We start from the raw sequence: 102,897 nt of genomic DNA on the forward strand, positions 1-102,897 counted from the left end.
GCGATCGTCGGCAGCGTCAGATGTGTATACGAGACAGCCCCTCGGCATCGCTTTCCGACCCGGTTTCTGCGTGGGGTTTCTCGTTCTCGGGGCGGATAAAGCCTCGTTCGATCCGTAACGCACCGTCGTGATTGAGGATCACGAAAGCGCCGCCGCGCGCAACGTCCTCGGCATCATAAGCGGTTCGCATTGCTTCGAGCCGCTCGATTTCGGTCTCCAATTCGCTGAACCGCGCATCCACGTCGTCAGGCAGTTCCTCGGCCGTCTGATGCTGCTCGGTCAGCCGGTCGAACTCCGCGTGAGCCGCCGCAAGGCTCGCCTCATCCTCCGACGATAGCACCACGGCATGCGGGTAGACCCGCCGCATGCCGTGGGCATGCGGGAAGTCGAGATGGGCTTCCGTCCACCGCCATCCCTCGGCCGCCCGCAAGGCATCCGCCTCGCGGCCGAGCCTTGCCGTCACCAGGAGATCGAGGAGCGAGACGTCTTCCAGATAGCCGCCGCGATCCTCGGTGAAGAGGTCGCGCAGCACCGTGCCGCCCGCTTCCGTATAGGCCTCAAGACCCACAAAACGCGCGCGGCGATCGGTTGCCGCGACATGGGTTTCGGTGAGCAGACGGCGGATGGTGCTGGCATCCGGGTCGAAGGGCAGGCGCTCATAGACGGCTTCCTGCCGGGCATGATCGTCGACGATGGCAAACGCCATCAGTTGCTCAAGGGTCAAATCGCCGTCGCGATAGAGCTGCACCAATTTGGGCGAAACCGCACCCAGCCGCAGGCGTTGCCGCACCACATGCGCCGTGACGCCGAAGCGGGCCGCGATCTCCTCCGCACCGAAGCCGCGCTCGTCCGCGAGCTTCCTGAAGGCCTCGAACTGGTCGGCGGGATGCATGTTTTCCCGGGTGACGTTCTCGTCCAGGCTGATTTCGTGGGGATCGTTCGCGGTATCGACGACGCACCGGATCGGCTCGGTCTTCTTGATCTCCTTGCGCTGCATCCGCAGAAGTTGGGCCAGCCGCCTGCCCTCGCCGATGGTCACGCAGAAGAACCCCGTCGCCGCCCCTTCGCCATCGACCTCCGGCTCGACGACCAGATTCTGCAGGATGCCTTTGACCGCGATGCTCGCCGCCAAGGCCTCGATCGCCGCCTCGCTGTGCGGCGTCTTGCGGGCATTCTTCGGCGACTTCTTGAGCTTGCCGAGCGGAATGCAAACCTCCGTTCCATCAGGTATTCCAATTGACTTAGCCGACATGATCGATCTCCTTTTGGCTTCATGGGTGCAGGGCGCACTCCGCGCCTGCGCCCCTGCCCGTCGGCGAGGCCGGGGGTAGCAAGTGCCAGGGCGACCCGAGTGGAGGGGGTTCACCCGCCCGATAAGGGCCGCTTCGCGGGAAGCGGGTCTGCACAAGCGGGTGCCATATCCTCGAAAGCCGGCAAGGTGAGAGAAGCGCGGAAGACCGGGGAGACCGCTCGGGTCGGCGCCGGCGTCAGCCGGCGCTTCACCCTGGTGCGCGCGAGGGGCGGAGCCCATGAGATCTCAACCGTGAGAACAGCGATCAGCTCTAGAGAGAAGAAGCACAAGGCAAGAGTGAGAAAATCAGGAAGGCAGCCGCCGACAGGGCAGTGATAGCGACGCGGGCATGCAATGCCCGCGGGCACCGAGGCGACTGCGGTCGCGAGACCGGTTAACAAGGCCCCCGAACGCGGGACAGCGATAGCGACGCCGGCATGCAATGACGGCGGGGCACGCGGGCGAGTGCCTCCGGCGAGCGACACATTATATATAGCGATATATTTCGCGCGTGACCTATGCTTGCGCGAGGGATCGAAGCCGGATGGCGTGCGCCGTTGTGGCGTGAAGAAGAAGGGAGTGTTCGAAAGAATGGAGCCTACTGGTTGGGCTCTTACTTACCCGGCTTACCGGTGTCGGAAACGACTGAGACCTCGAAAGAGGAACGGGACCAGAGCATGCCGGGAAACGTCTCGAAATCGGGCGCCGCAGCCCGGTGGAGAGCACAGAGTAAGGTGTGCATGGTGAAAGCTGTATTGCCTGAATCCCAGTTTCCAGTCGCCAAAGGGCTGGCAGTAGCGAACGCGGCTGACACGCTACGCCACGCGGGGCAGATCGTACCGGCCAGTGCGAACTGCCACCAGTCCGCGTGGGACGACCACCATCCGTGGATCAAGGAGATGAATGGGACACCTAAACACACCGCAACTCCCCGCACACGTAACTACGGGATCGCCTGCAACAGGTTCTTTCGAGAACCTTTCTGGCGACGGAGCCGTCATAGTACCCAAATGCCCGGCGTAATGGCCGGGACAGCCGCCGTGAGGCAGACGATCATGCGTATAAGGCCGGGCGACCGGACCGAAAGCGCCTCCGATCGGGGGAAGGACGATGCCGCCAATAACGGCATGTGCAGTATGCGAAGAGAAGATTCTTCGACGGAGAGGTTCTGCTGATGCAGGCCGTTACCATCCAGAGAAGAATTGAATCACTGCCGACTTTGTCGCGGTCAGGTAAGCGCGTAAATGGCCTTCACCGCTTGATGAGATGCCCGCATCTCTTCGAGTGGGCCTACGAAAAGGTCTCCCGCAACAAGGGAGCCCTGACGCCCGGTGTAGATGGCAAGACCTTCGACGGCATGTCGCTGGAGAAGCTCGCCGACATCGCCAGGCGCGTGGCAGATGGCAGTTATCGCTTCCGGCCGGTCCGGCGGGTTTATATCCCGAAGGACAACGGCAAGACACGACCGCTGGGTATCCCCACGGTGGAAGACCGGCTCGTTCAGGAGGCGGTCAGGATTCTGCTCGAAGCGATCTATGAACCTGTGTTCCTCAATGAATCACATGGGTTCCGCCCGGGGCGATCCTGTCATACCGCGCTCAAGCTCATCAAGAGGAGTTGGACGGGCTGCAAGTGGCTGGTCGAAGTGGATGTGCGTGGGTTCTTCGACAACATCGACCATGACATCCTGCTTGGGCTTCTAAGGAAGCGGATCGATGACAATAAGTTCATCGGTCTGATCGAAGGAATGCTCAAAGCAGGTTACATGGAAGATTGGGTCTACGGACGCACTTACAGTGGCACGCCACAGGGCGGCGTTGTCTCGCCCTTGCTCGCCAACATCTATCTGCACGAGCTGGACCAGCACATGCAGAGGATGAAGGCGGACTTCGACAAAGGCCGTGAGCGACGCCCATTCCCGCGCTATACGGCGTTGGAACGGCGCGTTCTCAGTCTTCGCCGGAAAATTGAACGGCTCCGCGCCGAAGGCGCGGATCGGGCCGAGATCGACGCTGCTTTCGCGGAGATCAAGGCCATTAATAAGGAGAGACGGAAAGTGCCTTCCGTCGATCCGATGGACCCCAACTTCAAAAGGCTCCGCTACTGCCGCTACGCCGACGACTTCCTCATCGGCGTGATCGGGAGCAAGCGGGAAGCGTGTGAGATCATGGCCTGCGTCGAACGATTCCTGACGGAGACCTTGAAGCTCGCCGTGTCGCCCGAGAAAAGTGGGGTTTACGCCGCTTCAAAGGGAGTGACCTTCCTTAGCTACCGCATCTCGACATACACCTCCTACGGGGCAGGACGAAAATCCGGCCGCAAGGGACCGGCTGGACGGACATGGCGCGTGATGCGTCGGCCGACCACCGGCAATGTCAGCCTGCGTGTGCCGCGCAAGGAAGTCACGAAGTTCTGCAAGCAACACGGCTATGGCGATCTCGCCAAGAAGACCGGCAGTCCACGCGAGCAGTTCCTGGTCACCAGCGACGTTGCAACCGTCCTCGCCTATAACTCAGAGTTCCGTGGGTTTGCGAACTACCATTCGTTTGCCGACGACATCAAGAGCGCCTTGGGATTGCTGGAGCTTGTCGTGTTCCGCAGTCTTGTGAAGACGCTGGCGATGCGACATCGGACGACGAGAGCAAAAACCATGGCGCGTCTGTGGAAAGGCACGGACTACGAGGTTAGCTCCGTGGTCCGTGGTAAGCTTCGCAGCATCAAGCTGTGGAGACTGAAGCATCTCACCCGAGCCTACTGGACAAGTCCGACTATCGACAACGTCACGGCAGGTGCGTGGTGGGTCAAAAGCCCAAATGATCTGATCGATCGACTTAACGCTCGCAAGTGCGAAGCGTGCAGCGATACGATGGGACCATTCGAGATGCATCATCTCCGCCGCCTAGGTGACCTGCGAAGCGGATCGCTGACGGTCTGGAAACGGTCCGGTTGGCGGCGCAAGACCATTGTCCTGTGCCCGTCTTGCCGTGCAGCCGTCTCCGGTCGAGAGCATGCGCGTACGGAAAGCCGTGTGCATTGAAAAGTGCCCGCACGGTTTGGGGGGAGGCGTAGGGATATCCTCTTCGGAGGTGTCCCGCGCCTACCCTACCGAGACGTCACACGGCTTGGTTCACAAGGGCCCGGTGCGGCCATCGCCGCACGCGCCTGGACAAAGACACGCTGACCAAATTTGACGAATCCGGATTTTGTTGCGAGCCATTTTCGTCGCGCAACTGATCTGCGCTTTGGAAAGCCTTTCTTCAGTTCTCCCCCCCGCCTGACCTGATGTCTTCCCGAGGTCGCAACTCAGTCATCAGTCGTTGTTCCCCGCGAGCGCGCAAGGCTGGAGCGAGCGGTTTCGCCGGCTCGTCGGACTCCAATCATCGAGCTCGCATCGTCGCGAACCACAAGCCACGTGATAGGAGGGGAACGATTGGCGGACACAGCGATTCGTCTGTCAGGAGCAATTTCAATGCTGATGACGAGGGTCCGAAGGCCGGCGATACGGACGTTGCGCGGATGGGCGATCCACGTGCTCCAGGAAGCGGGCGCCATCCGCGAGTGCGAGGAGCACGGTTGGATGCAGGATCGCGCCGATCCGCATGCGCGGGAGCGGGCCTCCGATATCGCCCGTAAAGATCCGCCGGCAGGCATCTCCACGGATGAAGCGGTGGCCGAAGTCCGCGACGTCCTGGACTCGATCGGCGATACCTGCCCGGAATGCCCCTGATCGAGGAAACGACGGGCTATTTGAGGGCACGAGACATCTGTCTCATGGCCCCGTTCTCGAGATACACGAAACCATCCTTTGCCGTGCTGCTGGCGAATTCAGCGACGAAGGCCCGCCCGATATCGTCTTGCTCGATCGCGCCAAACCGTCCCGGAATCAGGCGGCCTAGCCAGGCAACATAGCTCGGCGTGTGCACGTTTCCGGAAATGATTCCCGGACGAAAAATCGCGAGGCGTTGGAAGCAGACCGCTTGAACCGTCTCTTCCTTGAGCCCCATGATCCGGACATAGCGGATCCTGCTTTTCGAGGTGCTTCCGACAGCCGACAGCAGAGCAAACCGTGTGATACCTGCGGCGCGGCAACCGCGGGCAAAGCCGCCGACCAGGCCTATCTCAAGCGCCTTCAGCTCCTCCTCGCTCCATTTCAGGCTACCTTGTCCGACGCCGACACAGCATGCCCCAAAGACGGGATCGCCTTGCGCAATCATGCTTTGGGCAAGCTTGGTCACATCCGACGGAAGATTAGCAGCTGCCGTATCCAAAACCACCTGCCGCACTCGGTGATCAGCGGGCAGAGAGATCGCCCTGCGATTGACCATCACGACTTCGGCGCAGGACGGCTCCGCCGCCAGGGCGCGCACCACCGCAGCCCCCACCTGCCCCGTGCCGCCGATGATCAAGACACGAAATGCCATGCCGTATCTATATCAGCAAAATTCGGCAAGACGAGCTAAGCTAAGCCGACTTCCGCTGCGGTTTCGCGGCCGGCTTCTTTGCTGCAACCTCCTTCGCCGGTTTCTTGCCGGCGATCGGCATCAGCATCTCCTTCTGACCGCTCGCGGCCTTGCGTGGCTTCCTGGCCGGCTTGGAGCCCCCCGCCCCCTTCTCGCTGCCAATGCTCTTGCGCAGCGCGTCCATCAGATCGACGACGTTCTCGCCACGCGGCCGCGCTTTCGCGGCAATCGGCTTGCCGGTGCGCTTCTTGTTGATGAGGTCGATCAGGGCGGTTTCATACTGGTCTTCGAACTTTTCAGGCTCGAAGCGACCCGACTTTTGATTGACGATATGCCTGGCGAGATCGAGCATGTCCTTGGTGACTTTGACATCCTGGATCTCGTCGAAATACTCGGCCGCCGAACGCACCTCGTAAGGATAGCGCAGCAGCGTGCCGATCAGGCCCTTGTCCATGGCCTCGAGCGCGATGATGTGCTCACGGTTGGTCAGCACCACACGTCCGATAGCGACCTTGTTCATCTCGCGGATGGTTTCGCGGATGACGGCGAATGCATCGTGCCCAACCTTGCCGTCAGGACACAGGTAGTAGGGCCGGATCAGATATCGCGGATCGATCTCGCTGCGGTCGACGAACTCGTCGATCTCGATGGTTCGCGTTGATTCCAGCGCGACGTTCTCAAGCTCCTCCCGGGTCACCTCGATGAAGGTGTCGTCGTCGACCTTGTAGCCCTTGACGATGTCCTCATTGGCGATCTCCTCGCCAGTGTCGGCGTCGACCTTGGCGTATTTGATCCGGTGGCCTGTTTTCCGGTTGAGCTGGTTGAACGAAACCTTCTCGGATTCGGACGTGGCCGGATACAGCGCGATCGGGCAGGTAACGAGCGAAAGCCGCAGGAAGCCTTTCCAGTTAGCGCGGGGGGCCATGGGAACTCCGATACTGATGCCGGATTCAAGACGATCCGCAGGCCTTGGTTCCGACATCACGACCTCCCCATCAGGACGATTTTTTCTCCGGGACCATCCGAGCGGACTCGACATTTGTTCTTGTTATGTTCTAATTTGACATGACCGACCGACCCGCGAGCTGGCGCATGCCGACCCCGAAACAGATGGAGAAGCTGGCCGCCGAGGCCGCCCGCAGGCGGCATTCTCCCGCTACCGCTCAGGAGGCAACGCTCCCGGCCGAATACTGGGAATCGGCCCTCCAGGATCCTCGCGCCGACGCGAACGATACGAGGATGCGGCAACGGCGCCTTTCGGATATTGGGCGCCATGTCCTCCGCGTCTCCTGCCGCCGCTGCGAGCGCATCGTCGAGATTCAGACTGCCGATGCAGTCCGATTGTATGGCCGCAACGCGATCTGGAAGGATGTCGCGCAGCGGCTGCTCGACAACACCTGCCAGCAACGAACTGGCAGGCACGAGGAAGACGGGTGCTGGCCGGCATTCGAAACGCCGTAGCCCGCTCCAGGTCGCCGACCCTCTCTTCGCGCCGGGATGTCGGATGGCCCCGAAGTATCACCCTACGCCGCTGTCAGGCGGCGACCGCAGGGCTCTGAGCAAGGAGCTTGGCAAGGCGCGAGCAATGGCCAATATCCTGGCCACCCGATCGGCAGAAATGCGGGCAAAGGGGGAAGCACTCATCCATCAGGCGGACAAGCTGCTGTGCGAGAGCTGGAACGAACGCATGTGGTCCGACGGAGAGCCGATCGATCCGTCCCCGACAATCGACCAGGCCGTGAATGGAGGCTTCGCTTGGCTCGAAATCAGGTGCGAAGGTTGCAAGACACCAAGTGACGTTGACCTCGCGGCGATGAAGCATCCGCCGACGACGTTTGTGCACGATCTCGCCAGCCGGCTGCGCTGCCGAAAATGCACCACGGCAGGCCGGCGTCCCTCTGCGACTCTGTTACAACTGGCGGGGCAGCCGCGCCACCCTCGGACCAAAGCCTGACCGATGTGCAATCTCTACTCGATCACGACCAATCAAGCCGCCATCGCCGCGCTGTTCCGCGTCGTGAACCGGTACGTTGGCAATCTGGCGCCGATGCCTGGGGTTTTTCCCGATTACAAGGCGCCGATCGTGCGCAATGGGGCCGAGGGCCGCGAACTCGCGACGGCACGGTGGGGAATGCCGTCTTCGCAGCACGCCATGATGGAAGCAACCAGGAAACGCGCGGCGAAGCTCGAGGCGAAAGGTAACCCCGTCGATTTCAAGGAACTGCTGCGGATGGAGCCGGACGGCGGCACGACCAATATCCGCAACGTGAAGAGCAAGCACTGGACAAGATGGCTCGGCCCCGAAAACCGCTGCGTGGTGCCGTTCAACTCCTTCAGCGAGTTCAACAAGGCCGACGGTGGTGATATCTGGTTCGCGCTCGACGAGACCCGTCCCCTCGCCTGCTTCGCCGGCATCTGGACCAGCTGGACGTCCGTCCGGAAGGTCAAGGAAGGCGAGACGACCAACGACCTCTACGCGTTCCTGACGACCGAGCCGAACGCCGAGGTCGGCGCCATCCACCCGAAGGCAATGCCGGTGATCCTCACATCGCCGGACGAGGTAGAGGCCTGGATGACGGCACCTCCGGACGAGGCATTGAAGTTGCAGCGGCCGCTTGCCGACGGCACCCTCCAAATCGTCGCCCGCGGCGTCAAGGAAGATACGGCTGGGCTCGGGACGTGACCATCGAGATCGATGACGACCAGGCAATTGCGCCGGTCCGGCAGCGCAAGATCATCCACATCGACATGGACGCCTTCTATGCGTCCGTCGAGCAGCGGGACAATCCAGACCTCCGCGGCAAGCCGGTCGCCGTCGGAGGATCCCGTAAACGCGGCGTCGTAGCGGCGGCCAGCTATGAAGCCAGAAAGTTCGGAGTTCGTTCGGCCATGCCGTCCGTCACGGCAAAACGACAATGCCCCGATCTGATCTTCGTCAAGCCGCGCTTTGAGGTCTACAAGACCATCTCGCAGCACATCCGTGAAATCTTCGCGGAACACACGCCGATCATCGAGCCCCTGTCACTCGACGAGGCGTATCTCGACGTGACCGACAATTTGCAACGCATTCCGTGGGCGCGCGATCTCGCGCTCGCTATCCGGGCCAAGATCAAGGCCGAGACAGGTCTCAATGCTTCGGCCGGCATCTCATACAACAAGTTTCTGGCAAAGCTCGCCTCGGATCACCGCAGGCCGAATGGCCAGTACGTCATCACGCCTGAGATGGGCCCGGCATTTGTGGAAACCCTGCCCGTCGGCAAATTCCATGCCATTGGTCCTGCGACCGGTGCCAGGATGAATGCCCTGGGCCTCTACACGGGGCTCGATATGCGCAATCAGTCGCTCGAATTCATGCAGGCCAATTTCGGCAAGGCCGGTGCGTACTACTATTGGATCTCAAGGGGCGTCGACAACCGTGAGCTCCGCGCGGATCGAATTCGGAAGTCGGTCGGCGCAGAGACTACTTTCTCAAGCGATTTGACCGAATTCCAAACATTGGCCGCCGAACTGCAGCCACTTATCGACAAGGTCTGGCGGCACTGCGAAGACAAGGCAGCGCGTGGCCGAACGGTGACCCTCAAGGTAAAGTTCAACGACTTCGAAATCATTACGCGCAGCAGGTCGGTACCTGCCGCGGTTTCGAGCCGCGCGGAACTCGAACGACTGTCGATGGCGCTGCTTAAGAACGAGATACCCTTTTCCAGGTCAGTCCGGCTGCTGGGGGTTTCGCTTTCGTCCTTACAAGGCGACGATGCGGCGCCGCAACTTGACCTGCCGATCTGAAGGTCGCGGCTGACACGTCGGACGTCGTCAATTCCGGACGATACGTCCTTATCTCCACGCTGTGGAAACCCAGATTGCCGACGCGGTTCTATTGCATGGCCGCAACAAGGTCTGCAAGGACGCCGCGCATCGGCCGGTCGACAATACCTACCACCGGCGCACCGGCAGGCATGAAGAAGACGGTGCCGGCCAACATTTGATTCGCTGCAGTGCGTGTCTCGATCAGACGTCATTTGTCCGTATCGACGGCCCAGTCACGGATTGCATCTTCCGCGCCGAGCCGACGAGATGAGCGCGACAAGCTCTCATCTCGCCGGCTGCGCGTCATTTCACGGGTGCATCATACGCTCGATACCGGCGCAGCCTTCATCGCAGGCTCCGATTCCGCGTCGGCCTTGAAGCCCTTCGCGGACAGATCGCGACCGAGCGTTTCGGGAAGCAGAAGAGAAGCCAGAATGAAAGTAGCTGCGGCAGGAAGGGCTACGGCGACCATGCCGTTCAGCAGGCTTCCGCCGAAATGAGCAGCCGCAAGGGGTACGATCACTGGCGCGATGCTGCCAAGGCCGCGGCCGCCCATATAGAATGTGGACACCGCCGTTGCGCGCAGGTTGACCGGATAGAGCTCCGAGATCCAGACGCCCGTCACGCCGAGCGCAACGTTGCCAATACCGAAACCGATATAGAGCCAGAACATCGGCCACTCGGTCTTCGAGCCGGCGTAGAGCTGACTTCCCCACACCGCCATGCCAACCAGGGATCCGACCCAAAATAATGCCGGCACGAGAGCGCCGAACCGGCGGCCAGCCCTGTCGTTGAAAAAGCCGTTGGCGAGGTAGCAGATGCCGCTGACCACGGAAAGAAGAACGGCCGTGGTGCGAACGACGTCGCCCGGTGTGTGCATGTCCCGGAGCAACAGCGTCGGAATGAACGAGACTACGCTGTAGTAGCAAAGCATGTAGCTCATCAGCCACACGAAAGCAGTGACGGTCTGCCGCGCCAGACCATTGCGGAACAAGTCTGCAAGGGGAAGAGTGCGGGCCGCGGCCACAACCGGACCGACCTTGCGTTGCGCCTCGTACTCCAGCCAGATCTTCGACTCAGGCATGAAGAAGCGAATGAAGATGATCAGCAGGATCGGCACTCCGCCGCTCAGCAGGCCGATGCGCCAGCTCCACTCGTCGCTGAACGTCGCGATAAGCCAGATTCCGACGATCGAAGCCGTGGACGATGCGATCACGGCGCAGCCCTGAAGCGCAGCTGCACCCAAGCCTCGGCTGCCTTTTTTCCAGGCCTCGTTGAAAAGCACCATGCCAACGCCATACTCGCCGCCAAGACCGATGCCGGTGATGAACCGCAGCACTGCGAGCGACCAGTAATTCCATGCGAACGCGGAAATGATCGCCGCGACCGAGAACAGCGCGATGGTAAGCTGAAGCGAGGTCTTCCGGCCAAGGCGATCACCGATGACGCCGAACAGGGCCCCACCGATCGCCGATCCGAATAGTGTCAGGGCCTGCAGAGAGCCGATCTCTGTCAACGATAGCGACATCGACCGCTGGATCGCGGGCAGGAGAAACGGAAAGATCAGGACATCATAGAAGTCGAGAATGTATCCCAGCATCGCCGAGATCATGATCGAATACCGTTGCCTGGCCGTGTAATCTTCGGCGCCTGAGAGGGTTTTGGACATGCAATGCGTTTCCCGTTGAAAGAGCTGGACAGTGGATGGTCGTTGCCGAAACGCTTTCCGCGTTATTGGGAACCGCGGATGCGGCTCCAGGTCTTGATCAGGAGGGCGAGGCCTAGCGGCCCGGTGCCCTCAACTCGGAATAGGCAAACTCACCCTTGTCGAGGATATGGACATCGTCGAGCCAGAGGCTGCAGCCACGAAGCGGGATGTCGAGATGACACGGCGTGTCGTTCGTGCCGCCAAGCTCGGTATTCGGCCCCGTCGAGAACAGAACGTTTCCATAAAAGGAAAGGGCGTTCATGATATGCTCCGACGCGAGCTGCTGAGATGCAGCTATGTGGTGCCAGTCGGCGCGCTCATTTGATCCCCACCCGATGTGCGAGATTGCCCATCCGCGCCGATCGCCGAAACTGTCGATATAGTTCTTGATGAGCGTCGCGTCGGTCCCCTCGCCCTTGAGGTCGACAATGTAGCCGTCCTTGATGGTCAGCGTGACCGGAGACTGAATATAGCGCTTGAATGCGCAGAGAATGTCGCCTGGCATCAGAACGACAGTTCCGTTGACGTCACCATCCGTGGCTTGGGTGAAAGCGAAGCCTGACGGGAAATGATCCCAGCGGCCCGGTTCATCGGTGTATCCGTACTCGGAAATGACCGGATACTGCTTTAATCCGTAGGTCACATCTGTTCCGCCCGGCGACGTGATGCGCATGGTTCTGGCTGACTGCAGGAGCGTTCGCGAGAGTTCCGTTCGCCGGCGGAGATCCTCGGTCGGAAACATCTTTTTGAGAATGTGGAACGGCTCCATTACACGCAGAATGCGCGTGCCCGCTTCCTGAATTTCGAGTTGCTCGCGCGAGAACAGCAGACCCAGAAGATCAATCACCATATCCACGCGCTTGAGCGTGTCGATCGCCGGCTGGTTGCCTGTCAGCGCGTGTCTACCCTGCAGGCCCGCAACCTTGCTCTGGCCGTATTTGGGAACATTGAGGTGGAAGGTTGTCGCACCGAGACCCTGGGCCGCCAACATGAATGTCTGGGCATATTCCGACTGATCCTCGCCGCCGCTCAGGACAGCTACGACCTCGCCTTCCCTCACTTTGCAAAGTGCAAGCTCGGCCTTGAAGAGTTCGAGCATTTCAACATCGATGCGTTGCCGGGTCATCTAGTCATCTCCTCCTTGCCAAGCATGTATCCGCAACCCTCCGACCGGCCTTGGGCGGTCAGCCGAGAACGTCATTGACGATCGAAAGGAAGCCTTCCGTGTCGTCGATGTGCATTTGGTGACCTGCGCTCTCCAGTCGCTTGATCACGATGGACGGCAGCAGTCTTTGAATCTCTCTTTCATCTTCGGGACGTATGACATCGCCCTTCCCGGCAACGAGCAGCGAAGTGCGGACGCTGAGGTTGGCGAGGTCATTGTGAATGTCATCGTGATGAAAGCCCTTGTGGCTTTCGACCAGGGCGCGCTCGTCGCAGGTGTGCATCCACTCGGCCCTGGCGCGAATGTGCCTTTCGGGCCAGCGCGGCGCGGACGGACTTCGCAGCGCCGCCTCCGCCTCCCCAAGGCTTGCGCTGTGAAGCAGCTTGAGAAGAGGTCCGATCGGACTTGGGTAGGCGCGACGTCCGGGACCGGAGACCGGTGGATCGACCAGGATCAACTGTCTTATGGGCGATGGCCGCCAGCGTGCGGCACGAATGCCGATGCGGGCTCCCATGGAGTGGCCGAGCAAGGTATATGCGCCTATTTCCAGCGCCTCGGCGAACGAAACCAAATCGGAGGCGCAGGCATCCAGCGAATAATTGAGATGCGGTCCGCTTTCGGAAAGGCCGCGCCCCCGGACATCGAGCACATATACGTCGTATCCGACGCACAAGCGTTCCGCGATGAACGCCCATTGTGCCGCAGTCGTCGAGATGCCCGGGACGATGACGATGGCGGGCCCGGCTCCGCCGAACCGCAGGTAATGTTGGCGGATGCCATTCGCACGCACATGAGCGCCGTAAAGCAGACCGGATACCGGGGCGACACTCATGTCGGCCGATCCTTGGTACGATCATCCGCCAGCGCGCGAAGCCGCTCGATGGCTTCCGAGGTCGGCATCACATCTGCGTACTTGCTGGCTATATCGAACAGGTTGACCGCGTGCGAAGTCGGCGAACGATCGTAGACGGCGTCGCTCGGCACGATCGATTTGAAATTCAGCGCGCACGCATCGACTACCGACGCCCGGACGCAGCCGCTGGTCGTGCAACCGGTCACCACCAGCGAATCGATCCCGGCCCCGACGAGATACGTCGTCAGCGGGGTGCCGAAGAATGCGCTTGCCTGCGTCTTTGGCAGCAGCAGTTCCCCCGGCTCGGGAGCCACCTCACGAACAAAGTCGTAGCCCTCAGGCGGAATTTGCATGATGCCCGGAATTTTTGCCGCGAATGCCCCCTGGTCATGGCTGACCTTGCAGGCGACATGCGGAAATATCACCGGCCATCGTCTCCCGCGAAACAACCGCATCAGTTCGGAAATCTGCGTTATCGCCTGCCAACCAGCCTCGCCGCAGCTGGTTGGATATTGCTTGATCGCTTCGCGGATCGGCATCGGGTGGTCACCGACCGAGCGGTACTGCACGTCAATTACCAGGAGTGCGGGCCGCTTGCCGAATCCAGCCGCGCCACCCAACCCTGCAATGGCATAGGTCTCGCGCTCTTCGAGCGGTATCACCCTGTCCCAGGGCTGCTCTTTGCCGATCATCATTGTGCACCGGTGCTCGTGGAGGAGAGATGTCAATGAAGAGGAACGGCGGTCGCGTCATACTGGTAGATCCAGTCGTAACGAGCGGCCGTGGCTTCCGGCGCCCACTGGGTCCTGATGTAGTCTCCCGCCGTTTCGGCCTTGCACAGCGCCGAGTTATGGAAGATCGGCAGCATCCCGGCAGCGGACTTCACGACCCTGGTTGTGCGATCAAGTCGCAGGCTCTGGTATGTCTGGAAAGCTTTCGCGAGATCGTCGGGCTGCTGCTCGAAGCAGCGGGCGAGAACGGACGCGTCCTCCAACGCCATGTTCACTCCCTGACCGAGATACGGCAGCATCGAATGGCAGGCATCTCCAAGAAGCGTGACCCGTCCTTGCGACCAACCAGCCAGCGTAGGCCGCACGAACAGGCCCCATTTGTGAAGGCTATCGACGTTGCTGACGAGCGCGATGATGTCGGGATGCCAGCCTAGGAAGTCCTTCAGGCACTCCTCGACAGAGCCCTTCTCCGACCACGATTCCAGGAGCCAGTCGTTGCGATCGACCTGACCCGAGAACGTCATCAATTCCGTGTTCTGCCAACGGACCGGATATGCCGTGACATGCGCGGTCGGCCCGATCCAGGTAGACACCACGGGCTCGCGCTGATGCGGCTCGAGGCGGTCGACCGGCACAAGACCACGCCAGGCGATTGCATTGGTGTACTGGCTCTCGATCTGGCCGATCAGACCGGTACGAACCTTCGAATGGGAGCCGTCGGCGCCGATCAGGGCGCGACCTTCGATCTCACGGCCATCTGCGAACTGCGCCCGAACTCCCTCGTCGCTCTGGCTGAACCCGACAACATGGGCGTTCAGATGGATGGCGTCCGCCTTCAATCGCCGCACACCGTCGACAAGGATCTTCAGCAGATGCGCGCGCAGCAGAAGATAGGGTTGGTTCCGGGCCGCGTCGGAGTTCCGATTATAGAGGGACCACGTTTCACCCGTGTTCCAGAGCCGGATAGAACGTCGCTCTGCCGCGATGCAGTTCTGTTCGACTTCCTCGGTGAGGCCGAGGTCGCGAAGAACACGCACACCGTTCATGGAGACCCAAAGGCCGGCGCCTACCTCGCGCAACTCGGACGCCTGCTCGAAAACGTCGCAATCGATGCCGCGTCGAAGCAGCGATAGCGCCATCGCCAGACCGCCGATGCCCGCGCCTGCGATAAGGACACTCGTTCTTTTGACCCGATCAATACTCATGATATCTCCAGAAGGTAGCTGCGCTGTCTCGCGCGGACTCAAACGGCATCCTGCGAGACCTGCTGGACGGCAAGGCTCTTCACGGCTTCGAAAATCTTGGTGTAACCGGTGCAGCGGCAAAGATTGCCGTGCAGGTAGTGCCGGATTTCCGCGTCTGTCGGGTGTGGCGTGGTCTTCAAGAGCGCCGTGACCGCCATGATGAACCCGGGCGTGCAGAAGCCGCACTGCAGACCGCCATGAAGCACGAACGCCTCCTGGATCCGGGATAGTCCGTCTGGCGGCGTCACACCCTCGATTGTGGTGACCTCACGCCGATCCACATCGACGGCGAGCGTTGTGCAGCTCGAGACCGGCTCACCGTCGAGAAGGACCGTGCAAGCGCCGCATACTTCCATGTCGCAGGAACGTTTCGTTCCCTTCAGGCCCAAACGATCTCGGATAAGATCGATCAAGAGCACATGGGCCGGGATGTCGACGGCGATCGTCTTGCCGTTCAACGAGAACGAGATGGCCAATACCTGTGTCATTTCAGCCAGCTCCCGCCGGCGATGATCGCCTCATCGGCGTTACGCAGAAGAAGCACGCCTGCAAGGTGACGCTTGTAATCGGCCCCGCCATGCCGATCCGCGTTGACTTCAAGCTGATCCAGCGCCGCGGGAAGAGCTGTCTCAATCGCCCGACGGGCCTCTGCTACCGCTACGTTTCGGAGGGCATCTTCGACGGCCGTCAGAGGCTGTGGCCGCGAACCAAGCGCGCCGACCCGTACACGGGCGCTCCTGATCGTGCTCCCGCCGGCGTTCAGTGACCAGGCCATCGCGACGTTCACTGAGGGCCTCTCACCATGCTTGAACCGGCGATAGGTTACCGGTCCCGCGGGCCGCGGGAACACGATGACCGTCAGCAACTCGTCAGGCTCGCGCACAGTTTCCATTTCGCTTCGAATGAAATCATCAGCGTGAATTTCACGCGCGCCCTTGGATCCCTCGAGCACCAGTCGTGCGTTCAGGGCCGCGAGCATCGTCGGCGGATCGGCGTGAGGCTCTCCGAAGCACAGGTTGCCGCCGATTGTCCCGACGTTGCGGACCCTGATGTTCGCCACCTCGGCGCAGAGCGACGACAGGGCCGGCACGTGCTCGCGGATGACGGAATCGCCGGCGATCTTCTTGTGCGTGCAGCGCGCGCCGATCTCGATCTCGTTCATGTCGTTGACGGCGATGCAATCGAGCCCAGGGATGCCCTTGATGTCGATGAGGCGGTCCGCACGGATGACGCGCATTTTCATCGCGAGCAGCAACTCGGTCCCGCCGGCGTAGAACATGCCGTCGCCAGAATCTCCGACGGCACGCACGGCGTCGGCGATCGTCGAAGGCCGCTCGAATTGGAAGGGTGACGGCAGCATGATCAGGCCGCGCCCAGCATTTCTTTGAGCCGCTTCTCGAACTCTTCGAAGTTCTGATCGACCCGGCGTTTGATGATGCCCAACCCCATGGTTGCAAGCCGGCCCTGCACGTCGACTTTCGCGTCCACGGCAAATGTGGAACCAGACCCTTCCTGCGTGACGGTCACGTCGAGGACAACCGCCAGCCGCGTTCCTGTGATCTTGTCGCGGCCTGTAGCGCGGGTGCGCACGTGAGACGGCTCGGTGATCGATTCAACGATGATGTCAGCCGGCACTTCGAGCTTGAATGGACCGATCTTCTGCTTGACGGTCGCCTTGTAGGTTGCAAGCCGCTGGATTTCCTCGACGCTTTCGCACCCGGGGATGCAACTTGATATGCGCGGAACGTCGAGCAGCGTGCTCCAAAGCTGCGCCGGCGTCGCTGGCACCGCCATCGACATGTTGAATTCCATGAATTCAGCTCCTCTTCTGTAGCGCGCGCCACACTTTTTCGGGTGTCATTGGCAGATCGGTGATTCGGATGCCGTAGGCGGAGAACAGCGCGTTTGCGATCGCCGGTGCGACTGGCAGGATCGCTCCCTCGCCCATTCCTTTGGCGCCGCCAGGCCCCGGCCCGTCGCCGTTTTCGACAAGTATCGTGTCGAACGAGGGCGGTACGTCGGAGATCCGCGGGATCGAATAATCGATCGGCGTCGCGTTGACGGGTTGCCCGTCCTCGAACTCGAGCGCCTCGTAGAGCGCGTGACCGAGCCCCATGACAGCGGCGCCCTCATCCTGACCTTCCGCAGCGACGCGATTGATCACACGACCGACGTCCGCGGCGCTGGCGTACCGAGGCACACGGATCTCGCCGGTTTCCTCATCGACCACGATCTCTGCGAGACCCGCGGATGTCTCCCAGAACAGAGGTGACTCCGCCAGGGAGCCTTTCTTCGAACGCGGCGTGATGGCGCCGCGGCCGACGACTTCTCCCGAATCGACACCCAAGCTGCGGTGAAATATCTGATGGAAAGTGAGAACTTCCGAACCAGTCGAGACGCCTCCTTCGACGAGTGACAGGCCGTCGCGGGGAAGCTCCCAGACCTCGGCAACCATGTCGAGAATCTGATCGGCTGCGTCGAGAGCGGCGCTCTCGACAGAGAGGCCGACGACGACGGTCGAGCGGCTCGCGCCGGTACCCCAGTCGTAAGGGGCGACCGCCGTATCGGAGCGCAGGACGGTGACCGCAGACACCTTCTGCTTCAATGTCTGCGCCGCGATTTGGGCCATCGTCGCGTGCGCACCCTGACCAACCTCGATGCTCGAGACTGAAACGAGAATCGACCCATCGATCTTGAGACGTATGATCGCGTTGCTGATCGGCGTGTTTGCCGGATCGGTTGCGGCGACGGCCAATCCGTGCGCCTGACGGTTGGACGCCTTCGTCTCGGATGCGAACGATTGCGCTACCCGGCCAATCAGCTCGCTCATGTCCATGTCGAGCGCGCGTAGATCGGGACGGATGCGCTCGCCACGCGGGACCAAGTTGAGCAAGCGGAACTCTGTCGGATCCATTCCGATTGCCGCAGCCACGTTATCCATATGCGATTCCTTGGCCCATACGGCTTGCGGGCCACCGATCGAGCGGAATGCCGCGCCCGGGACGGTGTTCGTGTAGACCGCACATGCCTCGAGGCGCAGATTCGGCACCACATACGGCCCCATGATGCGATTTGCCGATTTCGTGGCGACCGCCGAGCCCGTATCTGAATACGCGCCGCCGTCGAGCAGAAGCCGGGCGCTCTTCGCGAGGATCCGTCCGTTGGCGTCGACCGCGGTTTGAATCGTGATGTCTGCGCCGAGCCTTCGACAGGTCAGCATCGATTCGGCCATGGATTGAGCGACACGAACCGGGCGCCGCACCTTCCAGGAGGCGGCAGCGACCAACGGCTCGATCTTGACGGAGGCCTTACCGCCGAATCCCCCGCCAACAAACGGAACGATTACGCGGACCTTGGCTAATGCCAGCCCAAAGAGTCTGGACAGGACCTTCTGAACCGCGGTCGGCGTCTGCGCACCGGCCCAGACCGTCAGGGAGTCTCCTTGGAAGTCGGCGATGACCGCATGCGGCTCCATCGCGAAGTGCGAGATCGCCGGAAAAGTGAAGTGGTCCTCGTGGATGTACGCCGCAACCGCCTCCGCAGCGTCGACATCTCCGACGTTGTTCCTGTATGTGTGGAATATGTTGCTGTTCGGGGTCGGCCTGGCGCCGCCCTTGAAGTAGAAGTCTTCGAGATTTTCGTGGCGCTCATGGATGAGCGGCGCATCCGCCACCAAGGCTTCCCGGATCGTCGTTGCATGCGGAAGCTCGTCGTATTCGACGTCGACGAGTTCCGCGGCGGCTTCGGCGATCTCGATGCTCTCAGCGATCACCACGGCGACCGGCTCGCCCACATACCGGACCCGGTCGATCGCTATGATGGGCCGGTCTCTGAGCACGACTCCCCAGCAACCGAACGAGGCGACGTCCTCGCCGACAAGTACGTCAACGACGCCGTCCACTGACCGAGCGGCGCGCGTATCGATCGAGGCGATGCGTGCGTGACTCGCGGGCGAGCGAACCACAAAGCCGTGCAGCACTCCCGGGATCATGAGGTCGGTAACGTATTCTGCCCGCCCCGTAACCTTTTCAATGAGGTCGGGTCGTACGGCACTCATACTGTCAGTCACCGACATGCTCGGATCCGGGGTGCGAGGTCGCCGCCGATGGTCAAGAAGCCTGCGCGGCTCCTCTCAGGGGGCAATCCTCAACCCTTATCCTATTTATCGCTCGTATGCAAGCGCTGCACTCGTATACAAGTGACAAGCCTTCGATGCCTACGGCGCACCGGTCGGATCGGGCTCCCAGTCAGGCGGCATGGATTCTTGGGGTCAACGAATGTAGACAAATGATCAACTCGGGACTTCCGAGGCCGAGCCATCCAGCTTTGTTCAAGCCGAGCCACGGCCAAGTGCCGCAAGAGGACGAAAATCGTGCAACCGAAAACCAGGACGGCTCCGACCGAGAAGCCGAAAGAGGCCGCACAGTCTTACAGGTTGGACGATGCGCCAGGATTTTTGTTGCGCGTCGCGCTCCGTACCCACACATCGATCTTTGTCGCGAAAATGATCGAAGAACTGACCCCACCCCAATTCTCGACGCTGGCAAAACTGAGGGAAGTCGGATCATGTTCTCAAAATCACCTGGGACGACTGATCCACTATGATTCAGCGACGATCACGGGCGTCATCAATCGCCTCAAATCGCGCGGGCTGATCAAGAGCTCCAAGGATCCTTTGGATCCACGACGACGGCAGATCGAATTAACCGACAAGGGGAGGCGGACGGCGGACGCTGCGATCGAGACCATTGGTGAGATTTCCGGCGAGACATTCGCCCCCTTGACGAGGGAAGAATTTCGGACTCTGACCGAGATCCTCAAGAAAATCATACGCCGCTGAGCCCCACAGCGCTGAGCCGGCCGACAAGCTGATCCCGCAAACGCTTCAGCCGCCGCCGAGCAAAAAAATGGCCCGGCACGAGCCGGGCCAAGTCCAGGGAGGAAGCGAAGGATGTGGATCCTTCGCAAACGCCGAACGCGGATCTCGATCGAAGACAGCGCAACGAACGATCTCAGCGATAGAACTATCCGGTATGCCGCCCGGCATTTTGTGCTGAAGAAGACGGAATTGCACTAGTTTCCGGCATTTTCGCGTGACAAGGCCGGGATAAGCCACATCGGCGGGCGCCATGCTGCATGAACCGGAGGCCAGTTGGTCCATAGCCGATGCGACAGGATCACAACAATTGATGGAGCCCATCACTGGCCATCTACCGAATGCCGGCTTTCGTCGCGCGATCGATCGACACCGTTCCCTAAGCGGCTATCCCGCGCGTCTGCGCAGGGCCCGGACAATTTTTGTCCTGAAGCGCGCGAGATCAAACAGCAATCTGGGTGCTCTCCTGATCGCAATCGCTTTACCCACGATCGCGAGCCGCAGAACGCGGACCAATCTGCCAGGCCCAATTCCATGAATGCCTGCCGGACATGTGGCTGGTCGGCGATCGAAAGCATATTGTTCGCTACAACGATGGACGATCTGAGCTCGGGCTTCTTCTGCAGAACAAAGTCTCGGCATGCTGCCGCGAACTCCTGCTCCTGACCGCTCAAGGATATGCTGAAGACTGTTCGACTATGCTCCGCCACTTCAATTGCCCCCGAACGTTCGCCCGGCGCGCCCCTCCATCTTTCGACCTCACAGCCTGCGCGCCCTGGCTTTCGCCTTCCAATCGGCAACACGTCGGTGCCGGCTTTCCGCGAAATTGTTCCTTGGTAGCATCGGGGGTCGCGGCATTTTCTGGCGAAAACTCTTGCGGAGAACCGTGAAAGCGCGATCGGTGGAGCCGGTTGACGCGGCAACGCGGCATTTTCTACCATCGGGGCGGTACCCGGTCTGGCGCCCTGAGACGCGTCTTGTCGCAGCAGCTTCCTGCGTTGAGCCTTCCGGCTGCATTCACCGTCGCGGAGCCTGGCAATGCGCAGCCGTGACCGTCACCAAAATCCTCCGGGGAAGGACGAGGCTAACCCGCAGGATCGGATTCTTGCATCCTCGTGCTACTTTTCGGTGACGAGCATGTCCCGGAGCGCTATCGTCACCCGGACTCCAGGCGCGCCCCTTATCTCCGCCCCCTGAATTGCGGGAGCCGTAGCCAATAACGAGCGAATTCGATGAGCATATTATCCACGTCCGAAATGGATCCTGGTTTTGCCAGAATGAATTTGCCCGAGCTTCGGATCAACTACGATCCGATTGATCCGGATCAGTTCGATCGGCCGATCACCTCATTCTGCATCGAAACCGGTGAAGACAATGACGAGCTTCCGCTCCATTCACATAAGAAAGGGCAACTCGTTGTCGCTTCACATGGATCGGTGATGTGTCGTGCCCCCGGCGGACTATGGATCGTTCCGCCGCAGGGTGCCGTGTGGATACCGGCCGGCGTCATGCACAGCAATTGCGTCTCGGACAATGGTAAGGTCTACGTCGTCTTCATCGATCCGCAGGCGAGTACGCTTCCGAGCACGTGCTGCACATTCACGATATCATCGCTCGTCCGTGAACTTATACATCGGCTCTCCGTCTTTCCTCCCCTGTATCCGGTCGAGGGGCCGACCAGCCGGCTCGGACGCGTGCTGCTCGACGAATTGGTGCAGATGTCCACTGAACAGATGTACTTGCCCATCTCCACCGACAGCCGACTTCAGCATCTCGCGGCATCGCTGCTCAACGACCCCGGCGATCGCAGCACGATCGACGAACTAGCGACCAGATATGCGATGAGTGTCCGGACTTTCGCTCGCCTGGTGCTGAAAGAAACCGGGATGACGTTCGGACGCTGGCGACAGCGCCTTCACATCCTGGTCGCGCTGCAGAGGCTGTCTGCGGGATCTTCCGTTCAGGCCGTCTCGCTCGATCTGGGCTATGAAACCCCCAGCGCCTTCATAACCATGTTCAAGAAGGCAATGGGCAAGAGCCCCCGCCGCTTCCTTGCCGAGCGATCCAGCTTCGTAGGCCGTGAGCCCTTGGCTTGAAGACCTTCGCGCGGGGGACGCTGGCCCCAGCACCGCCCGCTGGGGCCGCAGCTCACGGCTTCTCCTACCGCGAATTGAATGGGACCAGAGGGTATTGGAGCGCAGCTTCGGCGACCGACTGCGGCGCCACCACGCGAGGCTTCCCGTTCTGCCCTTGGAGGATGGTCACGTCACTGCCCGTATTCTGGCCATTGGCGTCGAACTTGATCTTGCCGCTGGACATCAGGATAGGCGTCATGTCCGTTCCTTTAAGCGCGGCGTGGATCGCAGCGGACTCGGAAGAACCGGCGCGGCTTACGGCGTCCGCAACAATCTGAACAGCTTCGAAGGCACACCCCGAATTCCCGTCGACCCAGTCATTTGGATAATCGGATGCAAATCTCTTCAAGATCGCCTCGGCATCGGGCGCCTTCGGATTATACCACAAGGTGGAGAGTATCGCGCCGTCGCCGTACTTGCCCAACGCGTCATAGTACGCCTTGTCCTGCGCGCCATTCGAGTTGGGTGAGAAGATCATTTTGGGATTCCACCCCTGCTTGGTGCATTCCCGAATGATCATGATGGCGTCGTTGACACGCGTCACGGAGACCAACGCGTCCGCGCCTGACGCTTTGGCTTTTGCAACCTCGACCGAAAGATCCTTGGCTCTTTCATCATATGGAATATACTCGGCAATCCTGAGGGGCACTTCGACCTCCTTCCAGGCCTGATCGATGCTCGCCGCGGTCGACTGTCCCATCGTATTGTTGAGGTGCATGACGGCGGCGCTTGTTGGAGCGTCCTTGATCGAGGACAGGAGTGACTTCAGCTCCATGAGGGACTTCCTGACGATTGTCAGGGACGTCGGGTAATACCTGAACACCTCGGTGAATCCCTGAGAGGTCACCTGGGTCGCGCTCGCGATGTGAACGACCATAGGCACTTTTGCGGCCTCTGCGGCCTGAAGCGCGGAGATGGTTGCTCCGGAATCCCACGCGCCGATAAGTACCGTGCACCCCTGTCTGATCAGGTTCTCGGCGGCAATCCGTCCGTTTTCCGGCCGACTTTGCGTGTCCGCATGGATGACTTGCAGCTCTATACCGAACTTCTCCTTTGCGAACTTCGCACCGACATCGATGCCGCGTACGCAAGCCTGCCCCGGAAACGCCAGGACGCCACTGCTCGGATTGATTGCGCCGACACGCACCTTGGCCGGGGTGGCCGCTCTTGACTGCCACGATGCGAACCCGACTGCGGCGCCAATTCCGCTACCGATCAAGGACCGGCGGCTCAAACCGCTTTCGCTGTGCTTTCTCATTTCATTCCCCTTTGGTTGGCTGCAAGAATATCGATGCGGTCTGATAGCGCTCACTGAACGGTGAGGTGCTATCGCGCCAGGGACGTGCACTCGCGCTCGGCGCTTCACGAGATGCGCCGCCCGCGTGATTTGACTCAGGGTTTGATTTCCGCCTTGACGAGGTTGTCTTCGCTCTCGTCGTAGAGCGTATCGATCAATGGCCGATACCTCTCCATGATCTGCTTCCGACGCTTCTTCCGAGTCGGCGTCATCATGCCGTTCTCGGGAGAGAGCTCTTCCGGCAATATCCGGAACGCCTTGATCTGCTCGGCCCTGGCGAGCCGACCATTCGCCTTGCCGATCTCTGCTTCGATCATCCGCACCACGGTTTCGGAGTTCGCCAGTTCCGAGTACCGGTCGATCCGAAGACCGTGCGATCTGGCCCAATCCAACGTCGCGGTCGCGTTCACCTCGATCAGCGCGGTGAGGTACTTCTTTCCTTCTCCAAGTACAGCCGCCTCAGAGATAAACGGGCTGCGCCTGAGCTCGTTTTCGATCTGCGTCGGGCTGATGGACTTTCCGTTGGAAGTGTTGATGATCTCCTTTTTTCGATCGACCAGCCTGAAAAGGCCTGCCGAATCGACGTCCACGATGTCTCCGGTGTAGAGCCAGCCACCGCGCAGAGCGGATTTGGTCTCTTCCGGCTTATTCCAGTAACCGACAAAGAGTCCGGGTCCCCTGACAATCATTTCCCCGTCTTCGAGAACAGCGGTCTCCCAAGACGGATCCCGCAAAGGTACCCCCACGGTGCCGGCTTCCGGCCATTCCGCCATCTGCACCAGATTGGCGCCGACCAGCTCTGTCTGTCCGTAACATTCCTTCAGCTGCAATCCCCATAGCTGCCACAGCGACATGAGCTCGGGAGGCATCGCCGCAGACGAGGTGTATGTAACCGTGAGCTCCTCGAACCCGACCTCACAAAGCAGCGGACGGAAAACCTGTTGCTGACACACGGCAAAGAGGCCGGAAATGAACGTGTCTGGCACGCCTCCGGCCTGACGATCATCGAGGGCCTTGCGGGCGATGGTCATCGCGAGCTGATAGTCCTGCTTCTGCTTCTCGGACCCGGAGTGAACCTTGCTGAGGATCTGGGTGGCATAACGCTGGAAGAACCGCGGCGGCGCCATGAAGTAGGTCGGCTTCACTTCCTTGACGGTTTGAGCGAACTCTGCGCTGTTCTCGCCGAAATACGGCACCAGGCGGATGAGCAGAGGCAGTGTCGTTGCCTGTGCGCGTGCCACCGTGTGTGACATCGGCAGGTGCACGACGACACGGTGGACATCGGAGCGCAACTTCGACGTGAACAGGGTTACGCTGTGCGCACCGGCGAGCAGCGACAGATGGGTCAGCATCGCTCCCTTCGGAAATCCCGTCGTGCCGGACGTGTATCCGATGCTGGTCAGATCGCTCGCCTTTGCTTTTGCGACCTGCTCTCGCAGAAAGATGTCGGCGTCGACCGATGTTTCCCTCCAGAAGTCATGAAGAGAGACGACATTCGCCGGCCCGCCTGCCTTCTTCCACGCGGGATCGAGCACGATGATTCTTTTCAGCTGGTCAGCACGGCCCGATGCAAGGACGGTACCGAGCTGAAGTTCACTCCCGACGAACATGAACGACGTTCCGGAGTCGCCGAGATAATAGCCGACCTCCTCCGCCGATGAGGTGAAGTAGACCCCGACCATGATGCCGCCGGCACAAATGATCGCCATGTCCGCAAGAAGCCATTCCTGGGACACATCCCCCATGATCGCCGCGCGATCGCCGCGTTCGAATCCAGCCTTTTGCAGAGTGGCCGCCAACTTGGCCACCAGGTCCGAATACTGCTTCCAGGTCGTGGCGATCCACTCACCGCGACGTTTTTGCTTGAACGCGATCTCGTCAGAAAGCTCCACCCTCCGCTGGCTCAGGAGCTGCGGAATGGTCACGTCGGCGAGTTGGGCGCCTGACGCAAAACCCTCGGCGCTCACCTCAACGCTCCGCGAAGCGCTTGCGCTTTTCAGCGAAGGCGGCCACCGCATCGCGCCGGTCGGGCGCGGCAAAGGTGATCGTCTCGAGGGCGGTCGAGGTGTCCAGGAGCAGATGCGCGTACTGCTTGATGATCTTGTTCACGCAATACTTGGTCCAGATGATCGATTCTCTTGGGCCGCTCGCGAGCATCTCTGCGTACTCGATTGCAACATCCTTGACGTCCCTGTTCGTAATCACCTCGTTGATCATGCCGATGGACGCGGCCTTTTCCGCGGAGATGAAGTCACCGGTCATCAGGTAGTGCTTCGCACGGACGGGCCCGATCAACAGTGGCCACATCACCGCGCCGCCGTCGCCCGCGACCACACCTGCAGTAACATGCGTGTCGGCAAACCTCGCGGCCGGACTCGCGAATATGACATCGCAGAACAAGGCGAGGGTTGCCCCGAGACCGACCGCGACGCCGTTGACCGCAGCGATGATGGGCGCCTCGACTTCCAGCATGTTCCGGATCAGATGGCGTCCGCCCCGGGTCGGCGACGGGATCGGACTTTTGTCGAGCGTTTTCTGATCGCCGCCCGAACAGAACCCCCGTCCCGCCCCCGTCAGAACGATCGCGCGCACTGCCTTGTCCTCGTCCAGCTCGACGAAGACCCCCTCGAGCTCGCTGTGCATATCCCAATTGATGGCATTGAGGATCTCCGGCCGGTTCATCGTGACGATGGCGACACCGCTCGGCCGCTTCTCGACGATCAGATATTTGTAGTTCTGCTTCGACATGGCTATCTTCCGTTGGTTCCGGTTGGCTTACTTTTGTGGTCGCATGGCGCGGATCTGTCCGAGAATGTCTTCCGTCGGCCGGACGACATTGTTTCTGTCGTTGAAGTGGGGGATCACATAGCGGCCACACATGTCGATCGCTTCCATGATTTTCTCGTGATTGACGGAGTCGAGATGGAGAAGCACCTCGTCGACGCCCATCGCCTGGAACTTCTCGATCTGACGAATGACGGTGTCCGGGCTTCCGCAGACCGTTGTCGCGGAGTGGTTGAGCAAGTAGTCCCAGTCCTTTCCCGCGCGCTCCATGGCTGGCACGCTCTCGCTCATATACGCATAGTCGTCGGCGAGCTTCGCGAGACGGGGATAGGCGTCCGTTGAAATCCTCGCATAGTGCATGAGGGGCTCGGCGTAATCGTCCTTCGCTTTCTGATCGGTTGGCCCGATGCCGAAGAAAAGCGGGATGCCGATGCGTGGCCGATCGAGCGGGCCTTGCTCGTCACGCTTCCAGCCGCGACGGTAAGTGTTTAGAAGCTTTTCCTGGACCTCCCATCCCTGGTAGATGCAGTTGCTCATGACGGCGAGGCCTTCGGATCCGGCCCAGCTGTGGCTGCGCTCGCTGGTCGCAGCGATGCCGATGACCGGATGCGGCTTCTGCATCGGCTTGGGCACCAGCATCCGCGGCGGGATCTGATAGTACTTGCCCTCGAAGGTGAAGATATCTTCGCGCATCGATTTCTTCAGGAGCCCGATACCTTCCTCCATCTGAGCGAGAGTTTCGCTCGGATCAACGTTGAAGGCGCGCATGGCGATGGTCGTGTTGGCCCGGCCGGCGTAGAATTCCATGCGGCCATGCGACAGGATGTCGGTTACTGCCAATCGCTCCGCCGATCGCAAGGCATGATTGATCTTCTGGGGCATCAGCGTCACCGCTGACCTCAGCTTCACGCGCGAAGTAACGGCTGCAAGGTACCCGTAGACGACCTCCGGCGCGGAGCTCGAGATGCCGCCGAGTGCAACGTGTTGCTCGGAAAGCGCGACGCAGTCGAATCCGACCTTTTCCGCCAGACGCACCTCGTCCACGAGTTCATGGAGTCGGCGGGCATAGCTCTGCCCGACCTGGGTTTCTTGCTCCGACCAAAACCCGAACGTAAGTGCCATCTTCTGGATCCTCATGGAGTGTCAAGATGGCGAAGCATTTCATGGGCGCGGCAACATTTTTGTTCGAATGCGCCCCGCAGTTACATGACTTTCCAAATTTTGTGCTGTGAGCAGTCGACGCCTGCGTTTTTCGCGGCTAATGCCGCGCAACGTGGCGCGACAATCATTCTCGGCGTTCATCCGCGGAGGAGCATGAGAGATTCAGACAGCGTTGCTTTGGCTTCCAAACGAGACAGCCAGAAGATCTGCTATCGCCGCGAGACATCGCTCGCCGATCCGGGCCGTCGAGCCAAACGGGTCGCCGATGATGCCGTTGGCGGTGACGGACTTGATCCCGTTTCTCCACATTGCCTGAAGCTGCTCCTCGGATAGCGCACCGAGATGCCCGACCTCGAACCGATCGAGCCGAACGCTATCGGGGCGGAGCAACATCATGAGCGACGTCTCCGCGATATCGGCATGTCCTCCAACCGCATTCGGGTCACCACCCGCCTGCTCGACCGCGCTTCGCCATCTCTCGATCCAGGCGACTGCATCGCAGTACGCGTCGATCTCGACGTCTACCGGAACGGCGCTCCTCAGCCGGGGAAGCATGTCCCGGAGCGCGGGAAAATTCCCGATGTGGCCCGAGAACAGCAGAATGCGCCTGAAGCCGTGCCTCGCAAGACTTGTGCAATAATCCAGGCAGATCGATTCGAACGTCTCCGGACGAATGGATATCGTCCCCGGGAAGACGAGATGATGGGCTGAACAGCCGACCTTGATGGTGGGCGCGATCAGGGTGCGTCCTAGACACCGCGCCAGCCTTGCGGCGATGGCGTCTGCATGATCCGCATCCATGCAGAGCGGAAGGTGCGGTCCATGTTGCTCCACAGCTCCGCAGGGTATCAGGACGGTGGATGCCCCCGCAGCAAGGGCGGCCGATACCTGTTCGAAGCTCATCAGTTCAAGGCGGAGCTCGTCAGGCAATGCCGGTGCGGTCATTCACGCTTTCCTTGGCTGTTTCGACAGGAAGCGCGAACGCGCCTGTGCCGAACTATCGTCTACCAGATAGGCCGCGAGATCCTCGATCGTCACCGCCTCGAGCGCAGCATCGTCCATTTGGCCCGTCAGGTTCAGCGAATGCTTGATCGCCGCAAACAGCTTGCGCTCCTTTCCACGAAGATACCTGCATACCTCTCGGGCCCTCACCATCACTTCCGCGGTGCTTGCGATCTCGTTGATCGCCCCAATTTGGAGCGCCCTTTGAGCGTCGGTCAAGTCGCCCCAGTAGAGCAGTGCCTGCGCCTCACGAAGCCCAAGCTTCTGAACTGCCTTCCGGATTCCCTTGGCTGCAGGCAAGAGGCCGTGGTTGATCTCCGGAAATCCGATCTTGCATTCACGGTTCGCCACGACGTAGTCGGCGTGAAGAAGGAACTCCAAAGCCCCGCCGACGGCGTATCCACGCGCGGCACACACGAAGGGCGCTGGGTATCTCTCCATCTCGCAAAGAAGCGCGTGGAAGCTCCTCATCCGAGGCCGGGATATTTCGATGCCGGCGACCTCCTTTATGTCTCCGCCCGCGCTGAAGAAGCGCTCGCCCTGGCCGGTCAGGACAATGCCCGGCGGCGACATCTCGCGAGACAATGCGCGAAACGTGTCCAGCAGCCGGCCAACAAGGGCGTTATTCAATGCGTTCGCCGGCGGCCTGTTCATGGTCATGGTGACCACATCGCCGTCGCGTTCGATTAGAAGGGCGTCATCGGCTTCCATGGAAATAGCCTAAGCGAGGCCTTGTGGAATTGATTGCGGTACACCCTTTCCCCGCCGACGCTGCTCGGCACACATGGTCGTGCCGGGGCTATTTCGCGGCATCTTCTGCTGCGATCGCTCGACCGCCCTTTCGGACGGGCGCGATCCGCCATTCAGGACCGTTACAATCCAAGATAAGCGCGCTGAATCTCGGAATTGTTCAGCAACTCGTCGCTGGATCCGTGGAGCACGATTGAGCCGTTCTCCAGAACATAACCGCGATTGGCCAACGCAAGCGATTTCGCCACATTCTGCTCTACCAGCAGTACCGTGGCTCCCTGCTCGTGCAGGGACTTCACCACACGAAACATGACGTCCGTCAGGGCGGGCGACAACCCGATGGAAGGCTCGTCAAACATGACGACCTCGGGATTTGACATGATTGCACGGCCGATAGCCAGCATCTGCTGCTCGCCGCCCGACAGCGTACCGGCCAACTGCCCCCGGCGCTCCCGAAGCTTCTCAAACAACTGATAAACGAAGTCGAGCGTTTCGGACTGCCGGGCCTTCGCGCGCTTCAGCGCCCCTCCGAGGAGCAGGTTTTCTTCCACAGAAAGACTTCCGAAGATCTGCCGACCTTCCGCGACCTGGGCAATGCCGCGCTCGCAGATCTCCCATGGCGGCATCCCGGTGATATCAACACCGTTCATTCTGATGACACCGCTCGACGACCGAACGATGCCCGAGATTGATCTGATGAGTGAGGTCTTCCCTGCGCCGTTCGCGCCAACGACGCAGATCAATTCGCCTTTGTGGATCTGCAGGGAGACGCCGTTCAAAGCGCAGGATCCATCGTACGCGACGCAAAGTCCATCGATCGTCAAAAGCGCACCACTAAGCATGGAAGCCTGCCCCCAAATAGCTCTCGAGGACTTTCGGATCTGCAACCACCTCTTCGGGAGGTCCCTCTGCGATCTTGGCGCCGTGATGCAGCACCACCACACGCGAGGCCACTTCCATCACGATGCGCATGACGTGCTCGACAAGGAGGATCGTCAATCCACCTTCGGCAAGCTTCTGCAGTACGCCTACAATACCCGCAGCTTCAGTCGGTCGCAGACCCGCCATAACCTCGTCCAGCAACAGCAATTTTGGCCTGGTCGATAACGCCTTGGCCGTCTCCAGCATTTTCCGGTCCGGTAGCGTCAATTGATCCGTCCTCGCGTGGGCCTTGGCGGCCAGACCAACGCTTTCAAGACACTCGTACGCCTTCGATCTGGCCTCGCTTACGTTTCTGGTCCAGCTGAAGGCTCCGATCATGGCATTCTCAAGCACCGACATCTCACGCATCGGCCGCACGATCTGAAATGTTCGCGCGATACCCATCCTGCAAACAGTCTCGGGTGGCGAATTGTCGATCTGGCGGCCTTCGAACAGCACCCGGCCGCTGGTCGGCTTCAGGGCACCAGCGACCAGGTTGAAGCATGTCGTCTTTCCCGCTCCATTCGGTCCAATCAGCGCTGTGATCCGCCCCGCTCGAAGTGAGAAGCTTACATTCTTCACCGCGACCAAGCCTCCGAACGATCGGGACAGGTTCTCGACCTCAAGCAGGGTTGTCATTCTTCGACCTTTCGGGACTGCCACAGCCATGCCGTGGGTGGCGCCTGGATAGCTTTGCAAAGGCGCACAATCGCCGGCCAGATGCCGTCTGGCAGGAACCAGACGACCGAGATCAGGACAACACCGTAGGTAATATTGTTCAGTCCCGGGATCCGAAGACTGTCGCCGAGCGCGCTCATCAAGTGATTGAGCGGAATCGCGGCGAGCGACCCGACCAGCGGACCGAACGTAGTCCCCAGCCCCCCGACCACGGGCCCTATCAGGACGTCTACCGATAGCCCCATCCCCATGATCGAGTCCGGGAATATCGACCCTTGCACGAGCGCCAGAACTCCACCGCCCGCGGCGGCCGTTGCAGCCGATATCGAGATCACGAGAATCTTGTGCTGGAAGGTCCGGACGCCGAGCGCGCGTGCGGCCGATTCGTCGTCGCGCATCGCCCGCCATACGTATCCGAGGTAGGATCGTGAAATAAGTTCGGTTCCGATTATTCCCAACGCCGCCAGTGCAAGCGCGACGAAGTAGTAGAAGCGGGCATCGCCGCGAAGCATGGAGATCTCAATCCCGCCTGTTGGCGCAGGAAAGAACAATCCCTGCATTGCGCCCACGAATTCCCAGCCACTGAACATGATCCTGGCGAACTCGGCGGCGGCAATCGTAAGCAGCGCGAAATAGATACCGCGAACCTCGAACCGGAAGCTCAACCATGCGATCGACCCGCCAACGGATCCGGCGAGGATCATTCCGGTCAAGAGCCCGACCCATGGCGAAATGCCGTACTTTACGTAGAGGACGCCGACGGAATAGGCTCCCAGCCCGACAAAAAGGGCGTGACCAATCGATAGCTGCCCGCCGATCCCAAGCATCAAGTTCCAGGACTGTCCGAGGAAGGTGAACAACAATACGATCGTCATCAGCGAGATGATGTACGGGTTTGCCAGCATCCCGACTAATCCCAGGACAGCGAAGACCGTTATTCCGGCAAGCCACCGTGTCCTTTCCAGCCCACGATCAAATTTCTTTTGCACCAAAAAACCCCCTCGGACGGAAAACCAGGATGATGATCAGGAGCGCGTAAGGAAGCGCCGTCTTCATCGAAGGCGTGAACATCAACGCCGCGATTGCCTCGGCGACGCCGATCACCAGACCTCCGAGGAGTGCTCCGCCAAAGCTGCCGAGCCCGCCCACGATGACCGTCACGAATGCAAGGAGAGTGAAATCGACGGCGAGATATGGTTGAGCGTCGAACAGGGGAGAAATCAGGGCGCCGGCGACCCCTGCGCAAGCTGCGCCGATGCCAAAGGTAACCGCATAGACTCGTGGAATGTTCAGTCCAACGATGAGACCGCCCAAACGATTGTCCGCCGCCGCCCGCAGCGAGCGGCCGAACGGGGAGAACTTCAGATACGCTCCAAGCAGAGCTATAAGCAGCCCGGCGGTCGCTGCCGCCTGCACTCTCGCCAGGTCGAGCGTCACAAGGCCGAGAGATACGGTCTGAAACGACAGCTGCGAGGCAGTTGGACGCGGATCCGGCCCGAACGCGACCAACAGGGTTCCGCTAAAGAGCAACGACAGGCCGATGAAAACAATGAATTGATAGTGATGCGGCCGGTTCACGAACCGCTTTACGATCAGCGTTTCCAAAAGATATCCGAAGACGAACATCACGACCGCAGCGATTGCTGCCGCCGCGATGATTGGGACGTTCCACAGACGAACCGTCCAGTAGCCGATGTAGACACCGAACACGACCATCTCGCCGTGCGCAAAATTTACGACGCGCATGACGCCAAATATGATGGTCAGGCCCAACGCGACGAGGCCGTAAACGAGACCGAGCAGAATGCCGCTCGCAAGAACATTGAGCCAGAGCGAGAGCATCAGCAAGCACTGACTGGCGCGAGCGAATGCCGCGTATTGGACACTGCAATGCGCGGGGAAGCCGCTACCCGCAGCTGGCCGCGCTCGGCCGGGATCGAGACCATTCCGGCGTTTAACTCCCACCTGATCCGGTCACCGACCATGGTCCCCCGCATTGATATTTCTCCCGCATTTGTGACAGATATCTTCTTGGCTGCCGGACGCTATGAGCCGTTGCTTCGCATTCTCGGTCGGCGTCCGGGCGCTATTCTCACTGAGTCCGACACTCATTCGGCAGCCCATGCGCTGGACCTTCTAACGCTTCGGTACGGTGAATTCGCCGTTTACGTAGACAAGCGGCTCGCGATCGAGGTTGGTTGTTTGGGCAACAACCTCGCCGACGAAGATCGTATGGCTGCCGGCATCGTACGAACCGGACACGCGACAGTCGAAGCTGCAAATTGCCTCGATGAGGCTGGGCGCACCTGTCGTGAGTTGACGCCACAAACCGTCAGCAAAGCGTATGTCGCCCTTGCTTCCGTCCTGCCCGGCAAACTTTTTTGCCAGCTCAGCGTGATCCGCCGTGAGAATGTTCCAGCAGAATGATCCGCTCTGCTTGATTGTGTCGTGGCCGCCGGCGGACTTGTTGACGCAAACGAGCACGCTCGATGGTTCGGTTGACAATGAGCACCCGGCCGTCAACGTCAAACCGTGCCTGCCCGGTCGCACGCCCGTCGTCACGATAGATACCGCACCGGGCACGTTGCGCATTGCGCTCCGGAATTCCGCGCTGCTGAACACCGGGGATGGTTGGTTTGGCATCGGTGACACTCGGAAGTTCATGGTGATAGGTTCCCGCAAATACTCAGACCGAATGTCCGGAGCCGGCTAGCCGCCCTGCTTGTTCGACGCCTGAAAGAGCTGGATCGTGTTGTTTTGCGGATCCTTCAAGCAAGCCACACGGCCATGCGTCCCCATGTCCCGCACTTCGCCGAAAACCTCGGCTCCCAGGGTGCGAGCCCGATCGAGCGCCAGCTCCAGATCATCCACTTCAAACACGACGACCGCGTTCCGAGCGCTTTCGGAGGCCGACTCTCCCGGGCCCGCGATGCAGAAGGCGGCCTTCTCTCCGGCGAATTGAACCCATTTGGCGCCGTCGGCGAAGCGGATCGTCAGTCCAAGCCCTTCATAGAAGCCGGCTAACGCTTCAGGTTCCTGGGCGGTAAGATAGATGTGCTTGAGCTTCATCCTTTGCTTTCAATTCCGAGCCCACTTTCAATCCATGACCTGCGGCCACGCTTGTCTGATGATACTTGCGCCGCCCGGTCGGCATTAATGTTCGAAGTTTTCACCGCGCGCATCGCCAATCAGCATATTGTGCTGCAGGCCATCGGGGTCGGGTATTTAGTTTCCAGCGCATGCGACGACGAGAGACGATTCATGGCGTCATTCGAAACCTTGCGGCTTTTTCGGCAGAGCGTTCGGGCGCGCATCATCGCTTGCGCCGGTTGCGATTTGCCTGGCGCTGATCCGTTGATCATCCACGTGAACCCGCTGCCACTGAGCGCTTGCGCAGCTCGCGAGCTATCCGATGACCGAATTTTCCGCTATTGGACCCTGCCGGCGCATTCGCGCGTCTGCGAACAAGCTCGATTCTTGGGCCGTCGCATGTCGCATGAACAAGGCTTTCAGGATGCTCGCGTCATCGTGTCGTGGAACGACGCTTCGCGTTGATGTGGCGCCGACTGAAAGCCAGATGCGGGCGCAAATCGACCTTGATCGCCCGCAGCCCGTTGCACATGAGGCGGTCGCCCTTTTCCCGCCTTGGGTTAACCGACATATCCTTACGGTAGAATGCGAAGATCGCGATCCCTGATTGTCACGCGAACTCCAGGATCAGCGCGTCGACCGCAAGCGTAGCGCCCGCGGCGGCGTGGATCTTCTTGACCGTGCCGTCACGCTCGGCGCGCAGCACGTTCTGCATCTTCATGGCTTCGACCACCGCCAGGGTCTCGCCGGCCTTGACCTCCTGCCCCTCGGTCACCGCGATCGACACCACGAGACCGGGCATCGGGCACAGCAACTTCTTGCCGGTGTCGGCGGCCGAGACCACCGGCATCAGCCGCGCCGAGGTCGCCTCGGTCTCGGTGAAGACATAGACCGGGACCTCAAAACCCTGATGCGCGAGGCGGAAGCCGTTGTTGATCGCCCGCACCTGCACGGCGACAAAATTGCCGTCGACGGTGCCCTGCCAGACCGGCTCGCCCGGCACCCAGCCCGACACCAGATTGTGCGGATTGCCGGGCAGCCCGTCAGCGCCGACGAAGCGCACCGCGATGGCATCACCCTCGCGCGCGACGTCGAGCGCGATCTCGGCGCGATCGAGCCACACCGCGCGGCGGCGCTCGCGCAGCACCACGCGGCCGCCCATCTGGCCGGAGATCTGCCGCTTGCGCTCGCCCAGCACGTGATCGATGGCGGCGCCGACCGCGGCCAGCCGCCGCGCGATCTCGCCCTCGGGCGCGCGCGCCGAAAACCCCTTGGGGAATTCCTCAGCGATGAAGCCGGTCGAGAGCCGGCCCTCGCGCCAGCGCGGATGGTTCATCAACGCCGACAGGAACGGAATGTTGTGCCGGATGCCGTCGACATAGAACGCGTCGAGCGCGGTCGCCTGCGCCTCGATCGCCGCGGCACGCGACGGGGCGTGGGTGACGAGCTTGGCGATCATCGGATCGTAGTGGATCGAGATCTCGCCGCCTTCCTGCACGCCGGTGTCGTTGCGGATCGTGATGCCGTCATGGCTGGCTTCGGCCGGCGGACGGTATTTCACCAGGCGCCCGATCGACGGCAGGAAGTTGCGGAACGGATCCTCGGCATAGACGCGGGATTCCACCGCCCAGCCGGTCAGCGTCACGTCCTTCTGCGCGATCGCGAGCTTCTCGCCGGCGGCGACGCGGATCATCTGCTCGACGAGGTCGATGCCGGTGATCAATTCGGTGACGGGATGCTCGACCTGCAGGCGGGTGTTCATCTCCAGGAAGTAGAAGCTCTTGTCCTGGCCGGCGACGAATTCCACGGTGCCGGCCGAATCGTAGTTCACGGCCTTGGCCAGCGCGACGGCCTGCTCGCCCATCTTGCGGCGGGTGGTCTCATCGAGCAGCGGCGACGGCGCCTCCTCGATGACCTTCTGGTTGCGGCGCTGGATCGAGCACTCGCGCTCGCCGAGATAGATCACATTGCCATGCTTGTCGCCGAGCACCTGGATCTCGATGTGCCGGGGATCGACGATGAATTTCTCGATGAAGACGCGGTCGTCGCCGAACGACGATTTCGCCTCGGCCTTGGCGAGGTTGAAGCCTTCGGCGACCTCCGCCTTCGAATGCGCGATGCGCATGCCCTTGCCGCCGCCGCCGGCGGAGGCCTTGATCATCACGGGGTAGCCGATCTCGTCGGCGATCTGGACGGCGTGCTTGTCGTCCTCGATGACGCCGAGATGACCCGGCACGGTCGAGACCTTGGCCTTCGCAGCGGCCTTCTTGGATTCGATCTTGTCGCCCATCGCGGCGATGGCGCCGGGGTTCGGACCGATGAAGACGATGCCGGCGGCTTCCAGCGCGCGCGGAAACGCCTCGCGCTCGGACAGGAAGCCGTAGCCGGGATGCACCGCCTGCGCGCCGGTCTTGCGGCAGGCCTCGACGATCTTGTCGATCAGAAGATAGCTCTCGGCTGCGGCGGGCGGGCCGATCAACACGGCCTCATCGGCCATCTCGACATGCAGCGCATCGCGGTCGGCCTCGGAATAGACGGCGACCGTCTCAATCCCCATACGGCGCGCAGTCTTGATGACCCGGCAGGCGATCTCGCCGCGGTTGGCGATCAGAATTCGTTTGAACATGCTTTGATCACAACGGCAGATTGTCGTGCTTCTTCACGGGGATCTCGACCTTCTTGTCCTTCAGCATCGCCAGCGCCCGCGCGATCCGCCGCCTTGTCGAATGCGGCATGATGACGTCGTCGATATAGCCGCGTTCGGCGGCGATGAAGGGGGACAGGAAGCGGTCTTCGTATTCCTTGGTGCGGGCGGCGATCTTGTCGGGGTCGCCGATGTCAGCGCGGAAGATGATCTCGACCGCGCCCTTGGCGCCCATCACGGCGATCTGCGCGGTCGGCCAGGCGTAGTTCATGTCGGCGCCGATTTCCTTTGACGCCATGACGTCGAAGGCACCGCCATAGGCCTTGCGGGTGATGATGGTGACGAGCGGCACCGTGCACTGCGAGTATGCGAACAGCAGCTTGGCGCCGTGCTTGATCAGGCCGCCATATTCTTGGCTCGTACCCGGCAGGAAGCCCGGCACGTCGACGAAGGTGACGATCGGGATGTTGAAGGCATCGCAGAACCGGACGAAGCGCGCGGCCTTGCGTGAGGCGTCGCTGTCGAGCACGCCCGCCAGCACCATCGGCTGGTTGGCGACGAAGCCGACGGTGCGGCCGGCGATGCGGCCGAAGCCGGTGACGATGTTCCTGGCGAAGGTCTCCGAGATCTCGAAGAAGTCGCCCTCGTCGACGACCTTCAGGATCAATTCCTTCATGTCGTAGGGCTTGTTCGGATTGTCGGGGATCAGCGTGTCCAAGGACATATCGACCCGCCCGATGTCGTCGAAGCTCGGCCATTCCGGCACGCCGTCGGTGTTGTTCGAGGGAAGGAAGTCGATCAGGCGGCGCATCTGGAGCAGCGCGTCGACGTCGTTCTCGAACGCGCCGTCGGCGATCGAGGAGCGCGTGGCGTGCACCGAGGCGCCGCCGAGCTCCTCGGCGGTCACCACCTCGTTGGTGACGGTCTTCACCACGTCGGGGCCGGTGACGAACATGTAGCTGGTGTTCTTGACCATGAAGATGAAATCGGTCATCGCGGGCGAATAGACATCGCCGCCGGCACAGGGGCCCATGATGACGGAGATCTGCGGGATCACGCCCGAAGCCTGCACGTTGCGGCGGAACACGTAGGAATAGCCCGCGAGCGCCGCGACGCCCTCCTGAATGCGCGCGCCGCCGGCGTCATAGAGGCCGATGATCGGCGCCCTCGCCTTCATCGCCATGTCCTGAAGTTTCGTGATCTTCAGCGCGTGGGTTTCAGAGAGTGAGCCGCCGAACACCGTAAAGTCCTTGGCAAAGACAAACGTCTTGCGGCCGTTGACCGTACCCCAGCCCGTGACGACGCCGTCGCCGGGGATCCTGGTCTTCTCCATGCCGAACTCGATCGAGCGGTGCTCAACGAACATGTCGAATTCCTCGAACGAGCCCTTGTCCAGCAGGAGCTCGATCCGCTCGCGGGCGGTCAGCTTGCCGCGGGCGTGCTGCGCCTCGATGCGCTTTTCGCCGCCGCCCCGTCTTGCGCCGGCGCGACGTTCTTCAAGAGCTTCAATTGTGGAGATCACACAACACCCCTAGTGGATCCGCGAGCAGGTCTCACCCCGCCATACACAAGCGATCCGAGACCTGAGAAGGCTTGAAGACGCACATTTGTACGTGTTACAGACTTGCAAATAGTAAATTGCGAAGTTGCAAATGGCAGGAAAGCTTTATATCGGTCGGAGGTTCCGCGAGGTAAGGGAGAGCAAAATGCTCACCCAGGCGGCGTTCGCGGAGCGGCTGGGTATCTCGCTCAGTTACCTGAACCAGATCGAGAACAATCAGCGGCCGGTCTCCGCCTCCGTACTGGTGCTGCTCGCCGAAAAGTTTCAGGTCGACCTGAGCTCTTTGTCGCTTAACGACAGTGACAAGATCATTTCGATGCTGGCCGAGTCGTTGGCTGATCCGATCTTCGCTTCCTACACGCCCAGCATACAAGAGTTGAAACTGGTGGTTCAGAACGCCCCCGGTTTTGCTCAAGCGCTCCTGAACGCGCATCAGGCATATCGGCGCAACAGCGAGCAGCTCGCCAGCCTGGATGGCCAGATCGCCAACCTGGCGGGAGAACCGACGGCTTACGAGGAAGTTCGCGATTTCTTTCACCTAGTCGACAACTACGTCCATGAGTTGGATACAGCGGCCGAGACTCTTGCTGACCGGCTGAATATTCCCGACAGCAACGCGACAACGGCGTTGATCAGCTACCTGGGATCGAAACATGGCGTGCAAATTCGCCAGAGCGGTCCGAACGAGACTTCATTGCGACAATTCGATCGCGCATCGCGTACGCTGTTTCTGAGCCAATATCTGCCGACACCAACCCGGACCTTCCAGATTGCCCTGCAAATCGCGGCTCTTGAAGAAGAAGAACGGATTGGTCAGATTGCAGATAAAGCGACATTTCGATCAGTCGATGCACGAAACGTGTGCGCGGCCGGATTGCGAAACTATTTTGCAGGCGCTCTCGTTCTACCGTACCAACGATTCCTGAAATCCGCTCAAGAGCTGCGGCACGATCTCGAATTGCTCGCGACCAGGTTCGACGCAAGCCTGGAGCAGGTTGCTCATCGCCTGTCTACGCTTCAACGGCAAGGCTCGAAGGGTGTACCCGTGTTCTTCGCCCGATTGGACCGCGCCGGAAACATCACCAAACGCCACAGCGCGGCAAAACTGCAATTTGCGCGCTACGGAGCCGCCTGCCCGCTCTGGAATGCGCACCAGGCGTTCGAGGCCCCAAGCCAAATCATTCGGCAACTCGCCGAGACACCGGACGGCATCCGATTTCTTTGCATCGCAACCGAACTTTCGAAAGGCCGGGGCGGCTTCGGCTCTCCTCGTCCACGCTACGCCATCGCGCTGGGATGCGAAGTCTCCTATGCAAAAGATTTCGTATATGCAGACGGGCTCGACCTCACAAGCAAAGGCACTTACGATCCGATCGGAATTTCTTGTCGAATCTGCGAGCGGACCAACTGTTCTCAACGGGCGATCCCGCCGCTCAAGAGCAGATTGAGAATAGACCGCGATCGCAGGGACATACTGCCCTACCAATTACCCGGCTAGGCCCGTCGACGACAAAGCCGGGCCCCCGATTGCGGGCTGGGCAGGACACAGGTTCAGTTCCCGCGACCAAATCAGTGCACAGATTGCAATCGCGTTGCTCATCACGACGGCAGCAGGCGCCGGCGCGCAAGCCACATGTTCGGGCAGCAAGATCAGATTGACCGTTTTTCGATACAAGTCGTCATTTTATCGAAATTCTACACGTCAGGGCGAGGGATAGCATTTGTTTCATCGAGATGTCACCACGCGGAATAACGCGAGGGGCCGGGCCTCGATGGGACGACGAATGCTTGCCCATGGGAGAACGAAATGACGACGACGGCTTTGGACAGGATCGACATAAAGATCTTGAATGAACTGCAGCAGAACGCAAGTTTGACCAACGTTGAACTCGCTTCCCGTGTCAATCTCTCACCGTCTCCGTGTCTCGCTCGAGTTCGAACGCTCGAAAAACTCGGGGTCATTGACCGGCGAATTGCGGTGCTGGATCCCGCAGTTCTCGGCATCGGCGTTACGGCATTCATACAAGTAAAGCTTGAAAGGCAGGCCCAGCCATCACTCGAGAGCTTTACGCGTTCAATCGATCGCCTTGGCGAGGTGATGGAATGCTACCTGATGACCGGGGACAACGATTATCTTCTCCGCGTTATGGTGTCTGATATCGAAGCTCTTGAGGATCTCATCGTAAACAAGCTCTCGCGCTTAACCGGCGTTTCGAGCATTCGCTCAAACCTGGCGTTGAAGCGGATTTCCCACAAGACGGTGCTCCCTATCGACACGAACCGACCAGTTCAGGTCAAATCGTGCAGCTCATCTTCCAGGCGCCTCGACAGGCCCGCCAAACAGCAATACGAGGCCTCGCCCCAGGCGCGGATCGATGGCGGCATGAATCTGGAGACTTCGCGGATTTTGCGGGGTGACGGGAAGTACCCCTCAAGCCTCCCCTAGACAAGGGCGCAGAGAACAGTCTCGAGCTTGCGCTCGTTGTTCGTGCTTTGCTCCAATGCACGAAGATCGAGTACCATTCCGTGTTCGACCGTGCGGGCGCGGAACGCGACGGTCAAAAGCTGGCCGCCTGGAGAAAGGCTCCCGCGCGAAGCGCGAGAGCCCATTATCCTGGCCTAGTCTCCCGGATTCCAGATCAGGAAGAAGCCGTTGTCGTCGCCCAGGCCGGCGGCTCGGCCAAGGTTGGCGTAGAGCTTGCGAGACCCAAGTTCGGGTGCCGCAAGTGACAGGCTGACGTAGTCCTTGCCGCTGCTTTCGCCGCGCCGGATCCAGCCGGCTCCGATCTCGACGCCCTGGGCGAGGATGCGGAAATCCGGCTGAGACTCAGCCGACTTGCCGCTGTTGGGAACGATGTCGATGTGGGCACGGATCGACAAGGTCTTGAGCTCGCCCCTGAAGCCACCGTTCTCGTTGCGGGTGACGAATCCGATTGCAGTCATGGTCAGTCTCCTTCATTGCCGCGGGGCCGATCCCCTGCGATGGCGAGACCGTCATGGGAAGCGAGACGCCATTTGAACCCGCCGGGGCGAAGCGCAGCGGCGCACCCGAGAGAGCGACTTTTTTGCAACGAAGCGACCGCGAGGAGCCGGCTTGCCGGCGGGGAAAAAAGAAGCTGGGGAGGGTTTCAGATGGCGAAGCGCTTCCCATAGGTCGTCACGTCCACAAGCAGGGAAATCGTCCAATGAGGAGCCACAGGGCCGACATCCGCAATCGGAGACATCGAACCGAGCGTCTCAGCCGGCGCGTCAGGCCAATGCACTACCTGTCAAATCTACCAGTATCGATTGGACACCCAGCCCGGTAGAATCGCGCGAGGCATATCAAGCAACCGACGAATGTCATCGAGCGGTGAGACTATCGGTATTAGCCAGCGGATCAGAGAGGGAGCCGATCGCCTCACTTAAGCGAGCCGACTTCGCTCGCGTGAATAAGGAGCAGGCATCAGCCAGTCAGAGCAGTGTTGGCCCCAAGAGCGGATGGAGCATATCGCGAAAGTGATCGATATCCGCATCTAGGACGATGTTGGCGCGCCTGCCCCATTTATTCTTCGCAACCGCCCTAGCCTGCCCAAACCGCCGTTTATCGCAATTGAGCTGCCGTCCTCGAGTTGATTGTATGTGCCGATGGGCACCGATGACCTCGAGAGGTCTAGTTCGCGTGGAAGAACGCCTCCTGGCCGTCGGGCTGAGCGGCGCGGTACTCCTGATCATTGCGGGCGAGCACCAGCGGGTCCGATCCTCGTCCGACAATTCAAGGCTAGCACACGCTTCAACGAACCAGAAAAGGAGCAATGGCGTTCGCGTCAAATTCGATCACCGTTAGCGCTTCGCAGGATGCGATCTCGCTAACATGGTCGAGTTCTCAAAATGCCGGGAGAACATTGGCCCGCACGATCCTCTCCGGCTTTCTGTGGCAGCGACCGTGGCGTTCCCGGATGGTTCGATGACCGCTTCCGGGCTACGCCGAGAGAACGCTCGCGGGCGGCTCGTCATCGAGCGCATCGCGGGCAAGGACTACACGACACTTTTTCATATTGAGCGAATGAGGGAATTATGCCGCGTCGAAGCAAGGGGGCCAGGCTCCAGCTCAAAGCCGCCCGACGAGACAAGGCCGGCCGGATCACCCACAGGGCCACGTGGATCATCCGAGACAATGGCCGGGATATCGGCACAGGTCGCGCTTCAGATGAAATTGCGGCCGCCGAGCAAGCGCTGAAGGATTACATTGCCTCAAAATACACCCCCAAGCGCAAAGCCCAGGATATTGAATCGATCCCGATCGGCGATGTGCTCTCGATCTACCTCGATGCCGAGCTCGCCAAGCTCCGCGACCGATTCAAGATCGCTGAAGACCAGGAAGAGACAGTTCCTGGCATTCGCAAGTTCAAGAAGCGCATCGGACGGCTGAACGATTGGTGGGGGGCCAAAATGCTGGCCGACGTCGACGGCGAGCAGTGCCGTCAATTCGCAAGGGAGCGCGGCAACAAGGGAGGTGCGAGGCGGGATCTTGAAGACCTGCGCGCCGCCATCAACCATCACTCTGCGGAGGGTTACCATCGGGGAATCGTCAAGATCACACTGCCGGCAAAGGGCGAGCCTCGCGACAAGTGGCTCACGAGATCCGACGCCGCGAAGCTGATCTGGACCTGCTGGCGGTACCGCGAGATGCAGACAATGGCGCGGGGCCCCCTGAGAGGCCAGAGAGTCGCGACAGGAAAACGGCCCTTACGGCACCTGGCGCGATTCATTTTGATCGGCGTTTATAGCGGCTCCCGCGCCGGCGCGATTGCAGCGGCTTCACCCATTACGGCGGTCGGCCGCGCGTTCGTCGATTTGGAGCGCGGCATTTATTACCGTCGCCGCCAGGGTGACGCAAAGACCAACAAGCGGCAACCGCCAGTGCCGATCCCGCCTCGCCTGCTTGCCCATCTCAGGCGGTGGCATCAGATCGACCATCACGCAAAGCACTTCGTGGAATTCAACGGAAGACCCGTTATCTCAGTAAAGACAGCTTTCAAGACCGCCGTCCGACTGGCCGGCCTCGGCGCGGGCATTTCGCCTCACACACTCCGGCATACGGCAGCGACCTGGCTCATGCAGCGTGGCGCCGATCCGTGGCAAGCGGCGGGCTATCTGGGCATGTCGCTTGATGTTCTGCTCAATACCTACGGCCATCATCACCCCGATTATCTCGCAGACGCCGTCGAGAAGATCGCCAAACGAGAGAGGAAGGTCGAAGCAAGCCGCGGCGGTCTAATGGGTTCCGTGCTGCCACTGCGCGGATAGAGATGTGATTTCACGTGACTTGGATCGGTAGGGCGGGCGGGACGAGGACTATCAAGTTCGTCTGACGTCCCTGAAGCTTTTCTTCGCGGCGGAGCGAGTGTCAGTCAATCCCAATTGATGCACAAGCACTTCTGACTTACTTAGGTCGAAACCTACCGTTTGAACTACGATCGCAGAGACGATTATCTCTTCAGGTCTGCAATGCCATTGATGGTCGCGCCGCACACACTGCGTGCTAAGCCTTTATTCCAACGGCAGCGCCCGCTGACCAACGCGGCAGGGTCGCCGCTCACGGACAGCCACGTTTGTGTATTATGACCGGTCTCGCCATCGATCAGTACGCCGGCGCCGCCCCTCCCTGCCCAGCCGGTGTCGGCCGCGTTGCTCCGGGCACGCGACCAATTTGGCGCACAAATTGCGCAAACGGCGGAGAGAGTGTCAGTCGATCCCCCTTTATCTATAAGCTATTTTTCGCTCAGGTGGAAACCTACTACCCTTGCTACTAGCAATATGCTCCAAATCCGGCCCGATATCGGCTACTCCGTGAGCGATCCCCCCGACTTGCCTCGAACAAGACGTCTGGCTTGTCGGCGAAACGTGTCCGAACGCGAAAGGCGACCCTTCCGGGTACGAAAGCCTGTAGACCATCAATGGCAAGATCGCCTGACCGCGTTCGCGAGCGATACGCGTCGGCATCCTGTGGCGAAATCCGGCCGATCGACTGGCAAGTGCGATCAAGATCGGCATAGGTGACGAGGAAGTCGCCGTCGTCGAACACCGTCGAAACAATTGCCTCCGGATAGATATACTTCAGGCCAAATTTGGAGATCAGCCCGAGCTCATCATTACGGATCAGTGGGTTTGCCTGGATCAGCACATGAACAGTGGAATGCCAGTCGTGGCGGAATCCGCCAGCTGCAATCTCGCTCGTCACAGCTCCACCTCCAAGATGTGGGTTGCGCTCGAGAACCAGAACTTTGCGCCCTGTCTTGGCCAGGAAAGCCGCCGCGATCAAGCCGTTATGCCCCGACCCCACAACCACTACGTCATATCTATTTGTCATCACGGTCTCCTTGTGCTGCTCCGCTAGCGCCCTGCGTCTTCGCGGAATATCGCTTCTTCATCGTCACGGACGCGGGTAGCCATGGCTTGGGTGGCCGAAATGCCCCCGATCACAAAATCGACCATCTGCGCCGGACTGGGCCTCGGCTTGTTTGCGCACTGGGCGATAAATTGGGGATCGAAGAAGCGCACCATTGCCGAAACCACGCAGAGCGCCGTCATCATCGGGTCTGCCGCCTTGAACTCGCCGCGGTCCATGCCATCGACGAGCACCTTACCGACGGTCACGCCGATGAACTTGAGGTGAGTTTCACAAGCTTTCCAGTCCTCCTGCATGGCGATGGCGACCAACTGATGAAGCTTAGAGTCGTCGAAATGACGACGCTTGTTGAGGTGGTGAATCGCCATGAGCAGCTCGCGCAGCCGCTGGGTAGCAGACAGCGGCTTTTCGGCAATTGCGGTGGCTGCTCGCTCGATCTCGCGCATCATCCGGCACGCCACCGCCTCGTGTATGGCCCGCTTCGATTCGAAGAAGCGATAGACGTTGGCGGGACTCATCTTGAGCGACCTGGCAATGTCGGCCACGGTAATTTTCTGATAGCCGATCTCGCGGAACAGTTGTTCGGCAGCCATGAGGATCCGCACGCGGGTCTCATCCCCAGTGCGGTCGCGAACCATTGTCATGGCGTTGCCTTCGCCGAATTCGCTCTGCTGTTTCGCAGCAATCGGCAACATACCTGCGAGGAATTAGACAGACGCTGCGCGCGAGTCCCTCTGGACGGCCGGTCAATGGAAGACCGAACCACCATCGACGGCAATGACCTGCCCCGTGACGAAGCCCGCGTCCGGGCTTGCAAGGAAATAGATCACGTTGGCGAGGTCGATCGGGTAGGCGTTGCGCTTGATCAGCCGAGTCGCTATCGCCGCCTCTGAATAGGGACGCAACTCAGGCTTCGCCGCAGCGTTCTCGGAGAGCGTGAACCCGGGCGCGACGGCGTTGACCAGGATGTTGTCCGGGGCGAATTCAGTCGCCAGCGCGCGGGTCATCGAGATGACGGCTCCCTTGCTTGCGACATACTGCATGAGCCCGGAAGTGCCCTTGAAGGCAGTTCCCGAGCTGAGATTTATGATCCGCCCCGAACCTGCGGCGCGCATGTGCGGCGAGACTGCACGGCACATGCGAAAGATGCCGACGACGTTCACATCGTAGACGCGAAGCCAGTCTTCGGCGGTCTTCTCCTCAAACGGCCCGGGCTTGAGCCCGGACGCGATCGCGGCGTTGTTCACTACGATGTCGATACGGCCGCATCGCTCCATTGCGGCTGTCACTAGCGCAGCTACGCTGTCGTCCCGCGAAACATCGGCCGTCACGGCGACAACGTCGAGGCCCCTGGCGGTCAAATCGGTCGCTGCTGCCTCGTGCCCCTTGATATCGGCGATAATGACGGTTGCCCCCTCCTCAGCCAACCGCTTGGCAGCCGCGAATCCGATACCGGTAGCCGCCCCGGTTACGATGGCGCATTGCCCCCTCAACTTCATCTGCCTCTCCTTGCGAATCCTCGTTGGTATTATATCGGGGGACCGCGTTGCGACGTCGCAAGTATCGCGATCCTCGGTGAGTGAGCTCGGCAACCCTTCTTGTTTTCGAGGCATGCAGACAGCTGAGTGCCCCCACACTCTCTCATGCATCGCGCGTGTGTCGAGCCGCGTTTTCGTTCTCAGGCGCGACCGCCATATGGAAGGTCGCTTCGCCTGAGCGTCAGGAGCAGTCCCATCGAGACGACGAGTACGGCGATCGACGTTCCAAAAATGGCGGCGGCGGAAACGTCTGTGACCAGCGACACGCCTATGACCGCCGGCCCTGTGGAGAGACCGATGCCCGTCGCCAGCGTGATCAGACCGTAGATCGCGCCGTAGGCGCGGAAACCGAACGCGCGTGAAGTCAAGTATGCTGCAACTGCGTATTCTGTGCCGATTCCAAAACCAAGAAAGGCCGCTGACACGCTCAACGCAATCGGCCCGGTGCTCGTCAGGAGCAGGATGAATGACAGCGTCGATACGGCCGCGATTCCGATCGTGATGTGCGGTGCGAACCACCGATCGAGCACGAAGCCAAGCAGTAGCCGGCCGACGAACATGGAAATGCCGATCACCGACATGATCGCTGCCGCCGTCTGCGGGGCGGCTCCCTCCCGGCGAAGAACGACCGGAAACTCGACAGCCATGCCGCCAAGAACCGCCGACATCAGCAGGAAGATCGCAGCTATCTTCCAGAAGCGAACCGTGCGAAGCGCCTCTCTGACGAGAAGTCCTGGCGCCTGAACCTGATGGTCCTGACTGGCGGCGGTCGATGCAAGCGGGGGATTCTTGAGCAGCAGAAGCGCGGCAAGGAAAATGACGCTGCCCGCTGTAGCGCCCATCGTCATATAGGCATGACGCCAGCCAAGGTATGCGATCAGCTTGGCTGCATAGAGGGGCCAGACCGCGATGCCAATGGCTCCGCAGCAGAACATGATGCCCAAGGCGAGACCCCTGCGCTTGTCGAACCAGCCGGTCAGCGCCTGCGCATACGAAATCGGCGAGCCTGCGAAGGCGAGGACAAACATCACCACGGTGAGGACAGCGAAACTATTGGGGCTATTCGACGCCCAGCCCAATAACGCGATGCCGAAGCCAAACGCGGGGCCGCCGACCAAGGCCAGGGGGCGCACGCCGAACCTGTCGCTCAACCGCCCGACCAGCGGCGCGGTGCAAGCTGCAATCAGCGCGGCTGGTCCGATCGCGGCGGCCACCGCCGGCGCCGACCAGTGCGTATCGGCAATGATCTCGGGAACGAATACGCCCATCGTATAATAGATCACGGACGGTATGCCGCAAAACATGCACAGACTTGCCCCGATCAGCACGCCCCAGGCGCGATCGTAGGGAATAGCGCCCACCTTTTCGGCCAGCGATGGACGTGACGCCGCGTCGAATCCCAATGCGGCAGGCCCCGCGCCTGCCAGGATATGCTTCGATCTAGTCATGGTTTCCCCCTCTGCGCGGCCTGTGCCGCTGTTTTAAGCAAGCGTTAACGTGCGGAACCCACGTCGCGCCGCGTGGTCCCGCCGGGTCAGTGCGATCGTGTTGTCACTTGCAATAGCGCGGAGGCATTTCCGCCAGTGATCTTTTGACGATCCTCCATCGACAAGCCCTTAACCTGATCGAGCAGATGGAACGCGGTGGGATCACCAAAAGGAAAATCCGAGCCAAGCAGCAGGCGATCGGCGCCGACATGCTCGATCAACCGCGACAGTGCGGCGGGGTCGTAGACGCAGATGTCGTAGGACATCCGCCTGATGTAGTCGCTAGGAAATCCCCGGATATTGACCGTGCTGTCCGGCATGTTGGTGACGTTGCGGTCAAGGCGTCCCATGAACAGCGGCGCATAGCCGCCTCCATGGGAGATGACGATTGCAACGTCGGGATGACGCTCGAGCACGCCCTCATAGATCAGCGAGGCGATGACCTTCGTCTCCTCAATCGGCTGTCCGACCGAATTCCACAGGCTGTACCGTTGGAACCATGGATCGCGTACGCCGTCGGGATGGATGAAGGTGACGAGATCAGCCTCGGAAGCAATGCGCCAGTAGTCGTTGAACGACGGATCGCCGAGATAGCAACCATTAACGTTGGCCGGCGCATTGACCACACGGAACCCAAAGCGCGTGCGGCAGCGCTCAATTTCCGAAAGCGTTGCTTCCAGGTTCTGGAATGGCAAGACAATCGAGCCGATGAACCGATCGGGATAGGACGAGACCCAATCGTTCATGGCGTCGTTCATCATCGCACAGAGACGAGGCTCCTCATCCGGCCTTGCCCAGAAGGTGCCTTGCACCACAGTGCTCGATGACAGCACATGCACGTCGATCTTGCGCCGGTCCATCTCGGCCACGTGAAGATCGGGCCGCAGCATGAGCTGGAAGAACGCATCGGCGCGCGAACCCGGCGGTCGGGGACGCGGTGACGTCGCTCCAAAGCCGGTCAAGACGACCTTATCCTGCGAAATCGACGCGAGCTCCGGATGCAGGATGTGGGCGTGAAAATCAATCGTACGGCTGTTCGACATGCTGCTCTCCCGTCGGCTACTTATTGAATGCATTGCGGACGGCGGCCGAGCGCGAGCGCTTGATGACCTGCAGAGCACACCAATCGCGTGGCCCTTTCGGACCGATTGCGGAACGCCGACACATTTGTCTCGCGCCCATTTTTCCTCCTCTTGCGGCAAGTCGACTTGCCTTATTGAGCCGATCGATATCAGCCCGCTTCGAGCGATGACCAACCGGCTATCGGACATAATTCCCTTATTAGGGAATTATGTCCGATGTCCACATTCGTTGTCAAGAAGTGGCTGAGGGCGATGCGCGCACGAGATCGCGGACGTCGTACACCACGACATCCGTCGTGACAGTCTTGTTTACGATCGCGGTCATAAGTGACTGGTCGCGCGTCGCGGCAATCGTCACAAACAAACGTGAATCGTCAGCCACGCAACAGGCGATCGGAAAGCCCGTCCCGGTGTCGACGCTTGTCAGAATCTTCCCATCGCGCACCAATCCAACCGAATGTCCCGCGAGCGTGGCCACCCAGATGCCTTCTTCGCTCGCCCAAATGCCGTCGGGCCGGGCATTGGGCCCAAGAAGCGCTGCGATATCGGCGACAGGTCGACGTTCGTGCAGGTCGCCTTGCGCATCCACGCGGAACGATGTCAACCGCTGCGCCGATGTCTCGGCGACCACCAGCCTGCGCTCGCCGTCCGTGAAAGCGAGTCCGTTTGGAAAGTGAAGGTCTTCGGCGACGACGCGGCTCGTCCGATCGGAGCCAACGAACAAGAGGCGGCCGGGTCGGGGCTGCTCGCAGTTTGCCGCAGAGAACGCAACATCGTCGACGTACAAATTTCCATTTTGGTCACCGACGAGGTCGCCCAACGGACCGGGCGACAATGAACTAAGATCCGCGTATGTGTCCCATTGCGCCCCCGTCCAGACTCCGATCCGCTTCTCGTGCATCATGGCAGCGACGAGCCTGCCGTCAGGGAGAAACCAAAGGCCGTTCGATACGGACGGCGTTTCAAACGCCCTCCACTTCCCGCCAGCGCCTGTCCATAGTCGGGCCCCTTGAGTATCCGACACCCACAACGCGCCATTTTGCCAGCGCGGCCCTTCCCCCCATTTCAATCCCGAGGCGTACAACGTCATGCCATGGCCTCCGCGCGAAACAACCGCTCCGAAAGCTTTCTTGTGGCAGCGACCAATTCCTCTGGACCCCTGCAAAACGCATAAGAGTATCTATCGGGACGAACGATTGCCGCGTCGGCACCGTTGGCAGCAAGCCATTGATTGACGCGGTCGCCAGTGCCGGGCGATACGACAGCGCCCAGGCGGGACCAAAGCGAACGCGTGGCATTGTCGACCGCTCCGATGCTGTCCTTCGCCCCCAGGATGACGAAATTGTATCCTGTGACGTCGTCAAGGCGGGCACCATCGCTCGATCGCGGTTGCGGCGCCAGTTGACCGATCGAGCTTGTCGGCTCCTCGACAAGTCCTGGACCAAGAGGTGGACGCATTCGGGGGATGACCTGAGGCTCCGCAAGCGTGGGAATCCCGTCGCCGCTGCCAAATCCCTCGATAAGATTGGATTGCCTGGCAGACTCGACGATGTAGGGACGGACGTGGGCCGCCCTCTCCGTCTCATACGTATCGAGAAGGCTGGGACAGCCTCCCTTCACGACGGATGCCAATTTCCAGGCGAGGTTCAGAGCGTCCCTGAGCCCGGAGCACATGCCCTGGCCCAGCATCGGCGGCATCTCATGCGCTGCGTCGCCCGCAAGGAGCACCCGTCCATTACGCCAGCCCTTCACAAGTCGGGCATGCCATTCGTAGGTATCGGTACGCATGATGCGATAGCCACCGGGAGCGATCCATGGACTGAGGAGTTTGTAGATCGATGAGGGGCGCTCCAGTTCGTGGGCGGAGTCTCCGCTGCTCAGCATGAACTCGAACCGCAGCATCGGAGGAAAGATCGGCACATAGGTGAGCGGCATTTCTTGCTTGCAAACGATGAATCCGCTGGTGCGAGGCAGCCCGTCCGGATGCTCGAACGGATAGATGTCGATTATCAGCGAGCGCTGAGTCCCTTTGAGATCCTCGACCTCTGCCCCCATGGACCGGCGCACGAACGAACCGGCGCCGTCACAACCAGCCGCGTACGCCGCACGCATGACCCTGGTGTCGCCGCACTTGCGATCCCTCAAGCTGAGCACGACCCCTTCATCCGTCTGGCGGAGATCTGTGACCTCCCAGCCAAATAGAAGATCGACGTTTGGATCGCTGGCCAAGTCACCGCGCAGTTGTGACTCGAAATCGGGCTGATGAAACTGGTAGTCGCCCTGCCAGCCCTGATCCGACTCTTCCTCGGAATGGGCGAACGTGAGAAACGGCGTGCCATCTCGTTTACGCAACGTCCATCCCGACATTCTCAGGAAGCGTCGTTCCATTGCGGTAGCGCCAACAGTCTGCAACGTCCGCATCGTTTCGTCGTCGAGGTGGGTCGCCCTCGGATGCTGGCAAACCAGCCTGTTTGGATCGATTGCCGCAACACGAATACCCTTGTTACCAAGCAGACGGGCGAGGACCAGGCCTACCGGCCCACACCCCACAACAGCTACGTCGTACAGTTCGCCTTTGTGCGCATCCACCTCGGTGTCTCCCTAGAATGCTTCAATCAACGCTGAAGTCGAACTCGAAACGCGTGCCCCAGGTGTTGAACGTGCCCGGCTGCCAGACTTTCGGCTTTTGCGGCAAATCTTCGTGCCATGGTCGCGGCTCAAAGATTCCGATATCCGGCAGCAGAACGTCCATGTCCGTATAGAGCTCGACGATCGTTCGATCCGGATCGTGATGATAGGCTGCAAAATTGTGACCCGCCGTATGCCTTGCCGGACCCCACAAGGTCGAAATGCCGGCCTTGGCGAGAAGGTCAGCCGCCTGACAATGATGGCTACGGTCCTGGACCTGAAATGCGATATGATGAACCCTGCTTCTGTCGGCTTGAATGACGTTCACGACGTGATGATCGGGATTGCACGTCAGGAAGGTCGCGACATCCACAAACCAGTCCGTGGTATGAAAGCCGAGCGACTCGGTAAAGAACTGCACGACCTTGCCTGCGTCCGGCGCCATGATCGCCACGTGGCCGAGACGGACCGGCCTGATGCCCTTTTCGGAGAACCCTGGCGCCGACATCGTCATAGCGCTGAAGAGTTGCAGCGGAATCGATCCCGACGGCGTCACCTCGATCAGCTCCGAAACGCCCGGACGAGCGTCCTTCTTCCAAAGAACCCTGTGGCCCGCGCCTTCGAGGTCCTTGGCCAAGTCTTTCAACGCCACGTCCTGATTGACCTGCAACCCGATGCACGACAGCGCCGACGCACTGGCTGGTCGCAGTGCGACGTTATGGTGGTCGAGTCCGATGCTCAGATAGGCTGCGTCTGCGCTCTCCTCAACCTGGCGCAGACCGATCACGTTCTCATAGTATTCCGCCTGACGTCTCACATCCGGCGTAGCGAGCTCGATGTAGCCAATTCGAAACACTTTGGGCATCACACCTCTCCATATCTGCAGAACTCAGCAGGCGCGGTCAGTTCGCGGTTTCGCCGTCGACCCGTTCTGGCACCACAACGTTTTCGATGAAGCCGATGCCTTCAATTTCCACGCGCGTGCGGTCTCCGGCCTTGAGGAATATGGGCGGTTTCATCGCCGCTCCGACGCCGCCAGGCGTCCCGGTGAAGATGAGATCTCCAGGCTCCAGCGTCATGGCCCGACTGAGGTATTCGACCTGCTCGAATACGTTGAATACGAGATGACGAGTATTCGAATGCTGTCGGATCTCGTCATTGACGAGACACTTCACATCCAGTCGATGCGGGTCTCCGATCTCGTCGGAGGTAACGATCCATGGCCCGAACGGCGCGTGCGTGTCGAACGATTTGCCGACGCACCATTGCGAACTATGCTGTTGCCAGTCACGGACAGAGACGTCATTTCCAGCGCAGAACCCGAATATATAATCGCGAACGCGCGCAGCACCGACGTGCCTGGCGCGGCGACCGATCACAGCGACGAGTTCGGCCTCATAGTCGAGCAACGACGAGACAATCGGCAAATCGATAGGATCGTAAGGACCGGTGATGCTGGTGTTTGCCTTCGTAAACCAGAGTTGCCGCTCGGGCGTCGCTAGCCCGGTCTCCGCGATGTGATCCGCGTAGTTCAAGCCGATAGCAAGCACCTTGCCGGGACGTGCGATCGGCGCGAGGACCTTGACGTCCGGTAGCGGAATTCGAGGCGCCACGTCGAGGCGCCTGACCACAACATCTTTCAGCGCGTGCCATCCCTCGATCAGAGGGAGCAAATCGCACGCACCGGCGGCCACATCCGTCAGATCAACGATCGCTTGCTCGGTCAACGCGCCGACACGAATGCGATCCTGGTGCTTGTATCTGAGAAGCTTCATTCGTGCCTGTCTCCGAAGAAAATCAACTTGCCGATGAGCGGCCCAGCATGAGACCGGCGTAGCCACGCGCCTTGATCGGCCATCAAGCGCCGTGGATGTTCGTTTCCGGCTGTGGCCGGCGTGTGGGTCAAAGCGCGGTACCTACGGACAATCCCCTCCCCCTCTTCGCGGCTCGACGCGTGACGATGCGATTTTTCACGGGAATCCCGGTGGACCAAGTCGTCCAGGCCATCCCAAATCGCCCACAAGGTCGCCGTCAATTAATTCCTCGATAGAGGAATTATTAGTTTCTTGCCATGAAGGCGACAAGAGTGTCAAGAGACATGAGCAGTGCGAGCCGATCCAGTTCATATGAGCAAGAAGGCGACCAAGCAGCCCAAGACCCAGCGCCGGCAGGGGCGACCGCCGAAGGATGACTCGCAGGCATTGCGAGAGAAGATCATCGCGGCCACGCGGGACTTACTTCGAACGAGCCCGCCCGACGCGATATCCCGCATCGATATCGCACGGGCGGCGAAGGTCGATCCCGCCCTTATCCGGTATTACTTTGGAAGCAAGGACGACGTGCTAAGCGCGGTCGCGCTGACGTTCATGGACGATTTCAGGAGGAGCGAATACGAGGTTCCTCCCAGTGGGGACATTCAGGATCTCCTCGATCAAGTCATGACCGTGATGATGAGAATCATCGAGAGCGTTCCCTACATGCACGATCTCCTGGTGAGAGAAATCGGCCGACTCAGTGCGCCCGCTGGATCCAAGATGAGAGATGCGTTTGTCGATTCCCCGACGGCTCGAATTGAACAGGCCATCCGCACTACGGATAGCATTCGAATGACGCGGCGGGAGCTTCAGTTCTTTCGCATGATGGTGATTGCCATTTGCGCGTTCCCAATTCGCGAACAAGGATTCGTCCAGCAATTCTTCGGCCGCGAGCGGTTCGATGCCGAATTGACGAAAGAGTACGGCAAGTTCGTCGCAAGGATATTCGCACAGGGCATGAAGCAGCGATCGAACTAGCACGGATTGACCGCACTGCATCGCTCAGCCGCCCTCGAGCGGCGCCTAGACAGAGTCGCGTGTTGCCTTGCCGCGCGCAGCGAATTCCACAAACCAATTGAGTGAAACCGGATCCGCCATGGCATCGGTGCTTGCGGCCCGCTCCAACGGTACCCCCATGACCACCTTACGCACAGGCACTTCCATCTTCTTGCCCGTCAACGTGTAAGGGATGGCAGGTGCCTGGTGGATTTCATCCGGTACATGCCGAGGACTGGCATCGGCACGTAGCTTGTCAACGATTCGAGCTTTCAAGCCCCCATCGAGTCCTAGTCCCGCCTTCAGGGCAACGAATAGCGGCATGTAGAATCCGCCCCCGGGCATCTCACAACAGATGACCAATGCATCGGCGATTTCCGGTATCTGCTCCAACACGCGGTATATTTCAGCACTGCCAATACGAACGCCGAAGCGATTGAGCGTCGAATCCGACCTGCCATAAACATACGCGCTTCCGCGAGAAGTTATCTTTGCGAAGTCCCCGTGACGCCAAATATCCGGATACGTGCTGAAATAGCTGTCATGGTAGCGAACGTCGTCTGCATCGCCCCAGAAGAAGAGCGGCGCGGATGGAAAGGGTTTGACGACCACCAGCTCGCCAACGTCATCGACCACCTCTTCGCCGCTGTCGTTCCAGACTTGGACATCGATCCCCAGCGCGCGCACCTGGAGCTCGCCGGCATTGACCGGAAGCGTGGGATTTCCGGCGAGAAGACTGCTGCAAAGCTCCGTACCGCCGGACTGGGACGTTACCCAGAGATCCCACCGGACATTCTCGTAAATCCAACCGAACGTTTCGGGTGTAGAGGGGGCCCCGCCAAGTATGACGGTGTCCAGCGCGCGCAGATCAAAGTTGGCAGCCGGACAGACATTCTCACTCTTCATTGTCTGGACAAGCGTGGGACTGGCACCGAATAGCGTAGCTCCCGTCTCGTCGGCAATTCGCCAAAGCGCGTCGGCACCTCCATGAACCGGGCTGCCGTCATAGAGAATGGCGGCCGCGCCCACAATCAGCGCGGCCATGACCGCGTTCCACATCATCCAGCCGGCGGTGCTGTAAAAGAACATCCTCTTGCCAGACCCGAGGTCGCAATGGAGAGCCATCGCCTTCAGATGCTCGGCGATCATTCCCGCATGGCCATGAACGATAGCCTTTGGTAGTCCGGTCGTTCCGGATGAGAAGAGTATCCATAGTGGATGATCAGACGGCACCCGTTCGTACTGGAAATCCGCTGCCGGAATCTCTGGCCCGGATAGTAGTTCGGTAAACTCCACGATGGGGGGCTTGATCGTGACATCGCGATCAAGACCAAGGTACGGAAGCCAGATGAGGGTCGTTAGGCTCGGTAACGCGTTTGCGATCGCGGCGATCTCGGTTCGTCGATCGAACATGCGACCGTTGAAATGATAGCCGTCCGCAAAGAACGCGACTTTGGGCTCAATCTGACCGAAGCGCTCAAGAACCATCTTAGAGCCAAACTCCGGCGCCGCGGACGACCAGACTGCTCCGATCGCGACGGTCGCAAGCATGGCCACCGCCGTTTCCGGAATATTTGGCATATAGGAAACGACCCGATCACCCGGCTCGACGCCGATTTGGCGCAGCCGCGTTGCCAATCGGCGTACCTGCCGCCCGAGTTCACTCCACGTCATCGTCATGACGGGGCGGACTTCCGAACAATAGACCAGCGCGGCTTCCTCGGAAGTCGCGACGCCTTCATGGCGCAGAAGGTGCTCCGCGTAGTTGACACGCGCGCCCAGGAACCAGCGAGCCTTGAACATGTCGGTCCCATGAAGCACTTCCGTTGGAGCATCACCCCAGATTTCGAAATAGTCCCAAATCGCGCGCCAAAAGCTGTCGCTTTCTGCGACGGACCAGCGCCAAAGCTCGTTATAGTCAACAAATGTCAGGCCCCGCTCCCGGTCAAGCCAGCGCAGAAACTTGGTGATTTGAGCTCGATCTATCCGCGCGCTGTCGGGCGTCCATAGCAACCGCCCCGCCCTCAGTTCGCCGCTTGGATCTTGCGCAATTCCGGAAGTCATCTTCTAGCGCCTTACTCTCTGGCTAATTCACTACTCGCGGTCGTCTCATCCGGTCGCCAGGACTCGATGATAACGGCCCCAAACCGTCATCGCCCAATCGACCCGGCGGGGCATCGCCGGGTCGATTGGGGCAACAGAGACCAAATTTCTACTTCATGAAGAAGGGCCGGCTGGTTGGCATGGGCTCCTGGTCTGGAGCCCAGATGCGATAGCGCAGGGTCGCGGCCACGCTGAACCCGTTTGGAACGGAGGAGAGATTGACCGGCCCTCCGGACGTCGCCCCCGATGTCGCCGTATAGATTTGTTCCGTGGCCCATACCTGAAGCTGTGCAGGACCAAAATCGTAGCCGACGAGAGCGCCGAGCGCGATCCGATCATAGCGGTTGGAGTTCAGGATCTTGTAACCGTAGAACGCGCTCGATTTGTCGCTTGTTATCTGCCCAACGTAATATCCCACCGGACCGATGGTCCACCGATCGATTTGCTTTGTTGCCGTGAGGTCGACATGGAAGATGTTGCCGGTGGTGTAGTTGGTCACGGCATTTGCCGTATTCATCTCGTTGTAGAAGTTTGCCGTCAGATTCCATCCGTTCTTCAGGTAGGACAGCGACAACTGCGGAATGAACGTCCAATACGGCTCGCCGACATTGCTCAATTTGGCGACCCCGGTTTGAGTGCCATCCGGCACATACATGCCGAAGCCAACCTTCGTAAAGAAGCCGGTATCTCCGAATTTCCAGCTCAGTTCGATCGGCGCAATATAGGTGTTGTACATGCCGCTTGCCTGGACGTTCACCGGGCTTCCGACGGTTTGCATCTGGAACGGCAACGCCAGCGCCGCATCATAGGTAGCGCCGAGAAATGTCCAGCCTGGAACGAACACAAAACCTTGGGTGACGGCGCCGACTTGCAGGCCCGTGTTGTTGCCAATGACATTAGTCACCGGACCGGCGATATTCGATTGCAGCGTACTTACGCGATCGAACCCGTAGATGCCTGGCGGTGGCGCCGCCGCAGCCGTTCCGATGAACAACCCAGGCATGGCCACGGCTGAACTTGCTTCGTATGAATGCGCAGGTGTCGTAGACAGCGCGACGAATCCCGCGACAACAAGTGCGCAGCTCTGCTTTAGCATTGTCTTTCTCCTCCCTAATGTCACGACGTTTGCCGCAACGCCAAAAATATACTCAGGCATTCGTCATCGCTCGCTGCGCACACCACCCGACCCCGCAACTTCAACGATGCCCTACAGTGTCATCGCACTAAGCCGACGACGCTCACTTTGAGGGAGCGCCAAGCGCGCATCAGCTCCGATGCAAGCCCGCGATGGGCCAATCAAAGCCGTGGCGCGTCAATCCGCGCGACTTGTCTTCATTCAAGTCAGAATATCGTCATCGTTCTGCGTCCCTCGCGGCTGGGCCGATGGGATGCGCGAACGGCATAGTCTTCAATGAGACGTCATCTTGTCCCCCTCCAAGCGCCTCTCCTACCAATGCGATCTCGCGATCTTCAGCAGGATCGAACCGATCCCGCGCGACCCTCCTGCTTGGGGTCATCGCTTATGGCTGCCTGGTCCGCCCAACACATTTCGCGTCTCACGACACGACCTATTTTGCGCAAACCGACGCAAGTCTCATCTGAGCACCGCGCTTGACATTCGCGCGCTCCGTCGCTTCAAATTATTTCCTCATGCGAGGAATTTCTTATATTCGTACCCACGGGGGCTGCGGGATGTCAAGAGGCATGAAACTTGATGAGAGCGCGTGAGCGAAACGACGAAGAAGCGATCAGCCGCAGCAAGGCTCCCTGCCCCACAGGGACGCCCAATCAGAACGGCTCCCAGGCTGCGCGACACGATCGTAACCGCGACGCGCGAATTGTTGCTGACAGCGACGCCGGGCTCCGCCTTGCGCATCGATTTCGCGCGTGCGTCGGTCGTCATGTACGCCGGACGGAAATTGGGAGAACCCCTGCCGACGGAGCTCTTCGCGCATGCGCTACATCTCTACACCCGCGGGTTGCTCGCTGCCTCGCCACAGTTGAGTGACCGTCTACACTACCGTGAGGCTGCGTTGACGGAAATCCGCGGCACCATTGCTTCTGGTCGCAGAGCTGGGCTGTCCGTTCTTGCCGCATCGTTCGATCAGGACGTCGGCTTGTTGCATCTCCCAAAGCGGAGAATGACATTTCAGATCTGCCGATAATTTCCAGCAGAGCAGGAGGCTGTTGGTTCGCACGGCGTCACCCCCGCTTACGTTCAAACGCTACGATCGTACGTACGAGATCGTAGAAAATCGAAGCCTGGCGCGCAGAATCGTGCAAATGCGGAGAGAGTGTCAGTCAATCCTCATTGAAAGATAGAGAATTTTCGACTTTTGTAGGCCAAAACCACCAATTCAACTACGTGTATGAATGAAATTTTCGGGTGCCGCGAACGTCACCGCCAGGATGAGGTCTCGACCGGGAAAGGCCTCGGGAAGTGAGAGGGCCGCGGCGAGACTGACCACTCCCCGAATCCCCGCCCAACTCATGATGAAGGGCACGGATAGCGGAGGATAGGGATCCCGCGCACGGAGCATGGGGATCAACGCACGAGGAATGTAAGTCGTCGGAAAGATCCAGGCGAACCTCGCGACGATCACGGCTGCGACGATCGCCATGGTTGAGGGCAGGAGCTCGAGCAGGGCTTCTGATCCGCCGAGCCTGATCAACAGGCCGCGGAGCGAAAGGCCTATCGGGAAGAAATCAGGGATTCCAGCAGAAAGACAACGACACCCCAGACCGCCGCCGATCGCGTGCGAGTAACGGCTGACAGGAGATCATGCTGACCCCACCCCATAACCATGCCGCACGAGACCGTGGACGGCACTCCGGAAACGCCGATCTTCTCCGCCGCGATATACGAGATCCACGCGGTCAGGAATCCCCAGACGACGGAGAGAGCCCTGCATCGTCGATCCGCCTGAGGACGAAAATTGATACGTTGGCGAAAGCAACCTCCAACGCCACTCCGCCGGCTGCGAGCCAGGAAAACTGAAGCACAGCATGGGTTGGGCTGAATGTGCCTGTTAGCGTTGCGGCGACCGCGAGCTGAAAAAGAACCAGCCTGGACGCGTCGTTCAGGCTACCCCAGCTGGATACGGCAGAATCTGCGTTCCACTTTGCACGACACAGAGGATCAAGTCGTGCGACTACCGCGTTTGGTCCCAAAGCGATACGCGGCGAGCAGGCGGGCGCCATGGTGGGCGCTCCCGGAAGAGCCGAGTCGATTCGGGATCGCCTGATCTCATCGAGATTGGGACAGGCGGACAATGACGATCTCGATGCCACAGTGCCCGAAGGTGAAGCCAGCGATCTCTTCAGCTAGGGGACAGGCTGCTTCGATATGCGCCCGCAACGAGGAGCCGCTGACGGGAACTGGTTCGCGGCGCGATGTCCGGCTCGTAACCACTGGCGAGCCTCGCATAATGATCCGCGGAAATCCTAGCGGGGCCAGCCACGCCGGAAGCGTGAGAACTCAGAAAGAATCGTGGACCCTGTCGAAGTGGGTTTGGATTTTTGTCCTGAGCATGGTCTCCTCTAGCGCATGGGCGGATTCGATCTGCCCCTCGCCGCCGCCCTATGCGCTGCTGCGTCAGGATGAAGACTACAGCTATCTTCGTGATTCCGGGTGCAAACGCGATTTCCTAGACCCCATCAAGTTCATTTCTTTGAGTCCTCAAAAAGACCAGTATCTAACGCTGGGCGGTGAAGTTCGGGAGTGGTACGAGGGATTTAGGAACGCCAATTGGGGGGTGGGACCACAAGATCGCGACGGTTACCTCCTTCAGCGCATTTCAACTTACTCGGATTGGCACTTAGGAGACGGGATCCGGCTCTTCGGGCAACTTTCCAGCGCGACATTAGATGGACGCAACGGCGGGCCCCGCCCGGTGGATGAGGCTCAACTGTGGCTGGAACAGGCGTTTGCCCAGTTCGACGTACCGGCCTTCTCGAGCGCGGATATTACGGTCCGCCTTGGGCGGCAGGAGTTTCGATTCGGCTCTGGTAGATTCGTGGACGTGCGCGATGGACCGAACGTCCGGCGGGCATTCGATGGAGTCTCGGCTGTCTTGGATATCGGCGGTTGGCACGCAACCGCGCTCGTCACCCGACCGGTACTGAACCGACCGTCCGTGTTCGACGATCCGTCGGACACCCGCACGACGTTTTGGGGCCTCTACGCGACTAAGGCGGTCTCTTCAATGGGTGGCGGCCTCGATCTGTATTATCTGGGCATCAACAATCGCCAAGCTACCTTTGATCGCGGCACGGGGGACCAGCAGCGTCATACATTCGGCGCGCGGGCTTTCGGGTCGATGGGAAATTGGGATTACGATTGGGAATTGACATATCAGGCCGGCAGTTTTGCGGGTCTTCCGTTAAGCGCCTATTCTTTCGCCACAGAAACGGGCTACACCTTCAAGTCCATACCTTTCGCGCCCCGCGTGAGTCTGAAAGCGGCGGCGACGAGCGGTGACGGCGGCCCGGCAAGCGGAACATTCGGAACGTTTAGCGCTCTATTCCCCACCGGAATCTACTTCGGTCAAGCTGCAATCGGCTTGAACGGCGCTCCCAATCTGTTGGCGCTGGGCGCCACGTTCAAGGCCAATCTATCGGACTCAGTTCAGCTGGGAATTGGCTACGACCTGTTCTGGAGAAATAGTCTACACGACGGCGTCTACGGGTTAGCTGGCAATTTGCTTCGGACGGGACAGGAGAGCCGCGAGCGCTACATCGGAGACCAGCTTTCGGCGTCGATCGTTTGGCGAGCCACCCGGCACGTAGACGTTTCGCTGGCCTATGCCTACTTTTTCGTTGGACCGTTTCTGACCGCGAGCGCGATACCCGGTCGCGACGTCCAATATGGCTCGGCCTACGTGAGATTCAAGTTCTGAAGGAAGCTCAGACCAATCGCTGTGCTGCTCCGATGCCGTGATGTAGTGACTGCCACAACGACTTCGTCGTCCTGCACCTCGACCAGCCTTACACAGGACTTTCATTACGCTGCGTATTGGAGAGGAGCTCGACGGATACGGCGCCGACCGACCCACTGCCGGCGCGAAACCATCAAAGTTCACAGAGGTTAGTAGTGACAAAAAGTTTCCCTGTACTTACGCCGACTGAAAGAAAGGCCATCAACGTAATCACACGTGCGGACACGGCGTTGGCTGCTGCGGTCTCTATGGCTTTGAAAGAGGCACTCAAACAGGCTACCGAAGACATGCGAGCAATCGATCAGGGAGACGCCACGCCGGTGCTGGAATATTTTGCAGGCGTCGTCCATCAGCGAATGTATTGCCTGATGTGCGGTGCAGATCCGGACACTTTCGAAGGAGGCGATCCGGATATTGCCTACCACGTCATCCGAAACAGTCAGAACATCGCCAGGCACTATTGGTTTGCGGACATCGAGCCCTACCCACCCAAAGAGTAAAGGGCTGTCTTATGACAACCGGCACAGGCTGTTCCAGGCGCGACTCGACAGACGCTGCGTCGCGACGCTGGAATAGAGATGTCATCGCATCGAGGACCAGCGCCTTGTCTCGCTGGGGCCAATCGTCGGCGATGCGGTCGGGCGGCCGGGTGACAACCAAGGACCTGTCATCCACATGAATTGACTACTCGGTAACGTAGCAAATGAAAGGACTTGGCAGCGGTCGAAGTCCTGGGTTCCCAATTTCTGGAAAGAGGGGATGACGAGACTAGCCCAGCGGACACCCTTCGCAAGGCATGGTCCGGACACCCGCCACCCCCTTCAATTTACTTCGCCGCGCTTGGTGCCGGAGTGTTGAGCAATTGCTGTTCCCACATATAAGCGATACCGCTGCCGGCGAAGTGCTGGATGAGAATCTCGGTCAACTCCTCGACATGCACGGTGCGCGCCCAATCGCGTTGCCATTCGCCGGCGAGCGCCATCACGGTCATCACGTTCGCTCCGGCTGCGATCATTCGCTGAATTGCAACTTCGTGAGACTCCTTCGAAATCCCGCCCGACGCGTCGGTAATCACGGTCACGTCCCAGCCTTCGCCGGCGGCCTGGATGACAGGCATTGCGACGCAGACCTCGGTCCACAGGCCCGCGATGATCAGCTGCTTGCGGCCGGTCGCTTTGACGACGTTCACCACATTCTCGTCCTGCCAGGTGTTCACCCAGGTACGATCGATGACTTCTTGGTCCGGAAATACGTCGGTGATCTGCTTAAAGAGAAGTCCACCGCGCGCCGCGATCACGCTGGTGAGAATGGTCGGAACGTTGAAGGCTTTTGCCAGCTTCGCCAGCGCGGTCGTGTTGTTGACCACAGCTTGCGGATCGTGGCTGTTCAAGTTCGTGAGCTGATAGGGCTGGTGATCGATCAAAACGAGCACCGAGTCTTCGGGACGAAGAAGCGACGCGAGGCCGTTGCGAAAGGTCATGAATATCCTCTGCTGCCATTAGATGAGCTGATTTGTGGGAAGACATGCGTCGCCTGCGACGATGTCCACGTGGACACTGCCATTCCCATTTGCGATACGGTAGCGCTTGCCCTCGCCACACTGTGTCGCAAAAGCAGGAACGCTAAAATTGGACATTGAAGAACTGCGAACATTCGTAGAGGTCGCTGATGCCGGCGGCGTAACACCTGCTGCGCGCCGGCTCGGCGTCTCCAAGTCGATCGTCAGTCGGCAGCTCGCTCGGCTTGAAGCAGAGCTCGGGGTCCAGCTGCTCGCACGAAACACTCGCGGCGCCGCTCTGACAGAGGCGGGTTCCACATTCCGAGATCACGCCGCCAGAGTCTGCGCCGAGATCGATGTTGCCAAGGAAACGATCTTACCCGCCGGTGAACTTCGCGGCCGCTTGCGCGTCGCTGCACCGCTTACCTTTGGCCCGACTCATCTTGCTCCGGTGCTCGCCGAAATGGCGCGACGTTACCCTGAGCTTGGCATCCACACCTGCTACACTGATCGCTTCGTAGATCTCATCGCAGAGGGCTATGATTGTGCGATACGGCTTGGCCATCTTCCGGACTCTAACCTAATCGCAAGGCGCGTCGGACCGATCTATGGGAAGTTAGTTGCTAGTCCGGAGTATATCAAAGTGCACGGATCGCCCGAAACACCGGATGAACTCCTCTCTCATCAGGCTCTCATGCAGGGCACTGAAACCTGGCAGCTCATGGATGGTGAACAAACCGTCACGGTTCGACCGCAGGGGCGCTTCAAAGCCGACAACGGCACAGCTCTCGTCACTGCCGCCATAGCAGGACTCGGCATCGCTTATCTCCCCGAGGGGCTGATCCATGAGCATCTGGCCTCTGGCACGCTTGTTGCGGTCATGATCCGGTATCCGATACGTCCGGCGGGCGTATTTGTCGTCCGGCCACCAGGTCAGCATCCCGCTCGCAAGATAAGAATCCTCACCGAAATGCTGATCGAGTGCTTCGGAAAAGCTCCTGACGTTGTCGGCACTGCAGCTGTCTAAGCGGATCACTGAGCCGAGGTGGGTAAGTGATACGCGCGACCTAATCCCACGGCCGTTCGCGAACGGATAGATCAACACTCCAGACGCCATTTCCTGCGGAGCCACGACGACTTGCCGTGAGCCGTCTCTGAATTGCTCGACACTACTGCCAACGACACTCTGGAACTGCACTTGCAACACGCGGGGCTGCGTCCGCTCGCCCGCGCCCCGAGGGTGATGGTGCTCATAGCTGTCGAAAACACCGCGCATCGAGAGAGCGCGACGTCGTCCAGACTTCCCGGGCCCTCAATAGCCTAGGCCACGACCTTCATCTGCGAATAGGCCAATGGCGCCAATTCGGCTTCTGCCCGTTGACCTTTCCCGGGCTGTTGCTGGCGGCTTGACCGCGCAAAACACGGCGACCGGGCTCCAGGAGGGTGTTAGATAGCAAGCTTGTCGCCGACCGCATCCGCGAGCAGCGGCAGGAAGCCAATTGCGGGGGAATGATCCAAGAGATCACGGCCTGATAGGCGCTCAACCGCGCTGTTAGGATCGTAGAAGATCGTAGCTTGGCGTACAAAATCGCACAAATGGCGAGAGAGTGGAAGTCGAACCCACGAGCCAGGCCGTTCAGCGGTCGGGATCGGAAGCTAGGCCAACCGCACCAGTTTCGCACCAGAAACGATCCCTCCAAGAGCGAGAAACGCGGCCAAACATCACAAACAATGCTGAAAAATCAACGGCTGCATCCCTTGTCCTGCCGCTCATAACGGTCTGGTTGCAGGTTCGAGTCCTGCCGGGCCCACCACAGCAAGATCAAATACTTATCGAACGCCGTGCAGCTTAGCCGGTGATTTTCCCCACAGATATTCTACGACGAAGTTGAACGAACGTCTTCGAACGCGGACGAATTCGCGCAAATAACGATCTGATGGTTGGCCGTGTGAGACGGCTTGCTCGCACGTCATTCAACAGGAAAGTCGGCTGCTACGACCTCTGCTTCTGCGCGACAATCGGACATTGGCTGGCGACGTTCGCAGGTCCAAGATGGGCCACTTCCAGATATCGCCGATGGGTATATAGGATCATCGTCCACCCCGGAGAACAGCAAGTGGCCCGAATAGAAACCTCCGTATGGATCGTAACGACTTTCATAATCATTATGGCCGCCACTCCACTACGGGCTTTAGCAACACCAGAAGCGTCTGCATGCGAGTACCTCGCTGGTCTAATCGACAAGGCACCGCCAGGGCCGTTGTTCTTGCCCAGCTATCCGACCGTGGAATCGGGGCCTCTCCATGGCGCCGCATACCTTTATGACAATGCGGTGGCCGCCATCGCATTGGTCGGTTGCGGTGAGCGAGACAAAGCATCTCGGATCGGCACGGCGATTCTCTGGGCCATCGATAACGACCGGACCTGGCATGATGGACGGCTCCGGAACGCTTACGCCGCGGGTGTGGTGGCGAGTGGCTCCGCCAAACTTCCGGGTTGGTGGGACAATACTCAGAACAAGTGGTTAGAAGATCGATATCAGGTGGGCAGCGATAATGGCAACGTTGCATGGGCAATGTTGGCTTTGCTATCGATTGACGATGTGAGTGCCAACTCTCGGTTCCGCGATGGTGCGGCACGGCTTGGCACCTGGGTCGCGCAATGGGCCGACACGCGCGGTACTGGCGGTTTCACGGGCGGTACTTTTGGGCACGAACCGACGCCCGACGTACGGACATGGAAATCGACCGAACACAATACTGACCTCGCCGCCGCGTTTGGTCTTCTTGCAACCCGCACGGGCGATTCGCGCTGGCGTGATATGGCAACAGCTGCTGAGCGCTTCGTAAATACGATGTGGGATCCGGCATGCGCCTGTTTCGCCGCAGGCACCGCCGAAGACGGCGTCACGCGCAATCCGATTTTGGCACTTGATGCTCAAGTCTGGCCCTTAACGGCACTCGCCGGAGCGGCCAAGAAATTTGCATCGGCAATTACTACCGCCGAACAGCGAATGAGCGTTGACAAGGGCTTTTCTTACGGTGAAGACCGAGATGGTGTGTGGACCGAAGGGACCGGCCAAATGGCTCTCTTGCTGGAATTGCTCGGCAGGACTGGAGAGGCAAAATCGTTGGTCGCTGTCATCGAATCCCAGAGGTCGCCGGATGGCGGATTCTATGCCACAAGTGTCCGAGGGCTACCGACTGGGTTCATGTTGGATACCGATCCGGCCAAGCCACGCCTCTATTTCCGATTGCCACATCTTGGCGCAGCTTCGTGGGCTGCTCTTGCAGAACGGGGGTTCAATCCCTTTACGGCGACAAAAGGACTTCCGTAGTTAAGGCCGCGGTAGCGCCCGTCTCAGCCCTTCAGCCCCATCCAAGTTAAGTGCTTTTTATATTTCGATAAGTCAGAATTGGGTCAATCGCGTCGTTTCTGTCGACGGCGCATGACTTCCGGTCGCCACCCGAAAGCCGACATGATCAAATGGGCCGCAGCCGCAAGGAAAGAGAAGCCGCCCACCAGAAATCCCACAGAAACCCCGTGAACAAACGCGCACGAACGTGCGCAAGAATGCGCGAGCTTTGTTGAAAATGCTCTGATATTCCGGATGTTCGCTGCGCTCATAACGGTCTGGTTGCAGGTTCGAGTCCTGCCGGGCCCACCAGCCGCACCCGAAACGCCTCACGCCTTCGCGGTGACCATTCTCCACAGCACCTCGGTCAGCACGGCGTAGCCCTTGTCGAGGGCCGCGGGCGCCGTGAACTCGCGCGGATTGTGGCTGAGCCCGCCCTGGCTTGGGACGAACATCAACGAGGACGGAACAGATTTCTGGATCGCCAGCGCGTCGTGGCCGGTAATGGTCTTGAGCGTCATGGCCTTGAAACCGAGATCCGCGGCGGCAGAAAGGACCAGTGCCACGCCGCCGGGATCGAGCACGGTCCCCGCTCGCCTCTCGTCGGCTACGATCGAGAGACCAACGCCAATCTCGCCCGACTCACGCTCAATTCGCCGCAGAAAGCGGTCGCTGATCGCTGAGACCACGGCTTCGTCCTCATGCCGGATCTCGAACCAGACCCGAACACGGCCCGCCACGACATTCGGCGAGTTGGGATAAACGCTGATGCGCGCCGCGGAGGCATGGGCGCCCGCTGTCTCGCTCGCGATCTCCTGGTACAGCGCCTCGATCGCCCGGGCCGCTGCGCGCAGGGCGTCGCGGCGGAGCGCCATCGGCATCGGTCCGGTGTGCGAGTAGTCGCCTTCGAACATCACCGATATCTTGCGCGTCATCCACGCGCCGGACACTGCGGCAATGTCGGCGACCGCCTGCTCCAGGCGATCGCCCTGCTCCACATGCAGCTCGACATAGCGCACCGGATTGTGTTCGAGCGGCGTCGTCCCGCAATAGCCGATCGCGGACAGCGCCTCGCCCAGGGTGACGCCCTCTGCGTCGCTGCACGTATATGCATCCTTCAGGCTCAGGGCGCCGGCGAAAACCGAGCTGCCGGTCAGGCTGGGCTGGAAGCGGGCACCCTCCTCATTGGTCCAGTTTACGACGGCGAGGTTGCGTCGCGCGGCGCCCGGATTGGCACGGCAACGCTCCCTGACGGCCTCGACCGCAAGGATCCCGGCGAGCACGCCGAAGACCCCGTCATATCGTCCTCCCGTCGGCTGGGAATCGAGGTGCGAGCCGGTCATGACGACGTCCGTGGACGCCGGCGCCAGCATCGCCACGCCAAACAGATTGCCGATCGCATCGATCCTCGGAACAAGGCCGCGATCGGCGATCTCGTGCAAGAAGAGGTCCCTCGCCTCCTTGTCGCGCGCCGTTCCAGCCAGCCGACACACGCCACCGTCGTCGGTCGCACCGATCCTGGCAAAGCGCGCGATGAGGTCATGCAATGCGGTCATGTCTGCTCCAGCGATGCGATCCAGTTCCTCAGCTCGGTCTGCCGGCAATCATGGCTCAGAATGTCGCGGTGAAGTGCCAATTTCCAGGCGAGATCGCCACGCCGTTCGTCCACGTCGAGCGCCGACAGGTCGGCGGCATAACGCGCGAGCGCGTCCAGATCGGCAAAGAAACCCTCGTCAACCAGGAGCTGTCCGTAGCGCCGGATGACGGCGACGACGTCGTGCAGGCGATATTCGGGATGATACTGCACGCCCCAGAATAGCCCGCGACCGAAACGGATCTCCGCCGCCTGAACCTCGCACATGGTATTCCAGGCGGTGACGGTTGCGGACTGCGGAAGGCGGGTGACAATATCGCTGTGGATGGCCGGCGCGTCGAAAACCGCCGCACGACCAGCATGCATGGGATGAGCGCGGCCTTCAGCCGTCAGCATAATCCCTCGCGCGAATCCGACCTCGCGTCCCGCCGGGTTGAGACCGACCTCGCCGCCCGCCGCGACCGTCGCGAGCTGCAAGCCCCAGCACGAGCCGAACATTGGCACGCCGCGAACGAAGATCTCGCGCACGAGGTCGATCTGCCGCAGCGCTCCGACCTCCCGCTGGTAGATATTGAGGGCCGATCCCGTGATCGCGATGCCGTGGTAAGCTTCGAGCGGTTGCGGCAGCGCGAAGCTCGCATCCGCCGGCGTCGCGATGTCGACGACGACGCGAGGTGCAAGCGACCGCAGGACCGCCGCATAGCTCTCCGCGGGCATTGCGCCCGCCGTCTCGGCGATCCGTCGCCGGCCGGCCAGAGTATTGCCCTCGAGAACGAGCAGCCTCAGCACGGCTCAGCTTCCAAGATCGCCTCGAATGGCGGCCAGCGTCAGCTGCTTGAACTCGGGCTCGGTCAACGGCCGCGGATTGGCACCCGCCGTCGGATCCTTGACGGCATCCGCCGCGATCGTTCCGGCATCGGTCTCCTTCACCCCGAGCTCGGCGAGCGTATGCGGCACGCCGAGCTTCTTGCGGAAGGCCAGCAGCCAGGACAGCACGGCATGGAAGTCTTGGCCCGGCAAATTGAGCGCGCGGGCAATGTGCGGAATCTTGTCGGCGATCGCAGCCTTGTTGCAGACCAGGACATAAGGGAAGACCACACCATTGGTCAGCCCGTGATGAGTATCGTATCGGGCGCCGACCGGATGGGATATCGAGTGGATCGCGCCCAACCCCTTCTGGAACGCAGTGGCTCCCATCGAGGCCGCAGCGAACATGTAGGCGCGCGCTTCGAGGTCACGACCGTTCTCGACCGCACGCGGCAGATAGCTGTCGACGATCTTCATCCCCTCCAGCGCAATGCCGTCGGCAAGCGGGTGGAATGCCTTGACGCAGTAGGCCTCGAAGCAGTGCGACAGCGCATCCATGCCGGTTGCCATGGTGAGAAACGGCGAGAGACCGACCGCGAGCTCGGGATCCTCAATTGCGATCCTGGGCATCATCATGGGATGGAAAATGATCTTCTTCTCATGGGTATCCTCACGGGTGATCACGCCGGCGCGGCCGACCTCGGACCCCGTGCCTGCCGTCGTCGGCACCGCAATGATCGGCGCGATGCCCTCAGTGTTGGCGCGCGTCCACCAATCGCCGACGTCCTCGAAATCCCAGACCGGCCGCGACTGCGCCACCATGAAGGCCACACATTTTCCGACGTCCAGCGCCGAACCTCCACCCACCGCAATCACGCCGTCATGACCGCCGGCCTTGAAGGCTTCGACGCCGGCCGTCAGGTTGGTTTCGGTCGGATTGGCCTTCACGTCGGAAAACACGGCGAGCGGAATGCCCGACTCGCGCACGCGGTCGACGATGCCGGCGATGAGATCGGTCTTGGCGAGCCCGTGATCGGTAACCAGGAGCGGCCTGGTGAGGCCGTTGGTCCTGCACGCCTCGGGAAGCTCGGCAATGCGGCCCGCGCCGGTGACGACGCGCGTCGGAAAATTCCAGGCGCCGGTGATCTGAACGTCCATGTGCTGCTCTCAGTGCTCGATGCGAAGGTGGAATGATTTGGGTCTCGTCAGCGCCTCGAAGCCGAGGCGCGACATGGCGGCACCACGTCCGGTGTCCTTGACGCCGGTCCATGCCAAAGCGGGATCGACATAATCGCAGCGGTTCATGAATATGGTGCCCGTTGCGATGCCGTCACCGATGCGTTCGGCTGCGGCGGCGTCCTCAGTCCAGACCGATGCAGTCAGGCCATACGGGCTGTCGTTCATCAGGCCAATCGCCTCGTGATCGGAGGAGACCTTCATGAGGCCGACCACGGGCCCGAAACTCTCCTCCATCATCACCTGCATGGAGTGATCGACGCCGACCAGGACCTGAGGCATCAGATAGGCCGTACCGACCTTGTCCGCCGGAAACCGGGCCGGATCGATCAGAGGCCGCGCGCCTTTTGCCACGGCCTCGCCGACATGGGCGCGGACGGTATCGGCAAAGCGCGTCGCCGCCATGGGACCGAGCGTCGTGTCCTGCGACAGCGGATTGCCGAGCTGGTAGCGCGCCGTCAGGCCGGCGAAGGCGTCCACAAAGGAGTCATAGATCCACTCATGCACGTAAATCCGCTCGACGCCGCAGCAGCACTGGCCGGAATTGTAGAAGGCGCCGTCCACGAGCTGCTCGACCGCGAAATCGAAATCGGCATCCGGTCGCACATAGGCCGGATCCTTGCCGCCGAGCTCCAACCCGAGGCTGATGAATGTCCCGGCCGCCGCCCGCTCCACCGCCCGGCCGCCGGCGACCGAGCCGGTGAAGTTCACATGGTCGACCGAGCGCGATGCGATCAGCTCCCCGGTCATGGCATGGTCGAGCGTGAGCGTCCTGAACAACCCCTTGGGCAGGCCGATCCGGTGCAGTGCCGCCTGGAAGCGCTCGCCGACCAGCAGGGTCTGCGCGGCATGCTTGAGGATCACGGCGTTGCCGGCCAGCAGCGCCGGCACGATGGTGTTGGCCGCCGTGAGATAGGGATAGTTCCAGGGCGCGATCACCAACACGATGCCGGCAGGAACGCGCTTGATCATGCGGCGGAAGCCGGGGCGCTCGGTCGGCACGATCGGCGCCAGCGCTTCATCGCTGAGATCGACCAGTGCGCGGACGCGCTCGTCCAGGCTGCGCAGTTCGCCGCCATAGCGCACCGGCCGCCCCATCTGCATCGCGAGCTCCGGAACGACCTCGTCGTTCTGCGCCCGCATCTCGTGCAGGAAGGCGAGCATCATGGCCTTGCGCTCGGCGAGCGGCACGCTCGACCATTCCTGCTGCGCCTTGCGCGCTTGCGCGAGGGCCGCCGCGACCTCGGCACCCGTTGCGACGCGCCGCCGGGCAACCTCGCTGCCGTCGACCGGCGAAATGCAGACGATATCGTTCACGTGATGTCACTCATATTGGCAAGGGAGGATCGGTCTCAGATGATCTCGAAGTAGCGTGCGAGCTCCCAGTCGGTGATGGCCTTGCGGAACTCGCGCTCCTCCCACTGCCGCGTCATCGCGTAGTGATCGACGAAGACGTCACCGAACAGGCTGCGGGCCGCCTGCGAGGCGACCAGCCGGTCGGCTGCCTCCGACAGCGTGCGTGGAAACGCACGCTCGGGCGCATGCTTGCGCTCATAGGCATTGCCGGTGATCGGCTCGTCCGGTTCGATCCTGTGCTCGATTCCCCAGAGGCCCGATCCGAGCGCGGCCGCGATTGCGAGATACGGATTGATGTCGGCGGCGGCGACGCGGTACTCGACGCGCTGGCTCGCCGGCTTGCCGGGAATCACGCGCAATGCGCAGGTGCGATTCTCGATCCCCCAGGTCGCATCGGTCGGCGCCCAGAAGCCGGGGATCAGGCGCGAGTAGCTGTTGACGGTCGAGGCAACCATCGCAAGTAGCTCCGGAAGCAGCGCCTGCTGGCCGCCGACGAACCAGCGCATGATGTCGGACATGTCGCCGAGCCTGCCGCTCTGGTGAAATGCCGGCTTGCCGTCCCGGTCGCGCAGCGACAGATGCAGATGCCCGGATTGTCCGGGATAGGCGTTCGACCATTTCGCCATGAAGGTGAGCATCTTGCCCTGATGCTCGGCCCAGACCTTGGAGAAGGTCTTGAACAGCACGGCACGGTCGGCGGCGGCGAGCGCATCGGTGTATTTGATCGCGGCCTCCAGCACGCCGGGTCCGGTCTCGGTGTGCAGGCCCTCGACCGGCATGTCCATGTCGTCGCAGAGCTTGAGCAGCGAACGATGGAATTCGGACTCGACGGAGGCGCGCAGCATGGAATAGCCGAACCAGCCCGGCGTGAGATTCTTCAGGCCGCGAAAGCCCTTCTCGCGCACGCTGTGCGGCGTCTCGTCGAACACGAAGAACTCGAACTCGGCGGCCACGGACGGCGAGAAGCCCATCCCCTCGGCGCGATCGATGACGCGGCGCAGCAGCCGGCGCGGACACAGCCCGGCCGCGGCGCCCTCGAACTCGCCGAGGAAGAACAGCATGTTCTCTTCCGTCGGCACATCGCGGCAGGTCGAAGGATCGATGCGCGCGGTCGCGTCGGGAAAGGCCGTATGCCAGCCGGTGAACGCACCATTGTCGTACATCTGGTCGTTGGAGTCCCAGCCGAACACGATGTCGCAGAAGCTGAAGCCCGCCTCAAGCGCACCGACGAACTTGTCGCGCGCGAGATATTTTCCGCGAATGACACCGTCGAGATCGACGATGCCGAGCTTGACGTGGGACAAGCCCCGCTCCTCGACAAGAGCCTTCGCCTCGGCGGCGGTTTTTATGCTTCTTGCATCCATGGTGATCAAATCTTCGGCTTTGGTGACATCGCGGGCTATCGGCGATCGCGTCAGGACGCGGCGATCTCGCGCAACTCCTCGTCGCAAGCGGTGATGAATATGTCGGCGTGGTCCTTGCCGAAGCACAGCGGCGGACGAATCTTGAGCGTATTGCCGAAGGGACCCGCAGCACCGATCAGGATGCCGCGCTGGCGCAGGCGGTTGATCAGCAGGCTCGCATGCTCCGCCGCGGGCTCCTTGCTGTCGCGGTCGCGCACCAGCTCGAGCCCGATGAACAGGCCGGCGCCACGAACGTCTCCGATGGTCATGTGGCGATTGCCGATCTCACGCAATCCATCCATCAGTTGACGGCCGGCCTCGCGCGCGTTCTGCATCAGGCCCTCGTCCTCGATGACGTCGAGCACGGCAAGGCCTGCGGCCGCGGCCACCGGGTTGCCGCCGAAGGTGTTGAAGTACTTCACCTCCGCGGCGAAGCCATCGAGCAGCGCGGCGCGCATGGCGACGCCGCCCATCGGAAAGCCGTTGCCCATGGGCTTGCCCATCGTGACGATGTCCGGGACGACGCCATGGCGCGCGAAGCCCCACATCGCCGCCCCGGTTCGTCCGAAGCCGGGCTGCACCTCGTCGGCGATGAACAGTCCCCGACGGTCGTGGACGAGCTTCACGGTGGGTGCCAGGAAGCCGGCAGGGTCGGCATAGATACCGTCGCTCGAAAAGATCGTGTCGACCAGCAGCGCGGCAAAGCCGAAGCCGCTGCGCTCTAGATCGGTGATCGCTGCGGCAACGCTCTCAGCGAAGCGCTGGCCAGGATCACCGACCGGATTGCGATACATCTCGGGTGCGGGAACGGCGCGCACGTGGGGCGGCAGCGGCTGACCGGGACGCGCGGACGGCGAGACATCGGTCACGGCTGCGCTGTTGCCGTGATAGGCGGTCTCCGTGACGATGAAGCCGGTCCGCCCGGTCGCCACTTTCGCAACCCGCAGCGCAAGGTCGTTCGCTTCGCTGCCGGTGCAAGTCAGCACCAGATGATCGATCTCGCGCGGAAACGTCGCTAGGAGACGCTCCGCATAGCCATCGACGACGTCGTTGAGATAGCGGGTGTGCGTGCTGAGCAGGCCGGCCTGACGGCTGATCGCTTCGACGACGCGCGGATGCGAATGCCCGACCGACGGGACGTTGTTGTAGAGGTCGAGATAGCGCCGGCCATCGACGTCGAACATGTAGACGCCTTCAGCGCGCGCCATCCGGATCGGCTCCTGATAGAACAGGACCGAGGCCTTTCCGAAGGAACGCAGGCGCCGTTGCACCGCCTCGCCGAGCGCCGGGTCGATTGACGACACCCGGCCCTGATCGAAGGCGTTCAACGCCAGAATCTCTTTTTCCTGCTGCATCGCCCGCCTTCCCTTTGGCCCGCGGCCTGCGCGGACCAAAGCCGTCCCCTGCAGCGATCATGCCCCAGCCGTTCCGCTACGACCTTGGATCCATGTGCGAATTCCCACAATTGAAAAGCGGATTGCAGGCACAAGACATCAGAACGTCAGGCATGCGCTCCGCATTCCAAAAACATATTCCATATGTTTCAGTATCTTATGCGATCGCTGCGATCCCTTTGCGAAGCGCATAGGCAGCGCGGCGCCCAAAAAATGGGGAATATGCCACATAATTGGTGTGGACTCACAACATCGCTTGGGGAACGATCATGAGGCGGACGCTGGAGAGGTTTGCAGCCGGAGAGACAGCGGAATGACTGACGACGCCCCTGCTGCGGCCGACAAGCGGCCACGAAAGGCCGACGGCGACCGCCTCTCGAAGCTCGCGCGCCACAAGCACATCATCTCGCAACTCACCGCCGCGCCGACGCTGCGGGCTTCCGAGCTCGCCGCCGTGCTCGGCGTCTCCGGCGAGACCATCCGGCGCGATCTGATGGAGCTTCAGGAGCAGAAGCTTATCAACCGCACATATGGCGGAGCGTCCCGTCCCTTCGCACTCGAGCCGGCGCTGACCGACCGCAAGGCGATCATGATCGCCGAGCGCGAGGCGATGGCCGCGGTAATCGCCGACCTCATCCTGCCGAACGAGGTGCTGATGCTCGGCGCCGGCGCTACCACGTTTCACATCGCAAGACGGCTGGCTTCGCGCGCGCACGATGTCACCGTGATCACCCATGATTACGCGATCGCGGCCGCGCTGGCCGTCAATCCGTCGATCCGCGTGCTCTGCTGTCCCGGCCGCTATCACCCCAACGAGGGCTATGTGTTCGGCACGCAGACGATCGCGAACATCAACAGCTATGAGGCCAACCGCGCCATCGTGAGCGCGACCGGCATCAGCGCGCGCGGTGCGAACGATGCCGACGACGAGGCCGGCGCCATCTATGGCGCGATGGCCAAGCGCGCCGCGGAGGCCATCCTGGTGGCCGATCACAGCAAGTTCGACCAGCGTGCGCTCACCGTCTTCGCACATTGGACCGATATCGATCGTCTGGTTACCGATCGGCAACCAGAGGGAGCCCTGGCAACCGCTCTCCGTGCGGCCGGAACGGAGATCATTGTTGCGCAACCCTGAGAAAGGCCCAGCCATGGCACGCCTGACATCTGTTGCTTCCTGCGAGGACCACACCGGCCTTCATGCTGGCAACGACAAGGACCCCGGTCCCATGCAGGATTGGCGGACTCGGATCGGACGCCTCGATCTCGAGCTGATCGGGCCGGATCACGCCTTTGCCCGCAACTGGGAGCGCGTCGCCTGCATCCACGATGCCGCCTATGTGCTGGTGTTTCCCCTGACCGGATGCGTCGCATTCAGCCAGGACAGCCGCATCGGGATCGCCCGTCCCGGCGAGTATGTCCTGCTCAGCGAGCTCGCCTTTTACGAATTGTCGTCCGATAAGACCGCACGCTTCCTGATGCTGCGCATTCCGGCCGCCGAGCTGCGCGGCCGGCTGGTCTCGGTTGAAGATCACATCAGCCGGCGCTTCAAGCCGAACGAACAGATGACGCACCTGCTCGCGGGCATGATCCGCAGCGTGGCCGAGCTGTTCGTCGCCTCGCCGCCGCCGAACCCCCAGGCGCTAGCGACCGAAATGATCAGCTTCGTCGCGCTGACGATCGGATCAGAGGATCGCGGCGCCGCAACCGATGTACGCAACGCGCGCTATCATTTGCGCCGCCGGATCGTCGATTTCATCGAGATCCATCTCGGCGACCAGTCGCTGTCGCCGAAGAAGATCGCGGCTTCGAGCCGCATCTCGCTCAGCTATCTCTACAGCCTGTTCAACGACAACGAGACCACGGTCAGCCAGTTCGTTCAGACCAAGCGGCTGCAGCGGGCTTATGAAATCCTGGTCGCCGACCCGAAGGGCCGGCGGACCGTCTCGGAGGTCGCCTACGAGGTCGGCTTCAAGAACGTGTCGCATTTCTCGCGCTGCTTCAGCCGGCACTTCAAGGTGGCGCCGCGCGACGTTCGCCAGACGCCGGTGGCACCGCCGCAGCCGGCCGCAAGCGCGCGCTCGCCGCAGCCGAAGAGCCCTGCTGCCCGGGTGGCGCCGCGCAACGGATACGGCTCCCCCTATTGGGAGATCGACAAGCAGCCGGTCCACGAGACGGCGTAGCGCCCCATCCCAAGGCAAGGCGTCGAGCGTCCCGCGACGCCGGCGCGCCTCCCGCCCGGAGCGATCATTGGACGACATTCAAGACAGATTATCCGCAAGCGAGCTCGCTTCGTTCTTCAACGAACTTGCCGACGTCGCCGGTAGGATCGCCGTGACGCACTTCCGCTCCAGCGTCGACTTCGAACGCAAGCAGGATCTGACGCCGGTCACCATCGCCGATCGTGCGATCGAGATGGAGCTGCGGCGACTGATCGGCGCGCGCTTCCCCGATCACGGCATCCTCGGCGAGGAGACGGGATCGACTGCCGGGGACCGCTACACCTGGTATCTCGATCCGATCGACGGAACGAAGAGCTTCATCTCCGGCATGCCACTGTTCGGCACGCTCGTCGCGCTCGCCGACGAGAAAGACGGCTCGATCGCCGCCGGCATGATCGATATGCCCGCGCTGGCGGAGCGGTGGTACGGCACCCGGCAAGGCACCACCTTCAACGGCAAGCAGGCAAAAGTGAGCCGCACGACGCGGCTGGAAGACGCACAGATCTACACGTCATCGCCGGATTTCTTCACACCGGGCGACTGGGCCCGCTACGACGCGCTGAGCCAGAAAGCCATGTTCCGGCGGTTTGGCGGCGACTGCTATCAATATGGCCTGCTCGCATCCGGCCACTGCGATCTCGTGGTCGAAACCTCCCTCAAGTCGTTCGACTTCATGGCGCTGATTCCGGTGGTCGAAGGCGCCGGCGGCATCGTCCGCGACTGGCAGGGGCAACCGCTGTCGCCGGACTCCGATGGCCGGGTCATCGCGGCTGCGAACGACAGCCTGCTCGAGCAGGCACTCGCGATCCTCGATCAATAGTTTGCGGAAACCATCCTGCGGCGCGGCTCAGACGAGCCGCAACCAGCCATCCCAGCGGGGATCGTACATCACGTCACGGGCGCGCATGTATTTCCAGACGCCGTACTTCTGATAGTCGAAATCCCAGTCCTTGAGCTTCCGGTTCACGACCGCCCATGACGCCCATTTCATGTCGGCGAGCGCCCGGTTAAGGATCACGCGCGCGACCATCTGCGGCCGCACCTCGCCCAGATATTGCTCGATCAGGGCCTCCGTCAGATGCTCGTCGAAGAACATCTCGGCGAACAGGACACCGAGCTCATAGCTACGCTCGTTGTTGGAAGCGAACTCGTAGTCGATCAGCTTCATCGGCTTTGGGGCGCCTGATTCCGCCGAGATCAGGAAATTGCCCGGCATCGGATCGTTGAAGCACGGCACAAGATCGAGACCCGACGCCAGGAACGCCGACTTGGCCTGATTGTAGCGATGCATCAGCCAGGGCATGTCCTGCGGGAAATGCGCGCCGAGCTCCCTGCCCTGCTCGATATGTTCCTCGATCATGTCGAAGATGGTCTTGGTCTGGCCGAGCTTCGGGCCGGCATGCAGGCGGCGGTAAAGGTCGAGAACGTCGGCCTGGATGGCGGCATCGCCGAAATCGGCATTGGTGCAGGCGCGATAGCCTTCGAGGAACTCGCTGATCTCGAGCCCGTCCGCGGCGTCGAAAAAGATCACCTCGGGCGCAACGCCCATGGCGTGGGCATTGCACGCAGCCTCGTTGGCGGTCACGCGATCGATGAACATCTCCGAGCCCTCGCCGGGCACCTTGATGAAGTAGCGCCGTCCATCGCCGGATATCTCGACCAGCCAGTTCTGATTCATGAGGCCGCCGACCAGCGGGGTATAGGCCGCCCCCTTGCCGTGCCATTGCGGCACGCGGGCGATCGCCGCCTCGACATTGCGCTCGTGGACTGTCGCTCCCTCGCCGAGCTTCCTGCGGACAGTCATGCGATCCTCCGAAGCATCTCGCCAAAGCGCGGCTCTCGGACCATCATGCGGCAACGCACGAAGCGCCAGCTGGCGAACTTGTAGAACTCAAAGGTGTTGCGCGCCGACCGCGCGGCGAGCACGGCGCCGATCAGGCCCCAGCGCAGATCATCCGCCACACCGTAGATGCGGGTGCGGCTGAATGCGCGCTCGTCGAATCCGCCGGCATTGCGGCTGAAGGCCTCGCGCGCCTCCGGCTCCTGCGCGAAGGCTTCCACGAGGAAGCTGCCGAGGTCCTCCAGCGGGTCGGCCGTCGTGGCGCGATCCCAATCGATCAGGCGAATCTCGCCGGTGTCGCTGATCAGGATGTTCGAGACATTGCCGTCGCCATGGATCGGCGCCGGCTTGATGTCGAGCTTCCTGAAGGCATCGGCTGCAAAGCGCAGCTCCTTGACCAGCCATCCCGCATCCGAGGGCAGTTGCGCCTTCGCGGCCTTTGCCGCCTCGTAGAAATGCTCGATCTCGTCGAAGACTCCCATGCGCCGCGGCAGAGGCGCCCCTGCCTGGAACAGGCGCCGCGCCGCGATGACAGCGTCGACGATCTTCGGCTCCAGCATCCGCTCCAGCGTGCCGACCCGCCAGCCACGGTTGAGATCCTCCATGACCAGAAGTCCCGCGTCCGGATCCGCCGCAAGCACCTTGGGACCGATACCGAGATCGGATGCGCGCCGGGCCGCCTCGAAGGCGCAGGCAACGTCGATGTAGAGCTTGGCATCCACATCCATGCTCTTGATGAAGATGCTCTCGCCGCTTCCATTCCTGGTGGCGCGCCAGGGAGCGCCGTCGACCCCGCGCCAGCTTGGCGAGGCGAGGACCGGAATGGCGGGCTCGATCACGATATCGCCCGTCCCCCATCCCGGGAGCCCGGCAATGTAGTTCCGGACTGTGGCGATTTGCGTTCCAGACTGGCTCATGACGACTTCTGATCTCTCGCGGGTGCCATTCGGCCCGCTTGTCGCGGGCCTCCCGGTTTGATGACAAATTCGATCAAGACAAATTCGATCAAGACAGATGCAAAAGGGATGCCTCGCGCTCCACCAAATCATGCCCTTGCGGCAGCGGCACTACCCCGACGGGGGCGACTTTCGCTATCCGGACACTGATCCAGAACGCCATTTGTCGAGGCCAAGATGTCTGCAGCGGAACTGATCGGGATGAGCCTTGCGGGGCTGACGGAGGCCTACGCATCGCGCGCATTGTCGCCGGTGGAGGTGTTGCAAGCCGTGCTCGGCCATGCCGAGGCGGTCAATTCCGCGATCAATGCGCTGTTCTGCTTCCGTCCGGAGCAAGCCATGGCAAGCGCGCAAGGCTCGGAAGCGCGATGGAAGGCGGGAGCGGCGCTGGGTCCGCTCGACGGCGTCCCCATGACCGTCAAGGACAGCGTCGCCATGATCGGCTGGCCCTATTTTCACGGCATCGGCGCCAACCGTGCCCTGCCGCCCTCCAACTACGATTCGCCGCCGGCGATCGCGCTCCGCGAGGCCGGCGCTGTGATCTTTGCCAAGACCACGATGCCGGATTGCGGCCTGATGGCGTCGGGCATCAGCTCGCTGCACGGCATCACCCGCAACCCCTGGGGGCTCGCCTGGAATACCGGCGGCTCGTCGGCCGGCGCAGGCGCCTCCGTCGCCGCCGGCGCCGGCTATGTTTCCGTCGGCACGGATATCGCGGGCTCGGTCCGCCTTCCGGCCGCCCATTGCGGACTGGCCGGACTGAAGCCGACCCATGGCCGTGTGCCGCATTTGCCGGCCGACACCATGCGCATGGCAGGCCCGATGGGCCGCAGCGTGGACGATATCGCGCGCCTCCTGACCGTGCTGACGCGGCAGGACGAGCGCGACACCTGGAGCCTGCCCGCCGATGGCCTGCGCTATCACGAGCATCTGAAGCGCGACGTGAAGGGACTGAAGATCGGCGTCCTCACCGACATGGGCTTCGGCATGAAGGCGGAGGCGGCGGTTCGCAGCGCGGTCGAAGCGGCCGGCAAGCTGCTCGCGGGCGCCGGCGCGATCGTCGAGCCGTTCACCTCTCCGCTCACCGACGACGCCTATGCGCCGATCGACCTGTTCCTCCAGGTGCGCGGCTATCTCGAATATGCATCGCTGCCGCCGCATGGCGACACCGCACGCGACATCAATCCCTACGTTCGCGCATGGTGCCTTGGTGGGGCGAAACATTCGGGCGCCGACCTCTACCGAGCGCTGGGCCAGATCGCCAAGATGAAGGCGGCGATGCTCGCGGCCTTCGACGGCTGGGACTATGTCATCGCCCCGACGCTGCCGGTGGTGAATTTCCCGGCCGAGGAGCCCGGCGTGTCGCGCGAGATGCCGCTCGCGCACACGCTGTTCACCGCAATGTTCAACCAGACCTGCCAGCCCGCCTCCACCATCTGCATGGCATTCGATTCCCGCCATCTGCCGATCGGCGTCCAGGTGATCGGGCACCGCTTCGACGACCTCGGCGTGCTGCAGGTGACCAAGGCGCTGGAAGACATGCGCTCGTTCGCGATGGACTGGCCGTTCAAGCGACGGCCCTGAACGCTCAGGCCGCAGCCTGCGCCTCTTCGCCGTCGAGCAGGTGGCAGGCGGCGAAGCGCCCCGGCGTGTGTTCAACCAGCTTCGGCGTCTCCAGCCGGCAGCGGCCGAACGCCTTCGGGCAGCGTGAGGCAAAGCTGCATCCCGCCGGGATATCGATCGGGCTCGGCGGCTCGCCCTCCAGCAGGAAGTCTGCGGGGTTGAACGGCTTCTCCTCCAGCGTGGGGGCGGCCGAGAGCAATGCCTTGGTGTAAGGATGCTGGGGATCGAAGAACAGCTCGCGGTTGTCGGCGATCTCGACCATCTCGCCGAGATACATCACGGCAATGCGGGTGCAGACCTTCCGCACCATTGCGAGATCATGGGAGATGAAGACGTAGGTGAGGTCGTTCTTCTCCTGCAGCTTCGAGAAAAGATCGATCAGCCTTGACTGCTCGCGCTGGTCCAGCGCGGTCAAGGTCTCGTCGAGGATCAGAAGCTTGGGATCGAGGATCAGCGCGCGTGCGATCGAGATGCGCTGGCGCTCGCCGGTGGAGAGCGCGTTCGGGAGCTGGTCATAGAGCTCGGCGGCGAGACCGACCTCGGCCATCGCCGCGATGACCCGGCTGCGCAGCTCCGCGCGGGCGACATTGCCGCGGATCAGCAAGCTCTCCTCGATCATGCGGCCGACGGTGGTGCGCGGCGGCAGCGCGTTGTACGGATCCTGCAGCAGCAGCTGGAATTCACTCCGCGCGCGGATCAGCTCGCGCGGCGACAACGTCCCGAGCGACGTGCCGTTGAGGACGATGCTGCCGTTGTCGGGAGCCTCCAGCCAGGCCAGCAGGCGCGTCAAGGTCGACTTGCCGCAGCCGGACTCCCCGACGATGCCGAAATTCTCGCGCGGCATGATGTCGAGCGTCACGCCGCGTACTGCCTGCACGTTGCTGTAGGTATTGAACGTGCCCCGCTTGCGTGCGCGATAGGTCCGAACAACGTGTTCCACCTTCATCAGGGGCAATTCGTCTTGCGCTTTGCGGCGGGCCGGTGGGCCCTCCGTGGTCGCCCACATGCGCGGCACGCTGGCAATGGCCTTGCGCGTGTAGTCGGTCTGCGGCGCGGCGAGCAGGTCGGCGAACGCCTGCTGCTCGACGAACCGGCCCTGATGGAGCACGGCCGTGCGGTCCCCGAACTGGCCGAGCGTGGGCAACGACGACGAAAGGTAGATCGTCGCCATCCGGTGGCGCAGGCACAGGTCGTGCAGCAGCGCCACGATCTGTGCCGCGATGGTGACATCGAGCGGCTGGGTAATGTTGTCGGCGATCAGGACGGCGGGCTCGGCGCAGATCGCATCCACGATCATCGCGCGCTGCATCATGCCACCGGAGAATTTTGCCGGGTAGTCCCAATAGCGCTCTTTCGGCGATGGAATCCGGACCTCGCCGAGCAGCTGCACGACCCGCTCGCGGCATTCCCGCGGAGTCCATTCGGGCCTGACGCTGTGCAGCTTCTCCGCGATCTGGGTCCCGACCGGTACCGTCGGATCGAGCGAGCTTTGCGGCTTGGAGCCGATATAGGCGATGTCGCGGCCGATCCGCACCTCGCGCGCCCCTGCGCCGAGAATGTCATGGCCGGCAAACGTGACCCGTCCGGAGCGGTATGCCAGGCTTTCGGGCAGCCAGTTCGCCAATGCGCGGCTGAGCACGGTCTTGCCGGCGCCGCTTTCACCATAGATGCCGAAGATCTCCGACGTGTTGAGGCGGAAGGAGATGTGATCGAGGATCGGCGCGGCGCCTGGTGTCGCAGTCCCGACCGTGAGGTCGTCGACCTCCAGAATGAGCGAGAGATCCATCTCTAGAGACCTCCATAGATCCGGTTGCGCGCCTTCTCGAGCGCCGAGCCCATCAGGTTGATCGAGGTGAGCGCGACGGCCAGGAACACGCCTGGCGTGGTCGCGATCCACCAGGCATTGATCAGATATTTGCGGGAATCGGCGATGATGCTGCCGAAGCTCGGCGTCGGCGGTTGGATGCCAAGCCCCAGGAAGCCGAGGATCGCCTCGAAGATCATCATGCGGGCGACGTCGAGCACGGCGACGAATGCGATCGGCGGCAGGATGTTCGGCGCGGCGAACAGAAGCAGGATCCGCCAGTCCCCGGCCCCGAGCACGCGCAGGCCACGGACATATTCCTTGCCACGCTCGGTGACCGCGGCGCTGCGCGCCACGCGCGCATAGAGCGGCCAGCCGGACAGCGCCGGCACGATGATGATGGTCGGCACCGTCGGCCGGGACACGCCGAGAATGGTGATCGCCAGGATGATCATCGGGATCGACAATTGCGCATCCGTGATCCGCATGATGACGGTGTCCCACCATTTGCCCTTGAAGCCCGCAAACAGGCCGAGACCGCAGCCGATGACGAAGATGAGCAGGACGGTGACGACGCCGACCAGCAGCGAATAGCGCAGGCCGATCAGGCAACGCATCAGCATGTCGCGGCCGAGCTGATCCGTGCCCAGCGGGTGATCCCAGGTCCATTTGTCGCCCAGAAAGACCGGCGACATGAACTTGTCCTTCACCACCATCTTGGTCGCACTGATCGAGGACACCTCGGGATAGATCGCCGAGACCAGCAGCAGCGCCATGAAGATGAAGAAGCCGATCTTGAAGCTCGGCATGCGCCAGGCCGCGAGCATGATGCGGCGGTTGACCGAACGAATTCGGGCCGCCGGCACGGCGGGCTCCTCGGCGACGATCGTGGTGGCCGTCATGATCAGATCTCCACGCGGGGATCGATCATATAGGCGACCAAATCCACAATGATATTGATGAAGACGAAGACGGCGCTGGTCGTGATGGCGATGCCCTGGATCACCGGAAAGTCGCGCCCGACGACGGAGACCACGGTCAGGTTGCCGAGGCCCGGATAATCGAAGATGTATTCGATCACGAGAACGCCGCCGATCAGCGTCGAAAGCTGGATCCCGAGCAGGTTGACAAGCGGCACCGCCGCGTTGCGTAGGGCATGCGAATAGACGATGCGGCGGCGAGACAGGCCGCGCACCCGCGCCTCATCGATGAACGGAGCTTGCATGACCTCGCCGAGCGAGGTCGTCAGCGTGCGGATGATGAAGGGGGCGATCTCCACCGCCAGCACCAAGGCCGGCAGGATGACATAGGAAAATCCCTGGTAACCGAGCGCCGGCAGCAGCTTCAGTTTCACCGACAGAAACAGGATCAGAACGATCGCAAGCCAGAAATTCGGAATCGAGACGAACAGCGACTGCATTCCGAACGCCAACGCATTCTGCCAGCGATGCTGGTGCAGCCCGCCCGCGATGCCGATCGGAAACGACAGCAGTAGCGCGAACACGAGCGCCATGCCGCCCAGTTGCAGAGTGAACGGCAGGCGTTCGAGGATGAGATCGATCACCGGCGCCATATCCGACTTGGTCGGGTCAACATACTGTCCGCCGGTCGCGATCATGCCGCTGCGCGGCCGCAAATAGGATTGCCCGAGATCGCCCTGTACCAGCCCGCGCATGTACCGACCATATTGCACGATGATGGGGTCGCGCAGCCCCATCTTGGTCGCGACCTTCTCGACCACGTCGGCCGGCGCCATGCCGCCGACGATCAGGCGCACGGGATCGCCCGGCACCACGCGCAGCAGCGTGAAGATGATCAACGAGGTAATGAAGACGATCAGGATGCCCTGCGCGATCCGCTTGACCAGGAATTCCAGGATCAACATCGAGAAGAGCTACCCTTGCAATTCATGAGGACCAGACCCGACCAGTCCGGCCTGCGTCCGCGAACCGGCAGGTCGGGCGTGCCCGGCCTGCCGAGCAATCATCATGCCAGTGTTGCCTTGGTCATGTCCTGCATGCCGTTCGGATAGATGTACAGACCGTCCAGCTTCTTGCTGTAGGCATGGATGAAGACCGAGGTGAACAACGCGAGCGCCGGGGCCTTCTTGGCGATGGTCGGCAGCGTCTCGGTCTGCAGGATCTTCTTGCGCTCCTCGATTGTCGTGGCGTTGCGCTCCTTGTCCAGCACTGCATCGATGTCCTTGTCGACGATGCCGGTGATGCGCTTGGAGGAGGAGTGGAAGTGGGTGCGCAGGACGAGATCCGGCTCGGGCGAACCGGTGCACCAGCCGCAGTCGATTATGTTGCCCTCACCGCCGCCGGGCTTGTCGTAAAGCAAATTGCCCCACGCCGCGACTTCGAGCGTCTGCAGATTGACCTTGAACCCCTGCTCCTGGAGCATGCCGGTAATCAACTCGGCATATTCCTTCGTCTTCGGATAGAAGCCGACCGACGTGTAATAGGTGAGCTCGGGTAGGCCCTGGCCCTTGGGGAAGCCGGCCTCCGCGAGCAGCTTCTGCGCCTTGTCCGGATCGAATTCAGGATAGTCGGCCACCTCGGCATAGCCGAACTTGACCGGCGAGATGTGCGCCTTGGAATAGATGCCGGAGACGCCGAGCACGTCGAGCACCTGCTTGCGGTCGATCGAGTAGCATGCGGCGAGGCGAATGCGCGGATCGTCGAACGGCTTCTTCGAGCAGCGGAAGAACAGGTATTTGTTCTCGACCGAAACCGCCTTGTGGATGCTGAAGCGGGCATCCTTCGAGATGGTCTCGACCTGCTCCTGCTCGAGCCGCTCGATGATGTCGGCCTCACCGTTCAACAGCGACAGCGTGCGCGTCGTGGTGTCACCGACGAAGTGATACTCGACACCCGGGATCTTCGCTGCGCCGAGGAAGAAGTCGGGATTGGCGGCGAGAACGGTGGTGTCGCCCTTCTGCTCGACATATTTGTAGGGGCCCGTGCCGTTCATGCGCGCCGAGAGCTGCGCCTTGTTGGCAACGTCCTTGGCCGACATGATCGGCAGGAAGGACGATAGGTAGTAGTAGAGCGTCGCCGGATAGCCCTGCGCCTTGGTGTTGATGTGGCAGGTGTAGTCGTCGACGACGTCGACGGTGACGAGACCGGGGTACCACTGCGCCGGACGATCGGGTTGGCAGCCATATTCATAGGTCGCCTTGACGTCGGCCGCTGTGAACGGGGTCCCGTCATGAAATTTGACGCCCTTCCTGAGTTTCACCTCCATCGTATAGGTGTCGATGGGCTTCATCGATTCAGCCAACTCGAAGATCAGCTCGTCCGGCTTCTCCGGCCGCATCGGCGCCCGCGTCAGATAGCCGAACACAAAGCCCTCGACGATGAGCTGGCCGAGATTGGTATGGGTGGTTGGGTCCCAGTTGCCGGTCAGCGCTTCGGCGCCGAGAAAGCGCAGTGTCTTGCCTTCGGCGGCAAATGCGGAATTCACAAGAAAGTCGGGATTGACCCGCCCGAAGCCGAATGCCGCGGCTCCGGCCAGTCCCCCTAACATCAAGTCTCTGCGGTTGATCATATGGTAATCCCTCGATGATTTCGGCAACGCTGAAACTGCTCTCGAGGCCGCAAGGCACTCAGCCGTTTCGATCGTCTTGCACAAATCGTGGCTTTCACGCGTGCAAAGCGTAGACCAAAGGCCGCAATCGCCCGACTCCTGCTGCTCCACGATTCCGTTGCTGACACTCCCGGGACGCCGCGGTCGCGCGTGGCGGTTTCCGCTCCCGGAAGGGTGGCGCACAACGGCAAGGCAAGGACGCCTCTCCGGTGTGCAGTACACAAATCATGGACGCACAGAGCAGCAACGTCATGCCGGCAAGCATATGATCATGCTTGCGGAACTGAACGGAATCCCAGCATTGGAACAGCGCGTTTCTCCGGCCGACCATCCCATTCGTGGCATCATCTCGGATCTCGACGGTGTCGCCTATCGCGGCGACACCCCGATCGCAGACTCCGTGAAGGCATTTCGCGGATGGAGCGAGCGGGGCCTGCCCTACGCGTTCGTCACCAACAATTCGACGAAATCCGCCGCGCAATTTGCCGCCAAGCTGAGCCGCATCGGCATTCCGGCCGAGCCGTCACAGGTCTTCACGACGATTTCGGCGGTGACGTCCCTGCTCGAACGGCGCTGGCCGCGCACCACGCCCGTGTTTGCGATCGGCGAACGACCACTGCTCGAGGCGATCGAGGACAGTGGCTATCGCCTGACCTGCGTCGAGCCCAAGATCGTCGTGCTCGGATTCGATGCCGCGCTCGACTACGCCAAGCTGCGCACCGCGGTCAGGGCCGCACTCGCCGGCGCAACCGTCATCGCCACCAATCCCGATGTCCTGACGCCGGTTCATGACGGCTACGATCCCTGCGTCGGCGCGATCACGGCCGCGGTTGCGGCGGCCGTTCCCAATACCAAGCCGATCGTGCTAGGCAAGCCGCAACCGTTCCTGATCGAACAGGCGCTGGCGCATCTCGGCACCGCCCGGCATGAGACCGTCATGGTCGGCGACCAGATCGGCACCGATATCGCAGCGGGAAAGGCCGCCGGCATGCGGTCGATCCTGCTCGCCAGCGACGTCCCTTTCAATGCGGTTGCGGACGTCGTTCCCGATCGCATCATCGCGAGCCTTCTTGACCTCGCGGACCCCGAGACGGTCGGTTGGCCGCGATGATGACTCCCGGCCTTATCGAGAGCATGCAGGCCTCTCTTGCCGCGAGCCTGCCGCGCTGGGGACTTTCATCGCAAGCGACGCTCGCCTTTCTCAGCCATTCCGAGAACACCACCTTTCTCGCGCAGGATCCGGCCTCGCGGCAGAAACTCGTGTTGCGCGTGCAGCGGACCGGCTATCACTCGCTCACCGAGATTGCGTCCGAGCTCGCCTGGATCGACGCCGTGATCGCGGACAACGTGGTGCTCACGCCGCGCCCGGTCGCCGATCGGGAGGGACACCTGTTATGCCCCATTCCCCTGAGTGGCGCGACGCGACACGTCGTTGCGTTCGAATTCCTCAGCGGCAAGGAGCCGGACGCCTCGGACGATCTGGCCACCTGGTTCGGCAAGCTCGGCGCGACCAGCGCGCGGCTTCACGCGCACAGCCGCCGATGGACAATGCCATCAACGTTCCAGCGCAAGGTCTGGGATTTCGATGCCATGCTGGGCCGCCGGCCACTATGGGGTGACTGGCGCGCCGGTCTTGGCCTGCGCGACGATGGCCGCAGGCTGCTGCAGAGGGTCGCCGACGAACTTGAACGGCGCGTCGAGGCTTACGGACGGGGCGAGCAGCGGTTTGGCCTCGTTCACGCCGACCTCCGCCTCGCCAATCTGCTCGTCGAAGGCGACCGGCTCGGCGTCATCGACTTCGACGATTGCGGCTTCTCGTGGTTCTTCTATGACTTCGCCGCGGCCGTCAGCTTCATCGAGCACGAGCCGGTAATAGACCTGCTCCAGCAGTCGTGGCTTGCGGGATACCGGACCGTCGCACCGGTCTCGCGCGAGGACGAGGCCATGCTGCCTGCGTTCGTGATGCTCAGGCGCATGCTGCTGACGGCCTGGCTCGCTTCGCATTCGGACACCGAAACCGCACGACGCCTGGGTACGGGCTACACCGACGGAACGGTCGCGCTCGGCGACCGGTTCCTGCGCGGATTGTGACGCGGAATTTCAGGACCAGCCGCGGCGCGCCTGCCCTCTTCTCCAGTGTTGTTGCTCCCGGACTCCAGAATGCCACAACAGATGTTTCCCCGCCGGCTTTGATCCGCGAATGATGGGCGCGCGTTCGGACATCGCGCGTCCGAAGCGGACTTAACCAGCGAGCGCGGGCGGCGTCAGATGGATATCCAGGCTTATTTCGAGGAGTGGTCCTGCGAGCCCGGCGATTTCGTCCGGCTCGCGATCAGCACGCCGCACGCCACCGCCCGCGCAAGCCTCGTGCGACTGGTCTCGGGTCCCGGGCGCGACGAAGCGATCGAGGGCAAGGTGATCGATTTCTCGTCGGTGCTCGACCGCACCGTTTCCGGCGGCGTGCAATCCACGGTGGTCGGCTCGCACGCCGAATTTCCGCTTCCCTCACCGACCAACGATGCGGCGATCAGCGTCCATTGCTGGGCATGGCCGACCGTCCCCGAGCGGAGCGCGCCGCAGGCCATCTGGTCGATTGGCGACGTTGCGCTCGTCATCATCTCAGGCGGTCTTGCGCTTCGAATGGGCAGCGCAACGCTCGCGGTCTTGCCGGATGCGATCATCGCCAAACACTGGTATTCGATCCTGACTTCCATCGGCGACGGCGAGGTCTGCATCGACCTCAGGCGTCTTGATGCCAAGGTTGGGGCACAACGCACGCTCTGCGCGGCAACCGGCGCGACGGCAAATGCGGCGACGCTCCTGCTCGCGGCGGCCGGCATCGGCCGGTCCGGGTCGCCGCTGGAGCCATATAACGGCAAGATCGACTCGCCAACGCTGCACCTCGCGAAGCCATCCGCCGAGATGATCGCCGCATGGCACGCAGGGAAGACTCCCACGCAGCCGGCATGGGCAGCATGGAAACTCGGCAGGGACTTCGCGTCAGAGACGATTGAGCCGGACGCTGGAGGCAAACAGGGCCACCTTGTCAACGGCGTCGAGCGCGGTGTGACCGGACGCAACTGGGACGGGCGAAGCGACTCCTTCGTCGAAGTTCCCGAGCAGTACTGTGCGCTGCAATTCCACGACGACGACATGGTGGATGCCGGCTGGAGGTATAATCTCGAATTCCGCCTGCCGGAGGACATTCAAAGCGGAGTCTACGCAGTTCGGCTCGAGGCCGGCGGAAGCCGCAATCATTTTCCGCTGTTTGTCAGGCCAGTCCTGGGCACTTCGGCACCCGTGCTGTTCCTGGTGCCGACCAACACCTATCTGGCCTATGCGAACGACCACCTGGCCTCGCTCGATTTCTCATCGGTGATGCCTCATGACAAGGTGGTGCCCGAGGACGAACAGTACCTGTTCTCACATCCGGAGCCGGGCCGCTCCTGCTACGATACCCATGCCGACGGAACGCCGGTTCGCTATTCGAGCCGCAGACGGCCGCTGTTCAACGTCCGCCCTGGCTTTCCGAACTGGCTAACGGGCTCGTACCGTCACTTTCCCGTCGACATGTACATCATCGAATGGCTCGAGCAACTCGGCATCGAATACCACGTCGCAACCGACGAAGATTTCGAACGTGGCGGCCGCAACCTGGCCGACCGGTACGCGGCAATCGTCACGGGCTCGCACCCGGAATACTGGACACGAACCGGCCTCGATATCCTCGACGGATACCTGCATGACGGCGGACGGGTCATGTATCTTGGCGGCAACGGCTTCTACTGGGTGACGAGCCGGCTCGGTGCAAAGCCCTGGGTCATCGAGGTGCGCCGCGACAACAGCGGCACGCGCTGCTGGGATGCCCCCTATGGCGAACGGACCCATGTTGCGACGACTGAAGCCGGCGGCATCTGGCGCACGCGCGGCCGCGCCCCGAACAAGATGCTAGGCGTGGGCTTCGCATCGGAGGGATGGTCGAGGGGCTGCGGATATCGGCGTCTGGAGGCGAGCTACAATTCGCCCGCGGCGAAATTGTTCGACGGCATCACTGAGGAAATCGTCGGCGATTACGGCTATGTGCTGGGTGGAGCAGTGGGAGACGAGGTCGACAGGTACGACGTTGCGCTCGGAAGTCCCGAGCATGCCTATGTGCTCGGGACTTCGACCGGGCTTGGCAACGAGTATCAGCTCGTCATCGAGGATCTGACACTTTCGCTTCCGGATCAGGGAGGCGCACAGCGGCCTGACGTGGTGAGATCGGACATGGTCCTGTTTCCGATCGATGGAGGCGGCTGGGTGTTTTCGGTCGGCTCCATCGCCTATGCCGGCACCCTGGCCTGGAACGGCTGTGACAACGGTCTTTCGCGCCTGACGGCGAATATACTCAGGGCCTTCACCGGCAATGAGCCGGTGCTCGGAGCATGAGACCGTCAGCGCGACTTCGCCCCTGAAACGAAAGGTCGACGACGCTCGTTCGCCGCTCATAATGGTCTGGTTGCAGGTTCGAGTCCTGCCGGGCCCACCAAGACACGTTTTGAGCCGTCACCATTTCAGTAGGCGCGCGCGAAGTCACCCTCCTGCTTGATATCGGTGAATACAGGAAAGCGCGCCTTCCAAGGCGTGCCCTTGGCCGTCGTCAGCCTGTTGAGCCGCTCAAGCACGCCGAGACCATCCTTGCGCAGGCTCGCCGAAACCGCCGTAAGGTCCGGGAAATTCTTCAGGACGGCATCGAGCCAGATGGTGCGGCCCGCCAGGAAGCCGCCAGCGCCCGCGGCATAGGCGAAGTCGAGGACGCGCTCGAATTTTTCCGGCGCGGCGCCGCCCGACAGCAAGACCCAGGGAATGCTTCGCGCACGGCAGATATCGCCGATCGCATCGAATTCCTTCTGCGCGGCCCTGGCTTCGGCGCTGCCGTCACGGGCCGGCAGGCTGTTGGCCGCGAGAGGGCTCTCAAGCTTCAGGAGATCGACGCCGTATTCGGGCTTGACAAACTCGCGCACGCTATCGATGACGAGGCCCGGGAGCTTGCCAGGCGATTCCACATAATCGGCGGTGTGATTGGCGCTGCCAAGGAACGGATAGACCAGCAATTCAAGAACATAGGGAACGTCGTGGCGGGCGCACTCCTCGCCAATCTCGCGCACGAAGCGCTTCTGATGCTCGTTTACCGCTGCGTCCGCATCCGGCCGATACCAGGCCAGCACCTTGACGGCGTCGCCGCCCATGGCACGAATTTTCTCCACGCTCCAGTTGGCGATCGCGCGCGACTTGCGACCGCCCGCGGTCTCCTCGACGCGATGCTCCTCCAGCGTCATGATCAGGCCGCAGCGCGGCGGCAACAGATCGATCGCGGCGGGCACGGCAAAATTCGGGTCGAACAACATCGAGCTGCAATGCGGCGCAAGGTTTTCCACGAGGAGCCGCTTGGCCGCAGTGACGTCGGAATATTCGACCTGATCCCGCGTGATTCCCTTCGCCTTCGCAATGGCATCGAACAGCGGCGGCCGCTGATCCAGCGCGACCATGCGAAAGTGGCCTTCCGCGTCAGCAAGGCGGCCCAGCCCGCGGTTCTTTCCAATCGTTCTCATGGCTTCGTCCTCATGAATGCAACACACTCGTTGATGGTAGGGATTCCGTTGCGGCCACCGGGGTGGCGACATTTCATCGCGGCCGTGGCTGCAGAAAACGCCATGGCGTTGCGCACATCGAGACGGGCGCCGATCGCAAGGGCATAGGCGCCGTGAAAGACGTCGCCTGCGCCCGTGGTATCGACGACATCGACCGCATAGGCGGCGTGCCGGTGAAGCCGGCCATTCTCGTACCAGCTGACGCCGTCCTCGCCGCGCGTGACGGCGATGACACTGCAACCGAAGCGCGCCAGTGCTGCGAGAGATTCGTCTTTGGCAGATCCGGCGAATGAAGCGAGCGCGGGCTCGGAGAAGATCGCGTGGTCGGTCAGGGGCAGCAGTCGCTCGAATACCTCGGCATCAGCCATGTCGCCGTCGAGCACCGTCGGAATGCCGCGCGCACGCGCCTCGCGAAACAGCGTCGCGGCGCCCTCCACCCAGCGCGGATCGGCCAGCACCGAGGACGCGCGAGCGACGGCTTCAAGCGGAAGCCAATCGGCCGCTTCCGGAAACAGACCACGGAAGTTCACGATCTGCCGCTCGCCCGAACTGTCGACAATGATCCCCGAGACCGACGAGCGGCCATCGGCAAACAGCCGGAAATTCTCGACGTCGACACATTCGGCCGCAAAAGCCGACCGCATCTCGCGCCCGGCGGCATCGTCCCCTGCCCGTCCCCAGAACGCGACGGAGGCACCGAGCCGTGCGACCGCGACCGCGGCATTGGCGGCCATTCCGCCGCCAAGGGTACCGTAGTCGATGGCCTTTATCTTCTCGCTGGTGCCCGTAAAGAGCCGATCGACGCGCCAGACCTGATCGAGCGCGGATAGCCCAAGGCAGATCACCTGGACACGCCGGGCTCCCGACGCCACGTCCGCGAGCGCCGAAAGACCTGCTATGTTCGCCGATGCGCTCACGGCAAGACCTGCCCGTTCGCCGCATCGAACAAATGCGTCTTGCCCGGCTGCGGCCGCAAGCTGAGGCGATCGCCGAGCTTCGGTCGCAACGACGGATCGACCCTTGCAATCGCGGAGACGCCGGCGAGATCGAAATGGATCAGCGTATCCGAGCCGAGCGGCTCGACGAGCTTGACGTTGATGGCAACGCCGTCGGCCGTATCAGTGGCCGCGACGAAATGCTCAGGACGAACGCCGAGGATCGCGCTGCCGGCCCGGCGCAACCGGCTTGCGGTCTCGCCATCCAGCGGCACCGCCGTTGCGCCTTGCGAAAGGATCGCGCGCTCCCCACGCCATTCGACCGGGAAGAAGTTCATGGCGGGCGAGCCGATGAAGCCGGCGACGAACTGGTTGGCCGGCCGCTCGTAGACCGTCTCCGGCGTGTCGTATTGCTGGATCGTCCCGTTCTGGAGCACCACGATCCGGTCGGCCATCGTCATGGCCTCGATTTGGTCATGAGTCACGAAGACCATGGTGGTCTTGAGCTCCTGCGATAGCGCCTTGATCTCGGCCCGCACCTGCCCGCGCAGTTTTGCGTCGAGGTTGGACAACGGCTCATCGAACAGGAACGCCTTGGGATTGCGCACAATCGCACGGCCCATGGCGACGCGCTGGCGTTGCCCGCCGGAGAGCTCCTTCGGCTTGCGATCGAGATAGGGCTCGATGTGCAGCAGCGCGGCGGCACGCTTCACGCGCGCATCGATCTCCGCCTTCGGCGTTCCCCGCAACTCCAATGCGAACGACATATTGTCGTAGACGCGCATGTGCGGATAGAGCGCGTAGTCCTGGAACACCATCGCGATGTCGCGCTGTGCGGCTTGCACGCCGTTGACGCGCTTGTCGCCGATGTAGAGGTCTCCGGACGTGATCGGCTCGAGACCCGCGATGATTCGTAGCAGGGTCGACTTGCCACATCCGGATGGCCCGACAAAGACGACGAATTCATGGTCCGCGATCTCCAGATTGAGATCGGGGATTACGGTGAAACTGCCGTAGCGCTTGACGAGGTTGCGGATCGAGATCGAGGCCATGATCGCCTAACCCAGCGCCAGTACCGGCTTGATCAGCTCGCCCCTGGCAAAGCGGGCGAAATTCTCAGGCAGGGCCGACAGGCCGAACTCGCCGTCGACGAGGACGCGGTATTCGTCCTTGAACCTGCGCAGCAGCTCGATGTTCGGCTCGAAATCCGAGACCGGGAAGTAGAAGGTCCGGATCATGTAGAAGTCCTTGCGGCGGAACACCTTGCCCTCCTCGATGGTCCAGGGTGCGGCGTTCTCGCCGACCAGCACCAGCGCACCGCGCGGCAGGACAAGCTCGATGCCGAGATTGCGCGCCGCATGCGCGCCGGAGCATTCCATGATGAGAGCGAAGCGCTGCGAGGTGTCGCCTACGGGATGCGCCTTCGCGCCGAAGGATTGCGCTATCTTCAACCGCGTCGCATTGGGGTCGGCGACGTGGATGTCGTTGTAGCCGAGCGCACGCAGCGCCAGCACGACGCCGAGACCGACCGGCCCCGCGCCCATGACAAGAACAGGTCCGGCCTCAACCGGCGGCACCACGCGGCTGACGAAGCGCACGGCGTGGCCCGACGTGCCGATGGTGTCGAGCAGCAGCGGCGCGAGGCTGTCCTCGATATCGTCCGGCACCGGCAGCAAACAGTTTTCCGGCACCGGCACATATTCGGCATAGCCGCCCGGCCTGTTCCAACCGATCAGGCTGGAGACTTCCAGGCACATCTGGGTGTCGCCGCGCTTGCAGGCCGCGCAATGGCCGCAATGCAACGGAATGTAGACGGCGCATCGGTGGCCGTGCAGCCGATGACCGGGCTGTTCGACGACGCCAAAGATTTCGTGCCCGGCGGTGAACTCGGCACCCTTGTGCCAGAGCTTGAAGTCGGAGCCGCACAATGCCGTGCGCGAAACGCGCACGAGCACTTCGCCCGTGCCGACGTCGGGCATTGCCACGCGCTCGATGGTGATGCGGTCGTTGCCGTGGAAGACCGCGGCCTGCATGATCGAATTCGGACGGGGTGACACGTTCATCAGATACCTAGCCTTTCACCGCGCCGAGCGTCAGTCCGGACACCAGCCAGCGCTGAACCAGAGCAGCCAGCACCAGCGGCGGCAGCGCGATCAGCGTCGCCGCGGCCATAAGGGCGCCCCATTGCGTCGAGCCTTCTCCGATGAAGTTGAAGGCCGCCGCGATCAGCGTCTTGGTGTCGCCGTTGGAGAGCACCAGCGCAAACAGGAAGTAGTTCCATGAGAAGACGAAGGCGAGGATCGCCGAGACGGCGACGCCTGATGCCACCAGCGGCAGCGCGATGCGCCAGAGGATGCGCGTGACGCTGCACCCGTCGACCTGCGCCGCCTCGAAGACGCTGCGCGGGATGCCGTCGAAGGATGGCAGCAGCACCCAGATCACGATCGGCAGCGTGATGACCGCGTGGCTCAGGATCAGCGCGGTGTAGGAGCCGATCATACCGATTTGCCGGAACATGACGTACCACGGCAGCAGGAACAGCGTGCCCGGCGCCATGCGCGCGGCGAGCGTCAGGATCGCCGGCCACGAGATCCGTGTCCAGGAGACGGCGAAAGCGGCGGGAATGCCGAACAGCAGCCCGAGCGCTGTCGAGCCGACGGTGACGATGAGGCTGTTGAGCGCATAGCTGAGGAACGGCGTGGTCTTCGTCAGCTCGACATAATTGTCGAGCGTCGGCGTGAAGATCAGCGTCGGCGGATATGCCGTGACCTCGAACGACGGCTTGAACGAGGACAGCACCATCCAGACCGTCGGGGCCATGATGAGCACGCCGGCCAGCACGAGCTGCGCGGTGTTGAGCCAGCGGATCCAGCGGTCGGTGTTGGCGGCATCCGTCATGACATCACCACGCCACTGCGCCGCGCAGGCGGTTGAAGGCGAGCACCGCGCCGAACACGATCGCCGTCAGCGTCAGCATCAAGGCGCTGGCGTAGCCGATGTTGAAGAACTCGAAACCCACCCGGAAGCCGTAGATGTTGAGCGTGTTCGAGGCGTTGCCGGGGCCGCCCTGGGTCGTGATGTAGATGATGTCGAAGAAACGCAGGAGATCGACGCTGCGCAGGATGGCCGCGGTGACGATGGTCGGCAAGAGCAGCGGCAGCGTGATGCGCTGGAAGGTCTTGAACGGCGAAGCCCCGTCGATCTGCGCCGCCTCGTAGACGCTCGGCGGCAGGGATTGCAGGCCGCCCAGCACGATCAAGGCGACGTATGGTGTCCACTGCCAGCTGTCGATCAGAGCGACGGTCGGAATGACCCAGGTCGGCGACGCCAGCCAGTCCGACGGCGGCAGGCCGAACGACTGGAGGATGTAATTGGCCGCGCCCAGCGAGGGATCGAGGATCACCAGCCACATCATGCCCGCCACCACCGGCGGCATCATGAAGGGGGAGATGAACAGCGAGCGCACGATTCCCGGCAGGCGCTTGGCGTGAAACAACACCAGAGCCAGCCACACGCCGAACACGAGCTGGAGCACCAACGACAGCACATAGAGCGCTATGGTGACCCAGAGCCCGTGCCAAAACTCGTAGTCGGAGATCAGCTTTGAGTAATTGGCGAGACCCGCGAAGGACTGCTTGCCGGTCGAGGAGAATGTCTGGAAGCCGAGCCAGATCGTATAGACGACCGGAAACGCGATCATTGCGACCGTGAAGATCACGGCCGGCGCCGAGAGCGCCGCCATTTCCAGCTTTTGCCGGTCCTGCGTCAGTGTCGCAGCCGCGTCCGACATGCATCCGTTTCCTTGAGAGTGAGGCGCCGGCAGGCACAAGCCTGCCAACATCAAGCGGCTACTTCTGGGCGATCAGCGCATCGAGCGCCTTGTCGGCATCAGCACAGGCTTGGTCGATCGGCTTCTGCTTCAAGATCAGGTCCTGCACGGCCTGGCCGATGAACTCGCGCGATTCCGGGTTGGCGATGATGGGATAGCCGACCTCGGAAGAGCCCTTCGTAGCGAGCACGTCGAGCGCAGCCTGCCATTCCTTGCGCACCGGCTCCTCGTCGATCCACTTGCGATATTCGGGATCCTTGGCAACCGACGGCCGCGGCGGGGCAATGCCCTGGAGCGCCATTTTCTTCTGCACCTCAGGGCTGGTCGCCCACTGCACGAAGTACCACGCCGCGTCCGGCTGTTTGCTGTGCGAGGACACTGCCATGCCCCAGCCGATCGTGGTCGGCACCTGGCCGGCTTCGCCTGCCGGGAACGGCAACAGGCCGGTGTCTTTCAGGCGCGCGCCGCCCTCCATCACCGTGCGCAACTCATTCGAGGATTCGAATGCCATCGCGGCGCGGCCGCTGCGGTAGAGCGCCGAAATCTGCTGGAAGCTGTAGTTGACCACACCCGGCGGACCGAAGTCGCGCAGCAGCCGGCTATAAGTGTCGAGTGCCTCCTTGCCCTTGGCTGAGCAGAGGTTCGACTTGCCGCCTGCGATGTAGCTGCCGCCGATGTTGTGCAGCATGTTGCTGAAGGTGTAGGCGACCGCGGGCTTGAGGCCACGCGAGACAAAGGGCGTGACAGCGCTGTCGCAGGTCTTGATCTTCTCGGCGGCCGCCTCGACATCCTTGATGGTCTTCGGCGCCTCAAGGCCGCACTTCTTGAAGATGTCGGTGCGGTAATAGAAGATCGGACCTTCGATATTCATCGGCATGCTGGTCAGCTTGCCGCTGAAGGTCGCAGCCTTGAGCAGGGCCTGGCTCAAGCCGGCCGGGTCGTATTCCTTGGCCACCTCGTTCTTGGCCATCGCAGTGAGATCGCCGTACCAGCCGGCCGCGGCGAACTGCTCGCCCTCGCGCGAAGGCAGCGTCATGAACACGTCAACCTCGTCGCTGTTCGCATTCATGACGGTGACCAGACGCTGGCGCATCTGCTGCTCCTGATAGCCGTCGACCTTCAGGGTCATGCCGGTCAGCTTCTCGAAATCGGCCTTGTAGGTCAGCAGCGCCTGCGCGACCGGATTGTTATTGGCGAGAAAGGTGACGGTCCTGCCCTTGAACTTCGTCCAGTCGAAATCGGCCGCATGAGCCTGCGCGCCGACGGCGACAATCGCGAGAACGGGCAACGCGACGTGCGTCGCGAGCATCCTGGCCTTCATCGAACTCTCCTCCCGGCTGGCCGCCTTAAGCTGGCGGGCCATTTGAACGCGACTTGAAAACGGTTACAATTTAGACCTCACATCGGTTGTGTCAAGCAATGGACAAACCGGATATTCTGCGGCAAATTTACGAGATTACCGCTACCGCGCGGTTTGCCTCATCGAATGTAACGTTACATTGATGCGATTGACCAACGCCAAATCCGTAAAACAGGGCATCCGCGCCGTGGCAGCCCGTGCCGGCGTCTCAACGGCCTCGGTGTCGCGCGCGCTCAACAATCCCGATGCGGTAAGCCCTTCCTTGCGGGCGCGCATCGAACAGGCCATCGATGCGCTCGGCTACATCCCGCATGCGCCGGCGCGCATCCTGTCGTCACGGCGCTCGCGCACGCTTGGCGCGATCGTTCCGACAATCGACAACACGATGTTCGCGCGCGGAATCGCCTCGCTCCAGCAGTATCTCTCCTCGGTCGGATACATGCTGTTTCTCACCACGAGCGGCTACGATCTCGACGTCGAATTGCAGCAAGCGCGCAATCTGATCAGCCGCGGCGTCGATGGACTTGTGCTGCGCGGTGATTGCCATCACGACGGACTGCGCAAGTTGCTTGCGGACAACGCGGTTCCCTTCATCAATGTCGGCATCTACCAGCCCGATCGACCGCACCCTTGCGTCGGGACGAACAACGAAGCGGCCGCCCATCGCGCCGCCGCGCACGTCATCGAACTTGGCCACCGCCGCATCGGGATCGTCTCGGCGCTCCAGCGCAACAACGACCGCGCCAGCGCTCGCGTCGCCGGCTTTCGCCGCGCGCTCACCGAGAACGGCCTGGAGCTTCCGCCGCAATGGCATGTCGAGGTGCCCTACACGCTGGACGACGCGCGCGAAGCGGCCCGCTATCTCCTCAACCTGAAGGACCGTCCGACCGCCGTCGTCTGCGGCAACGATGTCATCGCCTACGGCGTGTTGCTCGAGGCGGAGCGCGATGGATTTTCGGTGCCGCGCGACCTGTCGGTGGTCGGTTTCGACGATCTCGACTGGAGCCGCCATTTGCGGCCGAGCCTGACCACGATCCACGTACCGACCGGAGAAACCTGGCAGCGCGCCGGGGAATATTTGGTGCGCAGCCTCGCCGGCGAGCAGACCATCATGCATCGCGAGATCGACTTCTCCCTGGTGGTCCGTGAATCGACGGCTCCCCCTCTCAAATCCTGAAGCGAGACCCCTCCAATGCGTTCAAATTTTTCTCTCGCGCCCGACTTCCATGCCGTGGTGATCGGCGGCGCCGGCGACATTGGCGCCGCAATCAGCAATCAGTTTTGCGACCTCGGCGCGACGGTGACCGCAACGGCGGCCAACGAGACCGATCTGGCGCGCACCCTGCTGAAATCGCGCCCCGGACTCACACTCGCAACGCTCGACGTCACGAACGACGACGCTGTCGCCTCTTTCGCCCGCCAGCACAAGCGCGTCGATGCGCTGGTCAACTGCGCGGGAATTCTCGCCCGCGACAAGGAATACGAGATCGAGACCTTCATGAAGGTGCTCGACGTCAATCTCACGGGCACCTTTCGAACCTGCATGGCGTTCCGCCCGCTTCTCGCCGAGAGCAAGGGCTCGATCGTCAATCTTGCCTCGATGAACGCGACATTGGCGCTGCCGCGAATCCCCGCCTATTGCGCCAGCAAGGGCGGTGTCGTGATGCTGACCAAGGCGCTCGCCTTGGCATGGGCCGAGCAAGGCATCCGGGTCAATGCGGTTGCGCCCGGCTATATCGAAACGGCGATCAATGCAGCCGGCCGTACCGATCGCGCGCATTATCAGCGCATCGCCGACCGCACCGCGTTCAAGCGCTGGGGTCAGCCGGAGGACATTGCGGGAGCCGTCGCGTTCCTCTGCATGCCGGCATCACAATACGCGACCGGCACCGTCGTCGCGGTGGATGGCGGGTTTCTTGCCGGATGAGCCAGGAAATCAACGAATACGGCCTGCATAATGTCGCCGGAAATGTCTGGGAATGCTACGAGGACCGCCTCGCACCGCCGGGAGTCCCCTTGAATCGCGAGCCTGCACCGAACCGCTCGACGCGCAGTGAATCCTTCCTCAGCGACGAGTCCTGCGGCAGCCGCCACCACTTCGCAGCACGAAACCCGAACGCATCGGTCGGCTCGTCGAGCAAGATCGGCTTTCCTGTCGCGCGCACCGGGCCGCTGCGGAGCCAAGCATAGGATGACGCTGGCGACAAATGCCGCGAAGCCGGCCCCTGCTCCCGGCACCCGTCTGTTGCCGCAGTTCTTGCGAAATTTCGTGCGCAATCGCGAGACTGGCCTCGTGCTGGTCGGCATTGTCGTCGGGTTGCTGAGCGGCGTCCTCGTTGCGGCGATCTCGGGCCTCAGCCAGGTTTCGCACGCGCTGCTGTTCGACATTCCCCTCGATGCGCATCTCAGTGCCACCGGCGTCATTTCCTGGCAGCGCACGCTGCTGATCCCGGCAGTTGGCGGCGTGGTCCTGGCGCTGATCGGGCTGTACTTCGCGCGGCGCGTGAAGGGACAGCAGCTCGCTGACGCCATAGAAGCCAACGCGCTCTATGGCGGCCGGGTGTCCTTCCGCGGCAGCCTGCTGATCTCGATCCAGACGCTGCTGTCCAACGGGTTCGGTGGATCGGTCGGACTGGAAGCGGGATACACGCAGATCTGCTCGATGTTTGGCTCCCATGTCGGCCAGCGCCTCGCCGCCCGCCGCAACGACATGCGGCTATTGGTGGCCTGCGGCGCGGCGGGGGCGATCAGCGCAGCGTTTTCGGCTCCGCTGGCCGGCGCGTTCTATGCCTTCGAGGTCGTGCTGGGAGCCTACACTTCGGCCGCTCTCGTGCCCGTCATCGCCAGCGCCGTCACGGCCTGGCTGGTGGCGCGGGAGTTGACGCACCAGTCGTTTCTGATGGTGCCCGGCTTCCCATCGCCCGTGTCCGTCGAGATGATCGGACAGACCGTGCTGATCGGCATCATTTGCGCATTCGTCAGCATCCTCGTCATGCTCGCGGTCGCATTTTCCGAACGTTGCTTTCAGCGCGTCAGCCTTTTCAGCGGCTTCATGCGTCCGATCCTCGGCGGCCTGCTCCTCGGCGGCCTCGCCCTGCTGACGCCGACCGTGCTCGGCGCCGGTCATGGCGCAATGCAGATCCTGCTGGTCAGCAATCCGACCTGGCTCCTGCTCACGACGACCATCGTGCTCAAGATCCTGGCGTCGGCCGTCTCGCTCGGCTCCGGCTTTCGCGGCGGCCTGTTCTTCGCCTCGCTGCTGCTCGGCGCGCTGATCGGGCAGCTTTACAGCGTCGTGCTGACCGGCCCCTTCCCCACGCTCGCGCTTCAGCCCGGCACCGCCGCCATCGCGGCTCTCGCTGCGCTCGGAACCGGCGTGCTGGGCGCACCGTTCAGCATGGTTTGTCTCGCGCTCGAGATCACCGGCGATTTCTCCGTGACCGTCGGGGCCGTGGTCGCATCATCGGTCTGCGCGCTGATCGTCCGCGAGTTGTTCGGCTACAGTTTTGCGACATGGCGCTTCCACCTGCGCGGCGAGGTGATCCGCGGTCCGCAGGACATCGGCTGGGTCCGTCAGATGAGCGCGGCTTCCCTGATGCGCGCCGACTTCGAGAATGCACTGACGACAATGCCGATCGGCGAGGCGCAGAAGCTGTTTTCGCCGGCGCAGGTCCGACAGGTCGTGCTGCGCGATCCGAACGGCAGCTATGCCGGCATCGTTGCGGCGGCGACGCTGCATTCCGTCACCAATCGGGACGACGAACCGCTCGGGTCGCTGGCCCAGCAGCAGGTTGAGTACCTGCTTCCGACCACGTCGGTTCGCGAGATCCTGAAGGCCTTTGAACGGAGCGAAGCCGACGTCCTCGCGGTCATTGACCGTGCCGACCATCGCGTCACGATCGGCACCTTAAGCGAATCCCATGTGCTGCGCACCTATGGGGAAGAGCTCGAACGCCGGAACCAGGAGCTGTTTTCGCGGTGATCCTCGCGCGCTATGGCCTTAGATCCATATCGATCCGCACAAAATCGCCGCGATAGGTGACCTCACCGAGATAGATCACGGTGCGATCGCTGGTCGTGAAGACACGGCGGACTTCGGCAACCGGCGAGTTCAAAGGCACGCGCAGCAGCCGCGCCGCCTCGATGTCTGCGGTTCCGATGGTCAATGTCTGGCGGGCGCTGGCAATCGCCGGATCCCTGAGATCGTTGAGGATCGGTATCACCGTCTCGTTGCGAAAGCGCTTTGGAGACCTGCGAAAGATCTTCTCATCGAGATAGATGGAAATGACGCAGTAAGGCTGCTTCTGGCGCGAGTGCAGACGGCGCATGAAGACATATTTCTCGGCCGGCTTGCCGTCTTCGGGAAGCAACGGCGCATCGCTCCGGCTTTCCGAGATGTTGATGATCTCCGGCGAGGTGTCGCGGTACATGTCCGCGAGATCGGACAGGGTGGTCTCGACCTTGAGCCAGCGGTCCTGCCGTACAGTCCCGGTGACGAAGGTGCCGCGGCCCTGCTGCGCCTCGATGACACCGTCGCGGGCGAGCAGTTCGACGGCCTGCCTGATGGTGACGCGCGAGACGCCGAATTCGGCCGCCAGCTCCTCGTTGGCCGGCAGGCGAAAACCTTGACTCCAGACACCGCGCGCAATCCGCTGGCGAAAAATATCGGCAATCTGCGCGTATTTGGGGACGTGACTGTCGGAACTCAATTCCATCTCGCCCTCCAGAAATCAAGCGGCCCAATCACGGCATGACAAGGGCTGCACCACGTTCGCCGATCATCAGGCTGGTCGCATTGGTGTTGGCCGAGGTGATCTGCGGCATCACCGAGGCGTCGATCACGCGCAGCCGCTCGACGCCGCGCACCCGCAGTTGCGGATCGAGTACTGCCCGCTGGTCGCTGCCCATGCGGCAGGTCCCGACGCAGTGAAACACCGTGCCGCCGGTGTTGCGCGCGAAATCCCACAGCCCGGCATCATTGCTTGCGGCCTCGCCCGGCACCATCTCGACATCCCAGAGCGGGCGGAACGCCTTTTGCCGATAGATGTCGCGCAAGATCTTCAGGCCGGCAACGATGGTCTTGCGGTCGATCTCCTCGGCGAAATAGTTGGGCGCGATCAGCGGCTGCTCGAACGGATCGGCCGAGCGGATCGCAAGCTGTCCGCGCGACCGGCCGTGGCATTGCCAGACCGAGGCCGTGAAGCCGGAATAGCTATGGAGGGGTTCGCCGGGCTTGTCGACGGAGAGCGGCATCACGTTGAACTGCACGTCGGGACGGCCACCGACCGCATATTCGGTACAGGCCGCTCCGCCCACCTGTCCCGCCCCCACCGTCAAC

The 102,897-nt window shown here is 61.6% G+C and carries 88 protein-coding genes and 1 pseudogene; 28 read left to right on the forward strand and 61 right to left on the reverse strand.

Annotated features, from left to right (window positions below):
• Positions 1 to 46: 46 nt before the first annotated feature.
• Positions 47 to 1,252: pseudogene (locus AC1VNY_RS18975) on the reverse strand (ParB/RepB/Spo0J family partition protein); the annotation flags it as partial.
• Between the two features lie 1,213 nt (positions 1,253 to 2,465).
• Here AC1VNY_RS18975 and AC1VNY_RS18980 point away from each other — a divergent pair.
• Positions 2,466 to 4,328, forward strand: a complete 1,863-nt coding sequence (locus AC1VNY_RS18980) for a reverse transcriptase domain-containing protein (RefSeq protein ID WP_482406342.1) — start codon at positions 2,466 to 2,468, stop codon at positions 4,326 to 4,328.
• Between the two features lie 432 nt (positions 4,329 to 4,760).
• Positions 4,761 to 5,018, forward strand: a complete 258-nt coding sequence (locus AC1VNY_RS18985; protein WP_482406343.1) for a hypothetical protein — start codon at positions 4,761 to 4,763, stop codon at positions 5,016 to 5,018.
• 16 nt (positions 5,019 to 5,034) lie between these two features.
• On the opposite strand, the gene AC1VNY_RS18990 is transcribed toward AC1VNY_RS18985, so the two are convergent.
• Positions 5,035 to 5,712: a Rossmann-fold NAD(P)-binding domain-containing protein gene (locus tag AC1VNY_RS18990; protein WP_482406344.1), complete on the reverse strand. Its 678-nt coding sequence runs from the start codon at positions 5,710 to 5,712 to the stop codon at positions 5,035 to 5,037.
• 40 nt (positions 5,713 to 5,752) lie between these two features.
• Positions 5,753 to 6,676: a non-homologous end joining protein Ku gene (ku, locus tag AC1VNY_RS18995; protein ID WP_482406345.1), complete on the reverse strand. Its 924-nt coding sequence runs from the start codon at positions 6,674 to 6,676 to the stop codon at positions 5,753 to 5,755.
• Positions 6,677 to 6,816: 140 nt separating this feature from the next.
• On the opposite strand from ku, the gene AC1VNY_RS19000 reads away from it, so the two are divergent.
• The 4 genes from AC1VNY_RS19000 to dinB are packed head-to-tail and all read left to right on the forward strand — an operon-like array spanning position 6,817 to position 9,534.
• Entirely contained in the window at positions 6,817 to 7,212 is a 396-nt protein-coding gene (locus tag AC1VNY_RS19000; RefSeq protein ID WP_482406346.1) for a hypothetical protein, read from the forward strand.
• Between the two features lie 43 nt (positions 7,213 to 7,255).
• Positions 7,256 to 7,705, forward strand: coding sequence for a hypothetical protein (locus AC1VNY_RS19005; RefSeq protein ID WP_482406347.1), 450 nt, complete (start codon positions 7,256 to 7,258; stop codon positions 7,703 to 7,705).
• 3 nt (positions 7,706 to 7,708) lie between these two features.
• A complete protein-coding gene (locus AC1VNY_RS19010) occupies positions 7,709 to 8,434 on the forward strand; it encodes an SOS response-associated peptidase (protein ID WP_482406348.1) in 726 nt (241 codons plus the stop codon).
• Positions 8,431 to 9,534, forward strand: coding sequence for a DNA polymerase IV (dinB, locus tag AC1VNY_RS19015; protein ID WP_482406349.1), 1,104 nt, complete (start codon positions 8,431 to 8,433; stop codon positions 9,532 to 9,534). The genes AC1VNY_RS19010 and dinB overlap by 4 nt, the downstream gene beginning before the upstream one ends.
• Before the next feature lie 340 nt (positions 9,535 to 9,874).
• On the opposite strand, the gene AC1VNY_RS19020 is transcribed toward dinB, so the two are convergent.
• From AC1VNY_RS19020 to AC1VNY_RS19060, 9 genes are all read right to left on the reverse strand, one after another.
• Positions 9,875 to 11,224 carry an MFS transporter gene (locus tag AC1VNY_RS19020; protein WP_482406350.1) on the reverse strand — a complete coding sequence of 450 codons (1,350 nt, stop codon included), beginning with the start codon at positions 11,222 to 11,224 and terminating at the stop codon, positions 9,875 to 9,877.
• 112 nt (positions 11,225 to 11,336) lie between these two features.
• On the reverse strand, positions 11,337 to 12,389 hold the full coding sequence (locus AC1VNY_RS19025) for a 2,5-dihydroxypyridine 5,6-dioxygenase NicX family protein (RefSeq protein ID WP_482406351.1): 1,053 nt from the start codon (positions 12,387 to 12,389) through the stop codon (positions 11,337 to 11,339).
• 58 nt (positions 12,390 to 12,447) lie between these two features.
• A complete protein-coding gene (locus AC1VNY_RS19030; RefSeq protein WP_461194196.1) occupies positions 12,448 to 13,260 on the reverse strand; it encodes an alpha/beta fold hydrolase in 813 nt (270 codons plus the stop codon).
• A complete protein-coding gene (locus tag AC1VNY_RS19035; RefSeq protein WP_482406352.1) occupies positions 13,257 to 13,976 on the reverse strand; it encodes an isochorismatase family protein in 720 nt (239 codons plus the stop codon). The genes AC1VNY_RS19030 and AC1VNY_RS19035 overlap by 4 nt, the downstream gene beginning before the upstream one ends.
• 29 nt (positions 13,977 to 14,005) lie before the next feature.
• Positions 14,006 to 15,217, reverse strand: a complete 1,212-nt coding sequence (locus tag AC1VNY_RS19040; protein ID WP_482406353.1) for an FAD-dependent monooxygenase — start codon at positions 15,215 to 15,217, stop codon at positions 14,006 to 14,008.
• Positions 15,218 to 15,255: 38 nt separating this feature from the next.
• A complete protein-coding gene (locus AC1VNY_RS19045; protein WP_482406354.1) occupies positions 15,256 to 15,744 on the reverse strand; it encodes a (2Fe-2S)-binding protein in 489 nt (162 codons plus the stop codon).
• The gene (locus tag AC1VNY_RS19050) at positions 15,741 to 16,616 is read right to left on the reverse strand and encodes an FAD binding domain-containing protein (RefSeq protein ID WP_482406355.1); all 876 of its coding nucleotides are present in this window, start codon (positions 16,614 to 16,616) and stop codon (positions 15,741 to 15,743) included. Before AC1VNY_RS19050 ends, AC1VNY_RS19045 begins: the two co-directional genes overlap by 4 nt.
• A gap of 2 nt (positions 16,617 to 16,618) precedes the next feature.
• A complete protein-coding gene (locus AC1VNY_RS19055) occupies positions 16,619 to 17,068 on the reverse strand; it encodes an SRPBCC family protein (RefSeq protein ID WP_482406356.1) in 450 nt (149 codons plus the stop codon).
• Positions 17,069 to 17,072: 4 nt separating this feature from the next.
• A complete protein-coding gene (locus tag AC1VNY_RS19060; protein WP_482406357.1) occupies positions 17,073 to 19,331 on the reverse strand; it encodes a xanthine dehydrogenase family protein molybdopterin-binding subunit in 2,259 nt (752 codons plus the stop codon).
• 297 nt (positions 19,332 to 19,628) lie between these two features.
• Here AC1VNY_RS19060 and AC1VNY_RS19065 point away from each other — a divergent pair, with 297 nt between their 5' ends.
• On the forward strand, positions 19,629 to 20,096 hold the full coding sequence (locus tag AC1VNY_RS19065) for a MarR family winged helix-turn-helix transcriptional regulator (RefSeq protein ID WP_456778732.1): 468 nt from the start codon (positions 19,629 to 19,631) through the stop codon (positions 20,094 to 20,096).
• 1,268 nt (positions 20,097 to 21,364) lie between these two features.
• Entirely contained in the window at positions 21,365 to 22,228 is an 864-nt protein-coding gene (locus AC1VNY_RS19070) for an AraC family transcriptional regulator (protein ID WP_249137711.1), read from the forward strand.
• Between the two features lie 64 nt (positions 22,229 to 22,292).
• Here the strand turns inward: AC1VNY_RS19070 and AC1VNY_RS19075 are convergent, their stop codons facing one another.
• The 12 genes from AC1VNY_RS19075 to AC1VNY_RS19130 all read right to left on the reverse strand — a co-directional run bounded on the left by AC1VNY_RS19075 (position 22,293) and on the right by AC1VNY_RS19130 (position 33,929).
• Positions 22,293 to 23,525 (reverse strand): ABC transporter substrate-binding protein, encoded by a 1,233-nt coding sequence (locus AC1VNY_RS19075; protein ID WP_482406358.1) that lies wholly within the window; start codon positions 23,523 to 23,525, stop codon positions 22,293 to 22,295.
• 134 nt (positions 23,526 to 23,659) lie between these two features.
• Complete coding sequence (locus AC1VNY_RS19080; protein ID WP_482406359.1) at positions 23,660 to 25,531, reverse strand: AMP-dependent synthetase/ligase; 1,872 nt, start codon at positions 25,529 to 25,531, stop codon at positions 23,660 to 23,662.
• A gap of 1 nt (position 25,532) precedes the next feature.
• Positions 25,533 to 26,312 carry an enoyl-CoA hydratase/isomerase family protein gene (locus tag AC1VNY_RS19085; RefSeq protein ID WP_482406360.1) on the reverse strand — a complete coding sequence of 260 codons (780 nt, stop codon included), beginning with the start codon at positions 26,310 to 26,312 and terminating at the stop codon, positions 25,533 to 25,535.
• A gap of 27 nt (positions 26,313 to 26,339) precedes the next feature.
• On the reverse strand, positions 26,340 to 27,470 hold the full coding sequence (locus tag AC1VNY_RS19090) for an LLM class flavin-dependent oxidoreductase (RefSeq protein WP_482406361.1): 1,131 nt from the start codon (positions 27,468 to 27,470) through the stop codon (positions 26,340 to 26,342).
• Between the two features lie 201 nt (positions 27,471 to 27,671).
• A complete protein-coding gene (locus AC1VNY_RS19095; RefSeq protein WP_482406362.1) occupies positions 27,672 to 28,454 on the reverse strand; it encodes a creatininase family protein in 783 nt (260 codons plus the stop codon).
• A complete protein-coding gene (locus AC1VNY_RS19100; protein WP_482406363.1) occupies positions 28,455 to 29,222 on the reverse strand; it encodes an enoyl-CoA hydratase/isomerase family protein in 768 nt (255 codons plus the stop codon).
• 161 nt (positions 29,223 to 29,383) lie between these two features.
• Positions 29,384 to 30,040: an ABC transporter ATP-binding protein gene (locus AC1VNY_RS19105; RefSeq protein ID WP_482406364.1), complete on the reverse strand. Its 657-nt coding sequence runs from the start codon at positions 30,038 to 30,040 to the stop codon at positions 29,384 to 29,386.
• Positions 30,041 to 30,095: 55 nt separating this feature from the next.
• A complete protein-coding gene (locus AC1VNY_RS19110; protein ID WP_482406365.1) occupies positions 30,096 to 30,821 on the reverse strand; it encodes an ABC transporter ATP-binding protein in 726 nt (241 codons plus the stop codon).
• On the reverse strand, positions 30,818 to 31,765 hold the full coding sequence (locus AC1VNY_RS19115; RefSeq protein WP_482406366.1) for a branched-chain amino acid ABC transporter permease: 948 nt from the start codon (positions 31,763 to 31,765) through the stop codon (positions 30,818 to 30,820). Before AC1VNY_RS19115 ends, AC1VNY_RS19110 begins: the two co-directional genes overlap by 4 nt.
• A 67-nt stretch (positions 31,766 to 31,832) precedes the next feature.
• Positions 31,833 to 32,702, reverse strand: a complete 870-nt coding sequence (locus AC1VNY_RS19120) for a branched-chain amino acid ABC transporter permease (RefSeq protein WP_482406416.1) — start codon at positions 32,700 to 32,702, stop codon at positions 31,833 to 31,835.
• 294 nt (positions 32,703 to 32,996) lie between these two features.
• Entirely contained in the window at positions 32,997 to 33,524 is a 528-nt protein-coding gene (locus tag AC1VNY_RS19125; RefSeq protein ID WP_246783601.1) for a flavin reductase family protein, read from the reverse strand.
• A 45-nt stretch (positions 33,525 to 33,569) separates the two neighbouring features.
• Positions 33,570 to 33,929, reverse strand: a complete 360-nt coding sequence (locus AC1VNY_RS19130; protein WP_482406367.1) for a VOC family protein — start codon at positions 33,927 to 33,929, stop codon at positions 33,570 to 33,572.
• An 87-nt stretch (positions 33,930 to 34,016) separates the two neighbouring features.
• On the opposite strand from AC1VNY_RS19130, the gene AC1VNY_RS19135 reads away from it, so the two are divergent.
• Positions 34,017 to 34,415 (forward strand): hypothetical protein, encoded by a 399-nt coding sequence (locus AC1VNY_RS19135; RefSeq protein ID WP_482406368.1) that lies wholly within the window; start codon positions 34,017 to 34,019, stop codon positions 34,413 to 34,415.
• Positions 34,416 to 34,560: 145 nt separating this feature from the next.
• On the opposite strand, the gene AC1VNY_RS19140 is transcribed toward AC1VNY_RS19135, so the two are convergent.
• Together AC1VNY_RS19140 and AC1VNY_RS19145 are read right to left on the reverse strand one after the other, a co-directional pair.
• The gene (locus AC1VNY_RS19140; protein WP_482406369.1) at positions 34,561 to 36,576 is read right to left on the reverse strand and encodes an acetyl-CoA carboxylase biotin carboxylase subunit; all 2,016 of its coding nucleotides are present in this window, start codon (positions 36,574 to 36,576) and stop codon (positions 34,561 to 34,563) included.
• A gap of 7 nt (positions 36,577 to 36,583) precedes the next feature.
• On the reverse strand, positions 36,584 to 38,113 hold the full coding sequence (locus AC1VNY_RS19145) for an acyl-CoA carboxylase subunit beta (RefSeq protein ID WP_482406417.1): 1,530 nt from the start codon (positions 38,111 to 38,113) through the stop codon (positions 36,584 to 36,586).
• Positions 38,114 to 38,246: 133 nt separating this feature from the next.
• Between AC1VNY_RS19145 and AC1VNY_RS19150 the strand changes: the two genes are divergently transcribed.
• The gene (locus AC1VNY_RS19150; RefSeq protein WP_482406370.1) at positions 38,247 to 39,653 is read left to right on the forward strand and encodes a helix-turn-helix domain-containing protein; all 1,407 of its coding nucleotides are present in this window, start codon (positions 38,247 to 38,249) and stop codon (positions 39,651 to 39,653) included.
• Between the two features lie 309 nt (positions 39,654 to 39,962).
• Positions 39,963 to 40,601 carry an Lrp/AsnC family transcriptional regulator gene (locus tag AC1VNY_RS19155; RefSeq protein WP_482406371.1) on the forward strand — a complete coding sequence of 213 codons (639 nt, stop codon included), beginning with the start codon at positions 39,963 to 39,965 and terminating at the stop codon, positions 40,599 to 40,601.
• Between the two features lie 173 nt (positions 40,602 to 40,774).
• Here the strand turns inward: AC1VNY_RS19155 and AC1VNY_RS19160 are convergent, their stop codons facing one another.
• On the reverse strand, positions 40,775 to 41,098 hold the full coding sequence (locus AC1VNY_RS19160; RefSeq protein WP_482406372.1) for a DUF736 domain-containing protein: 324 nt from the start codon (positions 41,096 to 41,098) through the stop codon (positions 40,775 to 40,777).
• 1,113 nt (positions 41,099 to 42,211) lie between these two features.
• Here AC1VNY_RS19160 and AC1VNY_RS19165 point away from each other — a divergent pair.
• Complete coding sequence (locus tag AC1VNY_RS19165; RefSeq protein WP_482406373.1) at positions 42,212 to 43,444, forward strand: site-specific integrase; 1,233 nt, start codon at positions 42,212 to 42,214, stop codon at positions 43,442 to 43,444.
• A 502-nt stretch (positions 43,445 to 43,946) separates the two neighbouring features.
• On the opposite strand, the gene AC1VNY_RS19170 is transcribed toward AC1VNY_RS19165, so the two are convergent.
• From AC1VNY_RS19170 to AC1VNY_RS19210, 9 genes are all read right to left on the reverse strand, one after another.
• Positions 43,947 to 44,507 (reverse strand): phytoene desaturase family protein, encoded by a 561-nt coding sequence (locus tag AC1VNY_RS19170; protein WP_482406374.1) that lies wholly within the window; start codon positions 44,505 to 44,507, stop codon positions 43,947 to 43,949.
• A 23-nt stretch (positions 44,508 to 44,530) separates the two neighbouring features.
• Entirely contained in the window at positions 44,531 to 45,190 is a 660-nt protein-coding gene (locus AC1VNY_RS19175) for a TetR/AcrR family transcriptional regulator (RefSeq protein ID WP_482406418.1), read from the reverse strand.
• Positions 45,191 to 45,292: 102 nt separating this feature from the next.
• A complete protein-coding gene (locus AC1VNY_RS19180) occupies positions 45,293 to 46,045 on the reverse strand; it encodes an SDR family NAD(P)-dependent oxidoreductase (protein WP_482406375.1) in 753 nt (250 codons plus the stop codon).
• Positions 46,046 to 46,224: 179 nt separating this feature from the next.
• Complete coding sequence (locus tag AC1VNY_RS19185; protein ID WP_482406376.1) at positions 46,225 to 47,532, reverse strand: MFS transporter; 1,308 nt, start codon at positions 47,530 to 47,532, stop codon at positions 46,225 to 46,227.
• An 86-nt stretch (positions 47,533 to 47,618) separates the two neighbouring features.
• Positions 47,619 to 48,842 (reverse strand): amidohydrolase family protein, encoded by a 1,224-nt coding sequence (locus tag AC1VNY_RS19190; RefSeq protein ID WP_482406377.1) that lies wholly within the window; start codon positions 48,840 to 48,842, stop codon positions 47,619 to 47,621.
• Positions 48,843 to 48,885: 43 nt separating this feature from the next.
• The gene (locus AC1VNY_RS19195; protein WP_482406378.1) at positions 48,886 to 49,743 is read right to left on the reverse strand and encodes an SMP-30/gluconolactonase/LRE family protein; all 858 of its coding nucleotides are present in this window, start codon (positions 49,741 to 49,743) and stop codon (positions 48,886 to 48,888) included.
• Positions 49,740 to 51,242: a bifunctional 3-(3-hydroxy-phenyl)propionate/3-hydroxycinnamic acid hydroxylase gene (locus AC1VNY_RS19200; RefSeq protein ID WP_482406379.1), complete on the reverse strand. Its 1,503-nt coding sequence runs from the start codon at positions 51,240 to 51,242 to the stop codon at positions 49,740 to 49,742. Before AC1VNY_RS19200 ends, AC1VNY_RS19195 begins: the two co-directional genes overlap by 4 nt.
• Before the next feature lie 22 nt (positions 51,243 to 51,264).
• Entirely contained in the window at positions 51,265 to 52,146 is an 882-nt protein-coding gene (locus AC1VNY_RS19205; protein ID WP_482406380.1) for a VOC family protein, read from the reverse strand.
• A gap of 37 nt (positions 52,147 to 52,183) precedes the next feature.
• The gene (locus AC1VNY_RS19210) at positions 52,184 to 53,056 is read right to left on the reverse strand and encodes a fumarylacetoacetate hydrolase family protein (RefSeq protein ID WP_482406381.1); all 873 of its coding nucleotides are present in this window, start codon (positions 53,054 to 53,056) and stop codon (positions 52,184 to 52,186) included.
• A gap of 351 nt (positions 53,057 to 53,407) precedes the next feature.
• On the opposite strand from AC1VNY_RS19210, the gene AC1VNY_RS19215 reads away from it, so the two are divergent.
• Positions 53,408 to 54,073 (forward strand): TetR/AcrR family transcriptional regulator, encoded by a 666-nt coding sequence (locus AC1VNY_RS19215; protein ID WP_482406382.1) that lies wholly within the window; start codon positions 53,408 to 53,410, stop codon positions 54,071 to 54,073.
• A 45-nt stretch (positions 54,074 to 54,118) separates the two neighbouring features.
• On the opposite strand, the gene AC1VNY_RS19220 is transcribed toward AC1VNY_RS19215, so the two are convergent.
• The 3 genes from AC1VNY_RS19220 to AC1VNY_RS19230 form a co-directional block, all read right to left on the reverse strand.
• Positions 54,119 to 56,155: an acetoacetate--CoA ligase gene (locus AC1VNY_RS19220; RefSeq protein ID WP_482406383.1), complete on the reverse strand. Its 2,037-nt coding sequence runs from the start codon at positions 56,153 to 56,155 to the stop codon at positions 54,119 to 54,121.
• A gap of 148 nt (positions 56,156 to 56,303) precedes the next feature.
• Positions 56,304 to 57,350, reverse strand: coding sequence for a SphA family protein (locus tag AC1VNY_RS19225; RefSeq protein WP_482406384.1), 1,047 nt, complete (start codon positions 57,348 to 57,350; stop codon positions 56,304 to 56,306).
• A 1,201-nt stretch (positions 57,351 to 58,551) separates the two neighbouring features.
• Positions 58,552 to 58,866 (reverse strand): cation:proton antiporter domain-containing protein, encoded by a 315-nt coding sequence (locus tag AC1VNY_RS19230; protein WP_482406385.1) that lies wholly within the window; start codon positions 58,864 to 58,866, stop codon positions 58,552 to 58,554.
• A gap of 756 nt (positions 58,867 to 59,622) precedes the next feature.
• Here AC1VNY_RS19230 and AC1VNY_RS19235 point away from each other — a divergent pair.
• Both AC1VNY_RS19235 and AC1VNY_RS19240 read left to right on the forward strand, forming a co-directional pair.
• On the forward strand, positions 59,623 to 61,092 hold the full coding sequence (locus AC1VNY_RS19235) for an alginate export family protein (RefSeq protein WP_482406386.1): 1,470 nt from the start codon (positions 59,623 to 59,625) through the stop codon (positions 61,090 to 61,092).
• Positions 61,093 to 61,286: 194 nt separating this feature from the next.
• Positions 61,287 to 61,631 carry a hypothetical protein gene (locus AC1VNY_RS19240; RefSeq protein ID WP_482406387.1) on the forward strand — a complete coding sequence of 115 codons (345 nt, stop codon included), beginning with the start codon at positions 61,287 to 61,289 and terminating at the stop codon, positions 61,629 to 61,631.
• Between the two features lie 326 nt (positions 61,632 to 61,957).
• Here the strand turns inward: AC1VNY_RS19240 and AC1VNY_RS19245 are convergent, their stop codons facing one another.
• Positions 61,958 to 62,611 (reverse strand): hydrolase, encoded by a 654-nt coding sequence (locus tag AC1VNY_RS19245; RefSeq protein ID WP_482406388.1) that lies wholly within the window; start codon positions 62,609 to 62,611, stop codon positions 61,958 to 61,960.
• A 148-nt stretch (positions 62,612 to 62,759) separates the two neighbouring features.
• Here AC1VNY_RS19245 and AC1VNY_RS19250 point away from each other — a divergent pair, with 148 nt between their 5' ends.
• Positions 62,760 to 63,656, forward strand: a complete 897-nt coding sequence (locus tag AC1VNY_RS19250; protein WP_482406389.1) for a LysR family transcriptional regulator — start codon at positions 62,760 to 62,762, stop codon at positions 63,654 to 63,656.
• A gap of 1,240 nt (positions 63,657 to 64,896) precedes the next feature.
• On the forward strand, positions 64,897 to 65,967 hold the full coding sequence (locus tag AC1VNY_RS19255) for a hypothetical protein (protein ID WP_482406390.1): 1,071 nt from the start codon (positions 64,897 to 64,899) through the stop codon (positions 65,965 to 65,967).
• A 347-nt stretch (positions 65,968 to 66,314) separates the two neighbouring features.
• Here the strand turns inward: AC1VNY_RS19255 and AC1VNY_RS19260 are convergent, their stop codons facing one another.
• The 6 genes from AC1VNY_RS19260 to AC1VNY_RS19285 form a co-directional block, all read right to left on the reverse strand.
• Positions 66,315 to 67,541, reverse strand: coding sequence for an allantoate amidohydrolase (locus AC1VNY_RS19260; RefSeq protein ID WP_482406391.1), 1,227 nt, complete (start codon positions 67,539 to 67,541; stop codon positions 66,315 to 66,317).
• Entirely contained in the window at positions 67,538 to 68,368 is an 831-nt protein-coding gene (locus tag AC1VNY_RS19265) for a type 1 glutamine amidotransferase (protein WP_482406392.1), read from the reverse strand. Before AC1VNY_RS19265 ends, AC1VNY_RS19260 begins: the two co-directional genes overlap by 4 nt.
• Positions 68,369 to 68,371: 3 nt before the next feature.
• Positions 68,372 to 69,544, reverse strand: coding sequence for an iron-containing alcohol dehydrogenase (locus tag AC1VNY_RS19270; protein ID WP_028341161.1), 1,173 nt, complete (start codon positions 69,542 to 69,544; stop codon positions 68,372 to 68,374).
• Positions 69,545 to 69,553: 9 nt separating this feature from the next.
• A complete protein-coding gene (locus AC1VNY_RS19275; protein WP_482406393.1) occupies positions 69,554 to 70,939 on the reverse strand; it encodes an aldehyde dehydrogenase family protein in 1,386 nt (461 codons plus the stop codon).
• A 35-nt stretch (positions 70,940 to 70,974) separates the two neighbouring features.
• Positions 70,975 to 72,282, reverse strand: coding sequence for a glutamine synthetase family protein (locus AC1VNY_RS19280; protein ID WP_482406394.1), 1,308 nt, complete (start codon positions 72,280 to 72,282; stop codon positions 70,975 to 70,977).
• Between the two features lie 110 nt (positions 72,283 to 72,392).
• Positions 72,393 to 73,736 carry an aspartate aminotransferase family protein gene (locus AC1VNY_RS19285; protein WP_482406395.1) on the reverse strand — a complete coding sequence of 448 codons (1,344 nt, stop codon included), beginning with the start codon at positions 73,734 to 73,736 and terminating at the stop codon, positions 72,393 to 72,395.
• A 352-nt stretch (positions 73,737 to 74,088) separates the two neighbouring features.
• Between AC1VNY_RS19285 and AC1VNY_RS19290 the strand changes: the two genes are divergently transcribed.
• From AC1VNY_RS19290 to AC1VNY_RS19300, 3 genes are all read left to right on the forward strand, one after another.
• Positions 74,089 to 74,910, forward strand: coding sequence for a DeoR/GlpR family DNA-binding transcription regulator (locus tag AC1VNY_RS19290; protein WP_411780256.1), 822 nt, complete (start codon positions 74,089 to 74,091; stop codon positions 74,908 to 74,910).
• 13 nt (positions 74,911 to 74,923) lie between these two features.
• Positions 74,924 to 75,955, forward strand: a complete 1,032-nt coding sequence (locus tag AC1VNY_RS19295; RefSeq protein WP_482406396.1) for a helix-turn-helix domain-containing protein — start codon at positions 74,924 to 74,926, stop codon at positions 75,953 to 75,955.
• Between the two features lie 67 nt (positions 75,956 to 76,022).
• Complete coding sequence (locus tag AC1VNY_RS19300) at positions 76,023 to 76,814, forward strand: inositol monophosphatase family protein (protein ID WP_482406397.1); 792 nt, start codon at positions 76,023 to 76,025, stop codon at positions 76,812 to 76,814.
• Positions 76,815 to 76,841: 27 nt separating this feature from the next.
• On the opposite strand, the gene AC1VNY_RS19305 is transcribed toward AC1VNY_RS19300, so the two are convergent.
• Both AC1VNY_RS19305 and AC1VNY_RS19310 read right to left on the reverse strand, forming a co-directional pair.
• Positions 76,842 to 77,798, reverse strand: a complete 957-nt coding sequence (locus tag AC1VNY_RS19305) for a phosphotransferase (RefSeq protein ID WP_482406398.1) — start codon at positions 77,796 to 77,798, stop codon at positions 76,842 to 76,844.
• Positions 77,795 to 78,751 carry a phosphotransferase family protein gene (locus AC1VNY_RS19310; RefSeq protein WP_482406399.1) on the reverse strand — a complete coding sequence of 319 codons (957 nt, stop codon included), beginning with the start codon at positions 78,749 to 78,751 and terminating at the stop codon, positions 77,795 to 77,797. Before AC1VNY_RS19310 ends, AC1VNY_RS19305 begins: the two co-directional genes overlap by 4 nt.
• A 216-nt stretch (positions 78,752 to 78,967) precedes the next feature.
• Between AC1VNY_RS19310 and AC1VNY_RS19315 the strand changes: the two genes are divergently transcribed.
• Positions 78,968 to 80,374: an amidase gene (locus AC1VNY_RS19315; RefSeq protein ID WP_482406400.1), complete on the forward strand. Its 1,407-nt coding sequence runs from the start codon at positions 78,968 to 78,970 to the stop codon at positions 80,372 to 80,374.
• Between the two features lie 4 nt (positions 80,375 to 80,378).
• Here the strand turns inward: AC1VNY_RS19315 and AC1VNY_RS19320 are convergent, their stop codons facing one another.
• The 4 genes from AC1VNY_RS19320 to AC1VNY_RS19335 all read right to left on the reverse strand — a co-directional run bounded on the left by AC1VNY_RS19320 (position 80,379) and on the right by AC1VNY_RS19335 (position 85,766).
• The gene (locus tag AC1VNY_RS19320; RefSeq protein WP_482406401.1) at positions 80,379 to 82,199 is read right to left on the reverse strand and encodes an ABC transporter ATP-binding protein; all 1,821 of its coding nucleotides are present in this window, start codon (positions 82,197 to 82,199) and stop codon (positions 80,379 to 80,381) included.
• A 2-nt stretch (positions 82,200 to 82,201) separates the two neighbouring features.
• On the reverse strand, positions 82,202 to 83,119 hold the full coding sequence (locus AC1VNY_RS19325) for an ABC transporter permease (RefSeq protein ID WP_482406402.1): 918 nt from the start codon (positions 83,117 to 83,119) through the stop codon (positions 82,202 to 82,204).
• A gap of 2 nt (positions 83,120 to 83,121) precedes the next feature.
• On the reverse strand, positions 83,122 to 84,102 hold the full coding sequence (locus AC1VNY_RS19330) for an ABC transporter permease (RefSeq protein ID WP_482406403.1): 981 nt from the start codon (positions 84,100 to 84,102) through the stop codon (positions 83,122 to 83,124).
• 101 nt (positions 84,103 to 84,203) lie between these two features.
• A complete protein-coding gene (locus AC1VNY_RS19335) occupies positions 84,204 to 85,766 on the reverse strand; it encodes an ABC transporter substrate-binding protein (RefSeq protein WP_482406404.1) in 1,563 nt (520 codons plus the stop codon).
• Between the two features lie 340 nt (positions 85,767 to 86,106).
• Here AC1VNY_RS19335 and AC1VNY_RS19340 point away from each other — a divergent pair, with 340 nt between their 5' ends.
• The 3 genes from AC1VNY_RS19340 (at position 86,107) to AC1VNY_RS19350 (ending at position 90,233) form a co-directional block, all read left to right on the forward strand.
• Positions 86,107 to 86,916, forward strand: a complete 810-nt coding sequence (locus AC1VNY_RS19340) for an HAD-IIA family hydrolase (protein WP_482406405.1) — start codon at positions 86,107 to 86,109, stop codon at positions 86,914 to 86,916.
• Entirely contained in the window at positions 86,913 to 87,896 is a 984-nt protein-coding gene (locus AC1VNY_RS19345) for a phosphotransferase enzyme family protein (protein WP_482406406.1), read from the forward strand. The genes AC1VNY_RS19340 and AC1VNY_RS19345 overlap by 4 nt, the downstream gene beginning before the upstream one ends.
• A 177-nt stretch (positions 87,897 to 88,073) precedes the next feature.
• On the forward strand, positions 88,074 to 90,233 hold the full coding sequence (locus AC1VNY_RS19350) for a N,N-dimethylformamidase beta subunit family domain-containing protein (protein WP_482406407.1): 2,160 nt from the start codon (positions 88,074 to 88,076) through the stop codon (positions 90,231 to 90,233).
• A 125-nt stretch (positions 90,234 to 90,358) separates the two neighbouring features.
• Here the strand turns inward: AC1VNY_RS19350 and AC1VNY_RS19355 are convergent, their stop codons facing one another.
• Genes AC1VNY_RS19355 through AC1VNY_RS19385 form a run of 7 tightly spaced genes read right to left on the reverse strand, consistent with a single transcriptional unit; the run spans position 90,359 to position 97,520 of the window.
• Positions 90,359 to 91,396, reverse strand: coding sequence for a tagatose 1,6-diphosphate aldolase (locus AC1VNY_RS19355; protein ID WP_482406408.1), 1,038 nt, complete (start codon positions 91,394 to 91,396; stop codon positions 90,359 to 90,361).
• A complete protein-coding gene (locus tag AC1VNY_RS19360) occupies positions 91,393 to 92,352 on the reverse strand; it encodes a sugar kinase (RefSeq protein WP_482406409.1) in 960 nt (319 codons plus the stop codon). Before AC1VNY_RS19360 ends, AC1VNY_RS19355 begins: the two co-directional genes overlap by 4 nt.
• A complete protein-coding gene (locus AC1VNY_RS19365; protein WP_482406410.1) occupies positions 92,349 to 93,422 on the reverse strand; it encodes an ABC transporter ATP-binding protein in 1,074 nt (357 codons plus the stop codon). The genes AC1VNY_RS19360 and AC1VNY_RS19365 overlap by 4 nt, the downstream gene beginning before the upstream one ends.
• 6 nt (positions 93,423 to 93,428) lie before the next feature.
• The gene (locus AC1VNY_RS19370) at positions 93,429 to 94,433 is read right to left on the reverse strand and encodes a zinc-dependent alcohol dehydrogenase family protein (protein WP_482406411.1); all 1,005 of its coding nucleotides are present in this window, start codon (positions 94,431 to 94,433) and stop codon (positions 93,429 to 93,431) included.
• 7 nt (positions 94,434 to 94,440) lie between these two features.
• Complete coding sequence (locus tag AC1VNY_RS19375) at positions 94,441 to 95,268, reverse strand: carbohydrate ABC transporter permease (RefSeq protein WP_137483332.1); 828 nt, start codon at positions 95,266 to 95,268, stop codon at positions 94,441 to 94,443.
• 4 nt (positions 95,269 to 95,272) lie between these two features.
• Positions 95,273 to 96,160 (reverse strand): carbohydrate ABC transporter permease, encoded by an 888-nt coding sequence (locus AC1VNY_RS19380; protein ID WP_038382894.1) that lies wholly within the window; start codon positions 96,158 to 96,160, stop codon positions 95,273 to 95,275.
• A 58-nt stretch (positions 96,161 to 96,218) separates the two neighbouring features.
• A complete protein-coding gene (locus AC1VNY_RS19385) occupies positions 96,219 to 97,520 on the reverse strand; it encodes an ABC transporter substrate-binding protein (protein WP_482406412.1) in 1,302 nt (433 codons plus the stop codon).
• 181 nt (positions 97,521 to 97,701) lie between these two features.
• Between AC1VNY_RS19385 and AC1VNY_RS19390 the strand changes: the two genes are divergently transcribed.
• Genes AC1VNY_RS19390 through AC1VNY_RS19405 form a run of 4 tightly spaced genes read left to right on the forward strand, consistent with a single transcriptional unit; the run spans position 97,702 to position 101,541 of the window.
• Complete coding sequence (locus AC1VNY_RS19390) at positions 97,702 to 98,736, forward strand: LacI family DNA-binding transcriptional regulator (RefSeq protein ID WP_016848473.1); 1,035 nt, start codon at positions 97,702 to 97,704, stop codon at positions 98,734 to 98,736.
• Between the two features lie 15 nt (positions 98,737 to 98,751).
• The gene (locus AC1VNY_RS19395; protein WP_212053439.1) at positions 98,752 to 99,486 is read left to right on the forward strand and encodes an SDR family NAD(P)-dependent oxidoreductase; all 735 of its coding nucleotides are present in this window, start codon (positions 98,752 to 98,754) and stop codon (positions 99,484 to 99,486) included.
• Positions 99,483 to 99,749, forward strand: a complete 267-nt coding sequence (locus AC1VNY_RS19400) for an SUMF1/EgtB/PvdO family nonheme iron enzyme (protein ID WP_482406413.1) — start codon at positions 99,483 to 99,485, stop codon at positions 99,747 to 99,749. The genes AC1VNY_RS19395 and AC1VNY_RS19400 overlap by 4 nt, the downstream gene beginning before the upstream one ends.
• A gap of 1 nt (position 99,750) precedes the next feature.
• Positions 99,751 to 101,541: a chloride channel protein gene (locus AC1VNY_RS19405; protein WP_482406414.1), complete on the forward strand. Its 1,791-nt coding sequence runs from the start codon at positions 99,751 to 99,753 to the stop codon at positions 101,539 to 101,541.
• 10 nt (positions 101,542 to 101,551) lie between these two features.
• Here AC1VNY_RS19405 and AC1VNY_RS19410 read toward each other — a convergent pair whose 3' ends face one another.
• Together AC1VNY_RS19410 and AC1VNY_RS19415 are read right to left on the reverse strand one after the other, a co-directional pair.
• Entirely contained in the window at positions 101,552 to 102,274 is a 723-nt protein-coding gene (locus AC1VNY_RS19410) for a GntR family transcriptional regulator (protein WP_028341187.1), read from the reverse strand.
• Positions 102,275 to 102,302: 28 nt separating this feature from the next.
• On the reverse strand, positions 102,303 to 102,897 hold a 595-nt coding region (locus tag AC1VNY_RS19415; protein ID WP_482406415.1), incomplete at its 5' end, for a GMC family oxidoreductase.

The organism is Bradyrhizobium ferriligni, assembly GCF_056837965.1.

Bases quoted from the DNA above. Each gene is read 5' to 3' on its own strand.
- AC1VNY_RS19325 (WP_482406402.1), bottom strand. From the start codon at position 83,119: ATGACGGCCACCACGATCGTCGCCGAGGAGCCCGCCGTGCCGGCGGCC.
- AC1VNY_RS19215 (WP_482406382.1), top strand. From the start codon at position 53,408: ATGAGCAAGAAGGCGACCAAGCAGCCCAAGACCCAGCGCCGGCAGGGG.
- AC1VNY_RS19025 (WP_482406351.1), bottom strand. From the start codon at position 12,389: ATGACCCGGCAACGCATCGATGTTGAAATGCTCGAACTCTTCAAGGCC.
- AC1VNY_RS19170 (WP_482406374.1), bottom strand. From the start codon at position 44,507: ATGACAAATAGATATGACGTAGTGGTTGTGGGGTCGGGGCATAACGGC.
- AC1VNY_RS19135 (WP_482406368.1), top strand. From the start codon at position 34,017: ATGTTCGAAGTTTTCACCGCGCGCATCGCCAATCAGCATATTGTGCTG.
- AC1VNY_RS19040 (WP_482406353.1), bottom strand. From the start codon at position 15,217: ATGAGTATTGATCGGGTCAAAAGAACGAGTGTCCTTATCGCAGGCGCG.
- AC1VNY_RS19210 (WP_482406381.1), bottom strand. From the start codon at position 53,056: ATGAAGCTTCTCAGATACAAGCACCAGGATCGCATTCGTGTCGGCGCG.
- AC1VNY_RS19085 (WP_482406360.1), bottom strand. From the start codon at position 26,312: ATGTCGAAGCAGAACTACAAATATCTGATCGTCGAGAAGCGGCCGAGC.
- AC1VNY_RS19030 (WP_461194196.1), bottom strand. From the start codon at position 13,260: ATGAGTGTCGCCCCGGTATCCGGTCTGCTTTACGGCGCTCATGTGCGT.
- AC1VNY_RS19095 (WP_482406362.1), bottom strand. From the start codon at position 28,454: ATGACCGCACCGGCATTGCCTGACGAGCTCCGCCTTGAACTGATGAGC.
- AC1VNY_RS19020 (WP_482406350.1), bottom strand. From the start codon at position 11,224: ATGTCCAAAACCCTCTCAGGCGCCGAAGATTACACGGCCAGGCAACGG.
- AC1VNY_RS19400 (WP_482406413.1), top strand. From the start codon at position 99,483: ATGAGCCAGGAAATCAACGAATACGGCCTGCATAATGTCGCCGGAAAT.
- AC1VNY_RS19395 (WP_212053439.1), top strand. From the start codon at position 98,752: ATGCGTTCAAATTTTTCTCTCGCGCCCGACTTCCATGCCGTGGTGATC.
- AC1VNY_RS19155 (WP_482406371.1), top strand. From the start codon at position 39,963: ATGACGACGACGGCTTTGGACAGGATCGACATAAAGATCTTGAATGAA.
- AC1VNY_RS19320 (WP_482406401.1), bottom strand. From the start codon at position 82,199: ATGGATCTCTCGCTCATTCTGGAGGTCGACGACCTCACGGTCGGGACT.
- AC1VNY_RS19160 (WP_482406372.1), bottom strand. From the start codon at position 41,098: ATGACTGCAATCGGATTCGTCACCCGCAACGAGAACGGTGGCTTCAGG.
- AC1VNY_RS19185 (WP_482406376.1), bottom strand. From the start codon at position 47,532: ATGACTAGATCGAAGCATATCCTGGCAGGCGCGGGGCCTGCCGCATTG.
- AC1VNY_RS19110 (WP_482406365.1), bottom strand. From the start codon at position 30,821: ATGACAACCCTGCTTGAGGTCGAGAACCTGTCCCGATCGTTCGGAGGC.
- AC1VNY_RS19140 (WP_482406369.1), bottom strand. From the start codon at position 36,576: ATGTTCAAACGAATTCTGATCGCCAACCGCGGCGAGATCGCCTGCCGG.
- ku (WP_482406345.1), bottom strand. From the start codon at position 6,676: ATGGCCCCCCGCGCTAACTGGAAAGGCTTCCTGCGGCTTTCGCTCGTT.
- AC1VNY_RS19390 (WP_016848473.1), top strand. From the start codon at position 97,702: ATGCGATTGACCAACGCCAAATCCGTAAAACAGGGCATCCGCGCCGTG.
- AC1VNY_RS19335 (WP_482406404.1), bottom strand. From the start codon at position 85,766: ATGATCAACCGCAGAGACTTGATGTTAGGGGGACTGGCCGGAGCCGCG.
- AC1VNY_RS19405 (WP_482406414.1), top strand. From the start codon at position 99,751: ATGACGCTGGCGACAAATGCCGCGAAGCCGGCCCCTGCTCCCGGCACC.
- AC1VNY_RS19350 (WP_482406407.1), top strand. From the start codon at position 88,074: ATGGATATCCAGGCTTATTTCGAGGAGTGGTCCTGCGAGCCCGGCGAT.
- AC1VNY_RS19190 (WP_482406377.1), bottom strand. From the start codon at position 48,842: ATGTCCGATAGCCGGTTGGTCATCGCTCGAAGCGGGCTGATATCGATC.
- AC1VNY_RS19245 (WP_482406388.1), bottom strand. From the start codon at position 62,611: ATGACCTTTCGCAACGGCCTCGCGTCGCTTCTTCGTCCCGAAGACTCG.
- AC1VNY_RS19305 (WP_482406398.1), bottom strand. From the start codon at position 77,798: ATGACTGTCCGCAGGAAGCTCGGCGAGGGAGCGACAGTCCACGAGCGC.
- AC1VNY_RS19290 (WP_411780256.1), top strand. From the start codon at position 74,089: ATGACTGACGACGCCCCTGCTGCGGCCGACAAGCGGCCACGAAAGGCC.
- AC1VNY_RS19075 (WP_482406358.1), bottom strand. From the start codon at position 23,525: ATGAGAAAGCACAGCGAAAGCGGTTTGAGCCGCCGGTCCTTGATCGGT.
- AC1VNY_RS19355 (WP_482406408.1), bottom strand. From the start codon at position 91,396: ATGAGAACGATTGGAAAGAACCGCGGGCTGGGCCGCCTTGCTGACGCG.
- AC1VNY_RS19060 (WP_482406357.1), bottom strand. From the start codon at position 19,331: ATGTCGGTGACTGACAGTATGAGTGCCGTACGACCCGACCTCATTGAA.
- AC1VNY_RS19050 (WP_482406355.1), bottom strand. From the start codon at position 16,616: ATGCTGCCGTCACCCTTCCAATTCGAGCGGCCTTCGACGATCGCCGAC.
- AC1VNY_RS19165 (WP_482406373.1), top strand. From the start codon at position 42,212: ATGCCGCGTCGAAGCAAGGGGGCCAGGCTCCAGCTCAAAGCCGCCCGA.
- AC1VNY_RS19005 (WP_482406347.1), top strand. From the start codon at position 7,256: ATGGCCCCGAAGTATCACCCTACGCCGCTGTCAGGCGGCGACCGCAGG.
- AC1VNY_RS19195 (WP_482406378.1), bottom strand. From the start codon at position 49,743: ATGACGTTGTACGCCTCGGGATTGAAATGGGGGGAAGGGCCGCGCTGG.
- AC1VNY_RS19150 (WP_482406370.1), top strand. From the start codon at position 38,247: ATGGCAGGAAAGCTTTATATCGGTCGGAGGTTCCGCGAGGTAAGGGAG.
- AC1VNY_RS18990 (WP_482406344.1), bottom strand. From the start codon at position 5,712: ATGGCATTTCGTGTCTTGATCATCGGCGGCACGGGGCAGGTGGGGGCT.
- AC1VNY_RS19345 (WP_482406406.1), top strand. From the start codon at position 86,913: ATGATGACTCCCGGCCTTATCGAGAGCATGCAGGCCTCTCTTGCCGCG.
- AC1VNY_RS19180 (WP_482406375.1), bottom strand. From the start codon at position 46,045: ATGAAGTTGAGGGGGCAATGCGCCATCGTAACCGGGGCGGCTACCGGT.
- AC1VNY_RS19055 (WP_482406356.1), bottom strand. From the start codon at position 17,068: ATGGAATTCAACATGTCGATGGCGGTGCCAGCGACGCCGGCGCAGCTT.
- AC1VNY_RS19120 (WP_482406416.1), bottom strand. From the start codon at position 32,702: ATGCTCTCGCTCTGGCTCAATGTTCTTGCGAGCGGCATTCTGCTCGGT.
- AC1VNY_RS19330 (WP_482406403.1), bottom strand. From the start codon at position 84,102: ATGTTGATCCTGGAATTCCTGGTCAAGCGGATCGCGCAGGGCATCCTG.
- AC1VNY_RS19130 (WP_482406367.1), bottom strand. From the start codon at position 33,929: ATGAAGCTCAAGCACATCTATCTTACCGCCCAGGAACCTGAAGCGTTA.
- AC1VNY_RS18985 (WP_482406343.1), top strand. From the start codon at position 4,761: ATGCTGATGACGAGGGTCCGAAGGCCGGCGATACGGACGTTGCGCGGA.
- AC1VNY_RS19225 (WP_482406384.1), bottom strand. From the start codon at position 57,350: ATGCCTGAGTATATTTTTGGCGTTGCGGCAAACGTCGTGACATTAGGG.
- AC1VNY_RS19010 (WP_482406348.1), top strand. From the start codon at position 7,709: ATGTGCAATCTCTACTCGATCACGACCAATCAAGCCGCCATCGCCGCG.
- AC1VNY_RS19100 (WP_482406363.1), bottom strand. From the start codon at position 29,222: ATGGAAGCCGATGACGCCCTTCTAATCGAACGCGACGGCGATGTGGTC.
- AC1VNY_RS19270 (WP_028341161.1), bottom strand. From the start codon at position 69,544: ATGGACGTTCAGATCACCGGCGCCTGGAATTTTCCGACGCGCGTCGTC.
- AC1VNY_RS19260 (WP_482406391.1), bottom strand. From the start codon at position 67,541: ATGACCGCATTGCATGACCTCATCGCGCGCTTTGCCAGGATCGGTGCG.
- AC1VNY_RS19385 (WP_482406412.1), bottom strand. From the start codon at position 97,520: ATGAAGGCCAGGATGCTCGCGACGCACGTCGCGTTGCCCGTTCTCGCG.
- AC1VNY_RS19375 (WP_137483332.1), bottom strand. From the start codon at position 95,268: ATGACGGATGCCGCCAACACCGACCGCTGGATCCGCTGGCTCAACACC.
- AC1VNY_RS19220 (WP_482406383.1), bottom strand. From the start codon at position 56,155: ATGACTTCCGGAATTGCGCAAGATCCAAGCGGCGAACTGAGGGCGGGG.
- AC1VNY_RS19090 (WP_482406361.1), bottom strand. From the start codon at position 27,470: ATGGCACTTACGTTCGGGTTTTGGTCGGAGCAAGAAACCCAGGTCGGG.
- AC1VNY_RS19410 (WP_028341187.1), bottom strand. From the start codon at position 102,274: ATGGAATTGAGTTCCGACAGTCACGTCCCCAAATACGCGCAGATTGCC.
- AC1VNY_RS19205 (WP_482406380.1), bottom strand. From the start codon at position 52,146: ATGCCCAAAGTGTTTCGAATTGGCTACATCGAGCTCGCTACGCCGGAT.
- AC1VNY_RS19310 (WP_482406399.1), bottom strand. From the start codon at position 78,751: ATGAGCCAGTCTGGAACGCAAATCGCCACAGTCCGGAACTACATTGCC.
- AC1VNY_RS19315 (WP_482406400.1), top strand. From the start codon at position 78,968: ATGTCTGCAGCGGAACTGATCGGGATGAGCCTTGCGGGGCTGACGGAG.
- AC1VNY_RS19125 (WP_246783601.1), bottom strand. From the start codon at position 33,524: ATGAACTTCCGAGTGTCACCGATGCCAAACCAACCATCCCCGGTGTTC.
- AC1VNY_RS19285 (WP_482406395.1), bottom strand. From the start codon at position 73,736: ATGCAGCAGGAAAAAGAGATTCTGGCGTTGAACGCCTTCGATCAGGGC.
- AC1VNY_RS18980 (WP_482406342.1), top strand. From the start codon at position 2,466: ATGCAGGCCGTTACCATCCAGAGAAGAATTGAATCACTGCCGACTTTG.
- AC1VNY_RS19070 (WP_249137711.1), top strand. From the start codon at position 21,365: ATGAGCATATTATCCACGTCCGAAATGGATCCTGGTTTTGCCAGAATG.
- AC1VNY_RS19115 (WP_482406366.1), bottom strand. From the start codon at position 31,765: ATGCTGGCAAACCCGTACATCATCTCGCTGATGACGATCGTATTGTTG.
- AC1VNY_RS19370 (WP_482406411.1), bottom strand. From the start codon at position 94,433: ATGAACGTGTCACCCCGTCCGAATTCGATCATGCAGGCCGCGGTCTTC.
- AC1VNY_RS19035 (WP_482406352.1), bottom strand. From the start codon at position 13,976: ATGATGATCGGCAAAGAGCAGCCCTGGGACAGGGTGATACCGCTCGAA.
- AC1VNY_RS19045 (WP_482406354.1), bottom strand. From the start codon at position 15,744: ATGACACAGGTATTGGCCATCTCGTTCTCGTTGAACGGCAAGACGATC.
- AC1VNY_RS19295 (WP_482406396.1), top strand. From the start codon at position 74,924: ATGGCACGCCTGACATCTGTTGCTTCCTGCGAGGACCACACCGGCCTT.
- AC1VNY_RS19365 (WP_482406410.1), bottom strand. From the start codon at position 93,422: ATGGCCTCGATCTCGATCCGCAACCTCGTCAAGCGCTACGGCAGTTTC.
- AC1VNY_RS19000 (WP_482406346.1), top strand. From the start codon at position 6,817: ATGACCGACCGACCCGCGAGCTGGCGCATGCCGACCCCGAAACAGATG.
- AC1VNY_RS19175 (WP_482406418.1), bottom strand. From the start codon at position 45,190: ATGACAATGGTTCGCGACCGCACTGGGGATGAGACCCGCGTGCGGATC.
- AC1VNY_RS19235 (WP_482406386.1), top strand. From the start codon at position 59,623: ATGATCCGCGGAAATCCTAGCGGGGCCAGCCACGCCGGAAGCGTGAGA.
- AC1VNY_RS19380 (WP_038382894.1), bottom strand. From the start codon at position 96,160: ATGTCGGACGCGGCTGCGACACTGACGCAGGACCGGCAAAAGCTGGAA.